Raw genomic sequence first — 89,655 nt, forward strand, 5'->3', positions numbered from 1 at the left:
CATTCTGGCCTCCGTCTTGGTGTTCGCTGGCCTGCTCCTGCTTGGCGTGACCATGATCCCGCTCTTCGATGATGTGATGAAGGTCGCGTTCATGTTCACGTTGTCGGGCACCTTGGCGGTTGCGGGCAGCCTGCTTGCCATCTTCAAGCGCAACCCCTTCTCGTCGGCGCTCATGGGGTGCGGCATGGGGTCGCTGTTCATCTCGATCTTCGCAACGCACGTGTATTTCGGCATGCTCAGCGAGCTGCCGGCATATGCGCTTCTGCTGCTCTGGATGGCCGTGTGCATGGTGCTCATCTGGAAGACCGACTCTCTGCTTTTGGCAATTACGCTGCAGGTGGGTCTGGCGTTGTCGGTGTGCGCGGCCTGCGGCTCCAATTTCTCCGGCGAGAAGGTTGCCCTGCTGGTTGGCTATCAGGCCATTGCGAGCGTCATTGTCGTTGGCGGCAACATGCTGTTCTATCGCAAGATGTTCCGCACGAGCTTGTTCATCGCCGTATGCTTGAGCCTGATGGTGAGCTCGGCCCTCTGGTTGGAATATGGGTCTGGTATCGATGGCTGGTCAATCGATGGCGTGCAGGGTTGGGTTGCCGTTGCGTTCATCGTGCAGTTCCTTACCACGCTGGCCCTGTGCGCGCTGCTCGTGGCTTCCATCTGGAAGCAGGCCAAGGGACTTGACGCCCGCGCGCGCCGAAGCGAGCTTACGACCTGGCGCCTTCAGATTGTCGCTGGCGCCCTGCTGCTGGCGTATGCCGTACGCATTGACATCTACGATGCCCTACGTGATGGGTCCCACGTGGCGGCCTTTGGTTCTGCTGGCTACGTTGATGCTGCATTCCTGCGCGTCGACGCAATGGCGATGTGCGCGACCGTGCTAACGCTGTTCCTAATCGTGGTGGCTCTTGTGGTGTTCGGCCGTTGCGCTTCCGGCGCCCATGTTGCATCCGATGCGCAGGCTTCTCTTGCGGGCGAGAGCGCGGGCCTGCCGCTTTCCGAATGCGCATGGCGCATCGTCAATCCTGCCTTGTACGTTCTGTTCGTTATCCTTGCTCTGTTCGTAGCCTCCTTCGCGAATGATTTGCTTTGGGCTACCGGCGTGCCGCCGCTGGGCTTCCTGTGGGTTGCGGCTCTGTGTGCCATGGGTCTGCGCTGGGCTGCCGGCCTGCGAGGGTTCGATGTCGTGGCGCTGTCGCTGTTGGCCATGGATGCGCTGTACATGGCGTGTATCGGGTTCCCGCGTTTCCTCCCTGCGTTCCCCCTGTCCACCTCCATTGCGCTGGGCGTGGTCTACACCGTTGGTCTGTGCCTTGCGGCTGGCCTGCTCGTGCGCTCCATGGGCGCAGGTTCGGCGGGCATCGTGTCCTACGCGGTGGCGTGCACGTTCCTGGTTATGTCGTGCCTGTGCTTCTGCACGCCGTGGATTGGCTGGGGCTATCAGGCGAGCGTCTGCTGCATGGTTTGCGCGCTTGTGTGCGTCATCGTAGGGTTCGCCCTTCGCGTGGGTGGCCTGCGTCTGTACGGTCTCATCCTGGTGCTTGCGTGCACGTTGAAGCTGGTGACCATCGACATGTTCGACTTCGACCCCATCGCCCGCGTGGGTGCCCTTATCGCGGGTGGCGTCATCTGCTTCGTGATCAGCGCGCTCTACAGCTTCGCGGTAAAGAGGCTGCAGGAGGAGCGCAAGTAGCTGGTTGCGGGTGGGCGCCAGATTGGATCGGCGTTGCTTTAACTACAAGGGAGCCTGTGCAAATAGCGCACGGGTTCCCTTTTCTTGTTTCGAGTGGTTGACGCCCTTCCTATTGCAAAGCCCGTTCGACCTGGGTTTTCGTCTCGGTCGAGCGGGCCTTGTTGCAGTCAATGGGCTGGGGCTATGCTTGCCTGCGAGCCTTACCCCTTGGCCAAAACCCCGCCGGCGTACGCGGCAGCTACGCACAAAACGCAGGTGAGCACCGCGTACCCTAGGGCAGCCAGCCAGGCGTCGCGCGTTGCCAGATTCACTACTTCCAGGCTGAACGTCGACATGGTGGTGAAGCCGCCGCACAGGCCCACGCGCAACATGAGCGAAACGCTCTCGTTGTCGATCGTTCCGCGAAATACTAGGCCAGCGATGAGGGCCAGGGCAAACGACCCCACTACGTTAATGGTCAGCGTTCCCCAGGGGAACATATCGCTGGGAATGCCGCTGCCTACGAGGTAGCGCAGAATCGACCCAATGAATCCTCCCGCGCCCACGGCGAGACAGTTGATAAACATGTTGCTCCTTCGTTTGCTTGCGCGCTCTACAATAAGCCCCGGCAGACGATCGACCTCCCAGGAGGCCCCATGAACAACCTAAGTCCATTTTGCACGTGCACCGATTTGGAATGCCCCATGCATCCCACCAACCAGGAGCGTGGATGCGGCCCCTGCATTGCAAAGAACCTGAAACTGCGCGAGATTCCCTCGTGCTTCTTCAATTCGCTCGATTTGCCAGAAAAGCCGAGGTCGTACTTCTACGAGGACTTCGCGCGCGCTGTGCTCAGCCAGGAGCGGCCGGCCGAATAGCCTATCCCGTAAATGCGACCGACCGATGCGGGTCGGCTACGTGCAGCAGCGTAGCGGTGCGCTGCGTGATCTCCTGGCAGGAAAGCTGCGGGTGGTCCATGAGCCAATGGCGTACGATGCCGAACAGGCCCGACACCACGAAATGGAAGAGAAACTCAACGTCCGAGGCCGAAAGCTTCGGATTTGCAGCCTCCCAGGCTGCGCGGTAGCGCTCGAAGAGATCCGCGAGAACGCGATCAACGAAATTGCCCTTGCCGCGATTCGCGAACGCCGCTTTTACGAGCACGCGGTTCTGGTCCACGAATGCAACCAGTTCAGGCGTGAGTGTGGTGATGTCCGCCGGCTTGCCATCCAGCAGGTCCTTGTAGTCCTCGAACAGGTCGTTCTGCATGGCCAGAAGCAGGGCGAACTGGTCGGAATAGTACTTGTAGAACGTCTTGCGTGAAACGCCTGCTCGCTCGCATACCTCGATGACGGTGATGTCGTTCACGGGCTTTTCCGCTAGAAACTGCAGGAACGAATCGTATAGGCAGTCTTTCGTATAGCGAAGGCGTGAGTCTCGAGGATGGCGTTCGATAGCGGGCATGGGCTCTCCTTCTACAGATGTAACCTAGTACCCATTATAGAGCGTTAGCGGCGTTTGCGCTGCAAAACGCCATAAAACTTGAGAGCGGCATAGACAATCCCGAGAGTGGCATATATGCATGCCGTTATTACGTATGTGGCAAAGTCTTCCGAGGTCGGGCCCACGTAGAGCGCGTGCCCGATGGCGAGCAGCAGGCCTTGCGCGACCAGCAGGGCCATGAAGGGGTACGCCAGGCGTTGAACTTTCTTCCAGGTCTTGCCATTCATGCGGCGACGAATGCGCTTGAACGAGGTAATCCAGGGTGCCAGGAAGCAGATGAGCAGCGGCACGCCCACGAACGAGGTTGCGGCCAGCATGTACGGGGCGGCATCTCCCCAGATGTTGCTCCATACGGGCATGAACGAGACGGGCACCATGAATATCACGCGCGCGGAATGGGCCAGGATGATGAAGCCCGCCAAGATGGAAAGCTCGCTGCGGATGGAAAGCAGGCGTCGCGTTACCTCCCATCTCCGGGGGAGCGCACCTGCGAACATCACGAGCAGGTAGAACGCTACGCCCGTGTAGGCGCTTGCCATGATGCGCACCAGCGTGGCGTCCTTCACGGCGGGAACGAACGTGAGCGCTGAAGCCACGATGAACGCCAGGTAGAACGGCAGCGGATGCTTGTGTAGCGGCTTGGCGCAGAGCAGCGCGAAGACCGTGGTAACGACAAGCGCCTGCAGGATGTTCGGTACGATGGTGGGCATGAAGGGAAAGAGCGGGTTGAGTGACATGGGTGTGTCCTGTTCTGGTGGTATGTGTAGGCGGGCGTAGTCATTGCGTCCGCGTGAATTGTACTGGTTGCGTTGCGCCCCTTCCGTTGTCCAGCCAACAGAAGGGGCGTAATAATGGGATTTGCTGCGTGCATCCCGCCGAACGTAGTTGTGCTAGGCAAGCATCGTGCGTATGAATTCGAATCCAAGGCGCGGAACGGTCAATACGGGCACCCCAGCCGATTTGACGATGGGCTCGAGCCCCGTCATGGAAGGCTGGGCAAGCGCAATCGCATCAACCTTCGTGGCGATATCGCCAATTTCCGCCATCACGGCATCCGCGTTGGAGGGGCAACTGAGAACGAGCTGCTCAAGAGAAATCTCTTGGTTGCGCTGCGTTGCTATGGAGCGGAACAAAGAGCAACTCGGCTCAATGGAGCCAGGGGTCGTCCCGACGATGGCGATACGAGACGCAAAGTCCAATGCCGCCCGCGCCATGCCTTCGTCAATGCGTACGATGGGCGTGTTGAAAAAGGGCTGTGCCTCGTATGCGAAGTCGCCCGCTACTACGCATGTATGAACAATTGCGCTGACTCCTAGCGATTCGGCTTGCTGGTAATAGGCGAACATGCGCTGGCGCGCTTGCGTGGTGAGGCCTCCCGCTTTGATGATCTCGGGCAAGAGACTGTCGTCGATGATCTGGTAGGCGTGAATGTCAGGCATGATTTCCGCGCAAAGGTCTGCAAATGCAGACGAGGAACCAATTCCGGTTTGGATGAGACAGATGGATTTGCTCATTGCATGCTCCTAACTAGGCAGTTGATAACGGAAGCATGCTAGGCAATAAGCTGATGAGGGGAAACGGGCAGAATTACCGCAATTGATACGGGCAGATGAAGCTACTTGCGCTCGCCTTCAGCCTGCAGCCAAGCGCTTGCCAATGCAGCGACGCCTGGCGCGATGTCTTCATCTGCGATGGCCGAAAACCCCATGATGATTTTGTTTTCGGGGGCTGGTTGGCTAAACCACATGCGTGATGTGCCGTAGACCTGCACGCCGACCGCGTATGCACTGGAAAGGAGCTCTGCTTGCGACATGCCGTTATGCACGGTGAGGTAGAGATGCATTCCCGTGTCCTTACCAGCGATGTCTATCATCCCGCCAAATTGTCTTTCCAGGCAGTCGATGAGCTCGTCATGGCGCCGGTGGTTTCCCCGTGCGGTTTTCCGCACATGGGCATCCCAGTGACCTGCCTCTATGAAGCGGGCAAGAACTTCTTGTTCGAGCCATGATACGGTTTGGTGAGCGTAGTTGAAGACATCCCAGTAGCGAGAGAGCAGCGTGGGCGGAAGCACCATGTATGCGATGCGTAAGGCGGGGGAAAGGACTTTTGAAACGTTGCACAGGTAGATAACGCGACCGTACGCATCAAGCGACTGCAGCGACGGGATGGGTCGCGTAGAATAGCGGAATTCATTGCAGGAATCGTCCTCGATGATGTAAGAGTTGTTTTCCTCCGCCCATTTGAGAAGCCTTGTCCGAGCATTGAGGGAAAGAAGCTTTCCCGTGGGAAATTGATGAGATGGCGTGGTGAAGACAATGCTGGGCCGGTGTTTGCGCAGTGCGGCAAGGAATGCCTCCGTGCCTTGGTCGCTGGGTAATGGAACCATCCGAAACCCCAGGCGGCGAGCCGTTTCGTGCATGGTCGCATAGCCAGGCTCTTCCATGCCGATAACATCGGTATCACGGTCGAAGAGCTGCAATATTGTCGTGAGGGCGCTGTCGGTTCCCGCTTGTATGATGACCTGTTCGGGTAGGCAGTGAACGTCGCGTGTGCAGGCCGCGTTCTTGGCGAGCACTCGATTGATGGCGTTTGTCTCGTTGGTGTTTCCGTAACGTGCCATTTCGGGGCAATGCGTCTGGTAGAGGACTTCGTTCATTAGTTTGCGCCATGTGTTTGCGGGGAAGGAGTCGGGTTGCAAGTTGGCGTATGAAAAGTTGTACCGTACGCGACCTCCACTTTCGTTCTCTGCGAAAAACGCATCATGATTTCGGGCGTTGCGAGCCTGTGCGATCGCGGAGGCATCGACGTTGCGGTCGAGCGCCATGAACTCGGCGTCGATGCGGCAGACGCGATAGCCCGACCTGGGAATATTGGAGACGAAGCCTTCGGTGGCAAGCTGCAAATAGGCCTGCTCGATGGTTGTGTGAGATACGCCCAGCTCGTGGGCGAGGTTGCGAATTGACGTAAGGCGGTCGCCTTCGGAAAGGGCTCCCGAGATGATCGCGTTACGTATTTGGTCGTAAATCTGCTTGTAGAGTGGCGTGGATGATTCTGCCTCTAGCGTAACTTGCAGCACTGCTTTTCTTCTTTTTGTCATATTGCGTGCCTCATTGATCTGTCCGTATTGATTCGCATGCATCTGACCATTTCGATTATGACAAAACCTCGATACATTTGAAATGCCTTTTTAGGAGACGAAGATGGGAGAGCAATGCGAGAAGAAGCATCGAATCGTTCGGGTGGTGTGAGTCGTCGCGAGTTCCTGAGGGGGTTGGGGCTTTCGGGAATCGCCCTTGGCGCCATCGGAGGGCTGACCGGCTGCTCATCCGTCACCCAGACCGGGAGTACGTTTACCGCTCCTGGCGTGCAAAAAACGGGGTATCAGTATGCAAGCGAAGCCGAAGGCGGCGAATGGCATCACTGCGCTTGTCAGAGGAATTGCTTTGATACCTGCATGATGAAGGTGCGTACGGTGGGCGGACGCGTGGTGGAAGTGCGTGGCGATGAAAACAGCCCATATACGGCTGGTGGCCTTTGCGTGAAGACCCAAAGCTACGTTGACTGGTGCTATCGCGAGGACCGCATCCTGTACCCGCTTCGGCGTACGGGGGAGAAAGGGCCTGGCTGTACCTTCGAGCGCATAAGCTGGGATGAGGCCATAGAGGAAATAACGACGAAGTGGCACGACATCATCGATACGTATGGCGGCGAGGCGATTACGTATTCGCGCTACCAGGGCAATCAGGGCTCGGTTATGCGTCGTTGCCTGGAGCCGCTGTTCTTCAAGATGGGCGCGACGTTCTGCGAGGGCTCGATGTGCAACAACGGCTACGTCTATTCGCTGCCGTATACCACTGCCGGCGTGCCGGTCATGGCGGCGGAGGATATCGCAAACAAGAGCCTGTACATCTCGTGGGCGCACAATCCTGCCGCAACGTCCCTTCATACCATGAAGTTCATCAAACAGATGAACAAGAAGGGCGGCAAGATCGTCGTCATCAATCCGGTCGCCGTTCCCGAGACGATGTGGGCGGATTTGTATATCCAGCTGAAGCCTGGTACCGACCTGGCATTTGCTCTGGGCGTCGGAAAGTACCTTATTGATCACGGCATGTACGATTCGGAGTGGATCGCCCAGTGGTCGCAGGGCTTCGATGACTATAAGGCCGAATGCGATCAATGGCCGCAGGACAAGGTTGCGGAAACGTGTGGCATTCCCGCCGAGCAGGTTGCGCAGTTTGCCGAGCTACTTTGGGACCATCGTGACAACGCATGCTTGAAAACGGGTCTTTGCCTGGGGCGTCGTCGCACGGGAGGCATGAGCCACATTTCCGTCAAGTGCCTCAGTGGCTTGGTGGGTCACCCCGAGATGTACTTCAATATGACGTCGTCGGGTGGTCTCCAGTGGTTCTCCAATGCCCTGCCCGCAATGCAATCATCGATGCTGCAGGGCACGCTTCCCAGCGAGGCGAATCCTGTTGGCACGATTCGCAATTACTCATCGCCCGACCTGGGCAAGGTTCTTACCGGGCAGAATTTTGGGGAAGATCACGATTTCTCGAAGAACCCCATTCGCTCTCTTATGATTTTCGGCAATAACCCCCTCGTTTCGCACCCCAATTTGAATTTGGTTCGTGAGGGATTGTCGCGTGAGGACCTGTTTACGGTGGTTCACGAGATGTTCTACACGCCCACGTGTGATTACGCGGACATCATTCTTCCGGCGCCTTCGAGTTTCGAGTACGAGGAATTCAACGGAGGCTATGGCCATAACTACGCTGTTTTCAACAACAAGGTCATTGAGCCGCTGGGTGAGTGCGTTGACAACCTGCAGCTTTGCAATATGCTGGGGCAGGCTATGGGATACGATGACGAGGCGTTTCATCGCACCATGAAGACGTATTACGATGCGTATTTGGCCAATCGCGATTTTACGATCGACGAGTTCAAGGAAAAGGGCTGGTATTACGTTCCTCCCAAGACGTGGGATGAGGCTGTGTATGGGCCGGGTGCGTTCCCCACTAAGTCGGGCAAGTTCCAGTTTGCCAGCGACGAGCTCGAGCATGACCATGGCACGCGCGCTCCGCACTATACCGACGACCCCGAGAGCCCCCAGGGCGATGCCGAGCTTATTGCCAAGTATCCGCTTGCGTTGATTTCCGCGAGCGCCAAGGAATACCTCAATGGGTGCTTTGGCAACATGCCCGATAACAATATCCTCTTCGGCGAAGACTTCCTGTATATCGATGCCGACGAGGCGGATGCGCGTGGCATAGCCGATGGGGACGCGGTTCTCGTGTACAACGACCGTGGCACGCTGCACCGTACGGCAAGGGTGCTCGAGGGGCGTTGCGCGGAGCATACGGTTTACACGTATCCGAGCCGATGGACCAATTACACCGATGTCGAAACGGTAAATGATGTCACATCCGATGCTCGGGCCGATATCGGACGAGGCGTAACGTTCCAGAGCTGCATGGTAGAAGTGGCCAAGGCGTAGGCGCGGTTGCGGAGAGGAGAGAATCATGTCCAAGCAGATGGGTTTTTTGCTTGATCAGAAGTATTGCATTGGGTGCCAGACGTGCCAGCATGCATGCCGCGTGCGTCATGGCGTCGAACCGGGCACGTATCCGCGCAAGGCGACGAGTTCTCAGGTGCAAGTGACGGGGCCGTTTATCTCCCTGGCATGCAATCATTGCGAGAATCCGGCGTGCGTAGCGGCATGTCCCACCACCGCCCTGCAGAAGCGCGAGGACGGCATTGTTGTTCACGACCCGAATCAGTGCATTGGCTGCTTTATGTGCAAGATGGCCTGCCCCTATGACGCTCCCCAGATTAACGAGGAGACAGGGCTCATGGTGAAGTGCGATATGTGCGCTGCTCGACAGGACCGTGGCGATACGCCTGCCTGCGTGCTTGCCTGCCCTGTGAAGGTGCTGACCATCGGCACGATTGAGGATTTGGAGCAACAGGGCGGCGTGAAAGAGGGCGTTGGTTTCACGGTGCGTGAAACGGGCCCCAATGTGCGCTTCATTCCGATTGAGTAGGTGAGTCCCATGACTGGAACGTATGGAACTCGTTGCCTTGGTGCCGATTTGGCTGCCTGCGAAAGCGAAGCCCGGCAGCGGGGTGCGACGTACGCGAATCTTGCCGTGCTGTTTGCGGATTCCCCGAGTGAGGTGGTTCTATCTACGCTCGTGGGCGTCGTGGGCTCAACGGAAGGGGACGCGGCAGGTATGGAGGGGCTGCGGGCGTATTTTGATGGCCAGCGCGATGGCATCGACGAGAGCTTGCGTTGTGCTGTGGCATCCGAATACGCGGATTTGTTCGTAGGGCCGCGTCCACCGCAGGCCCCAATGTACGAATCGGTGTATCTGGGAACGCCCAAGAGGCTTTTTACCGAGCAGACCATGCTGGTGCGACACTTCTATGCCAGGTGCGGTTTGGCGGTGGTCAAGAGCGATAAGGTTCCTGATGATTACTTGCCGTACGAGCTGGAGCTCATTTCGTCGTTGGCGTTGCGCGAGGCGGATGCGGCTGGCCGGGGTGATGTGCGGGGTGCCGATGAGGCTCGTGAGCTGCAGCTCGAATTTCTTCGTGCTCATTTGGGCCGCTGGATGGAACCGTTTTCCTGTCGCGTCATCCAAGCCGAGAGCTCGGATTTCTACGCTGCCCTTGTTGCGTTTGCCCGTGACTTCATTGCTGACGATGAGACATATTTGGCGCATTCCGTCGATGAGGCTGGAATGTCCGTTACCGAAGGAGCATTGAGATGATTTCCGAATTTCCCTTGTTCGTTTTCACGACGTGCGCTGGCCTTGCGGCGGGAGCGTGCGTCTTTTCGGCGGCATTTCCTCGCAAGGAAGCCGGGAAGATGCCTGCTTGGGTCTTCCCTCTTGCCATGCTGGTCTTGCTGGGCGTTGGGCTGCTTGGGTGCATGGGGCATTTGCATCATCCCGAGCGATTCATCAATGCCCTTTGGAATCCCATGGCTGGTATCACGCAAGAAGCGTATTTCTCCATCCTGTTTGGCATTGCCCTGGTGATTGATGCGGTCGTTTGTGCGGTGAAAGGTCGTTCTCTTCGCGCGTTGCGCATCGTGGAGGCCGTGTTTGGTTTCCTTCTGGCATGCGTGATGGGACTGGCTTATTTCAACACGCTGGGCGTGACGGCCTGGGCATGCCTTCCGACGATCCCCATGTTCGTCGCCGGTGATCTTGCCGTGGGCGCGGCTTTGTGGGGGCTGCTTGAGCGTCCCGCAACGCGCAAGGCGAGCTTTGCGTATTCGGTCATTGTGGTCGAGCTGATTTTTGCGTGCGCGCTTGCCCTTCTTGCAGTTCACTTTAATGGCCTGGGGCTGAGCCCTCTTCCGTTTGTGGTGGCCATCGTTCTTGCGCCATGCGCTCATATCGCCCTTGCTTGGGCGACCAAGGCGAATGGATTGGCATGGGGTCCCACGCTCGCCTGCGCATGCGTGCTTGTCGGCTGCATTGTGGCGCGCTATGCGTTTTACGCAGCCTATGCATTGTAGGGGTATCTCGGCGATGCGAATTGCTCGATAGGTTGTTTTCGTTTGCGGCGAGGGGTGGCATCCCCTCGCCGTTTTTACGTGCTGGGCGTGGGGTCACCAATCTGCGCCCCCCTTCAATGTTGCCCCTTTTTCGTTCGGCCCACTACATAGTTTCTAGTTGAAAATAGACTCCATCAAGAATAGACTTCATCGGCAGAGTCTCATGAAGCATGTAGTAGACGGGAGAGCGAGCATGGGCAAGTGCGAAGGTGGGCACAGGATACCAGGTTGGAAGGAATTGCAGCAGCTGCCTGCGCAGTGGGATCTGTACAAGCGCCTGGTGGAGGGCGTGCCCGAGGGGATTGCGGTGAAGGACGTACTGGTGGGCAACCATTGGGCATACGTTGAGGCCGAAAGCGGATGCGGCATGGCCATGGTCGTGCATGGCGGGCGCGGGCTGTATGGGCTTTACCCCAAAGCTCGCTGCGTGGAGCTGCGCGACCTTGCGGCGCAGTGCGTCAGCTGGAACTTCCTGGAAGCCAGCGTGGGCGTTGCCGCGCTGAACGCATGGTATTCCACGCCGGAAAACGCAGCTGCCGCGGGCATGAAGATCGAGGAAAAGGGCAGCAACGACGGGTTCGAGCTGTATCGCAGCCAGTGCGCGGGCAAGCGCGTGACCGTCGTGGGCCATTTCCCACTCATCGAGCGCCTTGCCGACGAATGCGAGCTCACGGTACTCGAGCGCAACCCTTCGGGCGACGACGTACCCGATCCAGGTTGCGAATACATCATTCCCCATCAGGACGTTACGTTCATGACGGGCATTACCCTCACCAACAAGACGATGCCGCGCTTGCTGCAGCTATCTCGCGAATCGGGTGGCAGTGCCATCCTCGTGGGGCCCAGTGTGGTTCCGGCTCCCGTGCTCTACGAGTATGGCGTCGACTGCATGGCTGGTTCGGTCATCGTGGACCCCGAGTGTGCAAAGGCGGCCGTCATGCAGGCGGCCACCTCGGGAATCTTCAAGCATGGTGTGCAAAAGATGCGCGTTGAGAGGCCAGGCTGGCTTTCGTAGGTTTTGCGGACCAAAGTTGCTATCATCGGGTAAGAAATTTGCGCCCGACCTCAACCGTGAAGGTTTTCGTTCATGAAGTACAAGTTGCTCCTCGTTATGGTGACCGTTGTATGGGGCAGCTCGTTCGTGATCATGAAGGACCTGGTGGACGATGTGAACCCCGCCTGGTTGCTGGCGGTGCGCTTCGCCTTGGCCGCGGTGGCTCTTGCCCTGCTTTCCCTGAAGTACCGCAAGCTGTTCTTCCAGCGCGAGTACGTGAAGTACGGCATCATCATTGGGTTGCCGCTGTTCGTGGGCTATTTGCTGCAGACCATCGGGCTCACCGACACCACGCCCGGCAAGAACGCATTCCTCACGGCGTCGTATTGCGTCATGATTCCGTTTCTGAATTGGGCGGCCTTGCGCAGGAAGCCCAATCGATTCCACGTGGTCGCGGCCTTCATGTGCTTGTTTGGCATTGGCCTCATCAGCCTGAACGAGGGCTTTAGCGTGAGCTTTGGCGATGCTGCCACCCTGTCTTGCGCCTTCTTCTACGCTTTGCAGCTGATTTTCATGGTGAAGTTTGGGCGCGGCCGCAATCCGGCCGTGCTCACGATATGGCAACTGGCCGTCATCTCGGTGGGAAGCGCGCTGGTGGCCTTGGCAACGGGTGCTTCCTTCGACTTCTCCATGCTCGGCGGCGAGGCCTGGCTGGCGCTTGCCTACTTGGCCGTGGTCGTTACCGCCTTGGCGATCCTCTTTCAAAACGTGGGCATTGCCAACGTGGAACCCGCGACGGCGGGCTTACTCCTTTCGCTGGAATCGGTGTTTGGCGTAGCGTTCAGCATCGCTCTGGGCTACGAGGCCCTTACGCCGCGCGTTCTGGTGGGCTTTCTCGTGGTGTTTGCCGCAATCGTAATGTCGGAATACGTTCCCCAAATACTGAACCGTAAGCGTATGTCGCGCTAGGGCAAATCCGTCGGGTTCCGCGTGCTTGCTGGCTGCGTCGTCGGTTGGCTGGCGTGCGCATAGGTTTGCCTCATCCCGAACTCGGGTACAATCGCAGGGGAGGGATGTGTATGAAATTCAAGATAGGGACGGTGGCGAAGCTCACGGGCTTTTCGCCGAGTGGTGTGCGCTACCTGGAAAGTCGCGGCGTGGCGGTGCCTTCGGGCGGCCGTGAGGGCACGTACCGCATGTATACCATGGACGACGTGGCGCGCCTGCTCGAATGCCGTAATTATCGCGAGTGCGGGTTCGACATCGAGGATACGGCCGAGCTGTTTCACGCCGATGATGTCGCCGATGTTTCGGAAAGCCTGAAGGCGCGCGCGGAAGGCATGCGCGACCAGATTCGGCACTTGGAAAATCTCGAGGCATTCCTGGAAAGTCGCGCGAAGGACCTTGATGCTATCGGGGCCGGCACGCCGCCTGTGGTAACGACTTCGCCTTCGCTGTACTGGGCTCCCTTGTGGATGCCCAGCGAGAAGGGCGCGGCGGCACCCATTCCCAGCGGCAACGACGGCTTCGACATTCCCTTTGCCGACTCCAGCTTCATTCTGGAAGGCGGAGTGGAGGGTCTTACGAACGTACGCGTGGGGTATGCCGTCATGCGTCGCTTCACCACGCGCGTGCCTGATAATCCCGATGCGCGTTTTGTGCCCGCTTCGAAGGCGGTGAAGTCAATCGTGCGTATTGGCAAGGACTTTCAGCCCAATGCCGACGACCTTGCGCGCGTGGCGTCGTTCATTCGGGAAAACAGCCTGCTGCCCAAGGGCGATGCGCACACGCAGCGGCTCTGCTCCATCCACGTTCCGCACGAGGTGCGCTATGACGTGCTGTGGCAGCCGGTAAGCGAGTAACAAAACTCTACAGCCGCTGAAGAGTTTGCGCGCGTTTTCCCTGCGTGCGCATTGGCTCATTCCCAGATAATCCGCGCTTGACTTTGCAGTGGCTGCAGCATCGATGATGCTCCCGGCGGACCGAAAGGGAGGTCCGAATCAATGGGAGGATTCAATATGGCTACTATCGATGTAAGCAGGCGTTCGTTTATCAAGGGAGGCCTGGCCGGCGCAATGGGCATCGTGGCTGCCGGTTCTCTGGCCGCGTGTGCGGGCTCTGGTTCCAAGAAGGAGTCCAGCGCCGATTCCGCCAAGGAGCAGATTACGGTCGAGGAAACCCGCGAAGCCGATGTCGTGGTTGTCGGTCTGGGTGCTTCGGGCCTGATGGCGGCTCTGGCCGCGGCGGATAAGGGTGCGAACGTCATCGCCATCGACTCGGCCCAGAACTTTGAGGGCACCACGAACACTCACACCACCGGCGCATGGATGATTGGCAGCAAAGAGCAGTTGAAGCATGCCGATTATCTGACCGAGCAGGAAGCGTTCGAGTGGATTGAACCCGGCACGCATTACCAGAGCAACGGCAAGGTGCTGCGCAACATCATTCGTTCCAGCGCTCAGGCTGCGAATTACCTCATCGACGGCGGCGTTCAGCTCATGTACGCCTTCGAGGGCTCCACGAAGGATGCGCCCATGCTTTCCCGCGGCGGCCACATCTACCTGGAAGAGGGCGAGGGTCGCGCAAACAACTTCCGTGACATGTGCGCTCAGCGCTCCAACCTGGAGACCATCTTCAACTGCAAGGCCCAGCAGCTGGTCACGGACGATTCCGGTAACGTAACGGGCATTATCTGCAAGAATGGCAAGACGGAAACGCAAATCAATGCCAAGGCCATCATCATGTGCTCGGGTGGCTTCCTGGCCAACCCCGATATGATCAAGGAACTGTTCGCGGGCGCCGTGCTCGTGAACCAGGGCATGGGCCAGAACGACGGATCGGGCATCAAGATGTGCCAGGAAGCGGGCGCGCAGATTGGCAAGAACTTCTCGGTTTCCATCAACGAGATGGGCGCCGCAAACCTGAAGGCCTCGCCCGCCTATTCCTGGGCACCTGGCCGCGGCACGAATCCGTGCTTCTACCTGCCGCTGTTTGGCAATATCCTGGTGGACAAGCGTGGCGAGCGCTTCATGAACGAGCAGCAGATGTGCGAGCTCACGATGTTCTCGGGCGAGCCCCTGCTGCGCGATCCGTATTACTACACCATTATCGACCAGGCATATGTTGACCGCGTAAAGTCGAGCCCCGTGTTTGACTTCCTCACGGCTGGCACGAGGCAGAACATGGGCCCGGCGCTGCTCATGGGCTTCCAGGACGTAACGCTGTCCGATTTCGACAAGAGCATCGACGAGGCCATCAGCCAGGGTTGGGCTGCGAAGGCCGACAGCATCGAGGAGCTTGCGAAGAAGTTCGACCTTACCGACCTGCCCGAAACCATCAAGGCATATAACGATGCGTGCTCCAAGGGCTATGATGACGAGTTCTTCTTGCCTGCCGATTACATGCACGCCATCAATCAGGGGCCGTACTACGTGTTTGAGTACAACCCCGGCGCATGGGTTACGCTGGGCGGCATCAAGACCGATGGCTTCTGCCGTGCGGTAAATGCCGACAACGACGTCATCAAGGGCCTGTATGTGGCTGGCGTTGATGGCGACTTCTGGAGCGTCCCGTATTTCCAGGGCGGTTCCTGCAATGGCTTCTCCCTGGCCAGCGGCGTACTCGCCGGCAACACGGCCAGCGCCGACATCTAGCATACGAGCGGCCACGCGCCATCCCCCTCCCGGCGCGATAGGCATTTTGGACCCCGCATGTCTGCAGCATGCGGGGTCGTTTTGGTAGCTTGTTTTTCTATTCGTCGCCGAATTATCGCATTTGTCGCGTCTTCTGAATTCGGGTGGTGCTATCATGCCCATGTTACATATTTAGAATCCGTAACATGGGAGGAAAGAGTATGGGAAAGCATTTGAAGGTGGCGGTGGCCCTTGCTTTCGCGGCTTGCTTGGCCGTGTTCGCGTTGGCGGGGTGCTCTACGTCGAGTGGGTCGTCTAACTCGTCGGGCGATTCTTCCGCAACTACGGAAAGCGCTACGAAGACGGTCGTAGACGCGTATGGCCGCAGCGTGGAAGTGCCTGCGAATGCCCAGACCGCTGCGACGGTTGGCAGCGGTGCGCGCTTCGTGGTGTACGCCGGCGCTCAGGACAAGCTGATTGCGGTCACGGAAATGGAAACCGACCCTGCTATGAACCGCCCGTATGCCATCGTGTACAAGGATCTGTTCGCCAATTTGCCCGCTACCAGCAATGGCAATCACCTTATGGAAACGAACGTGAACGAGGAGCAGCTCATGGAGCTGAACCCCGACGTCATCATCTCCAGCCGCAGCGCCGAGGAATGTGATGCCCTGCAGGAAGCCACGGGCATTCCCGTCATTGGCATTAGCTATCAGAACCAGCTGTTCACCGAGAACGTGTACAAGTCTATTACCTGCGTAGCCCAGGCTCTGGGCACGGAAGACCATGCTGCCGAGGTAGTGGCGAAGCTGAAGGAATGGGACGCTGATCTTACGAGCCGCACGGCTAACATCCCCAACGACCAGAAGCCTACCGTATACGTGGGCGCGGTGAATTACAAGGGCGCGAAGAGTTTTACGGGCACCTACGCCAACTATGCTCCGTTGGTAGAGCTGAATGCCATCAACGTGGCTGACTCTACGGGGCAGGATGGTGCCGTAGATGTGGACCTGGAGCAGATTGCCAACTGGGACCCTGACTACATGTTCCTGAATGCCGGCAACATGGATCTCATGAAGGAAGACTACGCCAACAACCAGGCATTGTTCGATAGTCTGAAGGCTTTCCAGAACGGCAATCTCTACACGCAGCCGTTCTTCAACTTCAACGGCACGAATATCGACACGGGCATCTGCGATACCTACTTCATCGGTGCTACTATTTACCCCGACGCTTTTGCCGACGTGGACTTGGAGGCCAAGTACTCCGAGATCTACACGACGCTGCTGGGCGCCGACTTCTATCAGACGATGAAAGAGAACAAGATGGGATTCAAGAGCCTGTCGTTCTCGTAGTAAGGGTTGCTAGCGCATAGGTCATGGAAGAGGAGAAGCTTACCAATACGGGGCTTGCCGCTCGAACCGAAGCAACGCGAGGCGTTTACGTGGGGTACATCCGGCGTAAGCGCCTCGTCATGGTTGTGCTTGCGGTCGTGGTGCTGGTCATTGCCACCCTTTCCATGGGCATGGGCTCGCTGGGCCTATCTCCTTCGGAAGTGGTGATGGCAGTATTCGGGCAGGGCTCCACGCGTGCCGTCGCCGCAGTTCAGAACCTGCGTCTGCCGCGCGTGCTCACGGCTATCGTGGCGGGCATCGCCCTGTCGCTTGCGGGATGCGCGTACCAAAGCGTGTTGCGTAACCCGCTGGCTTCGGCAAGCACCCTGGGCATTTCCCAAGGTGCGGCATTCGGCGCATCCGTGGCCATCATCCTGCTTGCGGGTGGCGCTTCGTCTTCCGCCGCCTACGAGGGCGTTTCCACGGCCGAGCCGATTAGCACCGCCCTTTGCGCCTTTGCGGGTGCCATGCTTTCCACGGTGGTCATTTTGCTGCTTTCGCGCGTGCGAGAAATGACGCCCGAAAGCATCGTGCTCCTTGGCGTGGCCCTTTCGGCGGCGTTTACCGCGGGTACCACGCTTATTCAGTACTTTGCGGAAGATTCCCAGGTGGCGGCAGTGGTCTTCTGGACGTTTGGCGACCTGAGCCGCGTGAGCAAGAGCCAGCTTGCCATTATGGCGGGCGTGACGGCCGTAAGCGCCGTGTTCTTCTTCCTGCAGCGCTGGAAGCTCAACGCCATGGAATCGGGTGAGGTGCTGGCTCATGGCCTGGGCGTTTCGGTGAATCGCGTGCGCTTGGCGAATATGCTCTTTGCCAGTGCGGCGGCTTCCACGGTTATCGCGTTCTGCGGCATCATCAACTTCGTTGGCTTGGTGGCCCCGCATATCATGCGTCGTCTGCTGGGTTCCGACTATCGGTTTCTGCTGCCGGCTTCCGCCCTTGCGGGTGCGGGCTTGCTTCTCGTTTCCGACATTCTTTGCCACGTGGTGGTATCGCCGCTCATTTTGCCCATTTCGGCGATCACGTCGTTCGTGGGTGCGCCCATCTTCATCTACCTGCTGTTCAAGGGGGTCAATCGCTAATGCTCGAAGCGCGTGACCTCCACTTTTCGTATCGCCCTGATAGGCCTTTGCTGCAGGGCATTTCCATCGATGTTGCGCCTGGTTCGTTCCTGGCGATTTTGGGCGTGAATGGATGCGGCAAGTCCACGTTGCTTTCCTGTCTTTCCGCCATGCACAAGCCCGATAGCGGGGACGTGCTGCTTGATGGTGCGCCCATCGCCACGGTGAAGCGAATCGAACGAGCGCGCAAGATCGCGCTGGTCGCGCAGCATAGCCATGCGAATCGGCTCACGGTGTACGATGCGGTGCTTCTGGGGCGTCATCCACGTATGTCAGGCGCGCCTTCCGCTGAAGACTACGATGTGGTCGACGACGTGCTCGCACGTTTGGAGCTTTCCGATTATGCGTTGCGCTACACCGACGAGCTTTCGGGTGGCGAATACCAGAAGATGGCGCTGGCCCGCGCGTTCGTGCAGCAGGCGGAAACGCTGCTGCTCGACGAGCCCACGAACAACTTGGACCCCGCGAATCAGCAGGAGGTCATGCAGGCTACGCGTGACGAGGTGGATGGTCGCGGCATTGCGGCTGCAGCCGTCATGCACGATGTCAATTTGTCGCTGCGCTATTGCGATCGATTCCTGTTTTTGAAGGATGGCAAGGTCGACGCGCTGGGCGGACGCGAGGTCGTTACGCCCGAGCGCATGAAGAGCGTGTATGGCATGGAGTGCGACGTTATCGATTACGGCGGAAGGCCTGTGGTCATTCCGCGTTAAGGAGCTTGAGGGCATGGGTATCGTAGACAATATCGCGACCTATTTCGACGATCGCGCCGAGGCATGGGACCAGATGGAATACACCACGAGGAGTCGCGTGCAGGGTGCCGTTCTGTCGCTGGCTGGCATTGGGCAGGGCAGTCGCGTGCTCGACGTCGCCTGCGGCACGGGCGTGATGACGCCGCATTACGTGCAGGCGGGCGTATCTTCGGTGCTGGGCGTGGACCTTTCCGAGAAGATGATCGCCATCGCTCGTGGGAAATTTGCCGACGAGCCTACGGTGTCGTTTCTTGCGGGCGATGTGAACGAGCTTCCCGAGGGCGACCCGTTCGACGCGGTGGTCATCTACAATGCCTACCCGCATTTCATGGACAAGGATGCCCTGGTGGAGAAGACGTACAAGCTGCTCAAGCCAGGTGGGCGCTTCGTCGTGGCGCATGGGAGCGGCAAGGACGTCATTAATGCGCATCACGATGCAGTTGCCGCGGGCGTGAGCATGGGCTTGCGGTCTGCTGCCGAGGAAAGCGCCCTTTGGGCGAAGCGATTCACGCTGGAATCGCAGGTTGATACGCCGGGGTTTTACGCATTTTCGGGCGTGAAGGAAGCATAATCCACGGGGCGAAAAAGATGGGGTCCCTTGGGACCCCATCTTGTGATTCTGCGGCGAATCTTATCCGTTGAACGCTTGCTCGAGGATTTGCTTCGATTCGCTGTACGTGACCCAGCCGGAAGGTAGATCCACGTTTTCGTGTTCGTGGCAACCTGTGCAAACCACGGTGGATGCGCGATGCCCCTTGTGACAATCGGTGCATTCCAGCGAGAGGTTCTCGTGGTATTGCTGGTGCGGGTTGAACGAACGGCTCTGCGTGGAGGCTTCCAGCTTGTCGTACGACACTTCGCCGTTGTCTCCCAGCAGGTAGACGTGGCAGTTCTGGTTTGCGCAGAAGCTTTCTGACGTTTTGCCGTCCCACTTCTGCAGGGCCTGGGCCGAACGCTCGTCGCGGGGGATGGTGTAATTGCCGGATACGAAGCTCACGCCGTCGTGTGCAAGTTCCGCTACGTTGGGCTTGTGGCAATCGACGCATACGATCTGCGACTTGGCAGTTGCCTGCGTATGGCTGTGCAGAACGGCCATCATGGCGTTGGTATCGGAGACGGTATTGCCGTACTTGTCGGTGCCTTGAACTCCCTGCTCCTGCGAGAAATTCTGCACGTAGGTGTTCTCGATGTGGCATAGGGTCGAGCAGAAGCTGGGTTGCTCGTGCCATACCATCATGCCCACGCCCACGGCTACGAGCACGACCACGATGACGCCCAGGATGATGAGCTTCTTGCTACGCTTCTTTGCCGGCTGCGTTTCGTTTGTCATGTTCTCTTCGTTCATGATGCGCTCCCTTCTAGCGAGATGAAGCGCTTACGCGACTGAGGACATGCCGAGCAGGGCATCGCCCTCGTCGAGGATCTGATTGCCCAGGTCGAGCGTGTGGCGGTAGTACGTGGGGTTGTGGGCGCCCTCGCTATTTTCCGCTGCGGCTAGGTTCCAGTAGTAGCAGGACTCGCGCTGAATCTGCTGCAAGCGCGCCAGCGTATCGGCGTCGATACCATTGGATGCTGCGAATGCCTCGTCGAGCTTCAGCACCTTCTGGCCTGGGTTGGCCTCGTCGTCCTGCTCGGTGGCTACCTTGCTCTCGAAGTTCTTGATGAACTTCTCGCAGCGCTCGCCCAGCGTGGTGGTTGCCGGGTCAATCTCGTTCTGCCACGCGCGCACTTCGGCGCGGATGTCAGCATGGCACGTGCTGCAGTCGCGGTCGATGAGCTCCTGGTTGTCCAGCGGGCTGGTCCACTCGTGGTCGGCGTAGACCGTGCCGTCCTCGGCCTTGGTGGTGGCCATGTGGCAGTCGTTGCAGTCGTAGCCAAGCTGGGCCATGTGCGAGCCCTGCGGCAGGATCTCGTTGTCGCCGCCGTAGATGAACTCGTATTCCGCGTGGCGGATGGCGAGCATCTTGGCACCGGTGGACGCGTACGTCCAATCGACGTAGTTGTGGTCGTTGTACCACTTGATGGCCTTTTCGGGCACCATGTCGGAACGGCCGTTGTCATACGGGCTCGTGGGAATGCTGGTGCCGGGCGCCATGGAGTAGTCGCAGTGGCACTGGCCGCAGACCTGGCCTTCCATAGATGCAACCTGATGGTCGGCGCCCATGGCGCGCACCCATTCGGCGCGGTCAACTTCCAGGTAGACCTCGCCATCCTTCATGGGAGTGTTGCCATGGCAACTGGCGCAGCTGATGTTCTCGTCCAGCTGGCCAATAATGTCATTGAAGGGCTGGGAATGCACTTCTTCGCCTTCCTGGTCTACCAGGTTGGAATACTGCGGGCTCTTGCAGGTGATGCAAGCAGCCTTGGTCTTCGTGCCATCTCCCACGCGGCCGTTGTGGGCAACGGTCCAGAGCGAGAACACGTGGCTGGCGGGCTCGGTGTAGTACTTGGCGTAGCCGTAGCCCTTGCCGAGCGTCTTGATTTCGGGGTTGGTTTCCAGGTAGTCCTGCTTGTTGGCGTCGGTGTATTCGTAGCCATCGGGCAGGGCCGAGGTAGTGTCCTCGCTGGAAGTGTACCCTTCGGCGCAGTAGCTGCCTTCCAGGTAGTCTTCCGCGGGAGGCGTGTTCGTGGCGTTGGCCAGGTACGAATCGTATTCGTACGGGTAGGCGTTGGCCCACTGGTCCGCCTTCACGACGCCGAATTGGTCGGGCGTTGGCGTTTCTGATGATTGTTGTACGTTTGGCGTCGGATTACCGACTGGATTTGTCGTTGCCTTGGGCGCGCATGCTGCAGTGCCGGCGACTATGGCGACAACCGCAAGCGTGCCCATGGTAACGGCAAGCTTCTTGCTAAACATAGCAGGCCCCTCCTATATCCCTTTGTGTCCCATTTGTGGCGGCTTTCGCACACAATTCGCCACCTTCTCGAATCTAATCGTACGAGCAACCGCCCAAAAGGTGAATGCACACTTCAGTGTTGGTTTTTAGGTACACTTCGCGAATTGGTGTACAGTTATTTCAAGGTAGGTAGGGCATGTAAGGCACGCTTGCGCATGTGGGGGACGGAGGGTTGATGCAGCTCGTAGATAAGTGCAGTACGGAGCCGTTTTACCAGCAGATATACCGCAAAATCGCCAGCGATATCGAAGGCGGGGCCCTTGCAGAGGGTACTCGTCTTCCTTCCATTCGTGCGTGCGCGAAGGATTTGGATGTTTCTGTTACAACAATCGAAATTGCCTATCGCGAGTTGGTTGCTGAGGGCTACGTGGAAGCGCGGCAGGGAAGCGGCCATGTGGTGTGCCGCGTGCGCGATTCTTCAGGCGCGAGGCTGCAACGGAGCGAGGGCTATCGCCAGGCCTTGGAGCGGCTGCATGCCCATACGCACGAGCCCAAGCGCACGTGGCGTTTCGATTTCGCGTACGATGCCATCGACCCGAGTGTCTTTCCCCTGGCTGCGTGGGCCCGTACCTCGCGCGACGTGTTCTTCGGCGAAAGTTCCGGCCGTTCTTTCTTCTACGACGATTCGCAGGGGCTGCGCCAGCTGCGCACGGAAATTGCCGCGCATGTGAACGAGGAACTGGGGCTCGACTGGAACCCCGACCAGGTGCTCATCATGCCCACCACGCGAGATCTGCTCAACGAGATTCTCATGCTGTTCGATGCGTCGAGCACGGTGGTGGGGTTGGAAAACCCTGGCTACGACGAGGCGTATGCGGCTTTCGCGCGTATGGGGTTCCGCACGCGCGCCATTCCCGTGTATCCAACGCCTACGGCGCAGGAATATCTGCAGTCGGTCGACGGCCTGGATATCGTGTTCGCCACACCGTCGTGCCAGTTCCCCACGAACATCGTGATGCCGCCTGACGTGCGCAAGGCGCTGGTGAAATGGGCTAACGATACGGGCGCGTACATCGTAGCCGATGAGTATGGCTGGGAGCTAAGCCCCGGCGTGGGGCGCGTTGTGCCCATGGCGGCAATCGACGATGCGGGTAGCGTGATCATGACGGGAACGTTCTCGAACTGCTTTTCGCCGGCGGTATGCCTGAGCTACGCCCTGCTTCCGCCGGAGCTCATGCTGAAGTGGCGTGGTCGTTCGGCGCGCTTGCATCCACGCGTGCCTTGGCAAACGCAGGCGGCGATGGCGGCATTCATGCGTGAGGGACAGTGGAATTCGCACGTGCGCAAGATGCGCCAGGCGGTGCTCAAGAAACGCGAGCTTCTCATGGAGTCGCTGCATGCGTGCATGGGCGATGCGGTCGAGATCGTTATGGGCCGCCAGTTCGCGCTCGTTCGCACGAAGGATGCGCGTGGGGAAGCTGAGCTTATCGAGGCTGCGGAACGGGAGGACGTGCGCGTGTATCCCACCTCGCGCTACTGGGTGGGCTATCCTAATCCGGCCTGGGATTACGTGCTCGTGGGGTATGCGGGGCTCCCTGCCGATGAAATCGCTCCCGGTGTGGAAGCCCTGGCACGTGCCTGGGGTTTTGCCTCGTAGAAGCCTCGCGAGTGTGGCGCGGTAATCACGCGTTCGATTCAGATTGAAATACTTTATGGCGGGTATGTTGTGCTTACAACATACCCGCTTTCCTTGTCTCGGTACGGTGGCTCCAGTTCGATTTGTACAACGCTCAGATAAGAGACGAGGAGCAAGGCATGGATAACCAGATGTTCTGTTTTCAATGCGAGCAGACGGCGGGATGCGAAGCGTGCACGGGGCATGCGGGCGTCTGCGGTAAGCCGGTGGAGGTGGCGGTTGCCCAGGACGAGCTGACGGGCGCGCTCATTGGTCTTGCCGGCACCTGCAAGGCGGCGGGCGCGGCGAGCGAGAATGCGCTGCAGCTGATCGTGGATGGCCTGTTCGCGTGCGTGACCAACGTGAACTTCGACGAGGAATCGCTGAAGCGGCAGACCGCGCACGTGCGCGCCGAGAAGGCGGCGATTGCCCAGAGTGCTGGCGTAGCCGAGCGTCCCGATTACGCAATGGGCCAAATCTGGAACGCCGACGAGGACATTCGCTCGCTGAAATCGCTTGTGCTGTTCGGCGTGCGCGGTACCGCGGCGTATGCCTATCACGCGCGTGCGCTGGGCAAGCGCGACGGCGCGATCGATGCATTCTTCGTGGATGCCCTGGCCCAGCTGGCCGAGCCCGGTTCCGTAGACACGCTGCTTCCGCTGGCGCTGAAGGTGGGAGAGATGAACCTGAGCTGTATGGCGCTGCTCGATGAGGCGAATACCAGCACGTTCGGCGTTCCCGCGCCTGCGAGCGTCACGATGGACGTGGAGCCTGGCCCGTTTATCGTGGTGACCGGCCATGATTTGCTTGACCTGAAGCTGCTGCTCGAGCAGACGGAGGGTCGTGGCGTGAACGTGTACACTCATGGCGAGATGTTGCCTGCGCATGCGTACCCGGAGTTGAGCAAGTACGAGCACCTGAAGGGCAATTTTGGCACGGCGTGGCAGAACCAGAAGAGGGAATTCGATGACATTCCGGGCGCGCTGCTGTATACCACGAACTGCCTGATGCCGCCGAAGGGCAGCTATTCCGACCGCGTATTCACTACGGGCACCGTGGCGTATCCCGATTGTCCCGTTATCGGCGAGGACAAGGACTTCACGCCTGTTATCGAACGCGCTATTGAACTGGGGGGATATGCCGAGACTCAGCACTTCACGGGTATCAATGGCGGCTCCGTGCTTACTACGGGTTTCGCCCAGGGTACCGTGCTTTCGGTGGCCGATAAGGTGATCGATGCTGTGAAGCAGGGCGCTATCAAGCATTTCTTCCTGGTCGCGGGCTGCGATGGCGCGCGTTCGAGCCGTAGCTACTACACCGACTTCGTAAAGGCCACGCCCAGCGACACGGTGGTGCTTACGCTTGCGTGCGGCAAGTATCGCTTCAATGACCTGGAGCTGGGTACGATTGACGGCCTGCCGCGCCTGATGGACATGGGTCAGTGCAACGACGCGTATAGCGCCATTCAAGTTGCCGTGGCGTTGGCCGAGGCCTTTGAGTGTGGCGTGAACGACCTGCCGCTTTCCATGGTGCTTTCCTGGTACGAGCAGAAGGCGGTGTGCATTCTTCTTACGCTGCTGTACTTGGGTATCAAGAACATCAAGCTTGGACCCACGTTGCCTGCGTTCATTAGCCCGAACGTTCTGAACGTGCTGGTCGAAAACTACGGCATCGCCCCATCACCACGCCCGAGGCCGACTTGGCCGAGCTGCTGGGGGAGTAGGCGACAAGGGTGACAGAGGGACGGTTCTTCTGTCACCTTTTTCTGCCGTGAAAGGGTGACAGAGGGACGGTTCTGCTGTCACCCCCCCGTTTTTGGTTCAGCGGTGGCAAAGCGTCGCCAAGCCGACGGGGTGACAGCAGAACCGTCCCCCTGTCACCCGACGGTTTCCGGGGCTTTGTTTTCCCAAGGGAAATGCCCCTTCTTCTTCCAGCGGGTCCTCATGAAGGCGCGGTCCCATGCGTGCACTAAAAAGTTAGGCTATACTAACTGCTTGTGAACAATACATCTGCGAAACGATATCAATTCGTAACGAGATGCGCACGGGGATATCGAATCCCTGTGGAAGTGCAGGTAGCGAAGGGAAAGCGTATGGCGAAATCGATGCGCGGCGGCGCAAGCTGGCTTCTGGTCTTCTGCATGGCATGCGTGATGCTGTGCGAAGGATTCGACATCATCGTGTATAGCAGCCTCATTCCCACGCTCATTGCCGATGGTGGCATGGGCATGGACAGTGCCGCGGCTGGCCTGGTGGGGAGTATGACGTTCTTGGGCATGTTCGCTGGTGGGTTGCTTGCGGGTGTGGTCCAGCGAAAGCTGGGGTACGTGCGCGCGATCGCCCTTGGCGTCATGTGGTTCAGCGTGGCGATAGCGCTGTCGTCGTTTGCGGCGAATGCGTACATGCTAGGCGCCTTCCGCGCGCTTGCGGGTCTGGGCTTGGGGTGCGTGCTGCCCATCGCCATGTCCCTTGCGCGCGATCATTCGAGCAAACGCATGGCTCCGCTCGTCATCAGCTTGGTCATGACGGGCATCCCCTTTGGTGGACTTCTGGCGGCCTTTGCCTGCTCGTCGTTGCTTTCCCTGGTGGGGTGGCGTGCTCTCATGTTTCTAGCGGGGCTGATCGGCGTGCTGCCCGTATCGATCGTCGTCCCTGTTGCGTCACGCGTGGTCGCGAAGTTGGAGGGGACGCAGCCTGGTGCCGCGGCTCGTTCCGCGCAGCAAACACTACGTCAGTTGAGTGCGAGGTCGAAGGCCCTTTTGGGAATGCTCTGTGCCATGACGTTTCTGTTCCTCATGGCGTATTACGGCATGAGCACCTGGCTTGCGCAGCTCATGCGCGTGTTCAACTTGCCGTTGGAGAATTCGCTGCAGATGATGGTGGTGCTGAATTTTGGCTGCGTTATGGGGTCGCTGCTCACAGCATGGCTTGCCACGCGCATGAGCGTGAAGGTAGTTGCCATGGGCAGCGGGTTGCTTGCCTCGTTGTGCCTTATCGGCATAGCCATGCATCCGAGTAGCGGAGCGCTGTTGATGGCGTTCGTCTTCTTTGCTGGCGTGGGCGCCATTAGCGCGCAGAACCTTACGAATGCGCTGGTCTCGAATGCGTTCCCCGAGGAGTTGCGTCCTACGGCCCTGGGTATGTCGCTGGGCATTGGGCGCTTGGGTGCGGTGGTGTCGCCTGCGGTGGGTGGCCTGATCCTGCAATCGGGTTTCGATGCTGGCTGGGTGCTGGTGATGCTGGCTACCGCGGAAGTGGTTGGCGTGGGGCTGCTTCTGCCGTACGCGCCGTACCGCCGCGCCGAAGCTGCGGAAGCGTAGGGCCGAAGGGTGACAAGGGGACGGTTCTTCTGTCACCCCCCCCATTTGGCAGCTGGTGACTCTTTGCTGCTGGCGACCAGAGTGGGGTGACAGCGGAACCGTCCCCCTGTCACCTTTATTTGGCAGCTGGTGACTCTTTGCTGCTGGCGGCCAGAGTGGGGTGACAGAAGAACCGTCCCTCTGTCACCTTGTCTCCCTGGGGAAATAAAAAGCCGCGCGAAGGCGGCTTTACATGCAATGGAGCGGACAACGGGGTTCGAACCCGCGACCCCCACCTTGGCAAGGTGGTGCTCTACCAACTGAGCCATGTCCGCGTAGGAATTAGTATTCTATCCAGATTCCCCGCGAGTGCAAGGGAAAATGGCAAATGAGGACGTGAATCCACATTTCCTCTTGAAGTGCACGTGTGGGACGTGTTTGCTAGCCTCGCGCCTCGTCGTGCGTACCGATGAATTTCTCCATCCAGACCATGTTGTACCAGCGGTCGAATTTCCGGCCGCACTTGTGAAACGTGCCAACCTTCTGAAATCCCAGATGCGCATGGAAATGCTCGCTGTTGCGCGTAAGGTATTCGTCCTCCTCGATGGGGTCGCCGATGCAGGCGTAGAGGTTCAGGATGCCCTTCGCCTTCAGGCGCTGCTCGAGAGCTTCGTAGAGCGCGCGGCCATAGCCCCGCTTGCGTGCGTCGTGATGCAGGTAGATGGAAAGCTCGCAGGAATGACGGTAGGCTTCGCGCCCCACGAAGGGGCCGGCGTAGGCGTAGCCCTGAATCGCACCCTCGTCTTCGACCACTAGATAGGGGTATCCGCCGGTCAGCGTCTTTTGGATGCGCCTGCCGAAATCCGCAACGGAGGGCGTCTCGCATTCGAAGGTGATGGCGGTGTTTTCGACGTAGTGGGCGTAAATGGCCAGAAGGTATTCCGCGTCGTCGACGGTGGCGGTTCGGATAATCATGGGTTCCCTCCTCGCTCGCTCCTTGGTTAGTGGGCATTATAGGCGAGTTGTGCGTGGCCTGGGGGAATGCGCTGGGGATTTCAACGGCTGTTAACATGCGAAAAGCGCCGCCCGGGGTGCAAAGGACGGCGCTTTTCGAGGAGAGGAGGCGACTATTTGGCGAGGGAAGTCCTCAGGACGTGCTTGGGATCCTTCGCTACCAGGTAGATTGCCCATGCCGCCAGGCCTACGGCCACGACGACCAGGCCAAGAATGGCATCGTCGATCATTGCGGCGGTGTCGGTGATTTCGATGAAGCCTTCGCCTTCGATAAGGCCGTTAATGCCGTCGACGCACCACATAAGGGCGGCGCCCCAGTACATAAGGGCAAGCGTACCGAAGCGCATGCTCGAGTTCGGCGTGGTGGCATACCAAATGGCCGTGACAATGGCTGCAGCCAGGAACGTGATGACGAGCGTCATGTTATGCCCCCTCTACAACGGTAGACGGGCTACGCTTCACGGCGGCGTCGGCCGCGAAGGTAACAACCAGCCAGGTAACGGTAACGAGTATCGCCATGCCAACGCCAACGGTTCCCATTTCGCCGAGCATTACGGGGATTTCAGTGGGGTCTTCCATGGCCGTGAGGAATGGCGGGAACGGAACGACCTCGCCATGCCACATGTGCTCGATGCAGAGCAGGATTACGCCGCCCCAGAGCATATTCATGAGCCAGCTGAGCTTGCGCGTCCAGCAAATGCCGTGCGTTGCGGGGTCGGTGAGCTGATTGCCCTGCTCGTCGACGATTCCCTTCTCAACTTCGCTCTTCTTGACGGCTGCACGGACCGCCGTTACGACAATCGCTTCGCCACCACCTACCAGAAAACAGGCCATGGTATTCCTTTCTTGCCGATAACACCTTTTCGAGAATAGTAACACCATTTGCCTATGTACGGGTGAAGAATTTGGTAATCGTAACACTCGCAGACGATACTTTTAGTTGCGCGGTCCGATGGGATGGTTTCGCAGCCGCGTGGCAGGCGAGGCGCGCGGTTTCTAGCGCGAAATGAGATAGTCGTTCGCGTTGTAGCCCAGCATGAAATCGCGCACGCGTTTCCCCTGTTCGCCTGCCGGTATGCGGAAGAGCGGGAAGCAGGCGGCGCCTTCGGTGTCGGGGTTCATGGGCCGTAGCTCGCAGAGGTTGTCGAGCGCACCATTGAGCGTGACGCCTTGCTCGATCTTGTCGTAGTCGATGCGGCAGCCCTGCTTCCAGTTCGGCGGCGTTTCGAGTACGCCCATGCCCGTTGCGGCGCTGGTCGACCGTTCGGCAAGGACGCTTTCCCAGTCGGGCTTCTGGTTGGCAAGGTAGTACGCATACGTGCGAATGCCGAAGGCGTAATAGCCCACATCGGTACCGCATAGCCCTGCAAATCGTAGCGGGTTCAACTCGATGACGTGCACGTTTGCGGGGTCTGCAAACGCTTCGATAGGGTCTTGCTGTGGCGCGTGCCTAACGCGGATCTCGGCATGCAGGCAGTAATTCCGAAAGCGGAAGGTCTCGTTCGCGTGTTGAAACCAGCGGCGCAGCGCGGGCGCTGCGGAGCGGATGATGTGCGGGCTGGTGAAGTACAGATGGTCCGACGTATCGGCGGCGTCGCGGAAGTCGTGCTGCAGCACGTTGAGGATCACGGGCTCGCCTTCGCCGTTGAAATACAGATCGACGGCGTATTCCTGGCCGCTCAGATACCCCTCGATGATGAATCGGTTTGCGGTGACTACGCTGCTGGGGTGTACGTTGCGGCTGGTCATTTCCTCGCGCAGAAGGTTGATGGTGGCGTCCCAATCGCTTGCCTTGCGCACCACGTGTACGCCGAAGCTGATGAAGCCAGCGGCAGGCTTCACGACAAGGGGAAATGGAAGCTCGCCCGGGTCGATCGCCAGGAGCTCTTCCATGGTGCATTCGCGGAAGAAGAACGTGGGGTCTACCGTTGCGAGGGCGCGTCGCGTCTCGGCCTTGTCCTTGCAGAGCCGAATGCAGCGCAGCAGGTGTTCGTCGTGAACGTTGGCGAGCACCCATTCCAGGGCGCTTTCCGAGCTGCTGTATACGCGTTCGCCTGCATCAATGCGTGCGGCGGCGTCTGCGGGGTCTACCAGGTTGAGCGTACGTCCCTTGGCGGTGACCTCTCGCGCAAATGCGTTGCCGAGCGTGGGGTGCTGTGATGCTTCGAGCCAGTCGAGCATGATGTCCGATGCGTAGGGCCCTTCGAGTATGAACATATTCCGTCCGTTCTATCGTGTGGGCCGCGCACTCCCAGTGATTGACGAGTTTTTATTCTACCCCTCGCAGCAGGCGGGGGTTGCGTGCGTGTTCTTCAGTATCGAGGCTTCCTTGCGCAGGCATTTCAGGTATGCGTTCTCGTGCGCCGCAAGATGGCGGCCTTCGGGCCATGAAAAGCAAATTTGCCAGGTTATCCCTTCAAGGGGTAGGGCCACGATGTCGCTGGAGTGGGTGAAGACGTCGAGCGCAACTAGATGGGGAAGGCAGAACCCAAGCCCCTTGCCCGAAAGCGCGAAGTTGTAGATCCAGAATATCTCGGCGTAGGAGATGACATCAACAGCGACATCGCGTTGGATGCATTCCCTGGTGAACGCTTCGAAGATGCGGAAGTCCTTGCCCGGCATAGCGACCTTGCGGCCCGCGAGGTCCTCGAACGTTAGGCGCTTTCGCTTGCTGAGCGGATCGTCCTTGCGCACCCACAGCATAACGGGGCTGCTCGTGAGATTCACGGTGGTAAGTCCGCGTGCTGCTGGTTGAATGGTTATGCCCACGTCGAAGAATCCGTCGCGGACGAGCGAATCGCAGAGCGCATCGGGGAGCTCGGAGAAGGAGACTTTTACGCTGGGATTCAGCGATTCGTAGCGCTGCAGGGCATCGACACCGAACAGACCAGGGATGCCCAGGGCGCAGGCGACCTTGATTTCGAGCTTGCTTTCGCTGGAAATGCGTTCAAACGCCGTACCCAGCTGGTGCTGGGCTGCCTGAACGTACTTTGCGTATTGGTAGTATTCGTCGGCGTAGCGCGTGGGTTTCCGCACGCCGCGCTCATCGGTTTCGAAGAGGGGTACGCCCAGGTCACGTTCGAGGTTCCTAATGATTTTGGTGAAACCCTGGGGCGTCATGGGCACCTGTGCCGCTGCGGCGCTGAAGTTGGGCGAATCGTAGGCAAGTATGAAATAGCGACTGCGGTCTTCCACTGTGTAATCCCCCTTGCAATGCAGGCACGGCCTGCCATCCCTCCACATTGAATTTTCGCCTCTCTCAGGCGATGTCACCAATGGTAGTTCCTGTAACGGTTCGTTACAACGCTCAACTTCTGGCTACAGTTCTGGGCCGTACGCAGGCGTTTTAGCGTGGAAGAATGAGGGCATCGAAGAACGGCGTAAGGGACCGCAGCGAGGGAAGCTTGCGGGCGCCGTTTATCTCAACCAAAGGAGAGGGAAATGGCTATGAACAAACAGGGCATGTCTCGTCGTTCGTTCCTTACCGGTGCCGGCATCATCGCCGCGGGCGTCGCGGGCACTTCGCTCGTAGGCTGCGGAGGCAGTAAGTCTCGCAGCGAATCGGCTGTCAATACCGCAACGGATGCGGCAAGCACGAGCGCGGGTTCCACCGAGAACAGCGCAATCTGGGACATCAAGGAGCTGGGCGAGCCCAAGCAGACCGTCCAGGCCGATGTGTGCATCGTTGGTGCTGGCGGCACGGGCACGGCTGCGGCCATTCAGGCAATCGACCTGGGCTTGAAGCCCGTTATCATCGAGCGCATGAGCGGTTACGGCGGATCGTTCGTGGGCACCGAGGGTATGACGGCATTCGGCACCAAGTACATCGAGGCAGACGGTGGCGTTATGTTTGCCGGCGCGTACGACCCCACGCAGGAGTATGGCGTTGAAAACGCAACGAACACCTGTCTGAACTACCATCACTGGATTCCGCAACACAAGCTGTATATGAACTACTTCAATCAGACCGCCGAGACGATCGAATGGCTTGAGAGCCATGGCGTGAAGTTCGAGGGCAACATCTCCATTGGCTCCGGCCCGAAGGTCTGGCATGTTTACGATAAGGGCGAAGAGCTTTCCCCGGGCGGTTATTTCATGAAGTGCTTTGGTGCCGAGGCGGAAAAGCTGGGCGTAGAGGCTCACTTCGGCTACTACGGTCGCAAGCTTGTCATGGAAGACGGTAAGGTTGCTGGCGTGCTCGCCGAGAGCGAGAAGGGCGATGTCCTGAAGGTGGAGGCCCCTGTCGTCATGATTGCCACGGGCGGCTATGCCAACAACGCGGACTTCCTGTACGAGGTTTCCGAAACCAAGAACAAGAACATCCAGGCCATGGGCATGAACTGCCGCGAGGCCGACGGCATCAAGATGGCCAAGGACGCGGGCGCGGCTATGGCCGAGGGCCTGGGCACGGTTATGTGGTGCGGCCCCGTTACGCTGGGTGCTGTTACCTCCACGTGGACCACGGACGCTTATTCCGTGGGCGTGCAGCCCACGCTGTGGCTCAACCAGGATGGCGAGCGCTTCTGCAAGGAAGACCTCTGGATCGATGACTTCTCTGGCGCGGGCATGTGCGTACGCAACCAGGATCGTACGTTCGTCCTGTTTACCGAAGCGGATATGGCTCGCTGGGAGGCGGATGGCCCCGATGGTCAGGTCTTCTCGTTCGGCCAGCCTGGTAAGCCGCTGTCCACGGCGCGTGAAACCCTGCAGAAGTCCGAAGGCTGCCATGTGGGCAACGACCTTGCGGCTCTATGCCAGGAAGTTGGCCTCGACGCTGCGGCTGTTCAGGCTACGGTGGATGCCTACAACCAGCAGTGTGCTGTTGCCGCTGGTCTGGACGGGGAAGACACCTCTGCTGACAAGGAATTCGGCAAGCGCGCCAAGTACATGCATGCTGTTGATGCTGGTCCTTACTGGCTGTGCGAAGTGGCCGACGGCTACTACACGACGTGCGGTGGCATCAAGGTCAACGAGAAGATTCAGGTCATTAGCGAGGAAGGCGAAGTGATCCCCGGTCTGTATGCGGGCGGTTCCGACGCTGGCGGACTGTATGGCGACTCGTATGACGTGAAGTTCGCCCCTGGTTCCCAGGCTGGCTGGGCCGTCAACTCTGGTCGTCTTGCCATGAAGGATGCCGCGAAGTACCTGAATAGGTAAGCCCCTCCCTGCCGGGCGCACTCCCTCCCATCGCCCGGCACTCCCATATCGACTACGGGGCTGCAGCCCTCGTAATCCGACGAAGCCGCCTATCCTGGGCGGCTTCGTCGTGTTGAGGTGGCCGCGTGGGGGTGCTGTGCCTTGTTCGCGTTTGCAATTTGTCGGTTGCGTTAGGTTTGCCTATCTATGAGGTTTGAGCAGGTTATTGGCGGTATGCTGCAGCAAAATCAATCGAGGGAGATGCTGAATGCGATTCGAAGAGCGCGGATTGGAACACGGGAAGACGTTGCTCTTGCTGCCGGGGACGTGCTGCACGTGGCGCGTGAACTTCTCGACGGTGATGGGGCATTTCGAACAGCGGTACCATGTCATTGCCGTTGACTACGATGGGTTCGATGGCGACTCTGCTTCCGAATTCCCCGACATGATATCCGTGACCGAAAAGATCGAGCGCTACATTATGGAACGCCATGGCGGTCGCGTCGATGGAGCGTATGGTTCATCGCTGGGCGGTAGCTTCGTGGGCTTACTCGTGCAGCGCGAGCGCATTCACATCGACCACGCGTTCATTGGCAGCTCCGACTTGGACCAGGCGGGACGCATGGGCGCGGCGCTGCAAACGTTCGTTATTGGCCGCCTTGTGTATGCTGCCGGCCATTCTGCGAAGAAGCGCGAGCGTCTTATCAACTGGATCTATCCACCCAAGAAGGACGGCGAATCCGTGGGCATGCGCGCGTTCATGGAAGTCTGGGCCGAAAGCCTGGCAAGCGTGTCGAAGGCGACGGCGATGAACCAGTATAAAAGCGATGTGCTTACGCCGCTCGACACGCCCATCCACGTGGCAGGAACGACCTTCCACGTGATATACGCGCTGAAGATGGGACCGAAGTACGAGAGGCGCTATCGGCAGCACTTCAAGAGCCTCGACCTTATGCGCTACGACATGCAGCACGAGGAGTGGCTGTTCGATGCGGGTTCGAGCTTGCATGGCAGCGTACTTGCCGATATTGATGCACGTATGGGGCTGGTGTAGCAACAGCTCCATACGTGCATCTCTATACTTTGGCCTTTGTACGACCAGCTCGTTCCTTTTTCAGAAAAGGTAGTCCAGTGGCCTTCTGCGGGCGTCGTTTCGGCTTCTAAAGTGCTATCGAACTGGGAAAATGCAGTTAGGTTTTAAACGTCCGCTTTCCTTTTCTGAAAAAGGCGCAAGAGCGAAAGGAGCGAGAGGGGTTAGCCGATAGCCAACATGATGCGTGCTGCCAGCTCAACCAGGTGGACGTAATAGCCCTTGGGGGCAGCTTCGGCGACCGCAGTTGCAAATGCGTCTATCCAGGCCAGAGGATGTTCCTGAAAGAATTCGGACAGCACCTGTTCGTTTGCGCTCCCTACGGCAATGCGCTCGCAGAGCGTGGAGACATACAGCAGCTCTATGCCGATGTGGTCGGCATATTGGTTGCTTGCGCCCGAGGCATTGAGTCCGCTTTCCGCAAGGAGATGGCGCATTTGAATGGTGGCTTCGCCGAATCCCACCGAGCTCGTGCTGCGCCATGCGGTTTCCCATGGGGCGACCGCAGGTTTGGGCGGGCCAACAAACAGCTTGGCATATTCCACGGAGATAGCCTGCCGTACGTTTTCGCCCTGTTCCTGACGTTTCGACGCTGCCTGAGCGTATGCCGTGCATGCGCTTACGGCTTCGGCGACGGCGTCGTCGTTGAACGTGGGGAAGATGCTCCAAAAGGAGGGATCGAGCCCCAGGTCACTCGTTTGGCTTATTGGGGCAAGCAGGGAATTCCCCAGGAAGGCAAAGGCATCGGCCAGGTCGGGAAAGTTGGCGTTGGTAGGCATGGTGGTGGCCTTTCTGCGGAGGGAGAGAGCGGCTGGCCGTGGTGACCAGCCGCCCAAAGGTAAGAAAAGAAGGCGATTTACTCAGCCGTAGTGCTTTGCGTGTCGGCTGCGGGTTCGGCGGAATTGCGCTTCAGCATCTTGTTGGAGAGGATGATGAATGCGAGCGCGCCGAGCGAGATAACGCCCACGATTACGAGAATCTCAATGACAGTCGGGGCGTACGAGCCCGTTTGCGCCCACATGTTGGCTGCGTCTGCCTGAGCGGCGAACGTGCCGAGCGAAATGCCATTTGCGCCCTCAACGTTCGGCGTGATGAAGCTCGTGAGCAGGAGCCATACGCGCTTGGCGAATACGCCCAGCACCACCAACGCGCTTGCACCGATGACCAGCCCGCGCTTCTCGCGATTCTTGGAGAACACCAGAATCAGGAACGGAATGAGCAGGCCGCAGATGATCTCGAACCAGAAGAACGGCGCAGTTGCTCCCTGGAGCATGTGTCCCAGCTCCACGGCTTCGCCAGCACCGGGGTATGCCATGGTCAGCAGTTCGCAGCCAATGAAGAAGGCGTCCACGGCAATGAACACTGCGAGCAAGCCCGAAAGGCCCTTGAAGAGCTTGGCGCCTGTGGTGAAGATGCCCGCACGCTCGAGTGCGGCTAGGGCGATGATCAGCAGCGCAAGGCCAGAGTCCATGGCCGACGCCACGAAGATGGGTGCCATGATAGCCGAGTACCAGGCGCGTGCGATCTGCAGGCCGAAGATCCATGCGGTAACGGAATGGACGAGGATGGCAACGGGCAGGGCTATGCGCGAAAGAACTTCGACCTTGTGCTCATGCCCACGGATGATCAAAACCAGATCGAGGATGTTGATTACCAGGTAGATCGTGATGATCGTCATGTCCCATACCAACACCGACGAGGGGTTGGGGCCGGTCAGGATGCGCCACACACGCTGAATGCCGCCCAGGTCGAGCAGGATGAACAGGCCGGCGCAGCAGATGCACACCGTAGAGGTAATGACGGCGGGCAGTGCAACCTTCTTGAATTGTTCGATATTGAATACGTGAGCCGAGCTGGCTACGATCAGGCCGCCCGCGGAAAGACCCACGAACAGCATGAACATGATGATGTAGGCGCCCCACGAATTGATGTTGGACATGCCCGTCACGGCAAGGCCGTTTGCTAGCTGGTAGACCCAGGCTGAAATACCTGCAATGACGAGGATGGTCAGCGCCACCACGGCGCTTTTTGCCTTTGAAGAAGTAAACATCAGCGCGCTCCTATTCGAAGTAGTGAACTTTGGGACGCGTGCCCTTGTCCTCGAGGAGCACGTAAGCGTTGTTCTCGCGAATGGCGCGCGAGATGTCCGAATCGGGGTCGTCCAGGTCGCCGTAGATGCGCGCGTCGGTGGGGCAATTCTGCACGCACATGGGCTCGTCACCGCGGTCGGTGCGCTCCTTGCACAGCGTGCACTTCTCCATCACGCCGCGCGGACGTTCGGGAACGGAGGCCTCGCCGTAGTTAAAGCCCGTATCGCGTTTGGGCTCGGCCCAGTTGAACGTGCGTGCATTGTACGGGCATGCGGCCATGCACATGCGGCAGCCGATGCACTTGTCGTAGTCGATTTCCACGCGGCCCTTCTCGTCGGTGTACGTTGCGCCCGTGGGGCAAACGCGCTGGCAGGCGGGGTTGTCGCAGTGCTGGCAAGCCAGGGGTAGGTAGCGGCGGGAAAGGTGGGGAAAGGAACCCTGGGCTCCGTCGTACGTGTCAACGCCCTCGTTGAGCACGCGGTTCCACAGCATGCCGTCGGGTACGTTATTGCTCATCTTGCACGAAAGCGCGCAGGTTGAGCACCCGATGCAGCGATGGCGGTTAATCGCAATGGCGAGTCTCGTCATGGTCTATGCACCTACTTTCTTGATTTCGATGAGCGTGTCGTTGTACGGGATCATGGGGCCGAAGAGCAGGTCGTAGCCGCGTTCGGTCAGCTGGTCGTTGCTCACCGACTGCATGAGGGTGCCGTTCATGTACTGCGCGTACGTCGATTCCGCCATATATGCCATATCGGGCTGAATAGCGTCGCTGATCAGTACCTTCGTGCGGAAGCTACCGCGGCCGTTGAACACTTCAACGTCGTCGCCGTTGGACAGGCCGCGCGCGGCAGCGTCTACGGGGTTTAGCTCGATATGGGGCTCGTAGAACTGCTGGATCCACTTCGCACCCGAATAGCAGCTGTGCACGCGGAAGCGCGTACGGCTTTGCGTGAACATGAGCGGGTACTTTTCGCGGAGCGGATTGTCCACGTAGGCCTCCACGGGGCTTTCCCATGCGGGAAATGCCTGGCCCCAGCTCAGCATGTTCTCGTAGTAGGGCTCCTGCTTGCCGGAGGGGGTGTGGTAGTCCATGCCCACTTCGGGCCCCAGCGGGTCTTCGGTGCCCAGCAGCTTCAGCGCGCCGTTGGCCGCGGACAGCGCCTCGAGGCTGAAGCCCTCCACCATGGGGTCATCGCTCTTCAGCGTGGCGGCAGCGTATTCCTCGGCGGTGGCGGGGTAGAGTTCGCCGTAGCCCATGGCCTCGGCGATGCCCTTCTCGATGTAGAAGTCCTGCTTAGACTCGAAGAGCGGATCGATGATCTTCTGGTTTTGCAGGATGTAGCCGTTGGCGCACTTCACGCCACCTACGGAATCGGCGCTCTCGAATTTCGAGCAACTGGGGAGAATCATGTCAACGTAGTCGCATACCGAGCTGTGGTAGATGTCGGCAACGCAGATAAAGTCGAGCGAATTAATCCATTCCAGCGTCTTGTTCCAGTTCGCGGCCTTCTGCGTGGGGATGTCACCGAAGAACATGGCCGCATGCACCTTGTCGGTGCGCACCATGTCGTAGAAGCCAAGCGGACTGGGGCTGGGCGCCGCATCTTCGGGAAGCTTCCAACCTCCCAATTCAGCTTCGTAGGGTGTTACGTGGTAGCAGTAGATGCCGCATCCCGTGCCGCGCTTGCCGTAGTTGCCCGTGAGCGAGGCGATGAGCGCGTAGCAGTGACCTGCAATGTCGCTGGAGCCGTACTTGTCGATGCCGCCCACGCCGTTGCAGATGATCGAGGGGCCCTCGGCGTACTGCTCGGCAACGCTGGCGATCTGGCTAGCGGGAACGTTCGTGATCTTCTCGGCCCATTCCAGCGTGTATTCGGCCATTTCCTCGCGCAGGCGCGTGAATAGCGTACAGGCTTTGCGGCCGTTTACGGTAAACGTGCCCTCGAGTGCGGGGGTGGTGGCTTCCGAGAAGCGAACGGCGGCATTTTGCGCGCCATCCCAGACCATGAATTTCTTGGCGGGCTTTACGATATCCTCCGGCAATTCCGTTCCAGCGGCTTTGGCCTCTGCCGCAGCCTGCTCGTAGGCTGCCATGGCTTCTGCGGTGCCTGCCGGATCGGCGTCGAGCAGCTCACCCGTTTCAGCGTCGATGAGGAAGGGCAGGTGGGTGTTCGCCATGATGTGGTCGGTGTCGTACAGGCCTGCCTCCAGGATGTGATGCGTCATGCCCAGGAACAGCGCCGGGTCGGTGCCGGGGCGCAGTGCCACCCACTCGTCGGCTTTGGAAGCCGTGGTGGAGAAACGCGGGTCGCATACGATCATCTTGGTGCCGGCTTCCTGTGCTTGGAAGAAGCCGCGTGACCACATCATGCCCGTTTCTAGCACGTTGCAGTTCACCATGAGCACGGTTTTTGCCTGCGGCCATTCCCACATGGTGTTTAGCGCGAACATGCCCGAGAAGGCGAACGCCTGGTTCAGGCCATTGCCCTGGCCCATGTCGTAGCCGTTCATGCCGCCTGCCTGTGCATGCAGGATGGATGCGATGAGCGGCTTCAGACGCTGCTGGGCTTCAGTGGAGTACTGGATCCAGAGGGCGTCTTCCCCGTAGGTGTCCTGGCATTTCTTGAATTCCCGCGCGATAGTTTCGAACGCCTCGTCCCAGGTGATGACCTCGAATTCGCCGCTCCCTCGTTCGCCTACGCGGCGCATGGGCGACTGAATGCGCGCGTCGCCGTAGATGTGCTGAATCTCGGAAATGCCCTTCAGGCATACGTTGTGGAAACGATTGTCCTCGTTGGGTCGTGGCTCGATCATGCTCAGGCGTCCATCACGTACCGTGCACTTGAGCATGCAGTTACACAGGCAATGCTCGTTGTGGTAGGTGTACGCAACGCGCTCATCTGCGCTTTGGGCTACGGCCTTCGCTGGCGAAAGCCAGGTTTCGGCCGTGGCCATACCTCCGGCGCTGGCGGCGATGGCGCCCGTAGCGAGCGCTGTCTTCAAGAAGCCACGACGCGTGACTCCCTGACTACGATTCTGTAGTCCGTCCATTGCTTCCCTTCCTCTTCCAATTGCTTAGAGCTTGGGGCTCCTTCTCGATACCGGTTGCCCCAGGCAAACGGTATCGAGGGCGCAAACGTGCAACAATTGCCAGAATTGGGTTATGGTGCTTATGCCACGTTTTCGAAGAAGTGGTAATGGAATGCCGTGACGGATTTGATGCACAATGCCAGATATCGCGGCTGAGCAAGAGGGAGGGCACATGACCGCACGCCTAGATCCCAGATCGCTTAGAACGCGTGCGGCAATTCGCCGTGCGTTCGAAGACTTGATGGTCGAAAAGAATGCCGACCGCATCAAGGTAAAGGAGCTCACCGATAGGGCGGGCATCAACCGGAAGACCTTCTATCTGCATTACGAGACCATCGAGTCACTCTTTGACGAAGTGGTGACCGAGCTTATGGATGAGTTCTTCGAGCATTACGAAACGACCCCCGATAAGCCCAAGGATATCGACGGACATGCTCGTCGATTCTTCCTGTTTCTTGTCTCTCAGGGCGATCGTGCAGAGCGGCTGGTATGCCATGCGGGCAGCTACGATTTTGGTGGGCGCGTGTATGCCGAGCAGATGAATCGGTATCGACGGTTGGGCAAAGACCCGTTTGGTTGGTTGCCCGAGCCCGAGGAAGAGCTCGTGCTGAATTTCATCCGCACGACGGCACTCGACTTTTATCGGCAATGGGTGCGCGGCGGGCGTCTCGTGCCTCAAGAGCGCGCCGCTCAGTTGCTTGCTCATCTTACGTGCCAGGGCGTCGACGATCTTATGGAATAGCCTTCCTTGGTAACGTTGTGGAAGCATCTTCGCAGGTGCATGGCCAATTATGCGCGAACGGAGTATTGTTGCACGCAATGGCGCGTTTAGTCGTTTCGGGCGTATGGGTGGCAAGAGTGGCCAGCGTCGAAGAGCGGCAAGCGCCGTCCGGCCGTTTGAAGGGGTGCACATGAACGAAAACCTGCAGCGCGATGCCGCACGCGAAGACCAGCTCATCCTCGTCGATGCGCTCGATCGGCAGGTCGACATCGCAACGAAGGAGCGTGCGCACCGCGAAGGGCTTCTCCATCGTGCCTTTTCCGTCGTGCTGGTACGCCAGCCTGGGAACGATTCCGTGGATTGGGGTCGCCCCGCCGAGGTGGAACTCCTGCTTACCAAGCGTGCTGCCTGCAAGTACCATTCAGGCGGATTGTGGACGAACTCCTGTTGCTCGCATCCTCGTGCGGGGGAAACGCTTGAAGAGGCCTTGCCGCGCCGCGTTCGCGAAGAGCTAGGCGCGGGCATTGCGAACGTGCAGGAAATCGATTCCTTCATGTATCGCGCGCCGTTTCCCGATGGGCTGTGCGAGTACGAATACGACCACGTGTTTCTTGCCGAATGCGTGGGTGGCCTTACCCCCGACCCTACCGAGGTGGACGAAATGCGCTGGGTTGCATCGGGCGACCTGGCCGCCGAGCTTACCGATCATCCCGAGCGCTTCACGGCTTGGGCGTACACCGTATTGGCCAAGGCCCTGGCGCATGTGGAGCGTACCCTTCAGCGTATGCCCTAGCTAAAGGGCTAGCTGTTCTTTTTCTCCCCACGCGTGCGGAGCTTGTTGCGCAACGCCTCGAGCTGCGACGTGGCGGCGTCGGCACCTTTCACGCGGAAGCCCTTCACGCGCGTAACGCTGGTGCGCGCAAGCACGCCCACCTGCTCGGCGATTTCCCGGCGCGTAAGGCTGGTAAGGCGTTCGCGCTGTTCGGAGATGTTTTGGCCGGTCGCCACGGCCGATTCCACCCACTGGGTCATGCGCTCGTCGACGGTCGTCTCGATGCGTTTTGCCGCCTGCGCGAATTGCGTGAGCGCGGAAATGGTGAGCGTTGCGTCGACGGAAAGAAGCGCAACGAATACCAGGGCCATGATGTCCATGGCCATGCTTGGGATGTGGGCATTCACGCTCTGCGCGAACGGGAACAGCACGAAGTAGACGAGCAGGCCGCCAGCGCCGAACAGCAGCGATGCGGGTAGGCAGATGCGCCCATTCAGGTTGAGCGGCATGTTCGAATAATCCCACCAATAGGCATCGAAGATGGCCTCAAGCGCCCAGTGCGTGCCGTATTCCAGGGGCATGCTCCCCAGGCACGTGATCAGGAAGACGTGCCACCACTCAAGCTGAATGCCAGCTTGGTTCAGCAGCGAGCACGTGAGGATGGCCGCCATGGCGCCCGCGCCATAGATGGGGCAGATGGGGCCGTACAGGAAGCCGCGGTTTTGCCAGCTCTGCTCCTTGATGGTGCAGTAGATGGTTTCGTAAACCCAGCCCAGCAGGCTAAACGCCATGAACCAGACAACGCAGGCGCTTACCGACACAGGCTCTTCGCCTCCTTGCGCAAAAGCAGCGTTTCCAGAAGCGCGCAATACTTATCGGCAATGCAGAGCACCAGGGCTTCGCGGGTGCGCGGCGGGCGCGTGATGCCGATGGGCCACATGTGCGATTCGATGGCGCTGGCCGTGCGCTCGTTAATGCCGAAGCGGGCCTGGGCGTTGCGGCTTGCGCAGAGCGGATGCCGATACGAATGGCGCCAGCCGCTGCCGTGCCAGTCGTACAGGTAGAAGTCGTGGAGCAGTGCCGCGGTGGCAAGCGTGCGCTCGTCGGCGTGAAACCCCAGGTGACGGTTGATCCAGAAGCTTGCGTCGGTGACGTTGCGGCAATGCGCGTACGTCGATACGGCCCCGTGCTGCACGAAGTCGTTCATGCTCTGCACCTGCTCGTCGGCGTAGAGCGGTTCGAGCAAGGCGTCTAGCTCGCGTATTTCATCTGCGGAAAGCTTCATGGCGGCTAAGTATAGCGTTGCTTTGTGTAGGCCCTGCGGGGAATGGGCGTGGGGTGGGAGGCTCCCTAGTCGTCCTTGCTGCTGAAGGTCTTCGGGTTGAACGTTTCCACCAAGTCCACGAGCTGCTGCTTCTTATGCACGCCCAGCTTGCGGTACATGCGCTTCACGTGCGTGTTCACCGTGTTCTCGGAAACGAGCAGCTCTTCGGCTACGCGCTTGGCGGAATGGCCATGCACGAACATGTTCAGGATCTCGGCTTCGCGCTTCGAAAGCTCGTAATGCTCGGCCGCAAGGGCCACCTGCTTCGAAAGACGGTCCTGCACCTCGGCTTGCTTGCCTTCGCGATTGCCCGCAGAAGCGCGCTTGCGGGTTTCGGGCGTGGCCGACGTGGATACGAATTCCACGTGGTCGGCGCGCGGTTCGCCCGAGGCGGTGGGGGCGGATGCGTTGTGCGCCAGGTACATGGCGAAGGCCAGCACGTACGCCATGACGAAGGCACTGGCAATGGGCACGTCGGCGCCAGCGAATACCAGCTCCGAGGCGAATTGCCCGGTGATGAAACCGAAGTCGTGCATGGCGTAGATGATGGCGCCCGTAAATCCGTATACGAAGGCTACGGTAACGCCGCGCACGCGCGCCGCCTTCTCACATTGCATCATCATGATGATGATCGCGCAGCCGTAGATGGCGTAGGTAATGGCCGCGAAATATTGCAGGTACGCTTCGCCGAACAGGGGCATGAGCGCAATGAGCGCCATGAGGGCGGGGAAGATGATGCGGAAGAGCGTGACCGTGTTGATCTTCATGGGCCTGTTCGACCAGATTGCAAATAGGAGCAGGGACGATATGAGAACACCCACCATGGAGGCCATGTTCACCAGCTCGCCATTGGCGGGCGTGGACACGGCGATGGAGCGCATGACGCCGCTGGCGAAGCCCACCGATCCAATGCACACGGCGGCTTTCCAGTAGTCGCGGATGACCTGGCGATAGCTATTCTGCCTGGCGGCTTCGTTCTCGAAGCGCTCGAAGTGCTCGATTTCCTTCTCGTGGCCCTTACGTGCTTGCTTCATCGCCAGCGTGAACAGCGGCATGAACACCAGGGGCACCAGGTATACCGTCATGGCGATGGGGATGAGATACAGCGCGAAGTACACCAGCGGTGCATACGCCATGCCACGCAGCAGTTCCACCGAGCTCTTGCGTTCCTTGTCGGCGGCGAAGATGACGTTCCATCGCACGAAGAAGCCTGCCGTGTTGAAGCCAATGAGCACGCCGCCCAGCAGCGTGAGCTCCAAGACATGGTCGTTGACGTATGTTGCGGCGATAAGCGCAATCCAGCCGAGCGCGTAGCCAATGGAGTTGTGCTCGAGGAAACGATGCACGGGCCGGATGGTGTTGAAGCGTGTACAGAGGGTGCAGAGCACGAAGTAGAGCATGAAGGCAATCGACTGCGTGAGGAAGAACGAAACGGTGATCTCGCGCGCCTGAAAGCTCATGGGCAGGAAGGGGAAGACGCCACCCCAAATGACCGTTGCGTTAACGGCAACGAAGAGCGCGTAGCCTAGGCTGACATAGGTGGGCTTGATGCCCTTGAGGGTGGTTTTGATGGCCGCTTTCGTCATGCTCTCCCTTTTGATTCTTCCGTTGTGCCCATTCTTATCCGAAACGGCTTGCAATACAACGCCATACGCTTAAGTCACGTATTTTTGGTGACACATTGAACTGCGCGAATGCCTATAGTGGGCAACGAAATCGTCTGTTGCGCAACAGAGAGACGAGAAGCAACTCAAGCTGAAAGCAGACAGTTAGAGGAGGAAATTGATGAACGACGTCACTATGAATCGCCGGTCGTTCGTGAAGACTGCGGGTGCGCTTGGCGCGCTTGCAGCAGCCGGCGGGGCAATTAGTGCGGAAGGCTCCCTCTTTGGAGAGTCGTCTATCGCTCATGCAGACACAGAAGAGCAGACGGTATGGCAGCATTGCGGCGTTAACTGCGGTGGCGCGTGCGCGTTGCAGTGCCATGTGAAAGATGGCGCCATCGAATACGTGGAATCCGACAACACCGGTTCCAGCGACATGAATTCCGTTCAGGTGCGTGCATGCCTGCGCGGTCGTTCCATTCGCCGTTGGCTCCAGTCGCCCGACCGCCTGAACTACCCCATGAAGCGCGTGGCGGGCACCAAGCGCGGCGAGGGCAAGTACGAGCGCATCTCCTGGGATGAGGCTCTGGACACTATCGCCAGCGAGATGAAGCGTATCCGCAGCACGTATGGCGACACCGCCATGTACATCCACTACGCATCGGGCGTGTCCTCAGGCATCATCGCCGGCACCCCGGTCAACCGCCTCTTCAACCTTACCGGCGGTTACCTGAAGACCTACGGCTCCTACAGCTCCGCGCAGATCTCTGCCGCAGGCACCTACACCTACGGCGGCGGCAGCTATGGCAGCTCGTTCCTGACGCTGCAGGACAACGAGCTCGTGGTCATGTTCGGCAACAGCCCCGCCGATACCCGCATGGGTGGCGGCGGCCACACGTGGGACTTCGCTCGCATGCGCGAGGCGAAGAACCTGCGCGTCATCTGCATCGACCCCCGCATGAGCGACACGGTGTGCGGCCAGGGCGGCGAGTGGATCCCCATCGTTCCCGGCACCGACGGCGCGCTGTGCGCTGCGCTTGCTTACCAGTGGATCACCAACGACCAGGTGGACACCGAGTTCCTGCATAAGTACTGCGTGGGCTACGACGAGGAGACCCTGCCCGAGGACGCAAAGGGCAAGAACGCGTCCTACAAGGATTACATCCTGGGCAATGGCTCCGACAAGACGGCGAAGACCCCTGCCTGGGCTTCCGCCATCACGAAGATTCCCGAGCAGCGTATCATCGAGCTGGCCGATGAAATGGCCAAGGCCGATCCCGTGTACATCTGCCAGGGTTATGGCGTCGAGCGTCATTCCAATGGCGAAAACGCCGCTCGCTGCATCATGGTGCTGCCCCAGCTGCTGGGCCAGATTGGCAAGCCCGGCACGAACGACGGCCGTCGCGAAGGCTGCAACAGCATTCAGGCCATCGCAACGTTCCCCGCGGGCAAGAATCCCGTTCCCGATACCATCTCGTTCTACACGTGGCCCGATGCCATCGACCACGGCGAGCAGATGACCGCCACCAACGCGGGCGTCCAGGGCGTCGAGAAGCTTTCGAACTCCATTAAGTTCCTGTTCAACTATGGCGGCAATGCGCTCACCAACCAGCATTCCGACATCAATGCCACGCACGAACTGCTGCAGGACGAAAGCAAGTGCGAGTTCATCGTCACGTCGGAAGTGTTCATGACCGACTCCGCGAAGTACTCCGACATCATCATCCCCGACCTGGCCGTGCAGGAGCAGCTGGACATCTCGAAGGGCGGCTATGCCGACAACGACGAGGTCCTGTTCTTCTGCGACCCCGTGTACGAGCCCGTGGGCGAGCGTCGTGGCATCTACGAGGTGTGCACCGACCTGGCCGAGCGCCTGGGCGTGAAGGAGCAGTTCACCGAGGGCAAGACGCGCGAGGAATGGCTGCGCTCCCTGTACGAGCAGGCTCGCGAAAAGGACAGCACGCTCCCCACGTGGGAAGAGGGCTTCAAGATGGGCGTGTACAAGCGCGACACGAAGCCGAAGCTGTCGCTCGAGAAGTTCGTTGCCGACCCCGAGGCGAACCCCCTGCCCACCGAGTCCGGCAAGATTCAGATCTACTCCGAGAAGCTGGCCAAGTTCGCCCAGACCTGGGAGCTGAACGACGGCGACAAGATCACGGCTCTGCCTGAGTTCGACCCCGCGTTCGATAGCTACCTGGACGTAAGCGACGAGTACCCGCTGCTGCTGATGGGCTTCCACTACAAGGCGCACGTGCATTCCTCCTACAGCAACAACAGCGTTCTGCAGACCGCTGCCCTTCACCAGCTGTGGATCAACCCCGAAGATGCCCAGACGCGTGGCATCTCCACGGGCGACATGGTGAGCGTGAAGACCGAGCGTGGCGAAGTTCGCATCATGGCGAAGGTCACCAACCGCATCATCCCCGGCACGGTCGTCATGCCCCAGGGCATGTGGCACGATGCCGACATGGATGGCGACCGCATCGACAAGGGCGGCTGCATCAATACGCTTACCCGCTACCGTCCCACGGCCCTTGCGAAGGCTAACCCCCAGCATTCCAACGTGGCGCAGGTCGAGAAAGTGAGTGAGTAACGATGACCCAGTACGGCTTTCATTTCAATGCCAAGCGCTGCACGGGTTGCAAGACCTGCCAGCTCGCTTGCAAGGACTACAAGAACCTGGCGGACGACGTTTCCTTCCGCAAGGTGTACGAATACGGCGGAGGCGCTTGCGCGACTAACGCCGATGGCACGGTAAGCCCCACCACGTTCACCTACTACGTGTCGGTTTCCTGCCAGCACTGCGACAACCCCGCCTGCACGAAGGTGTGCCCCACGGGCGCTATGCACAAGGATGCCGAGACCGGCCTGGTCTCCGTTGACGAGAGCAAGTGCATTGGTTGCGGTTACTGCCATATGGCCTGCCCCTACAACGCTCCCAAGGTGGATCGTTCCGTGGGTCATTCGGTGAAGTGCGACGGCTGCAAGGACCGCGTGGCCGAGGGCAAGAACCCCATCTGCGTCGAGGCCTGCCCGCTGCGCGCTCTGGAGTTCGGCTCCGTCAGCGAGATTTCCTCCAATGGCGACCGCGCCGACATCGCGCCGCTGCCCCGCAAGTCCATCACGGACCCCAACCTGTACATCGTCGAACCGAATCATGCGCAGCCTTCGGACGCCAACAATGGCCTGCGCAGCGCCGACGGCATGGTTCAGAACTACCTGGAGGTGCTCTAAATGCAAACGGCTATCTCTGAACTGCCTCTGGCGCTGTTCACCACGTTCGTGCTGATTGGCGCGGGTGCCTTCGCGTTCCAGTCTCTGGTTGCGCTGGTTTCCGCCCCCGAGCAGGGTAAGGACGCCAAGGGCTTCTCGGCTGCCACGATTGCGCCGCTGGCTCTGGTGATCGTTGGCTTCATCTGCGCCTTCGCGCATCTTGCCAACCCGCTGAACGCCCCGTTCGCCCTTATGGGCGTTGGCTCTTCGCCCATGTCCAACGAGATCGCCATGGGCAGCCTGTTCACCGTGGTCGCCCTGGTCTTCGTGATCCTGGACGCCATGGGCAAGCTGCAGGGCGCCGCTCGTAAGGTGTTCAACGTGGCGCTTCTCGTGCTGGGCGTGCTGTTCGCCCTGTTCACGGGTCTTGCCTACTACGTGGAAACCATCATTTCCTGGGGTATGGCCTACACGGTGCTCGAGACGGTCGGCTTGTCGCTGTTCGCCGGTGGCGTGCTGGGCGCGTTCCTCGTGAAGTACCAGAGCGACGAAGCCCTTTCCGCTGGTTCCGCTCGCGCCATTGCGTTCGTGTTCGTGATTGGCGGTGCCGTCGTTGCCCTCGCCGCGCTCATGCTGCATGCATCTGCGGTATCTGGCTTCGAGACCGTGCTCTTCTCGGGCGCTGCGATCGTGTCCGCTGCCACGCCGGCGTTTGCATGTGCTGTGGTGTGTGGCGTCGTCGCCGTGGTGTGCGCTTGCGTGGGAATCGCGAAGGATGCAAAATGGGCTCTCCCGGCAGCGTGCGTCTTCGCGCTCGTAGCTGTGTTCTTCGCCCGCCTCGCGTTCTACGCGATTCAGCTCTCCGTGGCGCTGTAAGGGCGTATTGTACGTAACAACGCCGTAAGGGGGTGGATGCCGTGAACGACTTCGTATCGCTTGGCGCGCAATTTGCGTGGAACGAGGTATCGCTTGCGCTGTTCACGGCCCTGTCCCCCTCGGGCGTTTTCGCCGCCATCATCGTCGTTTGCTGGGCGATGAGCGGGGCGCTTTCGGAAAAGCAAAAGCGGAATATCGAGCGCAAGCTCTTTATTCCGCTTGTCGTTTCCATGGTGGGGCTCATTGCCTCGGCTTCCCATCTGGGCACGCCCAGCAACGCGCTCTATGCGCTGGCGGGCGTGGGCCGCAGCCCCCTTTCCAACGAGGTCGTTTCCGGCGTGGTCTTCCTGGGTCTGCTTGGCCCGTTCTGGTACTTCACGTTCAACGATGCTCCACGCGAGCGTCTGAAGCGCATATGGCGCATTCTTATCGTGATCACGGGCTTCGTCTTCGTTCTTTTCATTTCCCTGGCCTACTCGGTCGATTCCATCCCTTCCTGGAATCTGCCCCTGGTGCCCGTTGCCATTTGGCTGAATGCCTTGGTAGGTGGTCCGTTGCTCGCGCTGCTCACCATTGGCGTTGCGGGCGGCATCCGCCCCGAGCTGAAGTGCCGCGCAACGCTGCTGCCTATGGTTTCCGCCGTTGCCACCGTGTGCAACGTGGGCGTGTATGCCCTGTACGGTGCGCAATTACAGGATGTTGGCAACTTCACCATCATGGCGTCCGACCTGGTGCCCTTCTTTTGGCAGGCGGTGTGCCTGTTCGCCTTGCTTGCGGCCATGGGCGTCTTTCTTTCCTGGGCGTATCTGTTGCGTCTGCAGGGCAAGGCGTCGCCGCGCGCCGTCGTTTTGCCCGTTGCGGGTTGCGTGCTTTCGCTGTCCGGCATCTTTTTCATGCGCTTCGTCTTCTACATGCTGCATCTTACGTACGGTCTTGGGCTGTAGTACTGCCGCTTGGCAAAAACGCGCCACATTTTGTAAAAAATTCTTCGCTGTACAGGTCGCAAAGGCGCACGTGCGCGCGTGAAGCCGCGTTATGCCTGCATAGGATTACGTTCGCTTGAGCCATAAGGGCGCGCACGCGTGTTTCGCGTCTCGTTGGTGCTCATTTACCTGTACGGCGACGAATTTTTTCGTTTTGAGGCACGATTCTTGCCAGCGAGCCCCGTATTCTCCTTCGCGTATATACTACGGGGCGAGAAACGAAAGGAGCTTCCATGAGGAATGCCCGTATTGCCATTTTGCTTGCCCTGCTTGCCGCGGTGTTCTATGCCGTGAGCGCTCCGTTGTCGAAGATTCTGCTCGCGCACGTGCCGTCGACGTTCATGGCCTCGTTTTTGTATGCGGGCGCCGGCGTGGGCGTGGGCGTGATGTATGCGTTCCACTGGCAGCATGAAGCACCCGAAGAGCGCCTGACCCGTTCTGATTTTCCCTACGCCGTGGCCATGGTCGTTCTTGATATTCTGGCCCCCATCTTGCTCATGGCGGGCATTGCGTTTGGTACGGCTTCGAATGCCTCGTTGCTGGGCAATTTCGAAATCGTAGCCACGACGTTCATCGCGTTCCTGGCGTTTCGCGAGCCCGTGTCGAAGCGACTCTGGGTAGCCATCGCATTTATCGTGGTGGCGAGCATCGTGCTTTCATGGGGAGGAAGCGACTCGCTTACGTTTTCGCCTGGGTCGCTGCTCGTGCTGCTTGCCACGGTGTGCTGGGGTCTGGAAAACAACTGCACGCGCAAGATTGCAGATCGCAGCACGTATCAGATCGTGGTGCTCAAGGGGGTCTTTTCCGGCGGAGGCGCCTTTCTGGTCGCCTTGGCGCTGGGCGAGGCGATTCCCCCGCTTGCCTACGTGCTGCCGGCGATGGCGCTGGGCTTCGTGTCGTATGGCCTGAGCATTTTCGTGTACATTCGCGCGCAACGAACCCTAGGGGCCGCCAAGACGAGCGCGTATTACGCCATCGCCCCCTTTGTGGGCGCGTTGCTTTCGCTTGCCCTGCTGGGCGAGCCCCTTACGCCTACGTTTCTTGCTGCGCTTGCCATCATGGCTGCGGGCGCTGCCCTTGTGGTGGTGGATACGCTCGCGCATCGCCATTCGCATGAGCATACCCACGTAGTGGTGCACATGCACGATGGTGCTGTGCATACTCACGTAATTACGCATGCGCATGGGCACGTGCACTACGGCCTGGCGCGCGTGCATGGCCATCATCACAGCGGGGAAGAACTGCTTGGCGAGGGGCATGCGCGCAGTTAGCCCGCATCCTATCGGTCGCCGCGGTATCTAGTCATCGTGAAATAGCGAAAACGCCGTTGACGCGTCGCTTCTCTATGCTAGTATTTCTAAAACCTAGCAATGTACTAGGAATTAGAAACACAGGAGGAGAAGCGTATGTTGGAAGGTACGGCCAGCGTTACGGCAAAGCTGTGCTCGTTCGTGCGTGCCTATCATTGCGGGCACGACAGGCAGCGCGTATTCGATGATTTCCTTGCGCGCGACCTGATGGGCGATGCCGATTATCGGGAAATGCAACGTCTCGTTCAGGGCGAGTTTTCAATCGATTGTCCCGAAGGGCCCTGTAGCACCTACGATACCTGTCCGGCTGCGCGCTATTACCTTTCGCCTATCTTGCTGGGACGCGCTGCGTTTGCCGAGGACCTGCTTCAGCAATTTGCCCAGTCGAATGGCACATGCCAGTACGTTATCTGCGGTGCGGGGCTCGACACGTTCTTCCTGCGCAATGCCGATAGCAACATCCGCGTGTTCGAAATCGACCATCCCGATACGGGTAATTACAAGATGGATCGCCTAGAAACGCTGGGGTGGGGTACCCAGGCGAATGCAACGTTCGTTTCGGTGGACTTCAATAGGGAAAGCCTGAGCGAGCGCCTGCTCGAAAGCGGGTTCGACCCTTCGGTGCCTTCGTTTTTCGCGCTGTTGGGCGTCACGTATTACTTGGATCTCCCCGTGTTCGAACGCACGTGCCGCGACATCGCGGGGCTGCAGTGCCCGGGGAGCGTGCTCTGCTTCGACTTCCCCGACCAGAGCAGCCTGACAAGCGGGTATTCCGACCGCATCGAGCGACTGGCACATTTCGCGGAAAAGCTGGGCGAGCCCATGGCGGGCGGCTACCAGCTGGCCGATGTGGCAGCGCTGCTGAAGCGATGCGACATGAGCATTGATACCTACATGGCTCCCGCTGCCATTCAGAGCAAGTATTTCGAAGGAAGCCCTTCGAATCTGAAGGCATACGAGAGCATCCATTTCATTTCTACGGTTAAAGACGGCGTTCGCGCCTACGGTATGCAATAGCAAGGAGAAGTACATGAGCGCATACGAGCATTTTGATTCGGCGTTGATCCACGGAGGGGCCGGCATCGATGACCCCACGCATTCGGTGAACGTGCCGATTTACCAGACGTCTACGTTTGGCCAGCATCTACCAGGCGATTTCTATGGGTATGAGTATTCGCGCACGGGTAACCCCACGCGTGCGGCGCTCGAGTCTCTGGTTGCCGAGCTGGAGGGCGGCGAACGGGGCTTTGCCTTCGCATCTGGCATGGCGGCTCTTACGGCCGTGCTCTCGTTGTTCAAGACGGGCGACAAGGTAATCACCTCGAGCAACGTGTATGGCGGCACGTTCCGCGTGCTCGATAAGGTATTCAGCAACTTCGGCATCGACTACGTCATGGTTGACACGTCGGACGTTGCGGCGGTGGAGGAGGCGATCGACGAGCGCACGGTGGCGCTGCTGGTGGAAACGCCCGCAAACCCCCTGCTCACCATTACCGATCTGCGTGCGATTGCCCAGGTGGCGAAGAAGCACGGCTTGCTGGCAATAGCGGACAATACCTTCATGACGCCGTACCTGCAGCGTCCACTTGACTTTGGATTCGATATCGTTGTGCATTCGGCCACGAAATATCTGGGCGGGCATAGCGACGTTGTGGCCGGCTTGGCGGTCGTTGCCAACGCCGAGCTGGGCGAGCGCATCGCGTTCCTTCAGAATTCTACGGGCGGTGTGCTGGGGCCCTTCGATTCCTTCCTGCTGCAGCGCGGCATCAAGACGTTGGGCGTGCGCATGGATAGGCATGTGCGCAACGCTCAGGCCGTGGCCGCGTTCCTGCAGGGCCATCCGGGTGTGCGCGCGGTGTACTACCCCGGCCTGGAAGGCCATCCTGGGCATGACGTCAATGCGGCGCAAGCCAAGAACGGCGGCGTCATGATGTCGTTCGAGCTTGCCCAGGGCGCCGACATCAATGCCTTCTTCCTGGGCCTGGATCTGGTCGTGTTGGCGGAGAGCCTGGGCGGCGTCGAGTCGCTCGTGTGCCATCCGGCTACGATGACCCATGCGGCAATCCCCGCCGAGATTCGCAAGAAGGTGGGCATTTCCGACGAGCTCATTCGCCTGTCGGTGGGCATCGAGGACGAGCGCGACATCATTGCCGACCTGGGTCGCGCCATTGCGGCGGCGACGGGGAAGGAGGCCTAAGGTGGCTCGCTTCGAATCGACGCGCCAGCTCATTGGCAATACCCCTATTGTTCGACTGAACAACGTCGACGTCCCCGAAGGCGTCCAGCTCTACGCGAAGCTCGAGCTGTGGAACCCGAGCGGTTCCACGAAGGACCGCATTGGTCTGGCCATGTTGGACAATGCCGAGCGCGAGGGGCGCATTGCCCCTGGTGCGGCCATCGTGGAGGCTACGGCGGGCAATACTGGCCTGGGCATTGCATATGCGGCGCTCAATCGCGGATACAAGGTAATTCTGGTCATTCCCACGAAGTTTTCCCTGGAAAAGCAGGTGCTTTGCCGTGCGCTCGGTGCCGAAATCGTATCTACGCCGCGCGAAGAGGGCATGCTCGGCGCGGAAAAGCGCGCCCGCGAGCTGCGTGACAGCATCCCTGGGGCCATCTCGCTGGAGCAGTTCCGCAACATGAGCAACCCCCGTGCGCACTACGAGACGACGGGCCCCGAGATCTGGCGCGACATGGAAGGCCAGATTGACTACGTCGTGGCTGGTGCGGGCAGCGGCGGCACGTATTCGGGCGTACTGCGCTACCTGAAGGAGCAGAACCCGAACATCAAGGGCGTGCTGGCTGACCCCATTGGCTCCACGATTGGCGGCGGCGAGCATGGCGACTACGACATCGAGGGCATCGGCAACGACTTCGTGGCCGACACCATGGACATGAGCCTGGTCGACGAGGTGGTGAAGGTATCGGACGACGATGCCTTCAGGGCTACGAGGATTCTGGCGGCTCGCGAGGGCATCTTCGCAGGGTCGTCCTCGGGCGCGGCGCTGGCTGCCTCTCTGGCATTCGCGAAGCGCGGCGTGTCGGGCAACATCGTTACGATCTTCCCCGACCGCGGCGATCGGTACTTCACCTCGAACTTGTACGCGCCGTTTGAATAAGGCATGTGGCGCGTGCGTTTGAAGGCCCTGGAGCAGGTTGCTCCAGGGCCTTTTGTGCTGTTCGTGGCGGACGTTTTGCAGTCCCTATCTCCGATTGGCCATTTGGTTTTTGCCGCTCTCCATGCGGTTCTGACCTACGTCGAGGCTTGGGGCCGACGCTGGCCTTCGGCCGGTTTGAAAGAGCGCTTTGCGCTGGCTATGCGCGGGCACAAGAAGGGCCGCCTGCTGGAAGGAGACGAGAAGACTTTTGCAGGCGGCCTGTATGGAGAAGGCGATATGGAATAGGGGGCGAGGGTTCGCCCCCTAAGCGAGAGACTAGAAGTTGAAGAGTGCGGTGGAGAGGTAGCGTTCGCCCGTGTCAGGCAGAATGGCCACGATGAGCTTTCCGGCGTTTTCGGGGCGCTCCGCGAGTTTGCGAGCGGCCGCCACGGCTGCGCCGGAAGAAATGCCTACGAGCAGGCCGTCTTTGGCGGCCAGTTCGCGGCCCGCCTCGAAGGCCTCTTCGTCTTCGATGGCGATAACCTCATCGTAGATGGCAGTATCAAGCGTTTCGGGAACGAAGCCCGCGCCAATGCCCTGGATCTTATGAGCGCCTGCATGGCCCTCGGAAAGGACGGGGGAACCCGCGGGCTCTACGGCTACGACCTGCACGTTGGGGTTCTGCTCCTTCAGGAACGCGCCCGTACCGGAAACGGTACCGCCCGTGCCCACGCCTGCAACCAGGATGTCGACCTTGCCCTCGGTGGCTTCCCAGATTTCGGGGCCCGTCGTGGCCTTGTGGATGGCGGGGTTAGCGGGGTTGGTGAACTGGCTGGGGATGAGGGAGTTCTCGATTTCCTCGGCGAGCTCCTTCGCCTTGGCGATAGCGCCCTTCATGCCGTCAGCACCCTTGGTGAGCACCAGCTCGGCGCCGTAGGTCTTCATGAGGTTGCGGCGCTCGACCGACATGGTCTCGGGCATGGTGATGATGATGCGATTGCCGCGTGCGGCAGCCAGGGCGGATAGGCCGATGCCGGTGTTGCCGCTGGTGGGCTCAATAATAACGGTATCGCTATTCAGCTTGCCTGCTTCTTCGGCGGCGTCGAGCATGGCCTTGGCGATGCGGTCCTTCACGGAGCCTGCGGGGTTGAAGGCCTCTACCTTGCCCACGATGCGCGCGTTCAGGTCGTGGTTTGCCTCGTAGTGGGTGAGCTCTACGAGAGGGGTCTGGCCGATGAGTTCGGATACGCTTGCGTGAATGGTCATTTCAGCTTCTCTCTTTGTCCAATGGAGCAGGTGAATGTCGTGCTCCGTAACCTGTTTGCACAAATCCTAGCGAAACACTAGGAATAAAGCAATACGTAAATTATCGATAACGGGTCATGGGTTTTCGCGATGCCGTGCTTTTTGGGGTCATCGAAGCTGCCAAATAGCCGCGCTGTGGCTATAAGTCCTGGTAGATTGCTAGGAATAATCATGTTTGGAAAAACCGATAGCCAACTGCCTAAAACGGGTGGAATCAAATCCCTTGATGGCTGCATGCCGTGCAGCGTAATATGCCGCACCAACACAAAACGCCGCTCCGTTCAGGGCGGTGGACGGGAGGTTGGCCTGCGGGGTTAGCTCTACGGGCAAGCGAAAAACGAAGGAGATATACCATGGCACAGGAAAAGAAATTCAAACGTCTGGGGGCTGCTATTGCGGTGCTCTCCCTTGCGGCGGTAGCGGCATTTGGCCTTGCGAGCTGCGCTGGTTCCAGCCAGGCGAGCACGACGGACGCGCAGAGCGAAGCGGGCGATTGCTGCGGATCGGGCGCTGAAGCGGAATCGACCACCATCACGGTTGCTGCAAGCCCCACGCCTCACGCCGAGATTCTCAATGACGTGGTTGCGCCCCTGCTGGCCAAGGAAGGCATCGAGCTGAAGGTTATCGAGTTTAACGATTACGTGCAGCTCAACACGGCTACTGAAAACAAGGAAGTCAATGCGAACTTCTTCCAGCATCAGCCGTACCTCGATTCGTTCAACGAGGAAAATGGCACGCATCTCGCGAGCGTGGTTGCCGTTCACTACGAGCCCTTCGGCCTGTATGCTGGCAAGACCGCATCGCTTGCCGACCTGCCTGATGGCGCAACGGTGGCCATCCCCAATGACACCACCAACGAGGCCCGCGCCTTGCTGCTCCTCGAGCAGGAGGGCTTGATCGAAGTCAGCGATTCCGCTGGCATCGCCGCAACGCCGAACGACATCGTATCTAACCCCAAGAACCTCCAGTTCGTTGAGCTCGAAGCGGCTCTAATCCCGCGATCCCTCCAGGATGTCAACATTGCGGCCATCAATGCAAACTACGCAGTTGAAGCGGGCCTTACTCCCTCCAAGGATGCTCTTGCTCTGGAAGACGCGAGCGGCGACGCTGCCAAGACCTACGCCAACGTTCTGGTGACCAAGGAATGCTGCACGAATAGCGAATCCATCCAGAAGCTGGCTGCGGCCCTCACTTCCCAGGAAGTAAAGGATTACATCGAAACGCACTATCAGGGCGCGGTCGAGGCAATCTTCTAAGCAAGTCGGCAAGCCTAGTCGAGCGGGGTGCCTTCGGGTGTCCCGCTCTTGCGTTGAAAGGCGGAAACGATGATTGAACTGCGTGGCGTGTCGAAGACGTACGAGGCGCGCGGAGAATCGCATACGGCGCTGAGCGATATCAGCCTTACGATAGAAGAGGGCGATATCTTCGGCATTATCGGCGAGTCCGGGGCGGGGAAGTCGACGCTCGTGCGCTGCATAAACTTGCTGGAGCGCCCCACGAGCGGAAGCGTCGTGGTGAATGGCAAGGACGTGACCTCGTTTCGGGGGTCCGACTTGCGGGTGCTTCGTTCGCAGGTGGGGATGATCTTTCAGAATTTCGGCTTGTTCCAGCAGCGTACGGCCTTGCATAACATCACGTTTCCCCTGGAATTACGCGGGGTCTCGAAGGGTGACGCCCTTGCGCGTGCGCATGAGCTGCTGAGCGTGGTGGGCCTTTCTGACAAGGGGCATCGCTATCCGAGCGAGCTTTCCGGTGGACAGCAGCAGCGCGTGGCCATCGCGCGTGCGTTGGCGAACGAGCCGCGCGTGATCCTATGCGACGAGGCCACGAGCGCTCTCGATTCGCGAACCACCGTGCAGATTTTGGACCTGCTGCGTGACATCAAGGGCCGACTGGGAGTGACCATCGTGCTCATTACGCATTCTTTGCAGGTCGCCCAGCATATTTGCAACAAGGTAGCTGTTCTCGATAGCGGTCGCGTCGTGGAGCAGGGCGAAACGGCGCAGGTATTCGAGCATCCCCAGAGCGAGGTAACGCGCGAGTTGCTGTCCCATGGAGCGAGCATTCGGCGTGCTCAGGCGGCAGACGGCCAGAATGGGGAGGTGGCCTAATGGATTGGCTAACGAGCTTCTTCTCGCAATATGGCGCGCTACTTGCGCAGGGCACGTGGGACACGATTGTCATGACGGTCGCGTCATGCGCGTTTGCCTACCTCATCGGCCTGCCCATGGGCGTGGCGTTCTGCGTAACCGCGCAGAATGGCCTGCATCCTCATCGAAGCGTGAATGCGGTCCTTGGTTGCATCATCAATATCGGCCGTTCGATTCCTTTCATTATCTTGCTGGTGGCCATCATTCCCTTCACGCGCTTCGTGGCGGGTACGTCCCTGGGTGTCCCGGGCGCAATCGTCCCGCTTACGCTTTCGGCGGCACCCTTCGTGGCGCGCATCGTGGAACAGAGTCTGGCGGAAGTTGATGCGAGTCTCATCGAGGCCGCTCAGGCGTTCGGGGCGAGTACGTTCCAGATTATCGTGAAGGTGTTGCTGCGGGAATCGCTGCCCTCATTGGTGCGCGGCGTGTCCATTACGCTCGTTAACCTGTTTGGCTATTCCGCAATTGCCGGCACGGTTGGCGCTGGTGGGCTGGGCGATATCGCCATTCGCTATGGCTACCAGCGATGGCAGGCGGATGTCATGGTCGTCGCAGTTGTGCTGTGCGTCGTGCTTGTGCAGATTGCGCAGTCGGCGGGCGATCATCTGGCCAAGCGCATCGATCATCGATAGCGTATTCGAGTGGGCCTGCATGGGGAGGGCGTGTGATTCCTGCGTTTGGTGGGTATCGAACAGGTTTCAAGTCGTTGTACCCCCACGTTGACCATCTATGCTTCTCTTTGCGCAATGAGCGGCGAGTCGCTTGAAGCGTAACGCGCATGTGCAATAGTGAATGGTGGGCCATCCGTTGACGGGTCCTCGCCGGCATCTATAATGGCGAAATACCAATTCCTAGTGCGAGGGTGGAATTTAATCCGCGTTTGAGGTGGAACCGTTGGAGAGCAAGATAGATTTTCGTAAGGTGAATCGCGACAAGCTCGTCGCATTCTTCAAGTCGGGCGAGAAGTTCAGCCAGAACATGGGCTTCGAGCTCGAGCATATTGTCGTCCGTCGCGACGGTTCGCCGGTGTCGTATTCCGAACCGGGCGGCATTCGCGACGTGCTTTCCCGCATGGCCCCGCAGTACGACCACGTGTCGTACGAGGGCGATAACATCGTGGGACTGCAGCGTGCGGGCGTGGCCATTAGCACCGAACCGGCGGGTCAGATCGAGATTTCCGCGGGCCCGTTTAGCCATGTTACGGAAATCGACCGCGCGTATTTGGACTTCCGCAACGACCTAGACCCCATCTTGAAGGAATTTGGCCTGGTAACGCCCATGCTGGGCTACCATCCTACGGCTCGGGCACGCGACTTGGAACTCATTCCGAAGTTCCGCTATAGCTGCATGACCGACTTCCTGGGGAAGCAGTCGCCCGATGCCATCTGCATGATGCGCGGGTCTTCCTCGCTGCAGATCTCCATCGACTTCGAAAGCGAAGGCGATGCCATGCGCAAGCTGCGCCTGGCGGAAATCATCAGCCCTATTCTTGCGCTCATCTGCGACAACTCGCCTGTCTACGAGGGCCAGGAAGCCAAGGGCAATATGGCGCGCACGCGCATGTGGGGCTCCATGAAGGAAGACCGAGTGGGCGTCATTCCCGGCTCACTGAAGCGCGGGTACTCTTTCGGTGACTATGCCGACTACATCCTTTCCCGCCAGGCCATTCTTGCTCCTGGCGAGACGGAGGGCGAGCCGTGGCGCTACGTGGGCGAAACGACGTTCGACGAGCTGTACGCCGACCGCGAGATGACCGATGCGGAAATGGAGCACGCGCTTTCCATGGTGTGGCCCGATGTGCGCCTGAAGAACTTCGTCGAAATTCGCCCCGCCGACGCCATGCCCATCGAATATGCGCTGGCCTACGCCGTGCTCGTGCGCTCGCTGTTCTATAGCCGTCGCACGCTCGACGTGCTCGACGCCCTGTTCGAAAGCGTGGACGAGGGGCACGTTGCCGCGGCGAAGCGCGATCTGATCGAGTTTGGCTACGGTGCGGAAATCTACGGGCGCTCCGCGGAATACTGGGCCGACCTGTTGCTGGTGCTTGCTTCGGGTACGTTGCGTCCGGGCGAAGCCGAATACCTGGAGCCCATCGCCTCCATGGTGAAGCACCGTTTCACGCTCGCCGAAGTGTGGCCGCGTCTGATGGAAAAGCGCAACGGCATGCCTGCCGGCTCGCCGAATGCGCCGGTCATTGGCGTGGTTCCCCGGTACGATTTCGAATGGACGGGTCTGGCCGTTTCCGATGGGTATCTAAGCGGCTTGCTGGAAATGGGCGCCATTCCCATCGTGCTTCCCGCAACGGCCGATCCTGCGAATATCGCGCGGCTCGTGGATTCGTGCGATGGATTCCTCATTCCCGGTGGCCAGGATATCGATCCTGCCAGGTATGGGCGCCGTCGCGAAGTACATACGCACCGTTCGGCTACGGCGCGCGACGCCATGGAAGATGCCCTGGTGCGCGCCATCATTGCGGCCGACAAGCCCCTTCTGGGCATTTGCCGCGGCATGCAGTCGATCAACGTGGCGCTCGGTGGTACCTTGCGCCAGGACGTGCGCGACGAGAGCGCGCGTTGCGAGCCTTCGCACGTGCAACATCGTCCGTATACGCTTCCCGCCCATATGGTGGAACTTGCGGAAGACTCGCAGCTGGCCGAATACGTGGGAGCCACGCGCTTGGGCGTAAACACCATTCATCACCAGAGCGTCGACGAAGTGGGCGAGGGTTTGGTCGTGAATGCGGTTTCCCCCGAAGATGGCATCGTCGAGGGCATCGAGATGCCGGGCAAGCGCTTTGTGGTGGGCGTGCAGTGGCATCCCGAGCACATGTGGCGCGAGCGCCCGCACTCCAAGCGTCTCTTCAAGGCCTTCGTAGACGCAGCCGCCGAAGTCCGTGCGGAACGCGGTTAAGGGGTCTTCACTCATCGAAAATGAAGAAATCTTGCGCGGAGTGGCGTGAAATAGCCGGCTAGCGTGATTATCGATAACGCTCTGACCTGGGGGTTTCCCGAGCCCGGGTCAGAGCTTTTTCTATGCCCTAGAGCGCATTGTATGCGTGTCATCTGGGCAAATGCCGACTTTGACAGCTTATATCGCTTTCGGCGATAACGCGCCATCGCTGCAATGCGTCGCAAAATACCTGTTCGGCGCCTTCCGATGATGCTGTAATAGCGCCCAGCAACAGACACATCTCAAGGGAGGCTACTATGGCACAGGAAGCAACGGCGTATAGCCGACGCTCGTTTCTCAAGGGTTCGCTGATTGGCGCAGGCGCGCTCGCCGCGTTTGGCGTGGTGGGCTGCTCTTCTGGCTCGCAGGAATCTTCGTCGGGCAAGGAAATCAAGTACGACATCACGGTTGGCCACCTTAATTCGACGGCCCATTTGCTGGCATTCGTCGCCAAGGAGGAGGGCTTCTTCGCGGAAGAGGGCATCAACGCCACGCTCACGCAGTTCTCCAGCCAGAGCGAGCTGGTGAGCGGCCTGGAATCGAACAAGCTGCAATTCGTTTTCCTGGGTAGCGTTCCCACGCTGGTGAATCAGTCTTCGGGCCACGACATCTCGATCTTCGGTGGCGCCATGTCCAATGGTCACGGCTACGTGATCAAGAGCAAGTACACGGAAGGCCTTTCCAGCTGGGACGTAACCATCCTGAAGGGGAAGAACGTCGCCGTTCCCCGCACCACCGTACAGGAGCTCGAGCTGTATCAGCTGCTTGCATCCAAGGGCCTCACGTATGGTGAGGGCGATGGCTACGATGTGCACATCGTGCTCTTCGATAGCCAGAAGGATGCCTACAACGCATTCTCCAACGATACGATCGACGCGGTTTCGTGCTATTCGCCCTACACGTCGGTTGCCGTGGCGGCGGGCCATTCTATCGTGTTCAAGTGCTCCGATGAAGAGCTGTTCAAGAATCAGCCGTGCTGCCGCCAGGTGGCGCTCACGAGCGCGCTGAAGGAAAACCACGACCTGTACGTCGCTTCCGAGCGTGCCCTCATCAAGGCGTATGCGTTCTACAAAAACGAAGCTAACAAGCAGAAGACGATCGCGGACGTAAAGACGTACATCGACATTCCCGAGGACGAAATCGAGTACGAGGTGTTCACGCCCGACTACTGCGATTCGAACCCCGACCCCGACTACCAGGCCACGCTGGAGCTGAAGAACAGCGCTGCTGACTTTGGCTACCTGCAGGACTTCGACCTTGAAGAGCTCTATAACCTGGACATTTACGATCAGGCGCTGGGCGAACTCGAGAAGGAAGACCCGGACAACACGTACTACAAGTCCCTGCGTGAGCATTTCGATAAGTATCAATAGGAGGATCTGATGTCCAAGCGCATCGACGTTTCAGACCTGACGGTCACGTACTCCGGTCGCGGAGAGGCTTTTACGGCGCTCGACAGGGTAAGTTTTTCCGTCGAGCCAGGCGAGTTCGTGAGCGTCATCGGCGCGAGCGGCTGCGGCAAGTCGACGTTGCTTTCCGTGCTTGAGGGGCTTCTTCGGCCCACGTCCGGTAGCGTGTCGGTTGGCGGCCAGGTCGTGACCGGTCCTGGTCCCGAACGTAGCGTCGTATTCCAGCAGTATTCCCTGTTCCCCTGGATGACGGCACGCGGCAACGTGGAATTCGCCCTCGAGCAGGCGCGTCCCGAGATGAAGCGCGCGGAGCGGGGTGCCATCGCGGAGGAATTCCTAGACAAGGTGGCGCTTGGTGGGTTTGGGCATCGCTTCCCGAAAGAGCTTTCCGGCGGTCAGCAGCAGCGCGTGGCAATCGCCCGCGCGCTGGCCGTGGGTGGCGAAGTGCTGCTCATGGACGAGCCGTTCGGCGCGCTCGACGCGCGCAATCGCGCCATCCTGCAGGACCTGCTGCTCGAGCTGTGGGAGGGCGAGGCTGGCGAGGCGCGCAAGACGGTCATCTTCGTTACGCACGACCTGGAAGAGGCCATCCTCCTTTCCGACCGCATCATCATGATGGAACCGGGTCGCGTGCGTGCGGAATTCGAAGTGCCGCTGCCGCGCCCCCGACATCGCTTGGAGCTTCTGGGCAACCCCGAATATGTGAAGTTCCGCAGCGAACTTTCTCAGATCTTCTTTCAGCATGAGTACCAGGAGGTGCATTCGGCATGAGCGCGGAAATCCAGGGAACGGTCGTAGCGGGTTCCTTGCCCGTGGCCAAGCAACGCAAGGTTAAGGCCAAGAAGGCCGAAGCGTTCGTCGAGGTCAATGGCCTTACGTGGCGCGAGCGTCTGGTGACGCCCGCTACTATCGCCTTTGCCTTGTTCGCCGTAGTTCTGGCGCTGCCCACCAAGGCATCTGCCGATCCGCAGGTGCTCTACACGCTTGCCGTAGGCGCGTTTGCGTGGGTCGTGAGCGTCGTGGGTTGCGTAGCCGCCCGTAAGCGCTCCACGCGCAATACGTTCGCCGATGTGCCCGCCGTGGTGCTGGCGGTCATTGCCGCATGGCAGCTGGCGGCTTCCACGCTCGCCGTGCTGCCCGAGAAGATGTTTCCGGCGCCTGGCATTGTGTTCGCCCAGATCGTGGCTGACGCCGCGAAGATCGGGCAGGGCATTGCCAGTTCGCTGGGCATCGTGGCCGAAGGCTTCCTGCTGGGCACTGCCGTGGCGCTGGTGCTGGGCCTTGCGTTGGGCTATCGTGCGCGTTCCTCCCAGGCGACGGAGAAGGTCGTTTCCTTCCTGTCGGCCATCCCTCCCATCGTGTACATTCCCTACGGCATCGCCTTGCTGCCCACGTTCCGTTCGGCAAGCGTGCTGGTCATTTTCCTGGCTACGCTCTGGCCCGTGCTCACGGGCACGCTGGCTGGCGTGGCGGGCGTTGACAAGCGCATCCTCGATTCCGCGCGCGTTCTGAACGTGAGTGCCCCCAAGACGCTCTTCCGCGTTATCCTCCCCGCGGCGCTCCCGCTCATCTTCAATGGCCTGAACATCGCGTTGTGCCTGTCGTTCATCCTTCTTACCTCGGCGGAGATGATTGGCGGCAGCGTGGGCATGGGCTACTACGTGAAGTACTACAGCGACTTCGGCGACTACACGCGCATCCTTGCCGGCATCATCGTTATCGGCGTCGTTATTACCATCATTAGCGTGCTTCTGGGCAAGCTGCAGAAGTACCTGACGCGCTGGAAGTAACAAGAAATCAGCTTTGCAAACTCGGCTTGTGAGGAGGGTTCCTGGTGAACCCTCCTCCTTGTATTGCGCGTGGGGGAGTGCTTCGTTTATAGTTAGGCGCATCTAATTAGGTAGACCATACAGCGCCTCACGGCGTATCGATAGGACGAGACATGGAACCCGTTGCAACGCCCCTGCTTCATGAGACCGCTCCCGCTATGGAGGGTGCAGATTCGCTGTCTTCGGCGGCCGTGAATTCCGTGTCGTCTGCGCCAGTTAAGCACGTTCGCTTCCGCGCCTTGTGGCTTGCGCTGGGGTGCCTGTGCCTGGCCTTGGGCACCATCGGCATCGTGCTGCCCATTCTGCCTACCACGCCGCTCTACCTGGCCACGCTCTTCTGTTTCGCGAAGGGCTCCCAGCGTCTGCATAGCTGGTTCCTGGGTACGAAGCTCTACAAGAAGCACCTGGAGTCGTACGTGAAGAAGGAGGGCATGCTCATGAAGACCAAGCTCTCCATTATCGGCTCCGTAACGCTGATCATGGGAATTGCCTTCGTGCTCATGGCGAACGTACTGGTGGGACGCATTGTCCTTGCGGTCGTGTGGGTGGGCCACCTGGTGTACTTCTTCGGCTTCGTGAAAACGCTGCCTGCCAAGTAGGCGACCGAACGCACGTTGGGCGCGTGGTCGCGCGGCGCCGAGAGCGGGCGCGCTTGCGTCATGCGTAGCGCGCGAGCGGCTCGTGTGTCGCTCGCTTCGCTCGTCTACTTTTCCGCGCAGTAGGCCGCCACGGCTTTCGCTGCGAATGCTCCCGCCCCTGGGCCTGCGGCTGCATCGATGTTCTGCGTGAATTCGCCACCCGCTCCATACGAGGCTCCCAGCTGGGAAAATACTTCGTCAGAGCAGGTATAGTAGTTGTCGGTGATGAACTGCTGGATGCGCGCTGCTTGCGCCTTTGCTTCGCTTGATGCCGGGTCGGCTCCTTCGGCGGCCATACGGCCGAAGGGCGTAAACAGGTCCATGAGGTTCTTTGCCATGGCTTTCTCGTCCTGCGCGGTGCGATGCGCGCTCTTCTTCTCGTATTCGGCCCATTGCGGCGTAGCGCCCCAGGCCTCCTTTGCCTTCTGCGTGTATGCGTCAATCTTGCTCGTGTCGAATGCGTCGAAGCTCATGTTCGTCGCTCCTTTCCTTAGGGTCTTCGTCGCCAGTTCGATGAGGCCGTCGATGTGAGCGCGTTTGAGCTTCAGTAGCTGAATCTGCTGCTGAAGGGCTTGCGAGCGGTCGAAGGTGGGACTGTCGATGATGCCGCGGATGTCATCGAGCGGAAACTCCAGCTCACGGAACAGCAGAATCTGCTGCAGGCGCGCAAGGTCACCTTCGCTGTACAGGCGGTACCCCGCGTTGGTGCGTGCCGCAGGCGTAAGCAGGCCGATCTTGTCGTAGTGATGCAGCGTGCGCACGCTTATGCCGGCGAGCTTGCTTACTTCGTGTACGGTGAGCGCTTCCATGAGTCCTCCTCTTCCTGGCGTGCCCTCACTGTAAACTATGACGTTACGTCAGGGTCAAGGGTACAGTTCAGCCTATTTCGAAGTGTTCGATGATGGTACTACAGCGGGTTGCCGAAGAGGGCGTAGATGCTGGTGGCGAAATCGGGGTTGGTGCTGATGAATGTCCAGTAGTGGCCTGCGGAAAAGCCCGTGAGAACGCCTAGCAGGATGGATATGCCCACCAGGATGCCGCATACGGCGCAGAAGGCACGGCGTTTGAGGGGTGCCTCGTCGAATTTCTGGCGCATCGCGAACATGGCAAGCAGCGCAATGAGCGTGATGTACCAACCGAAGTCGCTGAAGTAGCGTTCGGTGATGCCCGCAACGCGCGTGTCCACGAACAGCACCACCAAGGCCAGCGCGGCGGAGCAGATGACGATGGGCGCAAAGCTCGATGCCTTCAGCTTCTTCCAGCAGAAGGGCAGCGCAACCACTACGAGCATGATGGGCTTGATGAAGAAATAGCCTGCATAGAAGGGCTCGTTCGGTGCCCATTCGCACCATTCGGGCAGCGTGGTGATCTCGGCAAGGAATGGGAAGGCCGCCGAGGGGTCGGGCAGGGCAAAGAGGTATTCCGCCATCAGGTAGAGCGTTACCTTCTTGCTCTGCACGTAGGTGGTCATGTCGAAGCCGGTTAGGTTGTAGTTGCTGCCGAAGTCGGTAAGCGAGCCAAAGCGCGCGTAGTTATAGGCCAGCAGGGGCGCGAATACCAACACGTAGGGAAGGATGGCGGCGATGGTTTGGCGCAGCCCGGAACGCGAGAACAGGGTGCGTTCGCGGAAGATTTCCTTGCGGAACAGTACGAGCGCCAGTAGTGATACCAGGATGAATTGCGGGCGGCACCCCAGGTTCAGCGCCATGAAGAACGAGCCGGTCGCAATGCAGGCAGCGCTCAGCGTGCCGTCGCTGCGACGGGCCTTCAGCCAAAAGCCCATGCCAAGGGCGGTTGCTGCCAGCGAAAACAGGATGGGCATGGAATAGAACCACGGCACGATCAGGTGGTACGTGATGTTCGACCCCACGAAGTACGTGCCCAGCGCCAGCGTGAGCATGCCGATGCCAGGCAGCCCGCTAAAGAAGCGACGCCCCAGCTGCCACACCATGAACGCGCCGGCGAGCAGCGCAACGATGCTTGCCAGGAGAACGGCCGCGGGCGTGCTCAGCCAAGTGCCCGTTACGAGCTGGAAGGGCGCGTAGAGGGCCACGGCGGGGATAACGCCGAAGTAGCTGTAGTAATTCCCCTGGTAGAACGCATGGTCCCAGAAGATGGGGTGGTTGATGTCGCCAATCTCGTAGCGCGGCGTGAACGCATAGGGGTTGTCGAGCTGCGCAAGCTGTTCGTCCACGGGCAGATCGAGCGTAACGCGCCCGTGCAGCAGCGCGTCGCCCAGGCGCGCGTACTGGTCGTCGTCTACGTAATGGTGGTTCCATTCGGTGTAGCTGACGCCCGTGGTCTCGTCGCAGGGCTGCAGCGGAAGGTGCCCGCCCATGGCAAACGTGGCCAGAATGGCAAAGACGAAGCAGAGCGTGATGGCCGCGTATTGGGCCAGCAGGCGGCGTGCGGGCGAGGGGGTGCCCATGGCGTTGTCGTCACTCGGAAAAGATGTGGGCATGTGTTCCCCCGGAAATGCGATGTACAGGTTTCAACGTAGCTGCACAACTATACCATACGCGTTCTACCTGGCCTTTTTCCAAAAAGTATTCTCCTAGTACCAAACTGGGAAATATATTCCTAGCAATTGGGTGGTATTTAGGGTATAACTACCGAGAGAAGGAATGCGGGATTTCCCGCTGAAGGAACGCGCAAGCGCGAGGAGAACGATATGACGCAGCCACTGCTAAGCATTTCCGGCTTGCATGCCGGTACCGAAGACAAGACCATCCTGCATGACATCAACCTTGCGTTGAACGCAGGCGAAACCCATGTGCTCATGGGGCCGAATGGCGCGGGCAAATCCACGCTGGGCCATGTGATCATGGGCAATCCCGCCTACCAGGTAACGGAAGGCTCCATCGTGTTCGATGGGCAGGACATTACCAACGAGCCCGCCGACAAGCGCTCGCTCGCGGGCATCTTCCTGAGCTTCCAGGCTCCCGTCGAGGTGCCGGGCGTGCCGCTGCATTCGTTTTTGCGCGCCATCACGCGTAAGCGTCCCGAACTGAAGATGACCGCACGTCAGTTCCGCGACCGCATCGACGAGATCGCGGAGCAGCTCGACATGGACAGCTCGTTCCTTACGCGCGAGCTGAACGTTGGGTTTTCCGGCGGCGAGAAGAAGAAGCTCGAGATGCTGCAGCTTCTGCTTCTGAAGCCGAAGCTGGCCATCCTCGACGAGACCGATTCGGGTCTGGACGTGGATGCCCTGGCCGTTGTGAGCCGCGGCATCGAAGCGTATCGCGAAACGTGTAATGGCGCCCTGCTCGTGGTGACGCATAACGCGCGTATTCTCGAGCGCCTTACGGTCGACCACACGCACGTTATGGCGCGCGGCCGTCTGGTTGCGGAAGGTGGCGCCGAACTCATTGGAAAGATCGACCGCGACGGCTTCGAGCAGTTCGCTCGCGTTGAAGAGGCGGTGTGTGCCTAATGACCGAACTGGTGAAGGAGCGTACCTACGTCGCCGACGTAGATCGCTCGATGTACGACTTCGTCTTCTCGGAAGAGGGGTACGAACGCTACGAGGACGGGCTGACGCCCGAAATCGTGCGCGCCATTAGCGCGAAGAAGGACGAGCCCGACTGGATGCTCAAGATGCGCCTCGATGCGCTTCAGACGTATCACGCCAAGGATATGGCTTCCAACTGGGGCCCCAGCATTGCCGGCCTCGACCTGGATCACATTTCTACGTACGTGAACCCGCGTGCGAAGCAGTCGAAGAGTTGGGATGACGTACCCGAGGAGATCAAGGATACGTTCGAGCGCCTGGGTATTCCCGAAGCCGAGCGCAAGAGCCTGGCGGGCGTGGGCGCCCAGTACGATTCCGAAATCGTGTATCACAACATGCGCGAGGACGTGGCGAAGCAGGGCGTCGTGTACACCACCGTGGAAGATGCGCTGCATGATCCCGAGCTCGAGCCCATCGTGCGCGAGCACTTCGGCAAGCTCATTCCCCCGGGTGACCACAAGTTCGCGGCCCTGCATTACGCCGTGTGGTCGGGCGGTTCGTTCGTGTACGTTCCCAAGGGCGTAACCGTTCCCTATCCGCTGCAGAGTTACTTCCGCCTGAACGCGGAAGGTGCCGGTCAGTTTGAACACACCCTGATCGTGGTCGATGAAGGCGCCGACTTGCACTTCATCGAGGGCTGCTCGGCCCCGAAGTACTACGAGGCCAACCTGCATGCCGGTGCGGTGGAGCTGTTCGTGAAGGATGGCGCGCGCCTGCGCTATTCCACCATCGAGAACTGGTCGAAGAACATGTACAACCTGAACACGAAGCGCGCCACGGTGGGCAAGGATGCCACCATGGAATGGGTTTCGGGTTCGTTCGGCAGCCACGTAAGCTATCTGTATCCCACCACCATCCTGCAGGGCGAGCGCTCGAACTGCGAGTTCACGGGCATTACCTTTGCAGGCGCCACGCAGGATCTGGACACGGGCTGCAAGGTGGTGCTGAATGGCGCCGACACCACGGCAAGCGTCGATACGAAGTCCATCTCCAAGGATGGCGGCGTGAACACGTTCCGCAGCTCGGTCATCGTGGGGCGCCGCGCGAGCAACGCGCGCGCAACGGTAAGCTGCCAGTCGCTCATGCTCGACGACATCTCCCGTTCCGACACCATTCCCGCCATGGACGTGCGCAATGCCACGGCTAGCGTGGGACATGAGGCCACCATTGGCCGCATTTCCGACGAGACGGTGCTCTATCTCATGAGCCGCGGCATCCCCGAGGGCGAAGCCCGCGCCATGGCGGTCAGTGGATTCGCCAATCCCGTTTCCAAAGAGCTTCCGCTGGAATACGCCGTGGAAATGAACAACCTTGTCAAACTCGAAATGGAAGGGGCGATTGGGTAATGAGCGAGCAGACGCAAGAGCCAACCATTACGCTCGACCGCGTAAACACCCCTCCCGCGCAGACGTGGAACTACCTGCGCGCCAATGACATTTCCCTTACCGTGCCGAACCGCCCGCGTCAGGGAACGACGCGCGCGGACCTGCCGCGCCTGTTCGGTAGCGTGGAATGTGGCATGGGCCAAGCGGTTACCCAGTGGGTCGAATCCCAGGCTGGCGACGCCCTGTACTGGGAAGTGCGTTCGGGCGAAGATGCCGAACCCATCGTCATCGACGTCGATGCGGTGAAGGGCGACATCGTCGACGCGGGCGTTATCGTGCGTGCAGGCGCCCAGGCAAACATTCTCATTCATCATCATGGCAGCACGCCCATCGGCGGTACGAGTGCCGTGCTGCTGCGCGTGATTGCCGAGCGTGGCTCTCAGGTGCGCCTGCGCGAAATCGTGGTGGGCGATGGCGTGGGCCAGCGCATCGAATCGGTGGGCATTACGTGCGGAAGCGGAGCCCAGGTGGATGCCCGCCAGTTCTTCCTGGCGGCGGGAACTACGGCTGCTGGCTTTGCCGCTGCGCTCGATGGCGACGCATCGCGCATCGATCTTACGGCCCGCTACCTGGGCGTGAACCACGATACGCTCGATATCAACCATGTGGTGCGTCAGCGCGGTCAGCGTACGAAGAGCAACGTGCTGGAATCCGGCGTGCTGGACGATGCGGCGCGCAAGTCGCTGCGCGCAACCATCGACCTCATTCATGGTGCCCATGGCGCCGAAGGCTCCGAATTGGAAAGCGTGCTGGTGCTCGGCGACGACGTGGTGAACAAGACCATGCCCGTCATCCTGTGCGACGAAGACAACGTCGCGGGTAATCATGGTGCCTCCATTGGTTCGGTTGGCCCCGACCAAATTCGCTATCTGCGCAATCGTGGCCTTTCCGAGCGTGAAGCCGAGGACCTGTACGTGCGGGCCCTGTTCGACGATGCGCTCATTGCGGCAGAAATGGACGACGTGCGCTCCCGCGTAGTCGCTCGTGCGAAGACCGTCCTGGGCGAGGGCATCGTGGAAGGCCTCATCGACTTCGATGACGCGCAAGCGAAGGAGGCATAGGATGGAAACGCTGCAGGTGAAAGAGTCGTGCTCCATTCAGGAGTCACCGTACAAGGCCGATTTCCCGCTGCTCGCCAAGAGCCCCGATCTCGTGTTTCTGGATAGCGCTGCCACGGCCCAGCGTCCTGCCTCGGTGCTCGATGCCCAGCGCGATTTCTACGAGACCATGAATGCGAACCCCTTACGCGGCCTGTATGGCCTGTCGGTAAGGGCCACGCAGTCCATTGAAGATGCCCGTATGCACATTGCGCGTTTCATTGGCGCGCTCGACGAGACGGGTGAGCCCCTTGCGAATTCCGTGGTGTTCACGCGCAACGCCAGCGAATCGCTGAACCTGTTGGCCCATACGTTACCCCAGGTAGTGAACTTGCAGCAGGGTGACGAAGTGGTCATATCCATCATGGAGCATCACTCGAACCTCATTCCCTGGCAGCAGGTGTGCGCGGCCACGGGCGCCAAGCTCGTGTATCTGCGCTTGAACGAAGAGGGCTGCATCACGCAGCAGGAAATCGAGGATAAGATTGGCCCGTGTGCCAAGATTGTTTCGGTTACGCATGTGTCCAACGTGCTGGGCGTGGAAAACGACATTCCGGCCATTGCGCGCCGCGCGCATGAAATGGGCGCCCTCTGCGCAGTCGACGGCGCTCAATCGGTGCCGCACCTGCGGGTGGACGTGCGTGCGCTCGGTTGTGACTTCCTGGCGTTTTCGGCTCACAAGCTGGGCGGCCCCATGGGCATTGGCGTGTTGTGGGGCAAGCCCGAACTGCTCGATGCCATGCCGCCCTTCCTTACGGGTGGCGAAATGATCGACTCCGTTACCGAAGAGGGCGCGGTATGGGCGCCCGTTCCCCAGAAGTTCGAGGCGGGCACGCAAGACGCCGCGGGGGCGTACGCCACCGATGCCGCCATTACCTATCTGGAACAGGTTGGCATGGAACAGGTGGAAGAACGCGAACGCGCCCTTGCCGAATACCTGTGCCGTCGTTTGCAAGAGCTCGAGTACGTAACGGTTATCGGGCCCGCCGATGGTGCGAAGCACGTGGGTTCGGTGGCGTTCGACGTGCGTGGCATTCATCCGCATGACGTGGCTTCCATTTTGGATGCGCAGGGCGTTTGCATTCGCGCGGGCCATCACTGCGCCCAGCCGCTTCTTTCCTATTTGGGCTGGTCGAGCACGTGTCGTGCAAGCGTTGGCTTCTACAATGACGCAGCCGATATCGATCGGCTTATCGAGGGTCTCCAAAAAGTCTGGGTGGTTTTCAATGGACGTAACTAATCTGTACAATGCGCAATTCATCGACCATGTGAACCATCCCGATTATAATTACGAACTTGAGGATGCTACTTGCGAGCACGACGGCATCAATCCTTCGTGCGGCGATGAACTGCATATTGCCGTGCGCCTTGATGGCCAGGGCCGCATTGAAGAGGCTTCCTACACCGGCCATGGGTGCGCGGTTTCGATGGCTTCGGCCGACATCATGAGCGATCTCATGATTGGCAAGACGAAAGAAGAGGCCATCGCGCTGTGCGACCTATTTGGGGGTATGCTCACGGGGGTCGAGCAAGACGAGTCCAAGCTCGCTGGCCAGCTCGATGAGGCCATGCTCCTAAGCGATATTCGCCATATGCCCGCGCGCGTGAAATGCGCCGAGCTGTCGTGGCGTACGTTGGCCGAAATGCTTCGGGCTGCTGGCCTGGAGTAACTGCTGAGAACGAATGCGTGCGCGGGGTTCGCCCCGCGCGCATGCAAAAGGGGAGAACATGTCTGGCATGTATTCGACAAAAGGACGTTATGCGCTGCGCGCCATGGCCGATTTGGCCATGCACGAGGGCTGGGTCTCGCTGGGCGATGTCTCCAAGCGTCAGAATATTTCGCGTAAGTACCTGGAACAGGTCATTGCGCTCATGGGCAAGGCTGGCTACGTGAAGAGTACGCGTGGCAAAGGCGGCGGCTATCAGCTTGCCGTGAAGCCCGAGGAACTTTCCGTAGGGCAGATCCTGCGCGCGGCCGAGGGGTCGCTGGCCCCCGTGGAGTGTCTCGACTGCACCAATGGCGAAGTGTGTCCCATCATGGACACGTGTCCGACCATCTCTATGTGGCGCGATCTGGGCAAGATTACTTCCGAGTATTTGAACGACAAAACGCTCGCCGACATTATTTCAGCCGCCGAATAAAATTGCTCTTTGCGGGCCCATTGGCTTGTGCGTTGTTTTCGTCAAGCTGCGTTTACCTACCCGTGCACTAGCCTTTTCCCCTGTACATGTGCGAGAATAGGCACATTATTGATATCAAACGTACCGCTGGCATCGCAAGGGTTATTGGGGCCGTTGGGGTTGGAGCGAAAGGCTTAGGTCGTGTTCTCATTTGTCGCGGAATATCTCGCCTTGGTCATCCTGGGCGTCATTATTGCCGTGGTGGGACGTCGTGAGTACCTGAACACGCAAGACCAGTTCCGGTTCTTTACAAGCGTTATCCTGGCCATCGTTTCCATCATTATCGACTCGCTTTGCGTATTCACGATCGAACATTCCCACGAGCTGCCGCTTTGGATTAACTACATAGACAACGCGGCGTATTACATCGTCTGCTTCGTCATGGTCTCCAGCTTCACCGACTACGTGTTCAGCTTCATGCTGCGTCGCTCGGGTCGCAGGCGCTTTCTAGCCATTGCAGGCCATTTGAACCACTACATGTGCCTGCTATGCGTGGTGCTTACGCTGTTCAACCCCATCACCCAATGGATGTTCTACATTGCGGCCGACTTCACCTACATCCACGGGCCGTTGTGGGTTATTGGATATGCCCAGGTAGTGTTCATGCTCCTGCTTTCGGGGCTGTGTACGGCGCTGTATCGCCGCGAGGTGAGCCGCGCCATGATGCGCGTCGTGCGCATCTCTATCCCGGCGCTTGCCGCGCTCATTGGCTTCCAGTTGGCATATCCGGGCACCATGATGAACGGCATCATGGCTGCCATTTTCTCGCTTATTTTGCTGCTTGTGCTGCAATCCAGCAGTATCGAGACCGATGCCCTTACGGGGCTGGGAAATCGCTTCGCGTTTGTTGCCGCCGCCGGTACGTGGACGGAGGCGCGTCACCCAAAGCGCATTTTGGTGCTGCTCGTGCATGGGCTCGAGGACATCAACTCCACGTATGGCATGGACGCGGGCGATCGCGTGATCATCGACATTGCCGAGCATGCCCGTGAGATATGCGCAGGTGGCGATGTGTTCCGCATCAACGCTACGTCAATTGCGCTTGTGTTCAGCCATAGGGAGAATCGCACGGGCGAGGAAATCGCTGCGTTCGTGAACGCGAACCTGCCGAACGAAATCATCGTGGAAGGCGATAAGCTGCGCATTCAGATGAGCGTTATCGACTATGCCGCCAATATGGTGGGCGGAGCTCCCAAGGTCGTTGAGCGCATCGAGTACGCGCGCGACGAAGCGCGCCGCAATCGGCTTTCCTTCATTCGCGTCGACGACGCTCTCATCTCCGAAGTGGAAAGCAAGAAGCGCCTGACGCGCTACCTGGAAGAATCGGTGGACCTGAATCGCTTCGAGGTGTGGCTGCAGCCGGTATACAACGTGAAGGATAGCTGCCTCTGCTCTGCCGAGGCGCTTGTGCGCCTTAAGGGGCCCAAGGGCGATTTTATTCCGCCAGCGCAGTTCGTGGGCATTGCGGAAGACAGCGCGCTCATTATGGCCATTGGCGAGCAGGTCATTCGCAAGCTGTGTGCCTTCGCGCAATCGCATCCTGCGTTGCCCCTGAAGATGATTTCGATAAACCTCTCGCTGCGTCAGCTTTCCGATAGCCGATTCCCCGATTTGCTTGATGGGGCCATCGACTCCGCGGGCATTTCGCGCAACCTCATTGCCCTCGAGATCACCGAGCGCATGTTTGCGGCCGACGATCGAGTCGCTGCTACGCTTGCCGAGCTGGTGAATCGCGGATACCGTTTCCTCATGGACGACTTTGGCACGGGGTTCTCGAACTTCGCGTCCATGCTTGACTTCCCGTTTAGCTTCATCAAGCTCGACCGCATCCTGCTGGCCGCAGCTCAGGAAGACGGGTACGACACCATCCGCACGCTCACGCGTCTGTTCCACCATGGCGGCTACGAGGTGGTTATCGAGGGCGTGGAAACCGCCGAGCAAGCGCGACAGGTTATCGATTGCGGCGTCGATTACATTCAGGGCTTCTACTACGCTCGGCCCATGCCGCTCTACCAGGTGCCGGAATTCCTCAACGAGACCGATTTTAGCTGTCGTGTTTCTGTCGTGAAGCATTATGGTATGAAGGCGCTCCGATAAAAAGCAGGGGCTATTCGTTAGAAGGGAAACGTGGTGGCTAGTTCTCAGAAGCTGAAGTTGCTGTACCTCATGGATATCCTCCGCACCGAAACCGATCCCGACCACGGCGTTTCCATGGCGGATATCCTCCAGAAGCTGGAGGAGCGCGGCATTTCGGCCGAGCGTAAGGGTATTTACTCCGACATCGAGACGCTGCGGGAATTCGGGCTCGACATCCGCAAATACCAGCGTCAGCCCGTGGAATACGCCCTGGCAGAACGCGATTTCGAGCTTTCCGAGCTCATGCTGCTCGTGGATGCGGTGCAGTCGAGTCGCTTCCTTTCCGAAGGTAGCTGCAAGGCTCTGGTGAAGAGCATTCGCGGCCTGGCTTCCACTCCCGTGCGCGACGCCTTGCACAAGCAGGTGCACGTACATGGCCGCCCGCGCGTGCAAACGCAGTCCGATTTCATCGTGGTCGACAAGCTACAGGAGGCCATGGCGGCACGCAGGAAGATCTCGTTTGGCTATTTCCGCTACGACATCCATAAGAACAAGGTCGCCACCAGGGATGGCGCTACGCACGTGGTTACGCCCGTCAACCTCACGTATTCTGATGGCAATTACTATTTGGTGGCGTTTAGCGATGCCGACCAGGAGATTCGCAATTATCGCGTCGACCGCATGGAGCGCATCGAGCAGCTGGACGAACGTGCGGAACGCAACGACGCCATCTCCTCGTACGACCCCGATGAAGTGGGCAAGTGCGTGTTCGGCATGTACCATGGCGAGCGCGTTACCGCGACGCTGAGGGCTACCGAAAACGTGATGAACGTCATCGTCGATCGCTTCGGTCGCGACGTGCATGCCGTGCCCATCGAGGGCGAGAACGCTGCGCGCGTTACCGTTACGGTGAAGGAAAGCCCCGTGTTCTATGGCTGGCTTGCGCAGTTGGGAAGCGAAATCCAGATCGAGGCTCCTGCGTCTTTGCGTGAGGGGTACCTCGCGTTTCTGCGCGATATCCTGCAGTCGTACTAGCCCCTTCGTGCGTGACAGGGGGCAAGTCCGCTGGTGTAAGGCCGTTTCCCCTGGTTTTTGCTATTATCTAGTGCGTATATTCCAAGGGAAGGAACCTGTATGGGAACTCGATACAACGATGTATGGGTGACTGGCTCCACGGGGTACTTGGGACGCGAAATCGCACATCGTCTGGCCAATCGAGGCTATACGGTATACGGTACCGACCAAGACGTGGACATCACCGATTTCGACCAGGTGAAGGAGTTCGTGCGGCGCAATCGTCCGCAGGTGGTTGTGAACTGCGCGGGCATGCGCCGCACCCTGGTTACGCCCCAGAACAAGAACGAGGCCATCAAGGTCAACGGCCTGGGACCGCGCAATCTCGCCATCGCCACGGCCAGTATCGATTCGCTGCTCGTGCAGTTCTCCAGCGATGACGTGTTTTCCCGCATCATGGACGAACCCGTCGACGAGTTCGACGCGCCTGTGCCCGATACCACGTATGGCAAGTCGAAGCTGGTGGGCGAGAACTTCATTCGCGAGCTGAACCCGCGTCACATTATCATCCGTTCGTCGTGGCTCTATCACGCCGACGGTGGCGACATGGGCGAAATGGTGGTTTCGGCCATGGAGGGGCGTCCCCTCTCGCGCCGCGTCGACCAGATTGCCTGCCCCACCTCGGTACGCACGGTGTGCCATTTCCTCATGCGTGCCATCCAGGCGCATGAATACGGCCTGTTCCACGTAGTTAGCTCGGGGGCGTGCACGCGTCTGGAGTTCGCGCGCGAAGTGTACCGCCTTCTGGGCGCCGACCCGCAGCTGGTTACGGCTGCCGAAAGCGACGAGGCTACCGCGCAGAACATCATCCTCGAGCCGCTCATGGTTCAGATGACGGGCGTTACGGAGCTCCCCACGTGGCAGCAGGATCTCGAAGGCTACCTGAAGCGCGTTGGGCTTATTCCGGAAGGAGGAGCTCGATGAGCAAAAAGCCAGAGCAGCTTTCCGCCGTCGACACGCTTGAGGGCAAGAAGGCTCATCGCGTAGGGCTCACGGGCCAGATTCTCATCGCGCTCGCGCTTGGCATCGTATGCGGTATCGTGTTCCACTACCTCATTCCCGATAGCCCCATCAAGACCGATGTCTTCGTGAACGGCATCTTCTACTTCGTGGGCCAGGCGTTCATTCGCCTCATGCAGATGCTCGTCGTGCCCCTGGTGCTGTGCTCGATCGTGTGCGGCGCGGCGGCCATCGGCGACGTGAAGACGCTGGGCAAGGTGGGCATCAAGACGTTGCTCTTCTACATCTGCACCACGGCGTTGGCCATCTCGATCGCCCTTGCCGTGGGCACGCTCATTAGCCCGGGCCTGGGCGTCGATACGTCGGCCATTCAGGCGAATGCGTCCACGTCCACGGTTGCCACCACGGAAACCAGCATCATGGACACGCTTCTGGGCATCATCCCGAAGAACCCGTTCAACGCCATCGCCGAAGGCGATATGCTGCCGGTCATCTTCTTCGCCTTGTTCGTGGGCATTCTGCTTGCCGTCATGGGCAGCAAGGTGGAAAACCTGCATCGCCTGTTCGAGCAGGGTAACGAGCTCATGATGAAGATGACGGAAGTCGTCATGAAGGTCGCGCCGCTTGGCGTGTTCTGCCTGCTGGCGAATACGTTTGCGAAGCTGGGCTTCGACATGTTCGTTCCCATGTTGAAGTACATGGGCGGCGTTATTGGCGCGCTGGCCATTCAGTGCTTCGTGGTGTACGCGGTGCTGTTCGTGGTGTTCACGCGCCTGAACCCCATCACCTTCTTCAAGAAGTTCGGCCGCGTGATGCTCTTCGCGTTCTCCACCAGCTCGTCGAACGCCACCATCCCCCTGAACATCGAAACGCTTTCCGAGCGCGTAGGCGTGAAGCGTCGCATTTCGTCGTTCACCATTCCGTTGGGCGCTACCATCAACATGGATGGCACGTCTATCATGCAGGGCGTTGCGGTTGTGTTCACCGCCCAGCTGTTCGGCGTGAACCTGGGGCCTGCGGAAATCGCCACCGTCATCGCCACGGCCACGCTGGCCTCCATTGGCACGGCGGGCGTTCCCTCGGTGGGCCTGGTCACGCTTTCCATGGTGTTCAATTCCGTAGGCTTGCCGCTGGAGGGCATTGCCATGATCATGGGCATCGACCGCATTCTCGATATGCTGCGCACGGCCGTGAACATTACGGGCGACGCCGTGGTCACCACCATCGTGGCGAAGCAGGCTGGCGAGTTCGATCGCGCGGTCTTCGACGACCCCGAAGCGGGCGTGGCCGTTGGCCATCTGCAGGATTCGTACGAGGAAGACGAGGACTTCTAGTCGTTTCGTTTTTCAAAAGCCCCGTAACGCAACGTGCCCCGACTCCGTAAGGAGCCGGGGCACGTTGTTGGAGGGATGCGAACTCAGCTACATGGCCATGCGATAGCGGTCGAGCATGTTGGCGCGCTGCTCTTGCAGCCACGCGGCCACGCCATCGACGCCATCGCCCGTGCGGGCCGAGGTCACGAAGATCTTGATGTTCGGGTTCAGCGTACGCGCCTGCTTTACCAGGGCGTCCATGTCGAAGTCGGGGTTAACCGGCAGATAGTCGCTCTTCGTTACGATGAGCGCGTCGACGATGCTGAACATGGGAGGATATTTGTACACCTTGTCATATCCCTCGGGCACGGAAAGCAGCATCACGCGAGCGTGGGCTCCCGTGTCGAAATCTGCGGGGCATACCAGGTTGCCGATGTTCTCCAGGAAGAGGTAGTCGTAAACGGCGTCACCGAATGCCTGATTGGCCTGTTCGACCATGTTCATCTCCACGTGGCACACGCCGCGCGTGTTGAGCTCCACCGAGGGGACATTCGCTTCCTTGATCTTCAAGGCGTCGACGTCAGATTCCAGGTCGGCTTCGATGACCGCCATGCTCTCTTCGCCTGCGCTGCGGAGGGAATTGATCAGCGCCAGCAGCAGCGTGGTCTTGCCTGCGCCGGGGGAGGCCATGATGTCTAGGAAAAAGGTGCCGTCGGCGGCTTTCTGTTCGCGGAACCTCTCGGCGGCAAGATCGTTCTTCGCCAGAACGTCTTTGCGTACTTCGATGATGCGCGTCTTTTCCATTGCCTCTCCTTTGAATGATGCCGCAGATGCGGCGGGTAAAACAAAATAGGGCGTGGCGCGCGAGGGGTTCGCAGCGCCACGCGCTCGCTATAGGCCAGTCGCCGTTTCGGCTAGAGCAGGTGAGATGCTCTCTTCCTCGTCATCGTCCACGGCTGCCTCGATGCTGCTGATGGAAAACTCCATGCCGCGTAGGAACGTGCAGTCGTCGGCAGATCCGCAGCAGGGGCAAACGCGTGGTTCGCGACGGATGTACTCCGCATGGAACGGAGTTCCGCATCTGTTGCAGCGCATGGTGTAGGGGACGCGATGGATGACGATTTCGGCGTTTTCGGCGACCGTTCCTCGTGCAAGATGGCGGAAGAGCCCTTCGAAGTAGTCTTCGACGATATCGCGGCCTTCGCCAATAGCCAGGTAGACGGCCTGCACGCGTTTCACGCCCGAAGCGGCTGCTTCTTCCGTGACAATATCTACGACGTTGCGGACGTATGACATTTCGTGCATGGCCGTCTCCTGTTCTCGTTTGGGTGCCTAATTAGCCGACGTAGTCGACGAGCTGGCCGCGGGCCATGCGGTCCTTGGCGAAGTACTTGTTGCAGTCGACGTAGTCGATCGGCAGGTCGGGGTACGTGGGGTTCTCGGTGAGCACGCGTGCGGATGCGGGGCATACGCGAGCGCACTGGCCGCAGCGGACGCAGGCCTTGTCCATGACGCACGTGCCGTCGGAATCCTGCGTGATGGACTGCATGGGGCAGATCTCGACGCACTTGCCGCACTTCATGCACTTGTCCTTGTCGTACTTCAGCAGGTAAGCGCTGTAGTACGTGGAGCAGGCGGCTTCGCCGTTGATGCCGCGGTAGGCCATGAGGTTGCCGCAGCTCTTGGAGTGGCAGCAGCAGATGATATCGGCGTCCTTGGCGCAGACGGACTCAACGACCATGTGGTGGTCGATGGCGTCTTCCACGATGGCGATGGCCTCGTCCTGGGTGATCTGCTCTCCGATGTCATTCTCGATGAAGTACTCGGCCATTTCGCCCAGCGACAGGCAGGTGCGCGTGGGGTGGGATTCGTCCCAGGGCACGCCCAGGGCCTTCCACATGGTGCGGCACTGGCACTCGGAAACGGTGATCTTGGGGTTGCGCTTGATGAGGGCGCGCCAATCGTGGCCATCGGCCAGCTTGTCGCCCTGAACGACGTCAACGCTCACGGGATAGCTGCGGAACAGGGGGAACGTGTTGTCGAAGCCCGACTCGCCGTTCGGGTCGACGCCCTTGATGCCCAGCATGTCGAACTCGGCAACCTTGCCCATGTCCTTGTGATACAGGGCGTCGAGCTCGTTGAACTCCCAGAAGCCGTTGATATACGGCATCAGGATGAACAGGGGAAGGCCGCCACGGCGCACGCGCCAGATGAGGTTGCGCTTCGCCTGGTCTTCCAGAATCGCCAGGGCCTTGTCCTCGTCGATGTCTGCTGCGTGAGCGTAGTCACCGGCGGTGAAGTACTCGTGCAGGGGCATCTTCAGGTAGTTTTCGGCGTCTTCCTCCGACCACAGGTACATGATCATGTCCCAAGAGTGCGAATCGTTGGGGATGGAGCCGATGCCGCGGCCGATGCGGTTGATGCGGTTGCGCATGCGCACGTACACGGCGGGAATGACCGTGCCATCGTCGCATACCAGGTCGCTCGTAACTTCCGTCTCGGTGAGGACCTTCTGCATGAGCTCGTCGCTCTTGCTGGGGTCGACCCACTCGCCCGACGTGCCCGTTTCGGCAGCCTGTGCGGCTTCGGGCTTCTCCGACTTGGCTTCCTGGCTTTTCGGGCTGCTGCAACCCAGCAGTTCGAAGATGGGCATCATGCCCATGGCGCCCAGGGCGGCGCCGCGCACGAAGTCGCGACGGTCGAGGCCGAGCCTCTTCTTCTCGCTTTCTTCCATTCTTCCTCCTCGTTATTCGAATGAATAAACTCCCTGAGCAAAGAGTACTTGGAGGAACTGTGGAGGAACAACAGACGATATGACGCGTTTTGTCTTGTAAGGAATGGCTAACTAGAGTCTATGGGGAGCGGCCTGGGCATATGCAGCTAGGCTGCTGGCGGTGGCAGGCTGTTTTGGCGCACGCGTAGAACGGACGTGATGCGTGCGAAGGTGGGGGCGAGTGCTTACGCTTCCAGGGCAAACGCGCCGTGGTGCGCGCAATAATCGGGTAGGGGGTCTTCGGTCATGAAGGGCGGCTTCATGCTGAAGATGACGGCCGAGATCCATTGCGGATCGTCTTGCATGCCAGAGGCGCACCATTCCATGAATAGGTCGACCACGCCATAGATGTATGCGTCTATCTGGGCTTTCTGCGCGGCGATTTCGCAGGGCGAGCCGTGGAATACCGAATGGTAGTAGATTTCCTTCAGCTTCTTCAGGTAGCTATCGCGGAAGCAGTTCTGCCCGGTGTGGTGGGGGAGCTGCTCGAAATAGCCGCGTTCCTGGCGTGCCATGCAGAAGAGAGCGGTGCAAGCGTCTTGCGTGTACAGGCCCTCGTCGCATGTTTCCGCTAGCGCGAATGGTACGTCCAGTATGAGGTCGTTGATGTCGCGATAGCAGTTGTAGAACGTCTGGCGAGCCGCGCCCGATTCCTCGAGCACGTCGCGGACGGATATCTTGTTGATGTCTTTATTCTCGCAAAGTACGAGTATGGCCCGTACAAAGCGATCCCTTGCAGCTGGGGTGCCTCTCCTCATGCGCCCTCCTCTGTTCCCTCTCGAGGGGGATTCTAGCACGCGTATACGTAACTGTGTTTCTCACGCGTAAAGGTGTTACGAATTGCGAATCCGTCTTACGTAAACGGGAATTCGTATTGCGTGAAGCTCCTGGACAACGTGCTTTTGCGCCGTTCGCGGGAATTTTGGGAAACGGCTTGCATCGTCAGTTAGGTTCGACTAACATCCGCACAAGTTAGGAATGGCTAACCAAAGCGGAAGCGAAGCGAGGTCGAATGGGCAGCGAAAATACGAACGCAAAACTGGCGAAGAAGATCGTCCACAATTGTGCTCCCACGTTGGCTGCCTTGAAGCCCGCAAACCTCTTCACCGTGCACTTCATGGATGCGCGCAGCAGCAATGCCTGCGCGCAGGAGCGCGCGAGTCGCATCGTGCGCGAGGGGTTTGCCACGGCACTGCGTTCGGCGCGCGAGCAGCTGGGGTCGGGCGGCGTGAGCGTGCGCGTGCTCGCCGTGCGTCCGGGGAATGCGCTCGTGCTGGTGTTTCGTCCGGAATTGGTTGCTCGTGCGTTTGCAAACTCGCGCGCGAGCGCATACCTGCGGTCGCTTGGCTACGACGTGGACTCGCTTGATGCGTGCATCGCCGAGCTTGCGCGACGCGTGCGGGCGAGCGATGCGCTTGCGGGCGCCAATCGCAGCAGGGCGTTTCCGCATGAGGTTGGCTTCTTCCTGGGCTATCCGCCCGAAGACGTCATCGCCTTCATCGAAGGCGGTTCGGAATGCCTGTGCACGGGATGCTGGAAGGCGTACGGCGATGCCTGTTCTGCGCAGGCGTGCTTCGAGGCCTATCGGCGGTGCGTGCGCATGATGGACCAGCTGCACGAGCAGGGTGCGCCCCTGCATTATCTTGCGCAGCTCGAAGCGGCGTCGTAATTGCAATGGTTTCTATAATCCCCAACAGAAGGAGATTCTCATGAGCAAAGTGGCAGTAGTGTTCTGGAGCGGCACGGGCAACACCGAGGCCATGGCAAACCTGGTGGCCGAAGGCGCCAAGGATGCCGGCGCGGAAGTCGACGTCATTCAGGCTTCCGATTTCGATTCCGCGAAGCTTGCCGAATACGATGCGGTGGCGTTTGGCTGCCCCGCCATGGGCGACGAAGAACTGGAGGATACGGAATTCGAGCCCATGTACGACGAAGTCGAGCCTGCGCTCGACAGCAAGAAGGTCGTGCTGTTCGGCAGCTACGACTGGAACGATGGCGAGTGGATGGACCTGTGGCGCGAGCGTGCCGAGGGCAATGGCGTGAACGTGGTCGATTCCGTTATCGCGAAGGATTATCCCGACGACGATGCCGAAACTGCCTGCAAGGCAGCAGGTGCGGCTCTGGCGTAGAGCGGCGGGACATCGTGCGATCAGCGAGCGGCGAGGTGCGGCCTCGTCGCTCGTTTTATGTCGAGTGCGTTTTCTAGTCGTTGGAAGTTGAGCACATAAAGCTCATTCCTCTCCCGTATACTGCGGTCGAATAAGACGAGAAACGACAAGGAGACGACATGATTGAAAAGGATTTCGTGACGCGCGGTACGTGTTCGCGCATGATTCACGTGAAGATCGACGACGAGGGCATTGTGCGTGACGTGCAGTTCGTAAAGGGCTGCTCGGGCAATACGCAGGGCGTGGCGCGTCTTGCCATTGGGCGCCCCGCTACGGAAGTTGCCCAGACGCTGCGCGGCATTCAGTGCGGCCCGCGTCCCACCTCGTGTCCCGACCAGCTGGCCCAGGCCATCGACCAGGCCCTGCAGGAAAACGCCTAAGCGTTTCGCGTATTGCATATCCGTTTGAAGGCCCACGCCCGACCGCGTGGGCTTTTTTATGCCGTTTCGCCTGCGTATTGGCGTTTCACGGCGTGTAGTCATTGCACATGCGTGCTTTCGGGTTTATGCTTACCGCCGTAAGGCAAGCCTAACTAGGCATGAACCGAAAGGAATAGTATGTCAAAGAGGGGAATGGGGGACTCTCAGCCTCGGAAAAAGAAGAAGGGGGAAATAGCTCAGCTGCTGGAATTCGCGGGGAACCGCAAGTGGTTTACCATTGCGGGCTGCGTTCTTACGGCTTTGGCGATGGTCGCCGATATGGTGCCCTACGTGTGCATTTGGTTGGTCGTGCGTGACCTGGTGATGGTCGCGCCCAACTGGTCGCAGGCGGGTGACGTTGCCATGTACGGCTGGGTTGCGTTGGCGTTCGCGTTCATCGGCATCGTTCTGTATTTCACGGGCCTGCTGCTTACGCACTTGGCGGCGTTCCGCCTAGCTTCGAACATCCAGAAGCGTGGGGCCGAACATATGATGCGCGTGCCGCTGGGGTACTTCGACGACCATGCAAGTGGTCTCATCCGTCGACGCATCGATGGTGCAGCTGCGGAAACGCATTCGCTTGTGGCGCATAACCTGGCCGATATTGCTGGCACCGTTGTGATGTTCGTTGGCGTGGTCGTGATCCTGTTCGTATTCGACTGGCGCATGGGTCTTGCGTGCTTCGCGGCTGCGGTTATTTCGGTTGTCGCCATGTGCTCCATGATGGCGGGCAAGAACGCAAATCTCATGACCGAGTATCAGACGGCACTCGACAAGATGAGCAAGGCTGGCACGGAATACGTGCGAGGCATTCCCGTGGTGAAGGTGTTTCAGCAGACCATCTATTCGTTCAAGGCGTTCAAGAGTGCTATCGACGAGTACAGCGAAAAGGGCGCGTATTACGAAGGCCACGTGTGCAAGGTTCCGCAAAGTATCAACCTTACCGTTCTCGAGGGTGTGTTCGCGCTCATGGTTCCGGTGGCGTTGCTGCTGGCTCCTGCGGCTCTTGAGAGTGACTTTGCGCAGTTTATCGTTGACTTTGCGTTCTACGCCATCTTTTCGGCAATCGTTTCCACGGCGCTTTCGCGCGTGATGTTCGCTTCGGCTGGTTTCATGATGGCCAGCGATTCGCTTTCGCGCATCAACAGCGTGCTCGACGCTCCGCTGCTTTCCGTTGCCGAAAACCCGCAGAACCCGCGCGATGCGAGCGTTGAGTTCCAGGACGTGACCTTCACGTATGCGGGCGCCGACGTGCCCGCGGTGAAGGGGGTTTCCTTCCGCGTGGAAGCTGGGAGTACGGTTGCCCTGGTGGGGCCCAGCGGTGGCGGCAAGACTACGGTCGCAAGCTTGGTTCCCCGGTTCTGGGATGCGCAGGAAGGCCGCGTGTTGGTGGGCGGTGTGGACGTGCGTGAAGCCGACCCGCATGCGCTCATGGACCACATTGCCTTCGTGTTCCAGAACAGCCGCCTGTTCAAGATGAGCATCATGGAAAACGTGCGCATGTCGCGCCCCGAAGCCAGTGACGAGGAGGTCATGGCTGCGCTTTCCGCAGCTCAGTGCGACGATATTCTTGCCAAGATGCCCGACGGGGCCCAAACGTTAGTGGGTAGCAAGGGCGTGTACCTTTCCGGCGGCGAGCAGCAGCGCGTTGCCTTGGCGCGCGCCATCCTGAAGGATGCGCCCATCGTGGTTCTCGACGAGGCCACTGCCTTCGCCGATGCGGAAAACGAGGCGCTCATTCAAAAGGCGCTCGGTACGCTCATGCATGGGCGTACCGTCATCATGATTGCCCATCGCCTTTCCACCGTGATTCATGCCGACAACATCGTGGTGCTGAACCGCGGCGAAATCGTGGAAAGCGGCACGCATGACCAGCTGGTAGACGCAGGTGGGTTGTACGCCCGCATGTGGTCCGATTACCAGCAGGCTGTGCAGTGGAAGATTGGCGGGGAGGTAGCCTAATGTTTGGAGAGAAATTCAAGCGCAAGTACGCCCTCACCGATCGGGGCGTACGCAATGCGAAGCGCGGTACCGTGTGGACGGTCATCGTGAATTTGGTCGTCATGGGCGGCGTTGGCATTCTGTACATGCTTATGAAGCAGTTCATGGCAACGTATACCGATGGTGCGGAGCTGCCTTCCGTGGCGCTGTATGCGGGACTGCTCGTTGTGTTCTTGGTGCTGTCGTTCATCGCGCATTATCAGCAGTATGAAAACACCTATGGTGTCGTATTTGACGAGGTTGCCACGTTGCGTTTGGGGCTGGCGGAGCGCTTGCGCAAGCTGCCGCTCGGCTTCTTCGGCAAGCGCGACTTGGCGGACCTCACGGAAACGATCATGACCGACGTGAAGCGCATGGAAAAGGTCTGGTCGCACGTCATTGGCTACCTGTATGGCGGTTATATCTCCACGGCGATTATTGCCATCTGCTTGTTTGCGATGGACTGGCGCATGGCGCTTGCCTGCTTGTGGGCGGTGCCCGTAGCGTTCGCCCTGCTCTTCGGGTCGCATAATTCGACTACGCGCACGAGCGCCGAAGCGCGCGAGGCTGCGGTGGAAATCAGCGATGGCATTCAGGAGCTGCTGGAGAACGCACGCGAGCTGCGCGCCACCAATCAGGAGGAACGCTATCTTGCGCGCCTGAACAAGACCATCGACGATGGTGAGAAGATTGCCATTCATGGCGAGATCTTCACGGGCCTGTTCGTGAATGGTGCCCAGGCCATCATGCGCCTGGGCGTGGCAACGACCGTGCTCACGGGTGCGTGGCTTATTGCCACGGGGCAGACGGATTTCATGATGCTCTTTATGTTCTTGCTGGTCATCACGCGTATTTATGCGCCGTTCGACCAATCTTTGGCCCTTATTGCGGAACTGTTCGTTTCTCAGGCTTGCGCCGAGCGCCTGCAGCATATTTACGACGAGCCGCTGGCCGAGGGTAGCAAGACGTTCGAGCCGAATGGCTATGACATCGAGTTCCATGATGTTGCGTTTGGCTATGGCGATGAGCGCGTGTTGCATGGCGTGAGTTTTATCGCACGTCAGGGTGAGATTACGGCTTTGGTGGGCCCCAGCGGTTCGGGCAAGAGCACGTGCGCGCGTTTGGCGGCGCGTCTGTGGGATGCGCAGGCTGGTTCGGTGACCGTGGGTGGCGTGGATATCAGCGCGATTGATCCCGAAGTGCTGTTGGGCGACTACTCGATGGTGTTCCAGGATGTCGTGCTATTCGACGATACGGTGATGGAGAACATTCGCCTGGGCAGGCGCGGCGCGAGCGACGCCGAGGTGTTGGCTGCCGCGGCCGCGGCGAACTGCGACGAGTTCGTTTCGCTGCTGCCCCATGGGTATGACACGCGTATCGGTGAGGACGGCAGCCGCCTGTCCGGCGGCGAGCGCCAGCGCATTTCCATTGCGCGTGCGTTGCTGAAAGATGCGCCCATCGTGCTGTTGGACGAGGCCACGGCGTCGCTTGACGTCGAGAACGAGACGCAGGTGCAGGGCGCGCTTTCGCGCCTGCTCGTCGGCAAGACGGTGCTCGTCATCGCGCATCGCATGCGCACCGTGGAAAATGCCGATCACCTGGTCGTCTTGAAGGATGGCAAGGTGGTTGAGGACGGCTCGCCCAGCCAGTTACTCTCCATCGAGGGTGGCGTGTATCGCCATATGCTGCAGCTGCAAAAGGAAAACGCCGCCTGGGCGGTGTAGCGTGCTCGCGTTTGCATGACGAGCGCGCTCTATGCCGTTCTACGAAATGGCTACGAGGCTTTCGCTTCGTAGCCATTTTGTGTTGAGTAACAAATGTCTCCCAAATGCCCGATGACGCATCTATCCTGATAGATGCGTTATATGCTTTGCAATAACGGTCAGTTTGGGTGCCTCATTGCGATTCGGTGGGGCAAGATGAGGTGCCGCGCAACGCTGTGCGGTTGTGGTGAGTGGGGTAGAGAATGGCGTTGGAGTTGCAGGAAAAGCCCGTGTACGAGTACGCGACATTTCCTCGGCAGTTTCTGTCGTACAAGTGGTACAAGCCCATATTGGTGTTCGTGCTGGCTTTCGTGTTCATGACCGTTTTCCAGGTCGTAATCCTTCTCGCGGCAATTCTTTGGCAGGGCGATTTGTCCCTGCTCGACAGCATGACTGCGGGCTACGACGGCATGGATGCATTTTCGGGGCCGGGCGCGTTTGCCGAGTTCGGCTCGATTGCCGTTATGCTGCCCTCGATTGCGCTTGCGGCGCTTATCGTGCGCGATCGCCCGTATTCCTCGTATACGTCTTCGCGCGGCGGCTGGAACTGGGGCGCGTTTGGCAAGAGCCTTGTGGTCGCCGTGGTGGTCATGGGCATCAGCACGTTCGTGGGCGCCTTTATACCATCCGATGTCCCTGAACCCGATCATGTGATTCAGTTTACGGTGGTGGGCTTTATCGTGTGCACGGCGCTGCTGCCGCTTCAGTGCATTGCCGAGGAGTACGTCTTTCGCGGCTTCTTCCTGCAGACGTTTGGCTCGTGGTTCAAGCTGCCCGTAGTGGGCATCATCGTTTCGGCTGTTGCGTTTGCGGCGGGGCATCCCTACAACGACATCGGGGTCGTTCTCATCTTTGCGGGTGGCATTATTTGGGGCGTTGTTGCGTGGCAGACGAAGGGCCTTGAGGCATCGAGTGCCGCGCATATCGTTAACAACTACATTGCGTTCTACTCGATGGGCTTTGGCCTTCAGGCGCAGACGAGTCAGGTGGATGTCGCCTCGCTTGTCATTGGCGTAGTGACGGACGCCGTGTTTGCCGCGGCTGTGATCTACCTTGGCAAGAAAGGCCACTGGTTCTTTTCGAAGGGCGACGGCGCTGCGGCGTTCAATGCCCGCGTGAGCGCCAGGCTGCAGGCGAAAGCCGCTCGCAAGCAGGCAGGCCGCGGCTACGTTCCCGAGCCTCCGCAAGCTGCTTGCGACGTTGCGAACTCGCAGGCCGCAGGTGCCTCTACGGCTCCGCAGATCGTAGGCGCTCCCGTAGCTCCGCAGGCTGCTGGAGTCCCTACGGTTCCGCAGGCTGTTGGCGCTCCTGCGATGCCGGGCGGTGGCTCTCTCTCGGCCCCGCAGGCCGTTCGCCAACCTTCGAACGACGGCGACTAGGCTTTTACTCTGGTTGCTCGCAATTTCGTCAGGCGGTCGCGATGTCTTTTGGCTTCGCGGCCGCCTGCCTTGCGTCGATAGCGGATGCCGTTCCTTGCGATCTGGCTCTGTCCCAAATAATGTACACCTGTCCCATCTCATTTCCTTACATTGGCAGTTGTACGCGAAGGCGTCGTCCTGGCGCATGCGTGCACTCATTCGTATATGCAGGGGGAAGGATAGAAATGGAAAACCAGGGACAACCAGAATCAGAGTTCACTACGCAAACGTCTGCGCAGGCGGGCGCATCGTCTGCGCAGCCGGCGGCTTCAGCCTCGAGCGCTGCTTCGGGCCCGCAATCTGTCGCGGCGTCGAGCGCCGTACCGGGCCCGCAGGGGTCTATGGCCTCGGGCGCCGCTTCATCTTCGCAGGGGGCTGCGGCGTACGCTCCGTCCATGCCTTCGGCGTACGCTGTACCTATTACTTCGGTGAAGGAGCCATTCTATCGACGCACGTGGTTTCTCGTGTTGCTGACTATTGTGTGTCCCGTGGCGGGTATCCCTCTTATGTGGGTCTTCGGCAGGCCCAAGAGCACGCCCGCGCGCATCGCGCTTACCGTCTTTGCCGTGCTTGTGGTGCTCGCGTCGTTGGGCAGCCTAGGAAGCCAGTCGGGTTCCGGCACGTACTCGCAGAGCAGCGCTCCTCAGGCGAGCGCTACGGAAGGCGACTCGGGTTCCGGCAATGCGGCGGCTCCTGCAGCCTCTGCTCCTGCGCCTACGCTTACCGCTATCGAGGCCAAGTACACAGGCTCGACCGAGGCGGGCACCATGATCAAGCAGGGCACTTCGGGCTTGGTGGTAACGGGAACGTACTCCGACAACACCACGAAGGCCATTAGTGATTACGTAGTCGACAATCCTGCAGCGCTCGTTGCGGGCGAAACGTCTACGTTCACCATCACGGTCGACGACAAGAGTTGCCCGCTCGAGATCACCTGCACCACGCTCACTCCCGAGCAATACAAGGAGGCGTGCGCCTGGGTTGAGTACGAGGATCTCGCGCGGTACGAAGCGGATTGGCTGGCGAAGGACATTGCCATTACGGGCAAGGTATTCCAAGTTCAGGAAAGCAAGAACGGCACGGTGTATCTCATGCACGTAACGGAGGGCTCGTATGGCATCTGGGACGACATCGTTCTGGTTTCTGCTTCGTCTTCAGCGGTAAGCACGCGCGTGCTCGAGGATGATGTTGTAACGGTGTATGGCATGTCGACGGGTCTTTATACCTACACGACGGTGCTTGGCGCAGCGTCAACGGTGCCTTCCATTTCGGCAAGCTACATCGACATTAATTAATCTAGGGGGCGGCGCTGGCGGACAGCGCATGCCGTAGGCCGACATTGCCCCCTAAGAGCGTGCTCGATTGACCGGGCGCGCTCTTTTCTTGCATGGGCCGCATTGGGTCCTAAGGGCAAGGCGGGTCCTCGTTTTGGGGCGGGCTTGCGAGCGGTCTGCCCCTGTTGCGAGCGAATGGCGCGGGTGTGTGCTGGCGCGCTTCTGGCGTTTAAACTCGGAACATGCGCTGACTTCTGTATGGGTTGTTTGTCTCGACCTTGATTGGGCGCCTACTCGGGTAAGGAGCATTGAAGGTTCGCTTTCGAGCGCCGTCGCTAGGCTAGGGTGCCCTAAATCGATGGCGTCCAAGAAGCGCGGAACCGAACATATATAAGTAAGCACCCCGCGCAGCCGTACATGGACCGCGCGGGGTGCAGCTGTGCACTATGCGGAAGCGGGATACGCCAACGACGTAAGCGTCATGACATCCTGTGGGGAAATGCGCGCACTGCGGCCATTCTGAAACAGTATCCAGAGCGCGTCCTGTTCGCCTAGCGTATCCAGCGTGAAGCTGACGATGCTCGAGCCAATGAACGATTTCAAGCCCACGTATTGTTTCCAGCGCAAATGCGCGGCGGGGGCCTGCTGGTAATCGCACACGGGTTCCGTGCTTACTTCTAGATGAATGCCGTCGGGCCACCAAAGCGTGATGTCGCGTAACTCGGTGCGTATGACGATCGATGCGCCGGGGAGCCAATCGCGGAGCTCGTGGTCCCAGGCACAGAGAACGTCGGCCAGGTACCGCGCCCGACTATCTTTCGTGAGGTAGTCGGTAAGTTCTTGTACGGCTGTATTGAGGGTGTTTTCATTGCTGTTCACTCCTACCTCCTTTGCTATGGGGCGGATGATGCCTTTAGACTACGCGGGCAGAGGGAAGGGGCTGTCCAAGAATGCGGACAGATGTTCGATGGATGCAAGCCGCCCATTCAAGATGCGGAATGGAAGCCCCCAGAAGTGGATGGAATGTGTGCGCGGAAATGGGCCATACGGCTCTCTAGCAGGCGTTTTCACGTGTAAAACCGCCTGTCTGTGGGTGGTTTGTGAAGCCTTCCGAATACGCTTGAACGGCACCCTCGAGGGAGGTACTATGCACAAGCTGCATTTGCAGCGGGGAGTTGCTTCCGAGGGCCCAGAGGGCCCGTCCGGCGGCGGCG

Annotated in this window: 82 protein-coding genes and 1 tRNA gene (1 of these 83 cut by a window edge); 55 read left to right on the plus strand and 28 right to left on the minus strand. The window is 59.5% G+C overall.

All coding sequences use genetic code 11. The features are described from left to right. Positions 1 to 1,687: the 3' portion of a hypothetical protein gene (locus E7002_RS07725; RefSeq protein ID WP_303728301.1), read on the plus strand. The gene continues 347 nt to the left of window position 1, outside the view; 1,687 of the gene's 2,034 nt are visible here — the last part of the coding sequence; its start codon lies off the left edge, out of view; the stop codon is at positions 1,685 to 1,687. A gap of 200 nt (positions 1,688 to 1,887) precedes the next feature. Here E7002_RS07725 and crcB read toward each other — a convergent pair whose 3' ends face one another. After that, a complete protein-coding gene (crcB, locus tag E7002_RS07730) occupies positions 1,888 to 2,253 on the minus strand; it encodes a fluoride efflux transporter CrcB (RefSeq protein WP_303728302.1) in 366 nt (121 codons plus the stop codon). 69 nt (positions 2,254 to 2,322) lie between these two features. On the opposite strand from crcB, the gene E7002_RS07735 reads away from it, so the two are divergent. After that, on the plus strand, positions 2,323 to 2,544 hold the full coding sequence (locus E7002_RS07735) for a DUF6485 family protein (protein ID WP_303728303.1): 222 nt from the start codon (positions 2,323 to 2,325) through the stop codon (positions 2,542 to 2,544). A 1-nt stretch (position 2,545) separates the two neighbouring features. On the opposite strand, the gene E7002_RS07740 is transcribed toward E7002_RS07735, so the two are convergent. From E7002_RS07740 to E7002_RS07755, 4 genes are all read right to left on the minus strand, one after another. Next, positions 2,546 to 3,130, minus strand: coding sequence for a TetR/AcrR family transcriptional regulator (locus E7002_RS07740; RefSeq protein ID WP_303728305.1), 585 nt, complete (start codon positions 3,128 to 3,130; stop codon positions 2,546 to 2,548). Between the two features lie 44 nt (positions 3,131 to 3,174). After that, a complete protein-coding gene (locus E7002_RS07745; protein ID WP_303728306.1) occupies positions 3,175 to 3,906 on the minus strand; it encodes a ferric reductase-like transmembrane domain-containing protein in 732 nt (243 codons plus the stop codon). Positions 3,907 to 4,059: 153 nt separating this feature from the next. Further along, positions 4,060 to 4,683 carry an aspartate/glutamate racemase family protein gene (locus E7002_RS07750; protein ID WP_303728307.1) on the minus strand — a complete coding sequence of 208 codons (624 nt, stop codon included), beginning with the start codon at positions 4,681 to 4,683 and terminating at the stop codon, positions 4,060 to 4,062. A 101-nt stretch (positions 4,684 to 4,784) separates the two neighbouring features. Then, positions 4,785 to 6,308, minus strand: coding sequence for a PLP-dependent aminotransferase family protein (locus E7002_RS07755; protein ID WP_303728308.1), 1,524 nt, complete (start codon positions 6,306 to 6,308; stop codon positions 4,785 to 4,787). A gap of 72 nt (positions 6,309 to 6,380) precedes the next feature. Here E7002_RS07755 and E7002_RS07760 point away from each other — a divergent pair, with 72 nt between their 5' ends. From E7002_RS07760 to E7002_RS07815, 12 genes are all read left to right on the plus strand, one after another. Next, positions 6,381 to 8,669 (plus strand): molybdopterin-dependent oxidoreductase, encoded by a 2,289-nt coding sequence (locus tag E7002_RS07760; RefSeq protein WP_303728309.1) that lies wholly within the window; start codon positions 6,381 to 6,383, stop codon positions 8,667 to 8,669. 25 nt (positions 8,670 to 8,694) lie between these two features. Then, the gene (locus E7002_RS07765) at positions 8,695 to 9,216 is read left to right on the plus strand and encodes a 4Fe-4S dicluster domain-containing protein (RefSeq protein WP_303728310.1); all 522 of its coding nucleotides are present in this window, start codon (positions 8,695 to 8,697) and stop codon (positions 9,214 to 9,216) included. Positions 9,217 to 9,225: 9 nt separating this feature from the next. Beyond that, positions 9,226 to 9,945, plus strand: a complete 720-nt coding sequence (locus tag E7002_RS07770) for a molecular chaperone (RefSeq protein WP_303728311.1) — start codon at positions 9,226 to 9,228, stop codon at positions 9,943 to 9,945. Beyond that, positions 9,942 to 10,700, plus strand: a complete 759-nt coding sequence (locus E7002_RS07775) for a DmsC/YnfH family molybdoenzyme membrane anchor subunit (RefSeq protein ID WP_303728312.1) — start codon at positions 9,942 to 9,944, stop codon at positions 10,698 to 10,700. Before E7002_RS07770 ends, E7002_RS07775 begins: the two co-directional genes overlap by 4 nt. A 232-nt stretch (positions 10,701 to 10,932) precedes the next feature. Further along, a complete protein-coding gene (locus tag E7002_RS07780; RefSeq protein WP_303728313.1) occupies positions 10,933 to 11,754 on the plus strand; it encodes a DUF364 domain-containing protein in 822 nt (273 codons plus the stop codon). 72 nt (positions 11,755 to 11,826) lie between these two features. After that, positions 11,827 to 12,702 (plus strand): DMT family transporter, encoded by an 876-nt coding sequence (locus tag E7002_RS07785; RefSeq protein ID WP_303728314.1) that lies wholly within the window; start codon positions 11,827 to 11,829, stop codon positions 12,700 to 12,702. A gap of 110 nt (positions 12,703 to 12,812) precedes the next feature. Continuing rightward, positions 12,813 to 13,595, plus strand: a complete 783-nt coding sequence (locus E7002_RS07790; protein ID WP_303728315.1) for a MerR family transcriptional regulator — start codon at positions 12,813 to 12,815, stop codon at positions 13,593 to 13,595. Between the two features lie 156 nt (positions 13,596 to 13,751). Continuing rightward, positions 13,752 to 15,386, plus strand: coding sequence for an FAD-dependent oxidoreductase (locus tag E7002_RS07795; protein ID WP_303728316.1), 1,635 nt, complete (start codon positions 13,752 to 13,754; stop codon positions 15,384 to 15,386). A gap of 200 nt (positions 15,387 to 15,586) precedes the next feature. Continuing rightward, positions 15,587 to 16,720 (plus strand): ABC transporter substrate-binding protein, encoded by a 1,134-nt coding sequence (locus E7002_RS07800; protein ID WP_303728317.1) that lies wholly within the window; start codon positions 15,587 to 15,589, stop codon positions 16,718 to 16,720. Between the two features lie 23 nt (positions 16,721 to 16,743). Continuing rightward, positions 16,744 to 17,841, plus strand: a complete 1,098-nt coding sequence (locus E7002_RS07805) for an iron ABC transporter permease (RefSeq protein WP_303728319.1) — start codon at positions 16,744 to 16,746, stop codon at positions 17,839 to 17,841. Then, entirely contained in the window at positions 17,841 to 18,593 is a 753-nt protein-coding gene (locus E7002_RS07810; RefSeq protein ID WP_303728320.1) for an ABC transporter ATP-binding protein, read from the plus strand. Before E7002_RS07805 ends, E7002_RS07810 begins: the two co-directional genes overlap by 1 nt. Positions 18,594 to 18,606: 13 nt before the next feature. Further along, positions 18,607 to 19,203 carry a class I SAM-dependent methyltransferase gene (locus tag E7002_RS07815; RefSeq protein WP_303728321.1) on the plus strand — a complete coding sequence of 199 codons (597 nt, stop codon included), beginning with the start codon at positions 18,607 to 18,609 and terminating at the stop codon, positions 19,201 to 19,203. A gap of 60 nt (positions 19,204 to 19,263) precedes the next feature. Here the strand turns inward: E7002_RS07815 and E7002_RS07820 are convergent, their stop codons facing one another. Continuing rightward, on the minus strand, positions 19,264 to 19,977 hold the full coding sequence (locus tag E7002_RS07820) for a cytochrome c3 family protein (protein WP_303728322.1): 714 nt from the start codon (positions 19,975 to 19,977) through the stop codon (positions 19,264 to 19,266). Between the two features lie 30 nt (positions 19,978 to 20,007). Beyond that, a complete protein-coding gene (locus E7002_RS07825) occupies positions 20,008 to 21,489 on the minus strand; it encodes an ammonia-forming cytochrome c nitrite reductase subunit c552 (protein ID WP_303728323.1) in 1,482 nt (493 codons plus the stop codon). Positions 21,490 to 21,704: 215 nt separating this feature from the next. Between E7002_RS07825 and E7002_RS07830 the strand changes: the two genes are divergently transcribed. The 3 genes from E7002_RS07830 (at position 21,705) to E7002_RS07840 (ending at position 26,463) form a co-directional block, all read left to right on the plus strand. After that, complete coding sequence (locus E7002_RS07830) at positions 21,705 to 23,126, plus strand: PLP-dependent aminotransferase family protein (RefSeq protein WP_303728324.1); 1,422 nt, start codon at positions 21,705 to 21,707, stop codon at positions 23,124 to 23,126. Positions 23,127 to 23,284: 158 nt separating this feature from the next. Continuing rightward, positions 23,285 to 24,880 carry a hydroxylamine reductase gene (gene hcp, locus E7002_RS07835; protein ID WP_303728325.1) on the plus strand — a complete coding sequence of 532 codons (1,596 nt, stop codon included), beginning with the start codon at positions 23,285 to 23,287 and terminating at the stop codon, positions 24,878 to 24,880. A 356-nt stretch (positions 24,881 to 25,236) separates the two neighbouring features. Next, complete coding sequence (locus E7002_RS07840; RefSeq protein ID WP_303728326.1) at positions 25,237 to 26,463, plus strand: MFS transporter; 1,227 nt, start codon at positions 25,237 to 25,239, stop codon at positions 26,461 to 26,463. A gap of 238 nt (positions 26,464 to 26,701) precedes the next feature. Here the strand turns inward: E7002_RS07840 and E7002_RS07845 are convergent. From E7002_RS07845 to E7002_RS07870, 6 genes are all read right to left on the minus strand, one after another. After that, positions 26,702 to 26,777, minus strand: a tRNA-Gly gene (locus tag E7002_RS07845). A 106-nt stretch (positions 26,778 to 26,883) separates the two neighbouring features. Next, a complete protein-coding gene (locus tag E7002_RS07850; protein ID WP_303728327.1) occupies positions 26,884 to 27,417 on the minus strand; it encodes a GNAT family N-acetyltransferase in 534 nt (177 codons plus the stop codon). A gap of 152 nt (positions 27,418 to 27,569) precedes the next feature. Further along, the gene (locus E7002_RS07855) at positions 27,570 to 27,878 is read right to left on the minus strand and encodes a hypothetical protein (protein WP_303728328.1); all 309 of its coding nucleotides are present in this window, start codon (positions 27,876 to 27,878) and stop codon (positions 27,570 to 27,572) included. Between the two features lies 1 nt (position 27,879). Further along, positions 27,880 to 28,290, minus strand: a complete 411-nt coding sequence (locus E7002_RS07860; RefSeq protein WP_303728330.1) for a hypothetical protein — start codon at positions 28,288 to 28,290, stop codon at positions 27,880 to 27,882. Positions 28,291 to 28,452: 162 nt separating this feature from the next. Further along, positions 28,453 to 29,673, minus strand: coding sequence for an ATP-grasp domain-containing protein (locus E7002_RS07865; protein ID WP_303728331.1), 1,221 nt, complete (start codon positions 29,671 to 29,673; stop codon positions 28,453 to 28,455). Positions 29,674 to 29,730: 57 nt separating this feature from the next. Continuing rightward, positions 29,731 to 30,651 (minus strand): LysR family transcriptional regulator, encoded by a 921-nt coding sequence (locus E7002_RS07870; protein WP_303728332.1) that lies wholly within the window; start codon positions 30,649 to 30,651, stop codon positions 29,731 to 29,733. A 246-nt stretch (positions 30,652 to 30,897) separates the two neighbouring features. Between E7002_RS07870 and E7002_RS07875 the strand changes: the two genes are divergently transcribed. After that, complete coding sequence (locus tag E7002_RS07875; RefSeq protein ID WP_303728333.1) at positions 30,898 to 32,613, plus strand: FAD-dependent oxidoreductase; 1,716 nt, start codon at positions 30,898 to 30,900, stop codon at positions 32,611 to 32,613. A 247-nt stretch (positions 32,614 to 32,860) separates the two neighbouring features. Beyond that, the gene (locus E7002_RS07880; RefSeq protein WP_303728334.1) at positions 32,861 to 33,646 is read left to right on the plus strand and encodes an alpha/beta fold hydrolase; all 786 of its coding nucleotides are present in this window, start codon (positions 32,861 to 32,863) and stop codon (positions 33,644 to 33,646) included. 200 nt (positions 33,647 to 33,846) lie between these two features. Here E7002_RS07880 and E7002_RS07885 read toward each other — a convergent pair whose 3' ends face one another. The 4 genes from E7002_RS07885 to E7002_RS07900 form a co-directional block, all read right to left on the minus strand. Further along, the gene (locus E7002_RS07885; RefSeq protein WP_303728335.1) at positions 33,847 to 34,461 is read right to left on the minus strand and encodes a molecular chaperone; all 615 of its coding nucleotides are present in this window, start codon (positions 34,459 to 34,461) and stop codon (positions 33,847 to 33,849) included. A gap of 77 nt (positions 34,462 to 34,538) precedes the next feature. Beyond that, a complete protein-coding gene (nrfD, locus tag E7002_RS07890; protein ID WP_303728336.1) occupies positions 34,539 to 35,732 on the minus strand; it encodes an NrfD/PsrC family molybdoenzyme membrane anchor subunit in 1,194 nt (397 codons plus the stop codon). Positions 35,733 to 35,742: 10 nt separating this feature from the next. Beyond that, positions 35,743 to 36,360: a 4Fe-4S dicluster domain-containing protein gene (locus E7002_RS07895; protein WP_303728338.1), complete on the minus strand. Its 618-nt coding sequence runs from the start codon at positions 36,358 to 36,360 to the stop codon at positions 35,743 to 35,745. A 3-nt stretch (positions 36,361 to 36,363) separates the two neighbouring features. Beyond that, positions 36,364 to 38,826 carry a molybdopterin-dependent oxidoreductase gene (locus tag E7002_RS07900; RefSeq protein WP_303728339.1) on the minus strand — a complete coding sequence of 821 codons (2,463 nt, stop codon included), beginning with the start codon at positions 38,824 to 38,826 and terminating at the stop codon, positions 36,364 to 36,366. Positions 38,827 to 39,037: 211 nt separating this feature from the next. On the opposite strand from E7002_RS07900, the gene E7002_RS07905 reads away from it, so the two are divergent. Together E7002_RS07905 and idi are read left to right on the plus strand one after the other, a co-directional pair. Next, complete coding sequence (locus E7002_RS07905) at positions 39,038 to 39,607, plus strand: TetR/AcrR family transcriptional regulator (protein ID WP_074777070.1); 570 nt, start codon at positions 39,038 to 39,040, stop codon at positions 39,605 to 39,607. Positions 39,608 to 39,776: 169 nt separating this feature from the next. Continuing rightward, positions 39,777 to 40,379 carry an isopentenyl-diphosphate Delta-isomerase gene (idi, locus tag E7002_RS07910; RefSeq protein WP_303728340.1) on the plus strand — a complete coding sequence of 201 codons (603 nt, stop codon included), beginning with the start codon at positions 39,777 to 39,779 and terminating at the stop codon, positions 40,377 to 40,379. Between the two features lie 8 nt (positions 40,380 to 40,387). Here the strand turns inward: idi and E7002_RS07915 are convergent, their stop codons facing one another. The 3 genes from E7002_RS07915 to E7002_RS07925 form a co-directional block, all read right to left on the minus strand. Continuing rightward, positions 40,388 to 41,179: a putative ABC transporter permease gene (locus E7002_RS07915; RefSeq protein WP_303728341.1), complete on the minus strand. Its 792-nt coding sequence runs from the start codon at positions 41,177 to 41,179 to the stop codon at positions 40,388 to 40,390. Beyond that, entirely contained in the window at positions 41,170 to 41,643 is a 474-nt protein-coding gene (locus tag E7002_RS07920) for an HD domain-containing protein (protein WP_303728342.1), read from the minus strand. Before E7002_RS07920 ends, E7002_RS07915 begins: the two co-directional genes overlap by 10 nt. Positions 41,644 to 41,708: 65 nt before the next feature. After that, complete coding sequence (locus E7002_RS07925) at positions 41,709 to 43,268, minus strand: helix-turn-helix transcriptional regulator (RefSeq protein ID WP_303728343.1); 1,560 nt, start codon at positions 43,266 to 43,268, stop codon at positions 41,709 to 41,711. Positions 43,269 to 43,467: 199 nt separating this feature from the next. On the opposite strand from E7002_RS07925, the gene E7002_RS07930 reads away from it, so the two are divergent. The 9 genes from E7002_RS07930 (at position 43,468) to E7002_RS07970 (ending at position 53,072) form a co-directional block, all read left to right on the plus strand. Beyond that, positions 43,468 to 45,879, plus strand: a complete 2,412-nt coding sequence (locus tag E7002_RS07930) for a DMSO/selenate family reductase complex A subunit (protein ID WP_303728344.1) — start codon at positions 43,468 to 43,470, stop codon at positions 45,877 to 45,879. 2 nt (positions 45,880 to 45,881) lie between these two features. Next, complete coding sequence (locus E7002_RS07935; protein WP_303728345.1) at positions 45,882 to 46,520, plus strand: DMSO/selenate family reductase complex B subunit; 639 nt, start codon at positions 45,882 to 45,884, stop codon at positions 46,518 to 46,520. After that, positions 46,521 to 47,375, plus strand: a complete 855-nt coding sequence (locus E7002_RS07940; protein ID WP_303728346.1) for a DmsC/YnfH family molybdoenzyme membrane anchor subunit — start codon at positions 46,521 to 46,523, stop codon at positions 47,373 to 47,375. A 41-nt stretch (positions 47,376 to 47,416) separates the two neighbouring features. Then, complete coding sequence (locus E7002_RS07945; protein ID WP_303728348.1) at positions 47,417 to 48,319, plus strand: DmsC/YnfH family molybdoenzyme membrane anchor subunit; 903 nt, start codon at positions 47,417 to 47,419, stop codon at positions 48,317 to 48,319. A gap of 272 nt (positions 48,320 to 48,591) precedes the next feature. Next, the gene (locus E7002_RS07950; protein ID WP_303728349.1) at positions 48,592 to 49,629 is read left to right on the plus strand and encodes a DMT family transporter; all 1,038 of its coding nucleotides are present in this window, start codon (positions 48,592 to 48,594) and stop codon (positions 49,627 to 49,629) included. A 135-nt stretch (positions 49,630 to 49,764) separates the two neighbouring features. Continuing rightward, a complete protein-coding gene (locus tag E7002_RS07955) occupies positions 49,765 to 50,685 on the plus strand; it encodes a class I SAM-dependent methyltransferase (RefSeq protein ID WP_303728350.1) in 921 nt (306 codons plus the stop codon). A 13-nt stretch (positions 50,686 to 50,698) separates the two neighbouring features. After that, entirely contained in the window at positions 50,699 to 51,865 is a 1,167-nt protein-coding gene (locus tag E7002_RS07960; RefSeq protein WP_303728351.1) for a PLP-dependent aspartate aminotransferase family protein, read from the plus strand. A gap of 1 nt (position 51,866) precedes the next feature. Next, positions 51,867 to 52,787 (plus strand): PLP-dependent cysteine synthase family protein, encoded by a 921-nt coding sequence (locus E7002_RS07965; RefSeq protein ID WP_066664279.1) that lies wholly within the window; start codon positions 51,867 to 51,869, stop codon positions 52,785 to 52,787. A 12-nt stretch (positions 52,788 to 52,799) separates the two neighbouring features. Then, entirely contained in the window at positions 52,800 to 53,072 is a 273-nt protein-coding gene (locus E7002_RS07970) for a hypothetical protein (protein WP_303728353.1), read from the plus strand. Positions 53,073 to 53,102: 30 nt separating this feature from the next. Here E7002_RS07970 and cysK read toward each other — a convergent pair whose 3' ends face one another. Further along, positions 53,103 to 54,032: a cysteine synthase A gene (cysK, locus tag E7002_RS07975; RefSeq protein ID WP_303728354.1), complete on the minus strand. Its 930-nt coding sequence runs from the start codon at positions 54,030 to 54,032 to the stop codon at positions 53,103 to 53,105. A gap of 392 nt (positions 54,033 to 54,424) precedes the next feature. Between cysK and E7002_RS07980 the strand changes: the two genes are divergently transcribed. The 8 genes from E7002_RS07980 to E7002_RS08015 all read left to right on the plus strand — a co-directional run bounded on the left by E7002_RS07980 (position 54,425) and on the right by E7002_RS08015 (position 63,007). Beyond that, positions 54,425 to 55,327 (plus strand): MetQ/NlpA family ABC transporter substrate-binding protein, encoded by a 903-nt coding sequence (locus E7002_RS07980; RefSeq protein ID WP_303728356.1) that lies wholly within the window; start codon positions 54,425 to 54,427, stop codon positions 55,325 to 55,327. 69 nt (positions 55,328 to 55,396) lie between these two features. Continuing rightward, complete coding sequence (locus tag E7002_RS07985) at positions 55,397 to 56,182, plus strand: methionine ABC transporter ATP-binding protein (RefSeq protein WP_303728357.1); 786 nt, start codon at positions 55,397 to 55,399, stop codon at positions 56,180 to 56,182. Further along, positions 56,182 to 56,853 carry a methionine ABC transporter permease gene (locus tag E7002_RS07990; RefSeq protein ID WP_303728358.1) on the plus strand — a complete coding sequence of 224 codons (672 nt, stop codon included), beginning with the start codon at positions 56,182 to 56,184 and terminating at the stop codon, positions 56,851 to 56,853. Before E7002_RS07985 ends, E7002_RS07990 begins: the two co-directional genes overlap by 1 nt. 262 nt (positions 56,854 to 57,115) lie before the next feature. Continuing rightward, positions 57,116 to 59,131: a glutamate-cysteine ligase family protein gene (locus tag E7002_RS07995; RefSeq protein ID WP_303728359.1), complete on the plus strand. Its 2,016-nt coding sequence runs from the start codon at positions 57,116 to 57,118 to the stop codon at positions 59,129 to 59,131. A gap of 296 nt (positions 59,132 to 59,427) precedes the next feature. Then, positions 59,428 to 60,543 carry a substrate-binding domain-containing protein gene (locus E7002_RS08000; RefSeq protein WP_303728360.1) on the plus strand — a complete coding sequence of 372 codons (1,116 nt, stop codon included), beginning with the start codon at positions 59,428 to 59,430 and terminating at the stop codon, positions 60,541 to 60,543. 9 nt (positions 60,544 to 60,552) lie between these two features. Further along, positions 60,553 to 61,350, plus strand: a complete 798-nt coding sequence (locus tag E7002_RS08005) for an ABC transporter ATP-binding protein (RefSeq protein WP_303728362.1) — start codon at positions 60,553 to 60,555, stop codon at positions 61,348 to 61,350. Then, the gene (locus E7002_RS08010) at positions 61,347 to 62,369 is read left to right on the plus strand and encodes an ABC transporter permease (protein ID WP_303728363.1); all 1,023 of its coding nucleotides are present in this window, start codon (positions 61,347 to 61,349) and stop codon (positions 62,367 to 62,369) included. The genes E7002_RS08005 and E7002_RS08010 overlap by 4 nt, the downstream gene beginning before the upstream one ends. A gap of 152 nt (positions 62,370 to 62,521) precedes the next feature. Then, complete coding sequence (locus E7002_RS08015) at positions 62,522 to 63,007, plus strand: YbaN family protein (protein ID WP_303728365.1); 486 nt, start codon at positions 62,522 to 62,524, stop codon at positions 63,005 to 63,007. A 104-nt stretch (positions 63,008 to 63,111) separates the two neighbouring features. Here the strand turns inward: E7002_RS08015 and E7002_RS08020 are convergent, their stop codons facing one another. Together E7002_RS08020 and E7002_RS08025 are read right to left on the minus strand one after the other, a co-directional pair. Then, a complete protein-coding gene (locus E7002_RS08020) occupies positions 63,112 to 63,855 on the minus strand; it encodes a MerR family transcriptional regulator (RefSeq protein ID WP_303728367.1) in 744 nt (247 codons plus the stop codon). A 98-nt stretch (positions 63,856 to 63,953) separates the two neighbouring features. Then, entirely contained in the window at positions 63,954 to 65,507 is a 1,554-nt protein-coding gene (locus E7002_RS08025) for a hypothetical protein (RefSeq protein ID WP_303728368.1), read from the minus strand. 210 nt (positions 65,508 to 65,717) lie between these two features. Here E7002_RS08025 and sufC point away from each other — a divergent pair, with 210 nt between their 5' ends. From sufC to E7002_RS08075, 10 genes are all read left to right on the plus strand, one after another. Continuing rightward, positions 65,718 to 66,482 carry a Fe-S cluster assembly ATPase SufC gene (gene sufC / locus E7002_RS08030; RefSeq protein ID WP_303728370.1) on the plus strand — a complete coding sequence of 255 codons (765 nt, stop codon included), beginning with the start codon at positions 65,718 to 65,720 and terminating at the stop codon, positions 66,480 to 66,482. Continuing rightward, complete coding sequence (gene sufB, locus E7002_RS08035) at positions 66,482 to 67,906, plus strand: Fe-S cluster assembly protein SufB (protein WP_303728371.1); 1,425 nt, start codon at positions 66,482 to 66,484, stop codon at positions 67,904 to 67,906. Before sufC ends, sufB begins: the two co-directional genes overlap by 1 nt. Next, positions 67,906 to 69,006, plus strand: a complete 1,101-nt coding sequence (locus E7002_RS08040) for a SufD family Fe-S cluster assembly protein (protein WP_303728372.1) — start codon at positions 67,906 to 67,908, stop codon at positions 69,004 to 69,006. Before sufB ends, E7002_RS08040 begins: the two co-directional genes overlap by 1 nt. A 1-nt stretch (position 69,007) precedes the next feature. Then, complete coding sequence (locus E7002_RS08045) at positions 69,008 to 70,282, plus strand: aminotransferase class V-fold PLP-dependent enzyme (RefSeq protein ID WP_303728373.1); 1,275 nt, start codon at positions 69,008 to 69,010, stop codon at positions 70,280 to 70,282. Then, entirely contained in the window at positions 70,269 to 70,712 is a 444-nt protein-coding gene (gene sufU, locus E7002_RS08050; protein ID WP_303728374.1) for a Fe-S cluster assembly sulfur transfer protein SufU, read from the plus strand. Before E7002_RS08045 ends, sufU begins: the two co-directional genes overlap by 14 nt. A gap of 58 nt (positions 70,713 to 70,770) precedes the next feature. After that, complete coding sequence (locus tag E7002_RS08055; protein ID WP_066664211.1) at positions 70,771 to 71,184, plus strand: Rrf2 family transcriptional regulator; 414 nt, start codon at positions 70,771 to 70,773, stop codon at positions 71,182 to 71,184. 180 nt (positions 71,185 to 71,364) lie between these two features. Continuing rightward, positions 71,365 to 73,320 (plus strand): GGDEF domain-containing protein, encoded by a 1,956-nt coding sequence (locus tag E7002_RS08060; RefSeq protein ID WP_303728375.1) that lies wholly within the window; start codon positions 71,365 to 71,367, stop codon positions 73,318 to 73,320. Positions 73,321 to 73,353: 33 nt separating this feature from the next. Continuing rightward, positions 73,354 to 74,334 (plus strand): YafY family protein, encoded by a 981-nt coding sequence (locus E7002_RS08065; RefSeq protein WP_303728376.1) that lies wholly within the window; start codon positions 73,354 to 73,356, stop codon positions 74,332 to 74,334. Between the two features lie 99 nt (positions 74,335 to 74,433). Beyond that, entirely contained in the window at positions 74,434 to 75,297 is an 864-nt protein-coding gene (locus E7002_RS08070; RefSeq protein WP_303728377.1) for an SDR family oxidoreductase, read from the plus strand. Beyond that, positions 75,294 to 76,667, plus strand: a complete 1,374-nt coding sequence (locus tag E7002_RS08075; protein WP_303728378.1) for a dicarboxylate/amino acid:cation symporter — start codon at positions 75,294 to 75,296, stop codon at positions 76,665 to 76,667. The genes E7002_RS08070 and E7002_RS08075 overlap by 4 nt, the downstream gene beginning before the upstream one ends. 87 nt (positions 76,668 to 76,754) lie before the next feature. On the opposite strand, the gene hypB is transcribed toward E7002_RS08075, so the two are convergent. The 4 genes from hypB to E7002_RS08095 form a co-directional block, all read right to left on the minus strand. Further along, on the minus strand, positions 76,755 to 77,450 hold the full coding sequence (gene hypB / locus E7002_RS08080; protein ID WP_303728379.1) for a hydrogenase nickel incorporation protein HypB: 696 nt from the start codon (positions 77,448 to 77,450) through the stop codon (positions 76,755 to 76,757). An 87-nt stretch (positions 77,451 to 77,537) separates the two neighbouring features. Further along, positions 77,538 to 77,951, minus strand: coding sequence for a hydrogenase maturation nickel metallochaperone HypA (locus tag E7002_RS08085; RefSeq protein WP_303728380.1), 414 nt, complete (start codon positions 77,949 to 77,951; stop codon positions 77,538 to 77,540). A 31-nt stretch (positions 77,952 to 77,982) separates the two neighbouring features. Continuing rightward, the gene (locus E7002_RS08090) at positions 77,983 to 79,380 is read right to left on the minus strand and encodes a 4Fe-4S binding protein (protein ID WP_303728381.1); all 1,398 of its coding nucleotides are present in this window, start codon (positions 79,378 to 79,380) and stop codon (positions 77,983 to 77,985) included. 224 nt (positions 79,381 to 79,604) lie between these two features. Then, complete coding sequence (locus E7002_RS08095) at positions 79,605 to 80,177, minus strand: TetR/AcrR family transcriptional regulator (RefSeq protein WP_303728382.1); 573 nt, start codon at positions 80,175 to 80,177, stop codon at positions 79,605 to 79,607. A gap of 254 nt (positions 80,178 to 80,431) precedes the next feature. Here E7002_RS08095 and E7002_RS08100 point away from each other — a divergent pair, with 254 nt between their 5' ends. The 7 genes from E7002_RS08100 (at position 80,432) to E7002_RS08130 (ending at position 88,462) form a co-directional block, all read left to right on the plus strand. Next, positions 80,432 to 81,088 (plus strand): DUF3793 family protein, encoded by a 657-nt coding sequence (locus E7002_RS08100; RefSeq protein WP_303728386.1) that lies wholly within the window; start codon positions 80,432 to 80,434, stop codon positions 81,086 to 81,088. Positions 81,089 to 81,128: 40 nt separating this feature from the next. Further along, a complete protein-coding gene (locus E7002_RS08105) occupies positions 81,129 to 81,548 on the plus strand; it encodes a flavodoxin (protein WP_303728387.1) in 420 nt (139 codons plus the stop codon). Positions 81,549 to 81,706: 158 nt separating this feature from the next. Beyond that, positions 81,707 to 81,967: a TIGR03905 family TSCPD domain-containing protein gene (locus E7002_RS08110; RefSeq protein ID WP_303728388.1), complete on the plus strand. Its 261-nt coding sequence runs from the start codon at positions 81,707 to 81,709 to the stop codon at positions 81,965 to 81,967. Between the two features lie 177 nt (positions 81,968 to 82,144). After that, complete coding sequence (locus E7002_RS08115) at positions 82,145 to 83,968, plus strand: ABC transporter ATP-binding protein (protein WP_303728389.1); 1,824 nt, start codon at positions 82,145 to 82,147, stop codon at positions 83,966 to 83,968. After that, positions 83,968 to 85,710: an ABC transporter ATP-binding protein gene (locus E7002_RS08120; RefSeq protein WP_303728390.1), complete on the plus strand. Its 1,743-nt coding sequence runs from the start codon at positions 83,968 to 83,970 to the stop codon at positions 85,708 to 85,710. Before E7002_RS08115 ends, E7002_RS08120 begins: the two co-directional genes overlap by 1 nt. A gap of 242 nt (positions 85,711 to 85,952) precedes the next feature. Beyond that, positions 85,953 to 87,128 carry a type II CAAX prenyl endopeptidase Rce1 family protein gene (locus E7002_RS08125; RefSeq protein WP_303728391.1) on the plus strand — a complete coding sequence of 392 codons (1,176 nt, stop codon included), beginning with the start codon at positions 85,953 to 85,955 and terminating at the stop codon, positions 87,126 to 87,128. A gap of 224 nt (positions 87,129 to 87,352) precedes the next feature. Beyond that, positions 87,353 to 88,462, plus strand: a complete 1,110-nt coding sequence (locus E7002_RS08130; protein ID WP_303728392.1) for a hypothetical protein — start codon at positions 87,353 to 87,355, stop codon at positions 88,460 to 88,462. A 423-nt stretch (positions 88,463 to 88,885) separates the two neighbouring features. Here E7002_RS08130 and E7002_RS08135 read toward each other — a convergent pair whose 3' ends face one another. Next, positions 88,886 to 89,320 carry a hypothetical protein gene (locus tag E7002_RS08135; protein ID WP_303728393.1) on the minus strand — a complete coding sequence of 145 codons (435 nt, stop codon included), beginning with the start codon at positions 89,318 to 89,320 and terminating at the stop codon, positions 88,886 to 88,888. Positions 89,321 to 89,655 lie beyond the last annotated feature (335 nt).

Origin of the sequence: Denitrobacterium detoxificans, assembly GCF_015062615.1 — a bacterium.
GTDB lineage: Bacteria > Actinomycetota > Coriobacteriia > Coriobacteriales > Eggerthellaceae > Denitrobacterium > Denitrobacterium detoxificans_A.

Bases quoted from the DNA above. Each gene is read 5' to 3' on its own strand.
- crcB (WP_303728302.1), bottom strand. From the start codon at position 2,253: ATGTTTATCAACTGTCTCGCCGTGGGCGCGGGAGGATTCATTGGGTCG.
- E7002_RS07735 (WP_303728303.1), top strand. From the start codon at position 2,323: ATGAACAACCTAAGTCCATTTTGCACGTGCACCGATTTGGAATGCCCC.
- E7002_RS07740 (WP_303728305.1), bottom strand. From the start codon at position 3,130: ATGCCCGCTATCGAACGCCATCCTCGAGACTCACGCCTTCGCTATACG.
- E7002_RS07745 (WP_303728306.1), bottom strand. From the start codon at position 3,906: ATGTCACTCAACCCGCTCTTTCCCTTCATGCCCACCATCGTACCGAAC.
- E7002_RS07750 (WP_303728307.1), bottom strand. From the start codon at position 4,683: ATGAGCAAATCCATCTGTCTCATCCAAACCGGAATTGGTTCCTCGTCT.
- E7002_RS07755 (WP_303728308.1), bottom strand. From the start codon at position 6,308: ATGCATGCGAATCAATACGGACAGATCAATGAGGCACGCAATATGACA.
- E7002_RS07760 (WP_303728309.1), top strand. From the start codon at position 6,381: ATGCGAGAAGAAGCATCGAATCGTTCGGGTGGTGTGAGTCGTCGCGAG.
- E7002_RS07765 (WP_303728310.1), top strand. From the start codon at position 8,695: ATGTCCAAGCAGATGGGTTTTTTGCTTGATCAGAAGTATTGCATTGGG.
- E7002_RS07770 (WP_303728311.1), top strand. From the start codon at position 9,226: ATGACTGGAACGTATGGAACTCGTTGCCTTGGTGCCGATTTGGCTGCC.
- E7002_RS07775 (WP_303728312.1), top strand. From the start codon at position 9,942: ATGATTTCCGAATTTCCCTTGTTCGTTTTCACGACGTGCGCTGGCCTT.
- E7002_RS07780 (WP_303728313.1), top strand. From the start codon at position 10,933: ATGGGCAAGTGCGAAGGTGGGCACAGGATACCAGGTTGGAAGGAATTG.
- E7002_RS07785 (WP_303728314.1), top strand. From the start codon at position 11,827: ATGAAGTACAAGTTGCTCCTCGTTATGGTGACCGTTGTATGGGGCAGC.
- E7002_RS07790 (WP_303728315.1), top strand. From the start codon at position 12,813: ATGAAATTCAAGATAGGGACGGTGGCGAAGCTCACGGGCTTTTCGCCG.
- E7002_RS07795 (WP_303728316.1), top strand. From the start codon at position 13,752: ATGGCTACTATCGATGTAAGCAGGCGTTCGTTTATCAAGGGAGGCCTG.
- E7002_RS07800 (WP_303728317.1), top strand. From the start codon at position 15,587: ATGGGAAAGCATTTGAAGGTGGCGGTGGCCCTTGCTTTCGCGGCTTGC.
- E7002_RS07805 (WP_303728319.1), top strand. From the start codon at position 16,744: ATGGAAGAGGAGAAGCTTACCAATACGGGGCTTGCCGCTCGAACCGAA.
- E7002_RS07810 (WP_303728320.1), top strand. From the start codon at position 17,841: ATGCTCGAAGCGCGTGACCTCCACTTTTCGTATCGCCCTGATAGGCCT.
- E7002_RS07815 (WP_303728321.1), top strand. From the start codon at position 18,607: ATGGGTATCGTAGACAATATCGCGACCTATTTCGACGATCGCGCCGAG.
- E7002_RS07820 (WP_303728322.1), bottom strand. From the start codon at position 19,977: ATGAACGAAGAGAACATGACAAACGAAACGCAGCCGGCAAAGAAGCGT.
- E7002_RS07825 (WP_303728323.1), bottom strand. From the start codon at position 21,489: ATGTTTAGCAAGAAGCTTGCCGTTACCATGGGCACGCTTGCGGTTGTC.
- E7002_RS07830 (WP_303728324.1), top strand. From the start codon at position 21,705: ATGCAGCTCGTAGATAAGTGCAGTACGGAGCCGTTTTACCAGCAGATA.
- hcp (WP_303728325.1), top strand. From the start codon at position 23,285: ATGGATAACCAGATGTTCTGTTTTCAATGCGAGCAGACGGCGGGATGC.
- E7002_RS07840 (WP_303728326.1), top strand. From the start codon at position 25,237: ATGGCGAAATCGATGCGCGGCGGCGCAAGCTGGCTTCTGGTCTTCTGC.
- E7002_RS07850 (WP_303728327.1), bottom strand. From the start codon at position 27,417: ATGATTATCCGAACCGCCACCGTCGACGACGCGGAATACCTTCTGGCC.
- E7002_RS07855 (WP_303728328.1), bottom strand. From the start codon at position 27,878: ATGACGCTCGTCATCACGTTCCTGGCTGCAGCCATTGTCACGGCCATT.
- E7002_RS07860 (WP_303728330.1), bottom strand. From the start codon at position 28,290: ATGGCCTGTTTTCTGGTAGGTGGTGGCGAAGCGATTGTCGTAACGGCG.
- E7002_RS07865 (WP_303728331.1), bottom strand. From the start codon at position 29,673: ATGTTCATACTCGAAGGGCCCTACGCATCGGACATCATGCTCGACTGG.
- E7002_RS07875 (WP_303728333.1), top strand. From the start codon at position 30,898: ATGGCTATGAACAAACAGGGCATGTCTCGTCGTTCGTTCCTTACCGGT.
- E7002_RS07880 (WP_303728334.1), top strand. From the start codon at position 32,861: ATGCGATTCGAAGAGCGCGGATTGGAACACGGGAAGACGTTGCTCTTG.
- E7002_RS07885 (WP_303728335.1), bottom strand. From the start codon at position 34,461: ATGCCTACCAACGCCAACTTTCCCGACCTGGCCGATGCCTTTGCCTTC.
- nrfD (WP_303728336.1), bottom strand. From the start codon at position 35,732: ATGTTTACTTCTTCAAAGGCAAAAAGCGCCGTGGTGGCGCTGACCATC.
- E7002_RS07895 (WP_303728338.1), bottom strand. From the start codon at position 36,360: ATGACGAGACTCGCCATTGCGATTAACCGCCATCGCTGCATCGGGTGC.
- E7002_RS07900 (WP_303728339.1), bottom strand. From the start codon at position 38,826: ATGGACGGACTACAGAATCGTAGTCAGGGAGTCACGCGTCGTGGCTTC.
- E7002_RS07905 (WP_074777070.1), top strand. From the start codon at position 39,038: ATGACCGCACGCCTAGATCCCAGATCGCTTAGAACGCGTGCGGCAATT.
- idi (WP_303728340.1), top strand. From the start codon at position 39,777: ATGAACGAAAACCTGCAGCGCGATGCCGCACGCGAAGACCAGCTCATC.
- E7002_RS07920 (WP_303728342.1), bottom strand. From the start codon at position 41,643: ATGAAGCTTTCCGCAGATGAAATACGCGAGCTAGACGCCTTGCTCGAA.
- E7002_RS07925 (WP_303728343.1), bottom strand. From the start codon at position 43,268: ATGACGAAAGCGGCCATCAAAACCACCCTCAAGGGCATCAAGCCCACC.
- E7002_RS07930 (WP_303728344.1), top strand. From the start codon at position 43,468: ATGAACGACGTCACTATGAATCGCCGGTCGTTCGTGAAGACTGCGGGT.
- E7002_RS07935 (WP_303728345.1), top strand. From the start codon at position 45,882: ATGACCCAGTACGGCTTTCATTTCAATGCCAAGCGCTGCACGGGTTGC.
- E7002_RS07940 (WP_303728346.1), top strand. From the start codon at position 46,521: ATGCAAACGGCTATCTCTGAACTGCCTCTGGCGCTGTTCACCACGTTC.
- E7002_RS07950 (WP_303728349.1), top strand. From the start codon at position 48,592: ATGAGGAATGCCCGTATTGCCATTTTGCTTGCCCTGCTTGCCGCGGTG.
- E7002_RS07955 (WP_303728350.1), top strand. From the start codon at position 49,765: ATGTTGGAAGGTACGGCCAGCGTTACGGCAAAGCTGTGCTCGTTCGTG.
- E7002_RS07960 (WP_303728351.1), top strand. From the start codon at position 50,699: ATGAGCGCATACGAGCATTTTGATTCGGCGTTGATCCACGGAGGGGCC.
- cysK (WP_303728354.1), bottom strand. From the start codon at position 54,032: ATGACCATTCACGCAAGCGTATCCGAACTCATCGGCCAGACCCCTCTC.
- E7002_RS07980 (WP_303728356.1), top strand. From the start codon at position 54,425: ATGGCACAGGAAAAGAAATTCAAACGTCTGGGGGCTGCTATTGCGGTG.
- E7002_RS07985 (WP_303728357.1), top strand. From the start codon at position 55,397: ATGATTGAACTGCGTGGCGTGTCGAAGACGTACGAGGCGCGCGGAGAA.
- E7002_RS07990 (WP_303728358.1), top strand. From the start codon at position 56,182: ATGGATTGGCTAACGAGCTTCTTCTCGCAATATGGCGCGCTACTTGCG.
- E7002_RS08000 (WP_303728360.1), top strand. From the start codon at position 59,428: ATGGCACAGGAAGCAACGGCGTATAGCCGACGCTCGTTTCTCAAGGGT.
- E7002_RS08005 (WP_303728362.1), top strand. From the start codon at position 60,553: ATGTCCAAGCGCATCGACGTTTCAGACCTGACGGTCACGTACTCCGGT.
- E7002_RS08010 (WP_303728363.1), top strand. From the start codon at position 61,347: ATGAGCGCGGAAATCCAGGGAACGGTCGTAGCGGGTTCCTTGCCCGTG.
- E7002_RS08015 (WP_303728365.1), top strand. From the start codon at position 62,522: ATGGAACCCGTTGCAACGCCCCTGCTTCATGAGACCGCTCCCGCTATG.
- E7002_RS08020 (WP_303728367.1), bottom strand. From the start codon at position 63,855: ATGGAAGCGCTCACCGTACACGAAGTAAGCAAGCTCGCCGGCATAAGC.
- E7002_RS08025 (WP_303728368.1), bottom strand. From the start codon at position 65,507: ATGCCCACATCTTTTCCGAGTGACGACAACGCCATGGGCACCCCCTCG.
- sufC (WP_303728370.1), top strand. From the start codon at position 65,718: ATGACGCAGCCACTGCTAAGCATTTCCGGCTTGCATGCCGGTACCGAA.
- sufB (WP_303728371.1), top strand. From the start codon at position 66,482: ATGACCGAACTGGTGAAGGAGCGTACCTACGTCGCCGACGTAGATCGC.
- E7002_RS08040 (WP_303728372.1), top strand. From the start codon at position 67,906: ATGAGCGAGCAGACGCAAGAGCCAACCATTACGCTCGACCGCGTAAAC.
- E7002_RS08045 (WP_303728373.1), top strand. From the start codon at position 69,008: ATGGAAACGCTGCAGGTGAAAGAGTCGTGCTCCATTCAGGAGTCACCG.
- sufU (WP_303728374.1), top strand. From the start codon at position 70,269: ATGGACGTAACTAATCTGTACAATGCGCAATTCATCGACCATGTGAAC.
- E7002_RS08055 (WP_066664211.1), top strand. From the start codon at position 70,771: ATGTCTGGCATGTATTCGACAAAAGGACGTTATGCGCTGCGCGCCATG.
- E7002_RS08070 (WP_303728377.1), top strand. From the start codon at position 74,434: ATGGGAACTCGATACAACGATGTATGGGTGACTGGCTCCACGGGGTAC.
- E7002_RS08075 (WP_303728378.1), top strand. From the start codon at position 75,294: ATGAGCAAAAAGCCAGAGCAGCTTTCCGCCGTCGACACGCTTGAGGGC.
- hypB (WP_303728379.1), bottom strand. From the start codon at position 77,450: ATGGAAAAGACGCGCATCATCGAAGTACGCAAAGACGTTCTGGCGAAG.
- E7002_RS08085 (WP_303728380.1), bottom strand. From the start codon at position 77,951: ATGCACGAAATGTCATACGTCCGCAACGTCGTAGATATTGTCACGGAA.
- E7002_RS08090 (WP_303728381.1), bottom strand. From the start codon at position 79,380: ATGGAAGAAAGCGAGAAGAAGAGGCTCGGCCTCGACCGTCGCGACTTC.
- E7002_RS08095 (WP_303728382.1), bottom strand. From the start codon at position 80,177: ATGAGGAGAGGCACCCCAGCTGCAAGGGATCGCTTTGTACGGGCCATA.
- E7002_RS08100 (WP_303728386.1), top strand. From the start codon at position 80,432: ATGGGCAGCGAAAATACGAACGCAAAACTGGCGAAGAAGATCGTCCAC.
- E7002_RS08105 (WP_303728387.1), top strand. From the start codon at position 81,129: ATGAGCAAAGTGGCAGTAGTGTTCTGGAGCGGCACGGGCAACACCGAG.
- E7002_RS08110 (WP_303728388.1), top strand. From the start codon at position 81,707: ATGATTGAAAAGGATTTCGTGACGCGCGGTACGTGTTCGCGCATGATT.
- E7002_RS08115 (WP_303728389.1), top strand. From the start codon at position 82,145: ATGTCAAAGAGGGGAATGGGGGACTCTCAGCCTCGGAAAAAGAAGAAG.
- E7002_RS08120 (WP_303728390.1), top strand. From the start codon at position 83,968: ATGTTTGGAGAGAAATTCAAGCGCAAGTACGCCCTCACCGATCGGGGC.
- E7002_RS08125 (WP_303728391.1), top strand. From the start codon at position 85,953: ATGGCGTTGGAGTTGCAGGAAAAGCCCGTGTACGAGTACGCGACATTT.
- E7002_RS08130 (WP_303728392.1), top strand. From the start codon at position 87,353: ATGGAAAACCAGGGACAACCAGAATCAGAGTTCACTACGCAAACGTCT.